The organism is Bacillus sp. SKDU12, assembly GCF_010093085.1.
Lineage (GTDB): Bacteria > Bacillota > Bacilli > Bacillales > Bacillaceae > Bacillus > Bacillus mexicanus.
Genome location: NZ_MSRC01000016.1, coordinates 1 through 115,343, shown reverse-complemented (window position 1 = coordinate 115,343; position 115,343 = coordinate 1). Strand labels below are relative to the sequence as shown.

At 43.6% G+C, this 115,343-nt stretch carries 106 protein-coding genes, 1 tRNA gene, 1 rRNA gene, 6 pseudogenes and 2 riboswitches (1 of these 116 running past the window's edge); of the genes and pseudogenes, 77 read left to right on the top strand and 37 right to left on the bottom strand.

The window, feature by feature from the left end:
* Both yumC and BTW01_RS13260 read right to left on the bottom strand, forming a co-directional pair.
* Positions 1-835 carry the 5' portion of a ferredoxin--NADP reductase 2 gene (yumC, locus tag BTW01_RS13265; protein WP_162103429.1) on the bottom strand. The gene continues 164 nt to the left of window position 1, outside the view, so the window shows 835 of its 999 coding nt (coding positions 1-835); it begins with the start codon at positions 833-835; its stop codon lies off the left edge, out of view.
* Positions 836-870: 35 nt separating this feature from the next.
* Positions 871-1,080 carry a hypothetical protein gene (locus BTW01_RS13260; RefSeq protein WP_162103428.1) on the bottom strand — a complete coding sequence of 70 codons (210 nt, stop codon included), beginning with the start codon at positions 1,078-1,080 and terminating at the stop codon, positions 871-873.
* 87 nt (positions 1,081-1,167) lie between these two features.
* Here BTW01_RS13260 and BTW01_RS13255 point away from each other — a divergent pair, with 87 nt between their 5' ends.
* From BTW01_RS13255 to BTW01_RS13240, 4 genes are all read left to right on the top strand, one after another.
* Positions 1,168-2,388 carry an NAD(P)/FAD-dependent oxidoreductase gene (locus BTW01_RS13255; protein ID WP_162103427.1) on the top strand — a complete coding sequence of 407 codons (1,221 nt, stop codon included), beginning with the start codon at positions 1,168-1,170 and terminating at the stop codon, positions 2,386-2,388.
* Positions 2,389-2,561: 173 nt separating this feature from the next.
* Complete coding sequence (locus BTW01_RS13250; RefSeq protein ID WP_162103426.1) at positions 2,562-2,705, top strand: YuiA family protein; 144 nt, start codon at positions 2,562-2,564, stop codon at positions 2,703-2,705.
* Between the two features lie 51 nt (positions 2,706-2,756).
* Positions 2,757-3,077 carry a YuiB family protein gene (locus tag BTW01_RS13245; protein ID WP_162103425.1) on the top strand — a complete coding sequence of 107 codons (321 nt, stop codon included), beginning with the start codon at positions 2,757-2,759 and terminating at the stop codon, positions 3,075-3,077.
* A gap of 100 nt (positions 3,078-3,177) precedes the next feature.
* Positions 3,178-3,834, top strand: a complete 657-nt coding sequence (locus tag BTW01_RS13240; RefSeq protein ID WP_162103424.1) for a 3D domain-containing protein — start codon at positions 3,178-3,180, stop codon at positions 3,832-3,834.
* Positions 3,835-3,861: 27 nt separating this feature from the next.
* On the opposite strand, the gene BTW01_RS13235 is transcribed toward BTW01_RS13240, so the two are convergent.
* Complete coding sequence (locus BTW01_RS13235) at positions 3,862-4,338, bottom strand: divergent PAP2 family protein (protein WP_162103423.1); 477 nt, start codon at positions 4,336-4,338, stop codon at positions 3,862-3,864.
* Positions 4,339-4,494: 156 nt separating this feature from the next.
* Between BTW01_RS13235 and BTW01_RS13230 the strand changes: the two genes are divergently transcribed.
* Both BTW01_RS13230 and BTW01_RS13225 read left to right on the top strand, forming a co-directional pair.
* A complete protein-coding gene (locus BTW01_RS13230) occupies positions 4,495-5,997 on the top strand; it encodes a leucyl aminopeptidase (RefSeq protein ID WP_162103422.1) in 1,503 nt (500 codons plus the stop codon).
* Positions 5,998-6,140: 143 nt separating this feature from the next.
* The gene (locus BTW01_RS13225) at positions 6,141-7,469 is read left to right on the top strand and encodes a Na+/H+ antiporter family protein (RefSeq protein WP_162103421.1); all 1,329 of its coding nucleotides are present in this window, start codon (positions 6,141-6,143) and stop codon (positions 7,467-7,469) included.
* A 268-nt stretch (positions 7,470-7,737) separates the two neighbouring features.
* Here BTW01_RS13225 and BTW01_RS13220 read toward each other — a convergent pair whose 3' ends face one another.
* The gene (locus BTW01_RS13220) at positions 7,738-8,340 is read right to left on the bottom strand and encodes a biotin transporter BioY (protein WP_162103420.1); all 603 of its coding nucleotides are present in this window, start codon (positions 8,338-8,340) and stop codon (positions 7,738-7,740) included.
* Positions 8,341-8,441: 101 nt separating this feature from the next.
* Here BTW01_RS13220 and BTW01_RS13215 point away from each other — a divergent pair, with 101 nt between their 5' ends.
* From BTW01_RS13215 to BTW01_RS13180, 8 genes are all read left to right on the top strand, one after another.
* Positions 8,442-9,038 (top strand): sulfite oxidase-like oxidoreductase, encoded by a 597-nt coding sequence (locus BTW01_RS13215; protein ID WP_162103419.1) that lies wholly within the window; start codon positions 8,442-8,444, stop codon positions 9,036-9,038.
* Between the two features lie 213 nt (positions 9,039-9,251).
* A complete protein-coding gene (besA, locus tag BTW01_RS13210) occupies positions 9,252-10,121 on the top strand; it encodes a ferri-bacillibactin esterase BesA (protein WP_162103418.1) in 870 nt (289 codons plus the stop codon).
* Positions 10,122-10,311: 190 nt separating this feature from the next.
* Positions 10,312-11,097: a 2,3-dihydro-2,3-dihydroxybenzoate dehydrogenase gene (locus BTW01_RS13205; protein WP_162103417.1), complete on the top strand. Its 786-nt coding sequence runs from the start codon at positions 10,312-10,314 to the stop codon at positions 11,095-11,097.
* A gap of 27 nt (positions 11,098-11,124) precedes the next feature.
* Complete coding sequence (dhbC, locus tag BTW01_RS13200) at positions 11,125-12,321, top strand: isochorismate synthase DhbC (RefSeq protein ID WP_162103416.1); 1,197 nt, start codon at positions 11,125-11,127, stop codon at positions 12,319-12,321.
* A gap of 28 nt (positions 12,322-12,349) precedes the next feature.
* Entirely contained in the window at positions 12,350-13,969 is a 1,620-nt protein-coding gene (locus tag BTW01_RS13195; protein WP_162103415.1) for a (2,3-dihydroxybenzoyl)adenylate synthase, read from the top strand.
* Between the two features lie 31 nt (positions 13,970-14,000).
* Positions 14,001-14,936 carry an isochorismatase gene (locus BTW01_RS13190; protein WP_162103414.1) on the top strand — a complete coding sequence of 312 codons (936 nt, stop codon included), beginning with the start codon at positions 14,001-14,003 and terminating at the stop codon, positions 14,934-14,936.
* A gap of 20 nt (positions 14,937-14,956) precedes the next feature.
* Complete coding sequence (locus BTW01_RS13185; RefSeq protein WP_162103413.1) at positions 14,957-22,096, top strand: amino acid adenylation domain-containing protein; 7,140 nt, start codon at positions 14,957-14,959, stop codon at positions 22,094-22,096.
* Positions 22,097-22,110: 14 nt separating this feature from the next.
* Complete coding sequence (locus BTW01_RS13180; protein ID WP_162103412.1) at positions 22,111-22,320, top strand: MbtH family protein; 210 nt, start codon at positions 22,111-22,113, stop codon at positions 22,318-22,320.
* A 48-nt stretch (positions 22,321-22,368) separates the two neighbouring features.
* On the opposite strand, the gene BTW01_RS13175 is transcribed toward BTW01_RS13180, so the two are convergent.
* The 3 genes from BTW01_RS13175 to BTW01_RS13165 form a co-directional block, all read right to left on the bottom strand.
* Positions 22,369-23,046, bottom strand: a complete 678-nt coding sequence (locus BTW01_RS13175) for a YukJ family protein (RefSeq protein WP_162103411.1) — start codon at positions 23,044-23,046, stop codon at positions 22,369-22,371.
* Between the two features lie 113 nt (positions 23,047-23,159).
* Positions 23,160-24,296, bottom strand: coding sequence for an alanine dehydrogenase (gene ald, locus BTW01_RS13170; RefSeq protein ID WP_162103410.1), 1,137 nt, complete (start codon positions 24,294-24,296; stop codon positions 23,160-23,162).
* Positions 24,297-24,396: 100 nt separating this feature from the next.
* Positions 24,397-25,620: a helix-turn-helix domain-containing protein gene (locus BTW01_RS13165; RefSeq protein ID WP_162103603.1), complete on the bottom strand. Its 1,224-nt coding sequence runs from the start codon at positions 25,618-25,620 to the stop codon at positions 24,397-24,399.
* 562 nt (positions 25,621-26,182) lie between these two features.
* Here BTW01_RS13165 and BTW01_RS13160 point away from each other — a divergent pair.
* The 18 genes and pseudogenes from BTW01_RS13160 (at position 26,183) to BTW01_RS18750 (ending at position 44,666) form a co-directional block, all read left to right on the top strand.
* On the top strand, positions 26,183-26,476 hold the full coding sequence (locus tag BTW01_RS13160) for a WXG100 family type VII secretion target (RefSeq protein WP_162103409.1): 294 nt from the start codon (positions 26,183-26,185) through the stop codon (positions 26,474-26,476).
* Between the two features lie 70 nt (positions 26,477-26,546).
* On the top strand, positions 26,547-26,786 hold the full coding sequence (yukD, locus tag BTW01_RS13155) for an ESX secretion system protein YukD (RefSeq protein WP_162103408.1): 240 nt from the start codon (positions 26,547-26,549) through the stop codon (positions 26,784-26,786).
* A 14-nt stretch (positions 26,787-26,800) separates the two neighbouring features.
* Positions 26,801-28,162, top strand: coding sequence for a type VII secretion protein EssB (gene essB, locus BTW01_RS13150; protein WP_162103407.1), 1,362 nt, complete (start codon positions 26,801-26,803; stop codon positions 28,160-28,162).
* A 60-nt stretch (positions 28,163-28,222) separates the two neighbouring features.
* Entirely contained in the window at positions 28,223-32,710 is a 4,488-nt protein-coding gene (essC, locus tag BTW01_RS13145; RefSeq protein ID WP_162103406.1) for a type VII secretion protein EssC, read from the top strand.
* Positions 32,707-35,907 carry a type VII secretion protein EsaA gene (esaA, locus tag BTW01_RS13140; protein WP_162103405.1) on the top strand — a complete coding sequence of 1,067 codons (3,201 nt, stop codon included), beginning with the start codon at positions 32,707-32,709 and terminating at the stop codon, positions 35,905-35,907. Before essC ends, esaA begins: the two co-directional genes overlap by 4 nt.
* 31 nt (positions 35,908-35,938) lie before the next feature.
* Complete coding sequence (gene essA / locus BTW01_RS13135) at positions 35,939-36,394, top strand: type VII secretion protein EssA (RefSeq protein WP_162103602.1); 456 nt, start codon at positions 35,939-35,941, stop codon at positions 36,392-36,394.
* 68 nt (positions 36,395-36,462) lie between these two features.
* On the top strand, positions 36,463-37,194 hold the full coding sequence (locus tag BTW01_RS13130) for a (S)-benzoin forming benzil reductase (RefSeq protein ID WP_162103404.1): 732 nt from the start codon (positions 36,463-36,465) through the stop codon (positions 37,192-37,194).
* 114 nt (positions 37,195-37,308) lie between these two features.
* Positions 37,309-37,769 (top strand): annotated as a pseudogene (locus tag BTW01_RS13125) (transposase); the annotation flags it as partial.
* 123 nt (positions 37,770-37,892) lie between these two features.
* Positions 37,893-38,459 (top strand): dihydrofolate reductase family protein, encoded by a 567-nt coding sequence (locus BTW01_RS13120; protein WP_162103403.1) that lies wholly within the window; start codon positions 37,893-37,895, stop codon positions 38,457-38,459.
* A 284-nt stretch (positions 38,460-38,743) separates the two neighbouring features.
* Complete coding sequence (locus BTW01_RS13115; RefSeq protein ID WP_162103402.1) at positions 38,744-39,274, top strand: HD domain-containing protein; 531 nt, start codon at positions 38,744-38,746, stop codon at positions 39,272-39,274.
* 189 nt (positions 39,275-39,463) lie between these two features.
* Positions 39,464-39,700: a YuzF family protein gene (locus BTW01_RS13110; RefSeq protein WP_162103401.1), complete on the top strand. Its 237-nt coding sequence runs from the start codon at positions 39,464-39,466 to the stop codon at positions 39,698-39,700.
* A gap of 402 nt (positions 39,701-40,102) precedes the next feature.
* Entirely contained in the window at positions 40,103-41,212 is a 1,110-nt protein-coding gene (locus tag BTW01_RS13105; RefSeq protein WP_162103400.1) for an AI-2E family transporter, read from the top strand.
* Positions 41,213-41,272: 60 nt separating this feature from the next.
* Positions 41,273-41,494, top strand: coding sequence for a spore germination protein (locus BTW01_RS13100; protein WP_162103399.1), 222 nt, complete (start codon positions 41,273-41,275; stop codon positions 41,492-41,494).
* A 72-nt stretch (positions 41,495-41,566) separates the two neighbouring features.
* Positions 41,567-41,815, top strand: coding sequence for a YueH family protein (locus BTW01_RS13095; protein ID WP_162103398.1), 249 nt, complete (start codon positions 41,567-41,569; stop codon positions 41,813-41,815).
* A gap of 71 nt (positions 41,816-41,886) precedes the next feature.
* Positions 41,887-42,285, top strand: coding sequence for a YueI family protein (locus BTW01_RS13090; RefSeq protein WP_162103397.1), 399 nt, complete (start codon positions 41,887-41,889; stop codon positions 42,283-42,285).
* 96 nt (positions 42,286-42,381) lie between these two features.
* The gene (locus BTW01_RS13085) at positions 42,382-42,921 is read left to right on the top strand and encodes a cysteine hydrolase family protein (protein ID WP_162103396.1); all 540 of its coding nucleotides are present in this window, start codon (positions 42,382-42,384) and stop codon (positions 42,919-42,921) included.
* Between the two features lie 15 nt (positions 42,922-42,936).
* Positions 42,937-44,409 carry a nicotinate phosphoribosyltransferase gene (locus tag BTW01_RS13080; RefSeq protein WP_162103395.1) on the top strand — a complete coding sequence of 491 codons (1,473 nt, stop codon included), beginning with the start codon at positions 42,937-42,939 and terminating at the stop codon, positions 44,407-44,409.
* A gap of 125 nt (positions 44,410-44,534) precedes the next feature.
* On the top strand, positions 44,535-44,666 hold the full coding sequence (locus BTW01_RS18750) for a hypothetical protein (RefSeq protein ID WP_419724075.1): 132 nt from the start codon (positions 44,535-44,537) through the stop codon (positions 44,664-44,666).
* A 446-nt stretch (positions 44,667-45,112) separates the two neighbouring features.
* Here the strand turns inward: BTW01_RS18750 and BTW01_RS13070 are convergent, their stop codons facing one another.
* Positions 45,113-45,478: a hypothetical protein gene (locus BTW01_RS13070; RefSeq protein ID WP_162103394.1), complete on the bottom strand. Its 366-nt coding sequence runs from the start codon at positions 45,476-45,478 to the stop codon at positions 45,113-45,115.
* 461 nt (positions 45,479-45,939) lie between these two features.
* On the opposite strand from BTW01_RS13070, the gene degQ reads away from it, so the two are divergent.
* From degQ to BTW01_RS13040, 6 genes are all read left to right on the top strand, one after another.
* Complete coding sequence (gene degQ, locus BTW01_RS13065; protein ID WP_003220708.1) at positions 45,940-46,080, top strand: degradation enzyme regulation protein DegQ; 141 nt, start codon at positions 45,940-45,942, stop codon at positions 46,078-46,080.
* Between the two features lie 130 nt (positions 46,081-46,210).
* On the top strand, positions 46,211-47,143 hold the full coding sequence (locus tag BTW01_RS13060) for a class 1 isoprenoid biosynthesis enzyme (protein WP_274379694.1): 933 nt from the start codon (positions 46,211-46,213) through the stop codon (positions 47,141-47,143).
* Between the two features lie 6 nt (positions 47,144-47,149).
* Positions 47,150-47,326, top strand: coding sequence for a competence pheromone ComX (locus tag BTW01_RS13055; RefSeq protein ID WP_162103393.1), 177 nt, complete (start codon positions 47,150-47,152; stop codon positions 47,324-47,326).
* 19 nt (positions 47,327-47,345) lie between these two features.
* Positions 47,346-49,655: a sensor histidine kinase gene (locus BTW01_RS13050; protein ID WP_162103392.1), complete on the top strand. Its 2,310-nt coding sequence runs from the start codon at positions 47,346-47,348 to the stop codon at positions 49,653-49,655.
* Positions 49,656-49,735: 80 nt separating this feature from the next.
* Positions 49,736-50,380, top strand: coding sequence for a two-component system response regulator ComA (comA, locus tag BTW01_RS13045; protein WP_162103391.1), 645 nt, complete (start codon positions 49,736-49,738; stop codon positions 50,378-50,380).
* Between the two features lie 17 nt (positions 50,381-50,397).
* Complete coding sequence (locus BTW01_RS13040) at positions 50,398-50,778, top strand: hotdog fold thioesterase (protein ID WP_162103390.1); 381 nt, start codon at positions 50,398-50,400, stop codon at positions 50,776-50,778.
* A gap of 39 nt (positions 50,779-50,817) precedes the next feature.
* On the opposite strand, the gene mnhG is transcribed toward BTW01_RS13040, so the two are convergent.
* The 7 genes from mnhG to BTW01_RS13005 are packed head-to-tail and all read right to left on the bottom strand — an operon-like array spanning position 50,818 to position 56,586.
* Complete coding sequence (gene mnhG / locus BTW01_RS13035) at positions 50,818-51,192, bottom strand: monovalent cation/H(+) antiporter subunit G (protein WP_162103389.1); 375 nt, start codon at positions 51,190-51,192, stop codon at positions 50,818-50,820.
* On the bottom strand, positions 51,176-51,460 hold the full coding sequence (locus BTW01_RS13030) for a Na(+)/H(+) antiporter subunit F1 (RefSeq protein WP_162103388.1): 285 nt from the start codon (positions 51,458-51,460) through the stop codon (positions 51,176-51,178). The genes mnhG and BTW01_RS13030 overlap by 17 nt, the downstream gene beginning before the upstream one ends.
* The gene (locus tag BTW01_RS13025) at positions 51,460-51,936 is read right to left on the bottom strand and encodes a Na+/H+ antiporter subunit E (RefSeq protein WP_162103387.1); all 477 of its coding nucleotides are present in this window, start codon (positions 51,934-51,936) and stop codon (positions 51,460-51,462) included. The genes BTW01_RS13030 and BTW01_RS13025 overlap by 1 nt, the downstream gene beginning before the upstream one ends.
* A 5-nt stretch (positions 51,937-51,941) precedes the next feature.
* A complete protein-coding gene (locus tag BTW01_RS13020; protein WP_162103386.1) occupies positions 51,942-53,423 on the bottom strand; it encodes a Na+/H+ antiporter subunit D in 1,482 nt (493 codons plus the stop codon).
* Complete coding sequence (locus BTW01_RS13015) at positions 53,416-53,757, bottom strand: Na(+)/H(+) antiporter subunit C (protein WP_162103385.1); 342 nt, start codon at positions 53,755-53,757, stop codon at positions 53,416-53,418. Before BTW01_RS13015 ends, BTW01_RS13020 begins: the two co-directional genes overlap by 8 nt.
* Positions 53,757-54,188 carry a Na(+)/H(+) antiporter subunit B gene (locus BTW01_RS13010; protein WP_162103384.1) on the bottom strand — a complete coding sequence of 144 codons (432 nt, stop codon included), beginning with the start codon at positions 54,186-54,188 and terminating at the stop codon, positions 53,757-53,759. Before BTW01_RS13010 ends, BTW01_RS13015 begins: the two co-directional genes overlap by 1 nt.
* Positions 54,181-56,586, bottom strand: a complete 2,406-nt coding sequence (locus BTW01_RS13005; RefSeq protein ID WP_162103383.1) for a Na+/H+ antiporter subunit A — start codon at positions 56,584-56,586, stop codon at positions 54,181-54,183. Before BTW01_RS13005 ends, BTW01_RS13010 begins: the two co-directional genes overlap by 8 nt.
* Positions 56,587-56,817: 231 nt before the next feature.
* On the opposite strand from BTW01_RS13005, the gene BTW01_RS13000 reads away from it, so the two are divergent.
* On the top strand, positions 56,818-57,033 hold the full coding sequence (locus tag BTW01_RS13000; RefSeq protein ID WP_162103382.1) for a hypothetical protein: 216 nt from the start codon (positions 56,818-56,820) through the stop codon (positions 57,031-57,033).
* Between the two features lie 37 nt (positions 57,034-57,070).
* On the opposite strand, the gene maeN is transcribed toward BTW01_RS13000, so the two are convergent.
* From maeN to maeL, 3 genes are all read right to left on the bottom strand, one after another.
* A complete protein-coding gene (gene maeN, locus BTW01_RS12995) occupies positions 57,071-58,417 on the bottom strand; it encodes a sodium/malate symporter MaeN (protein ID WP_162103381.1) in 1,347 nt (448 codons plus the stop codon).
* Positions 58,418-59,035: 618 nt separating this feature from the next.
* The gene (maeM, locus tag BTW01_RS12990; RefSeq protein WP_162103380.1) at positions 59,036-59,743 is read right to left on the bottom strand and encodes a two-component system response regulator MaeM; all 708 of its coding nucleotides are present in this window, start codon (positions 59,741-59,743) and stop codon (positions 59,036-59,038) included.
* Positions 59,736-61,337, bottom strand: coding sequence for a two-component system sensor histidine kinase MaeL (gene maeL, locus BTW01_RS12985; protein WP_162103379.1), 1,602 nt, complete (start codon positions 61,335-61,337; stop codon positions 59,736-59,738). The genes maeM and maeL overlap by 8 nt, the downstream gene beginning before the upstream one ends.
* A gap of 177 nt (positions 61,338-61,514) precedes the next feature.
* On the opposite strand from maeL, the gene BTW01_RS12980 reads away from it, so the two are divergent.
* Positions 61,515-62,072, top strand: a complete 558-nt coding sequence (locus BTW01_RS12980; protein WP_162103378.1) for a YufK family protein — start codon at positions 61,515-61,517, stop codon at positions 62,070-62,072.
* A 17-nt stretch (positions 62,073-62,089) separates the two neighbouring features.
* Here BTW01_RS12980 and BTW01_RS12975 read toward each other — a convergent pair whose 3' ends face one another.
* From BTW01_RS12975 to BTW01_RS12965, 3 genes are all read right to left on the bottom strand, one after another.
* Positions 62,090-62,503 carry a thiol-disulfide oxidoreductase DCC family protein gene (locus BTW01_RS12975; protein WP_162103377.1) on the bottom strand — a complete coding sequence of 138 codons (414 nt, stop codon included), beginning with the start codon at positions 62,501-62,503 and terminating at the stop codon, positions 62,090-62,092.
* Positions 62,504-62,524: 21 nt separating this feature from the next.
* Positions 62,525-64,399: a transglycosylase domain-containing protein gene (locus tag BTW01_RS12970; RefSeq protein ID WP_162103376.1), complete on the bottom strand. Its 1,875-nt coding sequence runs from the start codon at positions 64,397-64,399 to the stop codon at positions 62,525-62,527.
* A gap of 91 nt (positions 64,400-64,490) precedes the next feature.
* A complete protein-coding gene (locus tag BTW01_RS12965) occupies positions 64,491-65,699 on the bottom strand; it encodes a multidrug efflux MFS transporter (RefSeq protein WP_238391425.1) in 1,209 nt (402 codons plus the stop codon).
* Between BTW01_RS12965 and BTW01_RS18745 the strand changes: the two are divergent.
* Together BTW01_RS18745 and kapD are read left to right on the top strand one after the other, a co-directional pair.
* A pseudogene (locus BTW01_RS18745) lies at positions 65,602-65,805 on the top strand (hypothetical protein). The gene BTW01_RS12965 and the pseudogene BTW01_RS18745 overlap by 98 nt on opposite strands.
* Before the next feature lie 74 nt (positions 65,806-65,879).
* Positions 65,880-66,497 (top strand): 3'-5' exonuclease KapD, encoded by a 618-nt coding sequence (gene kapD / locus BTW01_RS12955; RefSeq protein ID WP_162103374.1) that lies wholly within the window; start codon positions 65,880-65,882, stop codon positions 66,495-66,497.
* A 26-nt stretch (positions 66,498-66,523) separates the two neighbouring features.
* On the opposite strand, the gene BTW01_RS12950 is transcribed toward kapD, so the two are convergent.
* The 3 genes from BTW01_RS12950 to BTW01_RS12940 form a co-directional block, all read right to left on the bottom strand.
* A complete protein-coding gene (locus BTW01_RS12950; protein WP_162103373.1) occupies positions 66,524-66,910 on the bottom strand; it encodes a kinase-associated lipoprotein B in 387 nt (128 codons plus the stop codon).
* 45 nt (positions 66,911-66,955) lie between these two features.
* On the bottom strand, positions 66,956-68,242 hold the full coding sequence (locus tag BTW01_RS12945; protein ID WP_162103372.1) for a sensor histidine kinase: 1,287 nt from the start codon (positions 68,240-68,242) through the stop codon (positions 66,956-66,958).
* Between the two features lie 126 nt (positions 68,243-68,368).
* Complete coding sequence (locus BTW01_RS12940) at positions 68,369-69,532, bottom strand: MalY/PatB family protein (protein WP_162103371.1); 1,164 nt, start codon at positions 69,530-69,532, stop codon at positions 68,369-68,371.
* Positions 69,533-69,607: 75 nt separating this feature from the next.
* Here BTW01_RS12940 and BTW01_RS12935 point away from each other — a divergent pair, with 75 nt between their 5' ends.
* Positions 69,608-69,868 (top strand): DUF1871 family protein, encoded by a 261-nt coding sequence (locus BTW01_RS12935; protein WP_162103370.1) that lies wholly within the window; start codon positions 69,608-69,610, stop codon positions 69,866-69,868.
* 28 nt (positions 69,869-69,896) lie between these two features.
* On the opposite strand, the gene BTW01_RS12930 is transcribed toward BTW01_RS12935, so the two are convergent.
* Positions 69,897-70,718, bottom strand: coding sequence for an alpha/beta fold hydrolase (locus BTW01_RS12930; protein WP_162103369.1), 822 nt, complete (start codon positions 70,716-70,718; stop codon positions 69,897-69,899).
* A gap of 146 nt (positions 70,719-70,864) precedes the next feature.
* On the opposite strand from BTW01_RS12930, the gene BTW01_RS12925 reads away from it, so the two are divergent.
* From BTW01_RS12925 to yugI, 3 genes are all read left to right on the top strand, one after another.
* Positions 70,865-71,365, top strand: a complete 501-nt coding sequence (locus BTW01_RS12925) for an Lrp/AsnC family transcriptional regulator (protein WP_003220765.1) — start codon at positions 70,865-70,867, stop codon at positions 71,363-71,365.
* The gene (locus BTW01_RS12920) at positions 71,366-72,526 is read left to right on the top strand and encodes an aminotransferase (protein ID WP_162103368.1); all 1,161 of its coding nucleotides are present in this window, start codon (positions 71,366-71,368) and stop codon (positions 72,524-72,526) included.
* Positions 72,527-72,724: 198 nt separating this feature from the next.
* Positions 72,725-73,117, top strand: coding sequence for a S1 domain-containing post-transcriptional regulator GSP13 (yugI, locus tag BTW01_RS12915; protein WP_162103367.1), 393 nt, complete (start codon positions 72,725-72,727; stop codon positions 73,115-73,117).
* A gap of 90 nt (positions 73,118-73,207) precedes the next feature.
* Here yugI and BTW01_RS12910 read toward each other — a convergent pair whose 3' ends face one another.
* Positions 73,208-73,444 (bottom strand): DUF378 domain-containing protein, encoded by a 237-nt coding sequence (locus BTW01_RS12910; protein ID WP_162103366.1) that lies wholly within the window; start codon positions 73,442-73,444, stop codon positions 73,208-73,210.
* A 228-nt stretch (positions 73,445-73,672) separates the two neighbouring features.
* Between BTW01_RS12910 and BTW01_RS12905 the strand changes: the two genes are divergently transcribed.
* The 5 genes from BTW01_RS12905 (at position 73,673) to BTW01_RS12885 (ending at position 78,460) form a co-directional block, all read left to right on the top strand.
* Positions 73,673-74,836: an iron-containing alcohol dehydrogenase gene (locus tag BTW01_RS12905; RefSeq protein ID WP_162103365.1), complete on the top strand. Its 1,164-nt coding sequence runs from the start codon at positions 73,673-73,675 to the stop codon at positions 74,834-74,836.
* Between the two features lie 93 nt (positions 74,837-74,929).
* Positions 74,930-76,102 (top strand): iron-containing alcohol dehydrogenase, encoded by a 1,173-nt coding sequence (locus BTW01_RS12900; RefSeq protein WP_162103364.1) that lies wholly within the window; start codon positions 74,930-74,932, stop codon positions 76,100-76,102.
* A 110-nt stretch (positions 76,103-76,212) separates the two neighbouring features.
* Positions 76,213-77,565, top strand: coding sequence for a glucose-6-phosphate isomerase (locus BTW01_RS12895; protein ID WP_162103363.1), 1,353 nt, complete (start codon positions 76,213-76,215; stop codon positions 77,563-77,565).
* 65 nt (positions 77,566-77,630) lie between these two features.
* Positions 77,631-77,996 carry a hypothetical protein gene (locus tag BTW01_RS12890; protein WP_162103362.1) on the top strand — a complete coding sequence of 122 codons (366 nt, stop codon included), beginning with the start codon at positions 77,631-77,633 and terminating at the stop codon, positions 77,994-77,996.
* A gap of 59 nt (positions 77,997-78,055) precedes the next feature.
* Positions 78,056-78,460 (top strand): YugN-like family protein, encoded by a 405-nt coding sequence (locus BTW01_RS12885; RefSeq protein ID WP_162103361.1) that lies wholly within the window; start codon positions 78,056-78,058, stop codon positions 78,458-78,460.
* On the opposite strand, the gene BTW01_RS12880 is transcribed toward BTW01_RS12885, so the two are convergent.
* Both BTW01_RS12880 and mstX read right to left on the bottom strand, forming a co-directional pair.
* On the bottom strand, positions 78,457-79,440 hold the full coding sequence (locus BTW01_RS12880) for a potassium channel family protein (RefSeq protein ID WP_162103360.1): 984 nt from the start codon (positions 79,438-79,440) through the stop codon (positions 78,457-78,459). The two genes, BTW01_RS12885 and BTW01_RS12880, sit on opposite strands and share 4 nt — an antisense overlap.
* A complete protein-coding gene (gene mstX, locus BTW01_RS12875; protein WP_162103359.1) occupies positions 79,437-79,769 on the bottom strand; it encodes a biofilm formation protein MstX in 333 nt (110 codons plus the stop codon). Before mstX ends, BTW01_RS12880 begins: the two co-directional genes overlap by 4 nt.
* Positions 79,770-79,814: 45 nt before the next feature.
* Between mstX and BTW01_RS12870 the strand changes: the two genes are divergently transcribed.
* From BTW01_RS12870 to BTW01_RS12840, 7 genes are all read left to right on the top strand, one after another.
* Complete coding sequence (locus BTW01_RS12870; protein WP_162103358.1) at positions 79,815-80,075, top strand: hypothetical protein; 261 nt, start codon at positions 79,815-79,817, stop codon at positions 80,073-80,075.
* 43 nt (positions 80,076-80,118) lie between these two features.
* A complete protein-coding gene (locus BTW01_RS12865) occupies positions 80,119-80,796 on the top strand; it encodes a zinc metallopeptidase (protein WP_162103357.1) in 678 nt (225 codons plus the stop codon).
* A 43-nt stretch (positions 80,797-80,839) separates the two neighbouring features.
* On the top strand, positions 80,840-82,132 hold the full coding sequence (locus BTW01_RS12860) for a hemolysin family protein (RefSeq protein ID WP_162103356.1): 1,293 nt from the start codon (positions 80,840-80,842) through the stop codon (positions 82,130-82,132).
* 129 nt (positions 82,133-82,261) lie between these two features.
* The gene (locus BTW01_RS12855; RefSeq protein ID WP_162103355.1) at positions 82,262-83,926 is read left to right on the top strand and encodes a glycoside hydrolase family 13 protein; all 1,665 of its coding nucleotides are present in this window, start codon (positions 82,262-82,264) and stop codon (positions 83,924-83,926) included.
* A gap of 117 nt (positions 83,927-84,043) precedes the next feature.
* Complete coding sequence (locus BTW01_RS12850; protein WP_162103354.1) at positions 84,044-84,442, top strand: secondary thiamine-phosphate synthase enzyme YjbQ; 399 nt, start codon at positions 84,044-84,046, stop codon at positions 84,440-84,442.
* 13 nt (positions 84,443-84,455) lie between these two features.
* Positions 84,456-85,487, top strand: coding sequence for a nitronate monooxygenase (locus BTW01_RS12845; protein ID WP_162103353.1), 1,032 nt, complete (start codon positions 84,456-84,458; stop codon positions 85,485-85,487).
* 24 nt (positions 85,488-85,511) lie between these two features.
* Positions 85,512-85,766: a hypothetical protein gene (locus BTW01_RS12840; protein WP_162103352.1), complete on the top strand. Its 255-nt coding sequence runs from the start codon at positions 85,512-85,514 to the stop codon at positions 85,764-85,766.
* A gap of 12 nt (positions 85,767-85,778) precedes the next feature.
* Here the strand turns inward: BTW01_RS12840 and BTW01_RS12835 are convergent, their stop codons facing one another.
* Positions 85,779-86,516 carry a protein-glutamine gamma-glutamyltransferase gene (locus BTW01_RS12835; RefSeq protein WP_162103351.1) on the bottom strand — a complete coding sequence of 246 codons (738 nt, stop codon included), beginning with the start codon at positions 86,514-86,516 and terminating at the stop codon, positions 85,779-85,781.
* Positions 86,517-86,680: 164 nt separating this feature from the next.
* On the opposite strand from BTW01_RS12835, the gene BTW01_RS12830 reads away from it, so the two are divergent.
* The 5 genes and pseudogenes from BTW01_RS12830 to BTW01_RS12815 all read left to right on the top strand — a co-directional run bounded on the left by BTW01_RS12830 (position 86,681) and on the right by BTW01_RS12815 (position 95,048).
* Positions 86,681-88,672, top strand: coding sequence for a HAMP domain-containing methyl-accepting chemotaxis protein (locus BTW01_RS12830; RefSeq protein ID WP_162103350.1), 1,992 nt, complete (start codon positions 86,681-86,683; stop codon positions 88,670-88,672).
* 174 nt (positions 88,673-88,846) lie between these two features.
* Entirely contained in the window at positions 88,847-90,838 is a 1,992-nt protein-coding gene (locus tag BTW01_RS12825; protein ID WP_162103349.1) for a methyl-accepting chemotaxis protein, read from the top strand.
* 121 nt (positions 90,839-90,959) lie between these two features.
* Positions 90,960-92,000 (top strand): annotated as a pseudogene (locus BTW01_RS18740) (cache domain-containing protein); the annotation flags it as partial.
* A complete protein-coding gene (locus BTW01_RS18735) occupies positions 91,995-92,945 on the top strand; it encodes a methyl-accepting chemotaxis protein (protein ID WP_419724073.1) in 951 nt (316 codons plus the stop codon). The pseudogene BTW01_RS18740 and the gene BTW01_RS18735, both read left to right, overlap by 6 nt.
* A 117-nt stretch (positions 92,946-93,062) precedes the next feature.
* Positions 93,063-95,048, top strand: a complete 1,986-nt coding sequence (locus tag BTW01_RS12815) for a methyl-accepting chemotaxis protein (RefSeq protein ID WP_162103347.1) — start codon at positions 93,063-93,065, stop codon at positions 95,046-95,048.
* Positions 95,049-95,200: 152 nt separating this feature from the next.
* Here the strand turns inward: BTW01_RS12815 and BTW01_RS12810 are convergent, their stop codons facing one another.
* Positions 95,201-96,187: a Gfo/Idh/MocA family protein gene (locus BTW01_RS12810; protein WP_162103346.1), complete on the bottom strand. Its 987-nt coding sequence runs from the start codon at positions 96,185-96,187 to the stop codon at positions 95,201-95,203.
* Positions 96,188-96,366: 179 nt separating this feature from the next.
* Here BTW01_RS12810 and BTW01_RS12805 point away from each other — a divergent pair, with 179 nt between their 5' ends.
* The 4 genes and pseudogenes from BTW01_RS12805 to BTW01_RS12790 all read left to right on the top strand — a co-directional run.
* Positions 96,367-97,518 carry an AI-2E family transporter gene (locus tag BTW01_RS12805; protein WP_162103345.1) on the top strand — a complete coding sequence of 384 codons (1,152 nt, stop codon included), beginning with the start codon at positions 96,367-96,369 and terminating at the stop codon, positions 97,516-97,518.
* A gap of 112 nt (positions 97,519-97,630) precedes the next feature.
* Positions 97,631-98,461: an undecaprenyl-diphosphate phosphatase gene (locus tag BTW01_RS12800; RefSeq protein WP_162103344.1), complete on the top strand. Its 831-nt coding sequence runs from the start codon at positions 97,631-97,633 to the stop codon at positions 98,459-98,461.
* A 108-nt stretch (positions 98,462-98,569) separates the two neighbouring features.
* Positions 98,570-98,642 (top strand) — tRNA-Ala (locus BTW01_RS12795).
* Between the two features lie 235 nt (positions 98,643-98,877).
* Positions 98,878-99,221, top strand: a pseudogene (locus BTW01_RS12790) (peptidoglycan-binding domain-containing protein); the annotation flags it as partial.
* 21 nt (positions 99,222-99,242) lie between these two features.
* Here BTW01_RS12790 and BTW01_RS12785 read toward each other — a convergent pair.
* Positions 99,243-99,458, bottom strand: a pseudogene (locus BTW01_RS12785) (T7SS effector LXG polymorphic toxin); the annotation flags it as partial.
* Between the two features lie 870 nt (positions 99,459-100,328).
* Here BTW01_RS12785 and BTW01_RS12780 point away from each other — a divergent pair.
* The 3 genes and pseudogenes from BTW01_RS12780 to BTW01_RS18730 form a co-directional block, all read left to right on the top strand.
* A complete protein-coding gene (locus tag BTW01_RS12780) occupies positions 100,329-101,864 on the top strand; it encodes an MFS transporter (protein ID WP_162103343.1) in 1,536 nt (511 codons plus the stop codon).
* Between the two features lie 159 nt (positions 101,865-102,023).
* Positions 102,024-102,872, top strand: coding sequence for a glucosaminidase domain-containing protein (locus tag BTW01_RS12775; protein WP_162103342.1), 849 nt, complete (start codon positions 102,024-102,026; stop codon positions 102,870-102,872).
* Between the two features lie 95 nt (positions 102,873-102,967).
* Positions 102,968-103,049 (top strand): annotated as a pseudogene (locus BTW01_RS18730) (hypothetical protein); the annotation flags it as partial.
* 126 nt (positions 103,050-103,175) lie between these two features.
* Here BTW01_RS18730 and BTW01_RS12770 read toward each other — a convergent pair.
* The 4 genes from BTW01_RS12770 to cudC form a co-directional block, all read right to left on the bottom strand.
* The gene (locus BTW01_RS12770) at positions 103,176-104,513 is read right to left on the bottom strand and encodes a TrkH family potassium uptake protein (protein WP_162103341.1); all 1,338 of its coding nucleotides are present in this window, start codon (positions 104,511-104,513) and stop codon (positions 103,176-103,178) included.
* Between the two features lie 6 nt (positions 104,514-104,519).
* Entirely contained in the window at positions 104,520-105,188 is a 669-nt protein-coding gene (locus BTW01_RS12765; protein WP_162103340.1) for a potassium channel family protein, read from the bottom strand.
* A 72-nt stretch (positions 105,189-105,260) separates the two neighbouring features.
* A riboswitch (cyclic di-AMP (ydaO/yuaA leader) is annotated at positions 105,261-105,408 on the bottom strand.
* A 149-nt stretch (positions 105,409-105,557) separates the two neighbouring features.
* Positions 105,558-106,097 carry a biofilm surface layer hydrophobin BslA gene (gene bslA, locus BTW01_RS12760; RefSeq protein WP_162103339.1) on the bottom strand — a complete coding sequence of 180 codons (540 nt, stop codon included), beginning with the start codon at positions 106,095-106,097 and terminating at the stop codon, positions 105,558-105,560.
* A gap of 206 nt (positions 106,098-106,303) precedes the next feature.
* Positions 106,304-106,846, bottom strand: coding sequence for a choline uptake/conversion transcriptional regulator CudC (gene cudC / locus BTW01_RS12755; protein WP_162103338.1), 543 nt, complete (start codon positions 106,844-106,846; stop codon positions 106,304-106,306).
* A 197-nt stretch (positions 106,847-107,043) separates the two neighbouring features.
* Between cudC and betB the strand changes: the two genes are divergently transcribed.
* From betB to BTW01_RS12740, 3 genes are all read left to right on the top strand, one after another.
* Positions 107,044-108,516, top strand: coding sequence for a betaine-aldehyde dehydrogenase (gene betB, locus BTW01_RS12750; RefSeq protein ID WP_162103337.1), 1,473 nt, complete (start codon positions 107,044-107,046; stop codon positions 108,514-108,516).
* 15 nt (positions 108,517-108,531) lie between these two features.
* Entirely contained in the window at positions 108,532-109,740 is a 1,209-nt protein-coding gene (gbsB, locus tag BTW01_RS12745) for a choline dehydrogenase (protein WP_162103336.1), read from the top strand.
* 87 nt (positions 109,741-109,827) lie between these two features.
* Positions 109,828-110,406: an MOSC domain-containing protein gene (locus BTW01_RS12740; protein ID WP_162103335.1), complete on the top strand. Its 579-nt coding sequence runs from the start codon at positions 109,828-109,830 to the stop codon at positions 110,404-110,406.
* A 6-nt stretch (positions 110,407-110,412) separates the two neighbouring features.
* On the opposite strand, the gene BTW01_RS12735 is transcribed toward BTW01_RS12740, so the two are convergent.
* A complete protein-coding gene (locus BTW01_RS12735) occupies positions 110,413-110,901 on the bottom strand; it encodes a DinB family protein (RefSeq protein ID WP_162103334.1) in 489 nt (162 codons plus the stop codon).
* Positions 110,902-111,070: 169 nt separating this feature from the next.
* On the opposite strand from BTW01_RS12735, the gene BTW01_RS12730 reads away from it, so the two are divergent.
* From BTW01_RS12730 to BTW01_RS12720, 3 genes are read left to right on the top strand one after another with little or no spacing between them, the layout of a single operon-like run.
* Positions 111,071-111,595, top strand: coding sequence for an NfeD family protein (locus BTW01_RS12730; RefSeq protein WP_162103333.1), 525 nt, complete (start codon positions 111,071-111,073; stop codon positions 111,593-111,595).
* Positions 111,596-111,615: 20 nt separating this feature from the next.
* Entirely contained in the window at positions 111,616-113,154 is a 1,539-nt protein-coding gene (gene floT, locus BTW01_RS12725; protein ID WP_162103332.1) for a flotillin lipid rafts scaffold protein FloT, read from the top strand.
* Positions 113,155-113,169: 15 nt separating this feature from the next.
* The gene (locus BTW01_RS12720; RefSeq protein ID WP_162103331.1) at positions 113,170-113,691 is read left to right on the top strand and encodes a GNAT family N-acetyltransferase; all 522 of its coding nucleotides are present in this window, start codon (positions 113,170-113,172) and stop codon (positions 113,689-113,691) included.
* A gap of 38 nt (positions 113,692-113,729) precedes the next feature.
* On the opposite strand, the gene thiT is transcribed toward BTW01_RS12720, so the two are convergent.
* The gene (gene thiT, locus BTW01_RS12715; RefSeq protein ID WP_162103330.1) at positions 113,730-114,308 is read right to left on the bottom strand and encodes an energy-coupled thiamine transporter ThiT; all 579 of its coding nucleotides are present in this window, start codon (positions 114,306-114,308) and stop codon (positions 113,730-113,732) included.
* Between the two features lie 100 nt (positions 114,309-114,408).
* Positions 114,409-114,510, bottom strand: a riboswitch (TPP riboswitch).
* 452 nt (positions 114,511-114,962) lie between these two features.
* Between thiT and BTW01_RS12710 the strand changes: the two genes are divergently transcribed.
* A 16S ribosomal RNA gene (locus BTW01_RS12710) occupies positions 114,963-115,343 on the top strand; the annotation flags it as partial.

Here is a 115,343-nt window from a genome sequence, read left to right as displayed (position 1 = left end):
CTTCGATGTTTGTTTCCATTGTGGATTTCACGACAATGGAATTTTTCTCGATCTCCAGACCCCAGTTTTTGATCGGTCCAAGAGATGAAACGAAACCGTAGTTAACGATTAAGTCATCAATTTCTAAAATCTCTTTGCGGTCGCCTTTCACTTCTTCAAGTACAAGCTGATCAATTTTGTCTTCTCCGATCAGCTCCGCAGGAACGAATGGTGTTAAGACATTTACCTTCGACGCATGAAGGTTTTCTACACTGTGTTCGTGCGCGCGGAATTTATCGCGGCGGTGAATGATGGATACTTCTTTTGCGATGGGCTCAAGCATAAGTGCCCAGTCAACCGCTGAATCTCCTCCGCCGAGAATTGCCACGCGTCTGCCGGCGAATTTTTGCAAATCGTCAACGAAGTAATGGAGGTTTTTGCCTTCATACTGCTCGGCATTTTCAAGCTCCAGCTTTCTCGGTTTGAATGCGCCGTTTCCTGCAGTAATGATGACTGTTTTAGAATAATGAGTTTCTTCATTTGTCACAAGCTTAAACACGCCGTCTGCTTGCTTCTCAACAGATTCAACCGCTTGCTCCAGACAAATGGTTTGGTCGAATTTCGCCATTTGCTCTTTTAGGTTATTAATTAGCTCCTGTGCGCGGATTTTCGGGAAGCCGGCTACATCGTATATATATTTTTCAGGGTATAGGGCGCTAAGCTGTCCGCCGAGCTGAGGCAGGCTTTCAATGATTTTGACGCTTGCCTGTCTCATGCCTCCGTAAAAAGCGGTGAATAAGCCGACCGGTCCCCCGCCTATAACTGTAATATCATAAACCTTTGTATCCTCTCGCATACGAAAATTGCCTCCTAAATGAAAATTGTTATTAATTATACCATATTGCCGTTAAAATTGACGAGTAAGCGGCAAAAATCATAAGTGTATGGCGTGCGCATTCTTTCTTGAAAATATTTCCGCAGACAGATACGATAAGAACCAAATGATTTGATCTTTTTCTGAATGTTTCCTGAGCCAGCCGGATAGATATGATAGTAGTGCTCTGGGTGAGGATTCGCAAAAAACTTATCAATATATTTCATAAAATCCTGCCAATAAGCTGAAGCTAACACAAAATGATGATTTTATTATTCGTCTAACAAAAGCAAAAAAAAGAGAAGGTGGATGTGATGGCATTGAATAAGCCCAAAATCGTGATTTTAGGTGCAGGTTATGGCGGATTGATGACGGTAACAAGGCTGACAAAGTTTGTCGGGCCGAATGATGCTGATATTACGCTTGTGAATAAACACAATTATCATTATGAAACGACGTGGATGCATGAGGCGAGCGCGGGTACGCTCCATCATGACCGCTGCCGTTATCAGATAAAAGATGTAATCAATCAGTCGCGGGTCAATTTTGTACAGGATACCGTAAAGTCGATCAATATTGATGAGAAAAAAGTTGTGCTTGCGAATGGAGAGCTGCAATACGATTATGTAGTGATCGGGCTCGGTGCTGTGCCCGAAACGTTCGGTATTAAAGGTCTGAAGGAATATGCGTTTCCAATTGCCAATATCAACACGTCGCGCTTGTTGCGGGAACATATTGAGCTGCAGTTTGCGACTTACAATACTGAAGCGGAAAAACGGCCGGACAGGTTAACGATTGTGGTCGGCGGAGCCGGATTTACGGGAATTGAATTTCTCGGCGAGCTGGCGGCCCGCGTGCCGGAGCTTTGCAAGGAGTATGATGTTGACAGAAGCCTCGTGCGCATCGTTTGTGTGGAAGCGGCGCCGACCGTTTTGCCTGGCTTTGATCCTGAGCTTGTCGATTATGCTGTGCATTATTTGGAGGAAAACGGGGTTGAATTTAAAATCGGAACGGCTGTACAAGAATGTACACCAGAAGGAGTCAGAGTCGGGAAAAAAGATGAAGAACCAGAGCAAATCAAATCACAAACCGTTGTATGGGCGGCAGGTGTCCGCGGCCATCCGATTGTAGAAGAAGCCGGTTTTGAAAATATGCGCGGCCGGGTTAAAGTCAATCCTGACCTCCGCGCACCCGGTCATGATAACGCCTTCATTCTTGGCGACAGCTCGCTGTTTATGAACGAAGAGACAGAGCGCCCGTATCCGCCGACGGCACAAATTGCGATGCAGCAGGGAATAACGGTTGCGAAAAACATTGGGAGGCTCATTAAAGGCGGAGAGCTTGAGCCATTCAAGCCGGATATTAAAGGAACGGTTGCTTCTCTTGGCGAGCATAACGCGGTTGGGGTCGTTTATGGCAGAAAGCTGAAAGGCACGCCGGCTTCGTTTATGAAAAAAGTCATCGATAACCGTTCGCTGTTTATGATTGGCGGACTCGGACTCACGCTGAAAAAAGGAAAGTTCAAGTTTTTCTAAAAACCCGCTCTTCGCGGGTTTTCTTTATTGAAAAACGGCAAAATAAAAAGAAAACGAGAGAAAAATAAATATGTTTCCGCTTACATAAGAAGATTTGTCACATGATCTGACTTTATTGTTGACAGCTTGATATGTTATATTATCAGAAAATTGAGAAAAATGGTGATGGTGAGATGAAAACTACAACGACAACCGCTTCATATGCCTGTCCATTTTGCTCGGGAAAAGGGTATTTCCAATTAATTCTCGGCGGTTCAGAGACTTGTCCGTCATGCCAGGGGACAGGAAAAGACAGTCATTCTTTTTCCAGCCGTTGACTTTATTTCTGCCCCCGCGTTACACTAAAAACAACGCAGGGGGTGGGTAGATTGATTAGTTTGCCAGTCGTAATCATCTCAATTGTTTTGTTTTTTGTCTTATTTTTTGGAATCGGTTTCTTATTAAACATGCTGCTGAGAATGTCTTGGATTATGGCTGTGATTTATCCGATTGTATGCCTTTTCATTATCAGCAAGGAAAAGCTGATCAGCTATGTTCAGTCGCCTGGAGAATCCTTTGCTGCCCTGTTTCAACGTGCCGGATCACTAGCGGCCGCCGATGTGCTGATTTTAGCCAGCGGTTTAGCAGGTGCCATCGTCTCTGGTCTAGCGATCAACATGCTCAGAAAAAGAGGATATCAAATGTTTTAAGTGCCGCTTTCTTCTAAAGAAAGCTTTTTTTGTCTTTCTGTTCATTCACCATGCTGAATATGGCTCTCTCCAATTGGGAACAATGTTTCGGGAGAGGTGAATGATGTTGAAGATGATCAGACGTTTGCTGATGGCCTGTTTATTTCTGCTTGCATTTGGCACGACTTTTTTATCAGTATCAGGAATCGAAGCGAAGGACTTGTCAAAATGGGTGCAGGAACATCAAGAAAGATCCTTGAAGCATGCAGGACTGACATTAAAAGCATTGCAGCAGAAAAAAACAAAAACCACGTCCGCGGCTAAGATTAAAACAAAACCGTTAGAAGAAGCATTTGACTGGGACGAGTATCCGGTCCAAAGAGTAACAGCGACAGGCTACACAGCAGGAGCTGAATCGACGGGAAAAAAGCCCGGCGATCCATTATACGGGCTTACATACTCAGGTGTGAAAGTGAAACGTGATTTATACTCCACAGTTGCTGCTGACCCATCCGTTTTTCCGATCGGCACGATTTTATTTATCCCGAACTACGGTCTCGGCGTTGTGGCTGACACAGGATCGGCTATTAAGGGAAACCGCCTTGATCTGTACTTTGAAACCGTAAAAGATGTGTACAATAAATGGGGCAAAAAAGATCTTGATGTATATGTGATTAAAAAGGGAACGGGAAAGGTTACCGAGGACGAGCTTGAGAAGCTCAATGAAACAAAATCGTTGCAGGTGTTCAGAAATCAATATAAAGCTGTGAAAGAATAAAACGCTCCAGCAAAAGCTGGAGCGTTTTTACATAAAAAAGTAAGCAAGTATCAATGCTAGTAAAATGCCTGTTAATCCGCCGAAAAAGACCTCGATCGGCTGATGTCCGAGCAGCTCCTTCAGCTTTTTTTGCTTTTCTTTATTTTCGGCTTTTGGGAAGTCCTTCGCTTCATTTACGAAGCGGTTAAAATCAATGACAAGCTTATTGATGACTGTGGCCTGTTCACCGGCGTGACGTCTGACGCCAGTTGCGTCAAACATAGTAATGACGGCGAAAATGGCAGAAACCGCGAAGAGAGAGGAATCTAATCCATGCTCCAAGGCGACGGCAGTAGAAAGCGCAGTGACCGCTGCGGAGTGAGAGCTTGGCATGCCGCCTGTGCTTGTGACCAGTGACCAGTCCAGCTTTCTGGACACGATAAACTGAATGGGCACTTTAACGACCTGAGCAAAAATAATCGCGGTCAAGCTTGATAATAAAGGAAAATTTGTGAAAAGTTCCATCGGCGACATCCTTTCTATTTAAAAAATCCTTCGTGTTTCAAAAGAAAAAAACAAGTCTTAGACTGTTGTTTGATAAAATAAGTGTAATGGAAAGAATGTTTTTCCTATTATACCATTGTTCATTACAAATACCCATTACGTTAGGAGTGTAAGCCTATGTTTTATGCGATTCAGCAATTAGAGCATACAGAAACCCTTGTCGTCGGGCTTTTTCAAAAAAGCCAGCTGACAGGAAAAGCATTGGAAATTGATGACGTGCTGGAAGGCCATCTGACACAGCTTTTGAAAGATGGTGATGTCTCATCGAAACCGAATCAAGTATCAAAAGTATTCCCCCCATCTTCTGCGGGTATGAAACGAATTTATTTCGTTGGTCTTGGAAGAGAAGCCAATTATTCGTTTGAACAGGCGAAAGAACATTTTGCCCATGTGTTTCAAGCTATTCATAAAGACCGAAAACAAGAAGTAACGGTTCTGCTTGATACGTTTATTTCGGAAGATGTGCCTCCAGCTGATGCCGCTCATGCTTTAGCTGAAAGCTGTTTGCTGGCTTCCTATGAGGTAAAGGATTATAAGCACAAATCGAATGAGCCTGCTAAGCAAATTGAAGCTGTGTACGCCGTTACAGATGAAGATACACAGGAAGTGCGGGCAGGACTTCGCGTCGGTCAGGCCTATGGGCAAGGGACAAATTCAGCAAGAACGCTTGTGAATATGCCGGGGAACATGCTGACAGCCACCGATCTTGCTTCTTATGCAGAGGAGCTTTGTGCGAAATATGATTTTGAGTGTGAGATATTGGAGAAATCAGAGATGGAAGAGCTCGGTATGGGCGGAATACTTGCGGTAAACCAGGGATCGACTGAACCGCCAAAAATGATTGTGATGAAGTATCAGGGCAAAAAGGAATGGGAAAACGTCGTGGGACTTGTCGGAAAAGGGATTACTTTTGATACAGGCGGCTACTCCATAAAAACGAAATCCGGCATTGTAGGCATGAAATCTGATATGGGAGGAGCAGCCGCCATTTTCGGTGCGATGGAAACGATCGGAGAGCTTCGCCCTGAGCAAAACGTGCTGGCGGTTATTCCGTCTACCGACAACATGATCTCCGGCAGTGCGATGAAGCCTGATGATGTCATCGTATCATTAAGCGGAAAAACGATTGAAATCCTCAATACGGATGCTGAAGGAAGACTTGTGCTAGCTGATGGCATTACATATGCAAAACAGCATGGCGCGTCAGCTCTAGTTGATGTGGCTACACTTACCGGCGGTGTCGTTGTAGCATTAGGAAAAGAAACAACCGGCGCTATGACCAATGATCAAAGCTTTTATCAGCAGGTAGCTGATGCTGCACAAGAGTGCGGCGAGGCGATCTGGCAGCTGCCGATAACAGAGAAGGATAAAAAGCGTGTGAAAAGCAGCCAAATGGCGGATCTCAGCAATTCGCCGGGACGAGAAGGACATGCGATTATGGCTGGAACATTTCTTGGTGAATTTGCTGAAGCAACGCCTTGGGTTCACCTTGATATTGCGGGTACTGCCACATCGAATAAAGCAACCTGCTTTGGTCCATCAGGGGCCACTGGCGTCATGGCTAGAACACTGGCAACACTGGCGGAGCGATTTACATTGGACGAAGATAAAAACGTATAATGTGACATGCCTGCTGCCTTCAACAGCAGGCATGTTTTCTTCTGAAATCTTTAGTTGACTAAAGCGTGTCGATTATGATACGATACCTCCATACTTTATTTATCTACTACATTAGCAAACTAAAGGATTTTTGGAGGGGTATCATGAATGCAGTCGTTATCGCAGTGCTGCTTATGCTTGTTTTAAGCCTGCTGCGTGTCAATATTGTTATCGCATTAATTATAGGCGCCTTGGCCGGCGGATTAACAGGCGGGCTTGGTCTTGGCGAAACCGTCAAAGCTTTTACAGACGGTCTTGGCGGAAATGCCACCGTTGCCGTCAGCTACGCCATGCTTGGCGCGTTTGCTGCGGCTTTAACAAAAACAGGTCTTCCGGACGCAATGGTGGAAGCGTCCGTTAAATTAATCGGAAATAAAGAAGACACTCGTAAAAAAGCACTGTCCAAAGTGCTGATTGTGCTGATTATTTTAATGATAGCTTGTTTTTCACAAAACGTGGTTCCGGTTCACATCGCCTTTATCCCGGTGCTGATTCCGCCGCTTTTGAAAATCTTTAATGAACTTGAAATGGACCGCCGTCTGATTGCTTGTGTGATCACATTCGGTTTAACGGCGCCTTATATTTTAGTGCCGATCGGTTTCGGACAAATCTTCCAGGGCATGCTGAAGGACAATATGGCTGATGCAGGGTTAACCGTATCTTTAGGTGATATCCCGTACGCTTTAATGATTCCAGTTGGGGGTATGGTCGTAGGTCTGATTTTGTCAATCATCGTATTCCGTAAGCCAAAGACATATGAAACAAAAGAAATATCCGGTGCAGCCGCTTCTCCCTACACGAAAAAAAGCCTGGCTATCGCGGCTCTTGCCATCGCAGTGTCACTAGGCGTCCAGCTTTATTTATCGCAGACTTTGGGAGTAGAAGGAATGATTATGGGAGCGCTGGCAGGTCTGGTTATTCTGTTTGTCAGCGGTGTGATGAAGCGTGATGAGGCGGACTCACTTATTACAGACGGTATGGTTTTAATGGCCTTTATCGGCTTTGTCATGCTCGTTGCAGCCGGGTTTTCAAATGTATTGACGAAAACCGGAGATGTTGAGGCACTAGTGAAAACAGCGGCTGGCATTATGGGACACAATCAGTCACTAGGTGCATTGCTGATGCTTATTGTCGGCTTGTTCATTACAATGGGGATTGGATCTTCTTTTGCGACGATTCCAGTTATCGCAACCATCTTTGTGCCTCTATGTATGCAGCTCGGTTTCAGTCCGATGGCGACGATTGCGATTATCGGAGCGGCTGCTGCGCTTGGCGATGCCGGTTCACCCGCCAGTGACAGTACGCTTGGACCGACTTCAGGGTTGAGTGCAGACGGCCAGCATCACCACATTTGGGACACTTGTGTGCCGACATTTCTCTTTTACAATATCCCGCTTATCCTCTTTGGCTGGATTGCGGCGCTTGTTTTATAAAGACAAAGGCTTCCCTTTACCGGGAAGCCTTCAGCGTGTCGACAAACCCTTGCATTCGTTGTCAGGCCTGCGCGTCGGTGCTCACGAATTAGAACATTCGCTGTGCTCCGATGCTCGCCCTTCCTAGACTTCAAGGGTTTTCAATCACGCTGAAAAGATAACAAAATCCTAAAAGGTAAACCGTTTTAGGATTTTGTCAACAATCGGAAGGCTTCCCTTTACTGGGAAGCCTTTTCTCGTTATGATAAAAAACCGTCCAAAAGAACGGTTATGTGGATGATATGTGATTTCTGTTAAAGCCGGTTGCTTTATGGATCGAGCGGTAGAGCGCAGGAGCGATAAACGTCAGTATCACAGCCAGCGCTGTGTCCTTTACCATAAACCAAGTCATATACCCCCAAGCTGTGCTGTAGCTTACTGGCGTATGAATCCACAGCTTCAGTGCAAGATACGTATAGGTCGTGCCGATAATATACATGATGGCTGTTCCGATAAGTGAAGCTATCAAAAATTGAGTTTTGCGAGGGTGAATTTTGCGTTCTAAAAACCATCCTGCTGCAAATGCTGCCGGAATGTATGAAAGAATAAATCCGCCGCTTTGACCGACAAATGGTGCAAGGCCGGCTGAAAACTTAGCAAACACGGGCGCTCCAGCCAATCCGACCATCGCATAGACGATCATGGCAATCGCTGCTCGTTTGCTGCCGAGAAGCAAGGCCGCCAAGAGACAGAAAAAAGGCTGCATCGACAGCGGAATACCGGCCACTTGAAAAAAAGGTGCCACTGATGTAATGTTGGCGCCAACGGCCATAAGCGCGGCGAACATGCCGATCAGAGCCATATCTCCCGCGCGAAGTGGATGTCGTTTCATTGTTGTTCCCCCTTAGGTTTACATACACAATCATAGCGTAATAAAGAACATAAAGGTTGTCAACATGAATTGAAAAAAGGTTAACAAAAGGAGGATTCTGTATGTATTTCGGAAAAACAAAGCAATCCGATCAATCGGGAAGAGTGCCGCCAAACCAAAATGTTACAACTTCATTTCCTGTACTTCATACAGGAAGTGTCCCATATTACGAGGATTTAGCGAAATGGAATCTTCAAATATACGGATTGGTTGACCATCCCATGCTGCTAAGCTTTGAAGATGTCAAAGCCTTTCCTCAGCACGAATCAAAAAATGATATCCACTGCGTCACTGGCTGGTCAAGGCTTGATAATGTGTGGCAAGGCGTAAGGGCACGTGATATCGCGGAAAAAGCGGGTGTGAAAGAAGAAGCGGGCTACGTCATTTTACATGCGGAAGAGGGCTGGACCACTAATCTGCCGCTTGATGATTTTTTGGCTGACACTTCGCTTTTGGCTTATATGCATAATGGTGAACCTTTATCGCCTGAACACGGCTTCCCGCTGCGAGGCGTGTTTCCGCATCTATATTTTTGGAAAAGCGCCAAGTGGCTGCGCGGTATCCAATTTACGAAGGAGAACCACTCTGGCTTTTGGGAGCAGAACGGCTATCACATGAGAGGAGATCCTTGGCAAAACCAAAGATTCACATGGGATTAAAGTTCTGTTTTCAGTAGGGATAATGTCATGTTTGTCAAGGCTTGATTCCGCTGTTGATAGTCTTAAGGTACCTTATTCGATGAAGGTGCCTTTTTTATTTGGGAAAAAGTTGACTTTCTTTGGATAAGAACCTATTATTTGAGTTATATAATTGATAGTGAAAATCATTATCAATAATTACGGTTTATTTTTAGGAGAGGAATGTCGTACTGCATGAATGAGAAAACAACAGACTGGGCTAAAAGCGGAGTACAAAACGCGTTTACCATTCCTGGTACAGAAGTGCGGAAGATGTTTTCACGAGATGAAAACCGTGCCTATCAAATTTTCATCTCGAAACCATGTACGTCTCCGCCGCCCACTGGTTATCCGGTTATTTATCTGCTGGATGCCAATTCTATCTTCGGAACGATGGCTGAAGCCGTTCGAATACAAGGGCGCCGTCCTGAAAAAACTGGCGTGATCCCTGCTGTGATCGTCGGTATCGGCTATGAAACAGCAGAACCATTCTCCTCAGCGCGTCACCGGGATTTTACGATGCCGACAGCTCAATCAAAGCTGCCGAAAAGGCCTGACGGAAAAGCTTGGCCGGAGCATGGCGGAGCAGAGGGCTTTTTCAGATTTATTGAGGAAAAGCTGAAACCACAGATAGAACGAGATTATCCAATTGACAGAAACAGACAAACAATCTTTGGGCACTCGCTTGGCGGGCTGTTTGTGCTGCAGGTTCTATTATCAAAGCCGAATGCGTTTCAAACATATGTCGCGGGGAGTCCCTCCATCCATTGGAATAAACCGTTTATTCTCGAGAAAGCGGACCATTTCGCCTCGCACTTCAAGAAACACAGCCAGCCTATCAATCTCCTGCTTGCCGCAGGAGAATGGGAGCGGCATCATAAAAGCGGAATGAATGATAATGCAAGGGAGCTTTACGAGCGGCTGGGCGCTTTATCGGAATATGGCGTCCGAGCAGATTTTTGTGAGTTTTCAGAAGAAGGGCATATTTCAGTTCTTCCTGTTTTGGTCAGCCGGGCGCTTCGTTTTGCACTTCACCCCGACGGACCGCATCTATCAATAGGCTGAGACTTCCTCAGCCTTGTTTCTAAAAATAAAGGATTCATCATTGAAATTATATTTGACTGTCACGTGACATTTGGATATGATTATTTTTATAATTGATAATGATAATCATTATCAATTAATGTTGTGAGGTGCAAAAGTCTTTTCCACCGGCTATCCGTTCGGCATCAAAAGTAAGAAAGGAATTGATGATATGACTGAAATGGATATAAAGGGAAAAATTGCTTTGATTACAGGAGCTGCCCAAGGGATTGGTGAAGCTGTTGCGCGGACGTTGGCCGGCCAAGGCGCACACATTGCAGCCGTTGATTATAATCCTGAAAAGCTGGGACAGGTTGTGAACAGCCTGAAAGCGGAAGGCTGCGATGCGAATGCTTTTGCCGCGGATGTAAGGGACAGCGCGGCGGTTGACGAGACCACGGCGCGCATTGAGCATGAAATCGGACCGATTGATATTTTAGTGAATGTAGCGGGAGTCCTTCGCCCCGGATTGATCCATTCACTCAGCGATGAGGAATGGGAAGCCACGTTTTCAGTGAATTCGACTGGCGTATTTAACGCCTCGCGTTCAGTCAGCAAATATATGATGGGCCGGAGATCAGGTTCGATTGTAACAGTGGGATCAAATGCTGCCGGTGTGCCAAGGACATCTATGGCGGCATATGCCTCTTCAAAAGCTGCAGCTGTGATGTTTACGAAATGCCTTGGCCTCGAGCTTGCAGAATATAATATCCGCTGCAATATTGTGTCACCCGGATCTACGGAAACAGACATGCAGTGGTCATTATGGGCCGATGACAATGGAGCAGAGCACGTCATTAAAGGATCACTTGAGACATTTAAGACGGGAATCCCGCTCAAAAAACTGGCTCAGCCTTCGGATATAGCAAACGCCGTGCTCTTTTTGGTTTCCGGCCAGGCGGGGCATATTACGATGCATAATTTATGTGTCGATGGCGGCGCGACCTTAGGCGTGTAACTCAATTTAAAAGGGAGGTTTATAAGAATGTTGGAACAAAACGTGATATCACAAACCAAAGCGGACCATTTGCTTCATGAGTATCAGCCGGGTGCTTTTTTCTTAGCTTCTCCTCAGCGCGTCCTGCTGGCGAAAGGCGTATGTGAAATCGTGCCGAAAGCAGACGGGAATAACCAAATTGAATCCCTTTCTGTTCGGATAGCAGAGGCGCTGAATCAGGCAAAACACTCGGGACAAAGCCGTCCGCTTGTTGTCGGAGCCGTTCCTTTTGATCATATAAAAGCAGCGCGCCTCATTGTTCCTGAAGAAGTGCACTGGTCAGGACCGCTTCAATTTGACCGTGCGGATAAGGAACAGCAGCCTAAGCATACATACCACATAGAGCCTGTTCCTGCACCAGAGGATTATAAACATGGTGTCAAACAAGGTCTGGCGCTCATTGACAATGGGACACTCAGCAAGATCGTCCTATCTAGGTCATTGCATTTGACCACGTCTGAACCGATTCAGACAGATGAACTGCTTCACCATCTGGCGCAGCATAACACACACGGCTACACGTTTGCCGCTGATGTGTCCGGCGAAGCGGAAACGGCTTCTTTCCGAACACTGCTCGGTGCAAGTCCGGAGCTTCTCGTTTCAAGAATGGGGACTCAAGTTGTTTCCAATCCATTAGCCGGGTCAAGACCTCGCAGTGACGATCCTGCTGAAGATCAGCGCAGGGCTGCTGAATTGCTTTCTTCCGCTAAGGATCTCCATGAGCATGCGGTTGTAGCTGCCGCGGTTGTGTCCGCACTGCGTCCTTTCTGCCGGACGCTGGATGTTCCAGAGCAGCCTTCGTTGATCAAAACCGAGACGATGTGGCATCTGTCCAGTGTGATTAAGGGAGAGCTATCCGATCCGTCCGTGACCGCACTGGAATTGGCAGCTGCGCTCCATCCGACGCCGGCAGTCTGCGGTACACCGACTGAGCTTGCAAGAGAAGCGATTCACAGCATTGAACCGTTTGACCGAGGCTTCTTTACCGGCATGGTCGGCTGGTGTGACGATGCGGGTGACGGAGAATGGATTGTCACGATCCGCTGCGCTGAGGCAGAAGACCGCTCACTTCGTCTGTATGCAGGAGCTGGTGTTGTTGCCGGATCAAAACCAGAGGACGAGCTTCAGGAGACATCCGCGAAGTTTCGGACAATGCTTCGGGCAATGGGCGTGAATCACATATGATCAGAATGAATTGCTGGAGGGATACAACATGCTGAATGGATTTACTCCTTGGCCTGAAGAGTTAGCAGAGACATATCGGAAAAACGGCTGCTGGGCCGGTGAGACGTTTGGAGATTTGTTAAGAGACCGGGCTGCGAAATATGGCGATCGCATCGCAATTACATGCGGGAACACTCATTGGAGCTATCGAGAGCTTGACATAAGAGTTGATCGTCTGGCTGCCGGCTTTCAGAAGCTCGGCATTCAACAGATGGATCGTGTCGTGGTACAGCTGCCGAATATCGCAGAGTTTTTTGAAGTCATTTTCGCGCTTTTCCGTCTGGGAGCGCTCCCAGTCTTCGCACTGCCTTCACATCGAAGCAGTGAAATTACATATTTTTGCGAGTTTGCGGAAGCGGCAGCTTATATCATTCCCGACTCTTACTCAGGCTTTGACTACCGATCACTCGCCAGACAGGTTCAAAGCAAACTGCCGTCTTTGAAGCACGTTATAGTCGCAGGTGAAGCGGAGGAATTTTTGCCTCTGGAGGCGCTGCACACAGAACCTGAAAAACTGCCTGAAGTCAAATCTTCGGATGTGGCGTTTCTCCAGCTTTCCGGCGGAAGCACCGGCTTATCAAAGCTGATCCCGCGGACTCATGATGACTACATATACAGTCTGCGGCGGAGTGTAGAGGTCTGCTGGCTCGACCGCAGCACGGTGTACTTGGCAGCGCTGCCGATGGCACACAATTACCCGCTAAGCTCGCCTGGGGTTCTCGGCGTTTTATACGCTGGAGGAAGAGTGGTTTTATCTCCTTCTCCAAGTCCTGATGATGCATTTCCTTTGATTGAACGGGAACAAGTCACGATTACCGCTCTTGTTCCGCCCCTTGCAATGGTATGGATGGATGCGGCATCCTCACGCAGTGACGATTTATCCAGCCTTCAAGTACTGCAGGTCGGAGGTGCTAAATTCAGCGCTGAAGCCGCACGCAAGGTGAAAGCAGTATTCGGCTGCACGCTGCAGCAGGTGTTCGGAATGGCAGAGGGGCTTGTCAATTATACGAGACTTGATGACCCTGAGGAAGTGATTGTCAACACCCAAGGAAAACCGATGTCTCCATACGATGAAGTACGCGTGTGGGACGATCAGAATCGCGACGTGAAACCCGGTGAAGCAGGACATCTGCTGACGCGGGGACCGTACACGATTCGAGGTTACTATAAGGCAGATGAGCATAATACCACTTCTTTTACAGAGGACGGTTTTTACCGCACAGGGGATATCGTCAGGCTGACATCAGACGGCTATATTGTCGTTGAAGGCCGGGCGAAGGATCAAATTAACCGCGGAGGAGAAAAGGTTGCGGCAGAAGAGGTAGAAAATCATCTGCTGGCACATCCGGCTGTCCATGATGCCGCAATGGTTTCCATGCCTGACCAATTTCTTGGCGAAAGATCTTGTGTGTTCATTATTCCCCGGGATGAAGCCCCAAAAGCAGCAGAGCTCAAAGCGTTTTTGAGAGAGCGCGGACTGGCGGCATACAAAATCCCCGACCGGATTGAATTTGTCGATTCCTTTCCGCGGACAGGGGTCGGCAAAGTCAGCAAAAAAGCGCTTCGTGAAGCCATTGCCAAAAAGCTTCTTGCAGGATCAAAAAAATAACATAAACAACAATTTGAGAGGGAGTGTTCAAATGGCTATACCTGCCATTCAGCCGTATCAAATGCCGACAGCAGCTGATATGCCGCAAAACAAAGTGTCATGGGTGCCTGCTCCAAATCGGGCAGTCCTGTTAATCCACGATATGCAAAACTATTTTGTCGATGCTTTCACAGCGGGAGCATCTCCGGTAACAGAGCTATCTGCGAATATACGCAGGCTGAAGGATCAATGTGTCCAGCTTGGGATACCTGTCGTCTATACTGCACAGCCAGGCAGCCAAAATCCAGCTGACCGGGCGCTCTTGACAGACTTTTGGGGCCCGGGATTAAGCAGCGGCCCTTATGAGGAGAAAATTATAACCGAGCTGGCACCGGATGATAATGATCTCGTGCTGACAAAATGGAGATACAGCGCGTTTAAGAGAACGAATTTGCTTGAAATGATGCGAAAAGAGGGACGGGATCAGTTGATTATTACCGGAATTTACGCCCATATCGGCTGTCTCGTTACAGCATGTGAAGCATTTATGGAGGATATTGAAGCTTTTTTTGTGGGGGATGCAGTTGCTGATTTTTCATTAGAAAAACATCAGATGGCGCTGGATTATGCGGCTGGACGCTGTGCGTATACTGTGATGACTGACAGCCTTCTCGATCAGCTGAAGAATGCGCCGGCATACACGCGAAAAACGGCACTAAACACCCGCAAAGAAATGTTTACTTGTGAGAAGATCCGTAAACAAATTGCTGAGCTTCTTCAAGATAAACCTGAAGATATTACGAATCAAGAGGATTTGCTAGACCGAGGGCTTGATTCAGTAAGGATCATGACATTAGTCGAACAATGGCGGCGTGAAGGAGCCGAGGTGACATTCGTGGAATTGGCTGAACGCCCGACGATCGAAGAATGGCAAAAATTGCTCGCCACCCGCAGTCAGCAAGTGCTGCCAAACGCGGATTATTTATAAAAGGAGGGGGAAACAGACGGATGCCCGAGACAAAAGATCTTCAATTTTCTTTAACCGGAGCGCAAACTGGCATATGGTTTGCTCAGCAGCTTGACCCGGACAATCCAATTTACAATACAGCGGAATATATCGAAATCAATGGACCAATCAATATTGCTTTATTTGAAGAAGCTTTGCGGCATGTGATAAAGGAAGCGGAATCGCTGCATGTCGGCTTCGGTGAACATATGGATGGGCCTTGGCAGATGATAAACCCGTCTCCGGATGTACAGCTGCACGTCATTGACGTAAGCTCTGAGACTGATCCGGAAACAACAGCATTAAACTGGATGAAGGCAGATATGGCAAAGCCGGTTGATTTAGAATATGATCCTTTATTCAATGAAGCTCTGTTTATAGCTGGTCCTGATCGTTTCTTTTGGTATCAGCGCATTCACCATATTGCAATCGATGGTTTCGGTTTTTCTCTGATAGCCCAGCGTGTGGCAAGTACGTATACCGCACTGGTAAAAGGACAATCAGCTGCAGACCGACCTTTTGGACCGCTGCAGGCTGTTTTGGAGGAGGATACAGCTTATCGCGGATCAGAGCAGTATGAAAAGGATCGTCAATTTTGGCTGGCGCGTTTTGCTGATGGACTTGAAGTTGTGAGCTTGGCTGATCGGGCGCCAAGAACATCTAACAGTTTTCTTCGTCATACAGCATATCTGCCTCCGTCTGATGTAAATGCGTTAAAAGAAGCAGCGCGTTATTTCTCAGGAAGCTGGCATGAAGTCATACTTGCAGTGTCAGTTGTTTATGTGCACCGTATGACTGGCTCAGAGGATGTTGTGCTCGGTTTGCCGATGATGGGACGGATAGGTTCCGCATCACTAAACGTACCGGCTATGGTAATGAACCTTCTCCCGCTCAGGCTGTCTGTCAGCTCTTCGATGCGTTTTTCTGAATTGATTCAGCAAATTTCCCGGGAAATCCGCAATATTCGGCGGCATCATAAGTATCGACATGAAGAGCTTCGCCGCGATCTAAAATTAATAGGAGAAAATCATAGATTATTTGGCCCGCAAATCAATCTCATGCCGTTTGATTATGATCTTGACTTTGCCGGAACCCGAGGCACAACGCATAATCTTTCTGCCGGGCCTGTTGAAGATTTATCAATCAATGTCTATGACAGAATGGACGGCAGCGGACTGCGGATTGATGTGGACGCAAATCCTGAGGTATACAGCGAATCTGATATAAAGCTTCATCTGCAGCGGATCTCGCAGCTGCTGAAAGCGGCTTCAGCCGGGGAAGATATGCTGATTGGGCAGATGAAGATTCTCTTGCCACAGGAGAAAGAACAAGTCATTCGTAAATGGAATGAGACTGAAAAACTTGAGAAGTCGCTCAGCCTTCGGGAGATGTTTGAAAAGCAGGCAACCATTACGCCGGAACGTATCGCTCTTATAAGTGATGGCGTTCAAGTGAACTATCAAGAGCTGAACGAAAAGGCAAACCGCCTTGCGCATCTGTTGATCGAAAAAGGCCTTGGTTCAGAGCAATTTGCCGCTTTGGCACTGCCGCGTTCTCCAGAGCTGGTGGCATTGATGCTTGCTGTGCTCAAGACTGGTGCGGCATATCTTCCGCTTGATCCAGAGTTTCCGGCCGATCGAATTTCTTACATGCTGGAGGATGCAAAACCTTTCTGCATCATAACGACTGAGGAAATAGCAGCCCGTCTGCCTGATAAACTGGCAGTACCACAGCTTGTGCTTGATCAGGCTGTTACACAGGAGGTTGTAAAACGCTATTCGCCGGACAATCCGAATGTATCGGTTTCTCTTGCACATCCTGCGTATATCATTTATACCTCGGGATCAACAGGAAGGCCGAAAGGTGTCGTTGTAACGCTGAAAAGCTTAAGCAACTTTCTGCTGTCCATACAGGAGGCATTTTCTCTAGCAGAAGAAGACAGGCTGCTGGCCGTGACGACTATCGCTTTTGATATTTCAGCATTGGAGTTATATCTTCCGCTGATCAGCGGGGCGCAAATCGTGATCGCAAAAAAAGAAACGATCCGTGAGCCGCAGGCATTAGCTCAAATGATCGAAAATTTCGATATTAATATCATGCAGGCGACACCGACATTGTGGCATGCTTTAGTCACGAATGAACCTGAGAAACTTCGGGGGCTCAGGGTGCTTGTCGGAGGCGAGGCGCTGCCGAGCGGTCTTTTGCGGGCGCTCCAAGATCTTCAATGTTCAGTCACGAATTTATACGGTCCGACTGAAACAACGATTTGGTCTGCAGCAGCTTTTCTTGAAGAAGGGCAAAAGGGTGTTCCGCCGATTGGCAAACCAATTTGGAATACACAGATATATGTGCTTGATAACGGTTTGCATCCGGTGCCGCCGGGAGTTGTCGGCGAGCTTTATATTGCAGGAACCGGCTTGGCCAGAGGTTATTACCGCCGCCCTGATTTAACAGCTGAGCGTTTTGTTGCAGATCCATACGGTCCGCCGGGAACTCGGATGTATCGGACCGGAGACCAGGCCCGCTGGCGTGCAGATGGGGCTTTGGATTATATCGGGCGGGCCGATCATCAAATGAAAATCCGCGGATTCCGAATTGAACTAGGAGAAATTGAAGCCGTGCTTGCCAAGCATCCGGACATTGAACAGGCTGCTGTTGTCGCGCGGGAAGATCAGCCGGGAGACAAACGATTGGTGGCGTATGTAGTGGCTGCGGCAGCTATTGATCTTGCCGAGCTTCGCCGTTATGTCGGTGACAGTCTTCCTGACTATATGGTACCGGCAGCATTTATGAAGATGGACGAGCTGCCATTAACACCGAATGGAAAGCTCGATCGAAAAGCACTGCCGGTGCCTGATTTCAGTACATCTGTCAGCGCTCGCGCACCGCGGACGCCTCAAGAAGAAATATTGTGTGATTTGTTTGCAGAAGTTCTCGGTTTGGCTCGTATCGGTATTGACGACAGTTTCTTCGAGTTGGGCGGACATTCGCTTCTTGCAGCACGTCTGGTGAGTCGCATTCGCGAAGCAATGGGAGCTGAACTCGGCATCGCTAAGCTCTTTGACATTCCGACAGTAGCAGGACTAGCTGCTCAGCTTGATCAAGCGCAGAGTGCACGGCCCGTTTTGCAAAGAGCTAAACGACCAGAAAGAATTCCGCTTTCATTTGCTCAGCGCCGGCTATGGTTCCTCCATTGTCTGGAAGGGCCGAGTCCTACTTATAATATTCCGGTTGCTGTCCGTTTGTCTGGCGGGCTGGACCAAGGAGTGCTGCAAGCTGCACTTTATGATCTCGTCTGCCGCCACGAAAGCCTTCGGACGATCTTCCCTGAATCACAGGGGACATCCTATCAGCATATTTTAGATGCTGATCAATCACGGCCTGATTTGCATGTTACTGAAATTAGTGAACATGAGCTTTCTGAGCAGCTTGCTGAAGCTGTGCGCTACAGCTTTGATCTGGCAGCTGAACCTGCTTTTCGTGCAGAGCTATTTGTTATCAATCCTGACGAGTACGTGCTGCTCCTTCTCGTACATCATATTGTCGGGGACGGCTGGTCCTTGGCGCCGCTGACCCGCGATCTTGGGGAGGCCTATGAAGCTCGCTGCCACGGAAAAGCTCCCGATTGGGCGCCTCTTGCTGTGCAGTATGCAGACTATGCGCTTTGGCAGCAAGAATGGATTGGAAGCGGGGATGATCCCAATAGCCTGATTGCGAGACAGCTAGCTTTCTGGAAAGAAAGTTTAAAGAACCTGCCTGATCACCTTGAACTGCCAATTGACTATTCACGTCCGGCTGAGCCGAGTCATGCTGGAGATATGATTCATTTTCGTATTGAACCTGAGCTTCACAAGCGATTGCAGGAGCTTGCCCGCGCAAATAGGGTGAGCCTGTTTATGGTGCTTCAATCAGGTCTCGCTACTTTATTGACAAGGCTCGGGGCCGGCACTGACATTCCGATTGGCAGTCCGATTGCGGGCCGTAATGATGATGCCCTAGGCGATCTTGTTGGGCTGTTTATTAATACGTTGGTGCTCAGAACCGATACATCAGGTGACCCAAGCTTCCGTGAGCTTCTTGACCGTGTGCGGGAAGTGAATCTGGCAGCCTATGAAAATCAGGACCTGCCGTTTGAACGACTTGTGGAGGTGCTGAATCCAGCTCGCTCGCGATCGACACATCCTTTATTCCAAATTATGCTCGCATTTCAAAACACACCGGATGCTGAACTGCATTTTCCTGGCATGGAAAGCAGCCTGCGGATCCACACTGTCGGATCTGCCAAGTTTGATTTGACGCTGGAAATCAGTGAAAACCGTCTTGCTGACGGAACACCAAACGGATTGGAAGGATTGATTGAATATAGCACTGACCTTTTCAAGCGGGAAACTGCTCAAGCTTTTGCTGACCGTCTGTTGCGCTTGCTGGAGGCTGCTGAATCTGATCCTGACGAGCAGATCGGACATTTGGACATCCTTAAACCTGAAGAGCGCAGCATCATGGTGGCAGATTGGCAAAGTGTTTCTGAAAACATTTCGCACGCAAATTTGCCGGAACAGTTTGAGAAACAGGCTGCTTTACGTCCAGATGCCGTTGCCGTCGTTTATGAAGATCAGTCACTAACCTATGCAGAGCTAAATGTAAGAGCAAATCGGCTTGCCCGAATGCTGATCAGTGAAGGCGTCGGGCCAGAGCAAATTGTAGCTTTGGCACTGCCGCGGTCATTGGAAATGGTCATCGGGCTACTGGCCGTGCTGAAAACCGGCGCAGCTTATCTGCCTCTCGATCCTGACTATCCGGCTGAGCGAATTGCTTTTATGCTGAAAGATGCACAGCCTTCGTTTATTCTGACGAATACAAAAGCTGCTGAAAGCATTCCGCCAGCGAAAAACGTACCGAAAATGGTGCTGGATGACATCAAAATGGCAGAGAAGCTAAACACATACCGAGCTGATAATCCCAATCATACAGATCGAATTCAGCCGCTTTCTCCATTGAATACAGCGTATGTCATTTATACATCCGGCTCAACAGGGGTTCCAAAAGGTGTGCTGATTCCCCACCAAAATGTAACGCGTTTATTTGCAGCGACTGATCAGTGGTTCCATTTCAGCTCAGACGATATCTGGACCATGTTCCATTCCTATGCGTTTGACTTTTCTGTATGGGAGATATGGGGACCCCTGCTGCATGGCGGACGCCTTGTGATCGTGCCTCATCACGTCAGCAGATCACCGGAAGCGTTTCTGCGTTTGCTTGTCAAAGAGGGTGTGACCGTTTTAAATCAGACACCGTCAGCTTTCTATCAATTTATGCAAGCGGAACGGGAGCAGCCGAATCTCGGACAAGCACTCAGTCTGCGCTATGTCATTTTTGGCGGCGAAGCACTTGAACTCAGCCGCTTAGAGGATTGGTATAATCGTCATTCTGAAAATAGACCGCAGCTTGTCAATATGTATGGAATTACAGAAACGACTGTGCATGTGAGCTATATCGAATTAGACCGAAGCATTGCAGCGTTACGGGCAAACAGCTTGATCGGATGCAGCATTCCCGATCTTGGCGTTTATGTGCTGGACGAACGCTTGCAGCAGGTCCCGCCGGGTGTTGCCGGAGAGCTGTATGTATCAGGAGCGGGGCTGGCACGAGGCTATTTAGGACGCACTGGATTAACAGCAGAACGCTTTATAGCTGATCCTTTCGGTCCTCCGGGCACCCGGATGTATCGGACTGGAGATGTGGCCCGCCTTCACGCTGACGGCACTCTCGACTATGTCGGGCGTGCTGATCACCAAGCGAAAATTCGGGGCTTCCGAATTGAACTGGGAGAAATTGAAGCCGCGCTTGTTCAGCATCCGCAGCTTGAAGATGCGGCTGTCATTGTACGCGAGGATCAGCCGGGAGATAAACGTTTGGCAGCTTATGTCATACCTTTCTCGGAAGAAACGTTTGATACGGCGGAGCTGCGCAAATATACCGCTGAGAGGCTGCCGGATTACATGGTGCCTTCTGCCTTTGTGATGATGAAAGAATTGCCTCTGACACCGAATGGAAAGCTTGACCGTAAAGCGCTGCCTGCCCCAGATTTTGGAGGAGCAGTGACAGGACGCGGACCGAGAACGCCGCAGGAAGAAATCCTCTGTGACCTGTTTATGGAGGTGCTGCATTTACCGCACGTCGGCATTGATGACCGATTCTTTGATATAGGCGGACATTCCTTGCTTGCTGTTCAGCTGATGAGCCGCATTCGTGAAGCGCTCGGCGTTGAACTCAGCATTGGCATCCTATTCGAAGCGCCGACTGTTGCCGGGCTTGCAGAAAGACTTGAAATGGGTTCAAGCCAAAGCGCACTTGACGTTTTGCTGCCGCTCCGAACAAGCGGAGACAAACCTCCTTTATTCTGCGTGCATCCGGCAGGCGGACTCAGCTGGTGCTATGCCGGTTTGATGACAAATATAGGAACGGATTATCCTCTTTATGGCCTGCAGGCACGGGGAATCGGGCAATGCGAGGAGCTTCCGCAAACTCTCGATGACATGGCTGCCGATTACATTGAACAAATCAGAACAATCCAGCCGAAAGGCCCCTACCATCTGCTTGGCTGGTCTCTGGGCGGGAATGTCGTTCAAGCGATGGCTGCCCAGCTGCAAAATCAAGGAGAAGAAGTATCCTTATTGGTGATGCTGGATGCCTATCCGAACCACTTCCTTCCTATAAAAAAAGCGCCTGATGATGAGGAAGCGCTTATTGCCCTTCTGGCGTTAGGCGGATATGATCCAGACAGCTTAGGAGACAAACCGCTTGATTTTGAAACGGCAATTGAGACTCTTCGCAGCGACGGCAGTGCGCTCGCGAGCCTTGATGAATCGGTCATTTTAAATCTGAAAAATACGTATGTCAATTCTGTCGGCCTATTAGGCTCATATAAGCCGAATACCTTCCATGGAAATGTCTTGTTTTTCAGATCAACAATCATTCCTGATTGGTTCGAACCGATTGAACCTGATTCGTGGAAGCCGTATATCAATGGACAAATTGAACAGATCGAAATCGACTGCCGTCATAAAGATCTTTGTCAGGCTGAACCGCTTGCCCTAATCGGCAAGGTTCTCGCTGTCAAACTGGATGAGATGAATAAATAAGGAGGAAATAACAGATGGCAAACCCTTTTGAAAATGCGGACGGCACATATTTAGTGCTGATCAATGACGAAGGCCAATATTCCCTGTGGCCCGAATGTATAGATGTACCGAGCGGCTGGACAATTGTTCATGAGCAAAAAGGGCGTGAGGCTTGTCTGGACTATATCCAATCACATTGGAGCGATATGAGGCCAAACAGCCTAAAGACGATTGAAAACATGTAATCAATAGTATAAAAAAAGAGACTGCCCGCCGCAGTCTCTTTTTCTATCTTACGCAGAAGTTTGAGTATGGTCACAATCTCTGACCGGGTTTCCATTTTCGTCCGTACACCAAGATTGGGATAAAAATGCTAAAAACACAGCGACCCACTGATCTGCAAATTGAATTAGAATCCCCCCGTCATGCCAAGAACCATTGTCTTTTTTCCAGCGGGTATCCATTGCGTTCCCTTGATTCATATGGATGTTGTGCATGCCATTGGTCGGGGCGAAGCCGAAGATCTTATCTGGAGCCTGTTCAGGTCCGAACTTCGAGCCGAAAATATAAACCGGTGCCTTCTCCTCCTGCGCTTTTTTCATATAAGCTTCAATAAAGTCATTTAAATCATTATCAGGCCCCGTAATTTCATGCGGCAAAGGCTTCATGTCACGCGGGTCAAACAAATTGCCCCGCACATAATCCAGCGCCACTTCACGGTTTGCCTCGTTGATCCTAGTATATCCATACGGCATGTTCGGAAGGATGGTGATCGAGCTCGAATCAAACTGATCGTCAGCCAAATACAATACTTCAGATTCCTCAGAACTGGACATGACATTGATGGCGCACCTGTAATACGTATTCTCTTCACCGAGCATTTTGACTTGGAAGTGAGGACTGTCATCATCGGTTTCCCGCTTCATCTCTAAGACAATACCTTTTAACACGCCATATTGCTGAACAGCCATATGAATCCTCCTTTATGATCAAGTTTCATCGTTCCTATTCGTGACTGTGTCTCTTTATTCCTTTAAAAAGATAAAAAAAGCCTGCAGAAATCTTTCTGCAAGCTCAATGTGAATTAAGCACCCGCCACAGATGACTCGTCCTGTAAAGCTTTTTCGGCAGGTACATACTCATACCCTAAATCCTTTGCAACAGCTTCATAAGTCACGAGTCCGTTTGCTATGTTTAAACCAGCTCTTAGTGCGGAACTGTCTGCGAGCGCTTTTGCTGCCCCTTTGTTTGCGATTTGCAGCGCGTAAGGAACAGTAACATTAGTCAAGGCAATTGTTGAAGTACGGGGGACAGCGCCAGGCATGTTCGCTACAGCGTAATGGACAACGCCGTGTTTTTCATATGTCGGCTGATCATGTGTGGTCATATGGTCGACAGTTTCGACGATGCCGCCTTGGTCTATCGCGACATCGACAATCACCGAACCGGGTTTCATTTGTTTTACCATTTCCTCTGTGACAAGAGTCGGAGCTTTAGCCCCCGGAATCAAAACCGCGCAAATGAGAAGATCTGCTTCTGCCACAGCATCTGCAATATTGACCGGGTTAGAAATCAACGTTTTTATCTGATGGCCGAAGATGTCATCAAGCTGGCGAAGACGATCTGCGTTTAAGTCGATGATAGTCACATCTGCTCCGAGGCCGACAGCCATTTTCGCCGCATTTGTGCCGACAACGCCTCCGCCGATAATCGTTACTTTTCCACGGGAAACGCCTGGCACTCCGGCAAGCAAAATGCCTTTTCCGCCTTTAGGTTTTTCTAAAAATTGAGCGCCGATTTGCGCTGCCATTCTGCCCGCAACCTCTGACATTGGCGTCAGAAGCGGCAATGTCCGGCCGTCACTAACCGTCTCATATGCGATTGCTGTAACTCCTTTATCTTTTAAGGCCTGTGCAAGCTCAGGCTCAGCTGCTAAATGAAGGTACGTAAACAATACAAGCCCTTCGCGGAAGTAGACATATTCCTCGGGGAGCGGTTCTTTCACCTTCATGACCATGTCGGCATCCCATACCTGTTTCGGGTTAGTAATGATTTCCGCTCCTGCTGATTCATAGGCTTCATTATCAAATCCGCTTCCAAGGCCCGCGCCTGTTTCAACCAGCACGCGGTGGCCGTTTGAAATCAGCTGTGAAACGCCTCCAGGTGTTAGTGCGACGCGGTTTTCATTGTTTTTAATCTCTTTAGGAACCCCTATGATCATATCTGTCTCCTCCTATATCTTGATAGGTTTAGTGTAGCTTGATTTTTCGGAAAATTCTTTGTTTGAATAAGAAAATAAAAAAACATGGATTTGTGAAATTTCACAAATCCATGTGCCGAAGTTTGATATCTAAGTAGATGGTGAATTTTTGGTTCACATTTTTTAAATCAATTTCAGCGATCTGGCTGATCCGCTTAAGGCGGTAATTCAGCGTATTGACGTGGATATTCAATACTTTGGAGGCGGCATTCACGTTGCTGTCTGCTTCAATAAAACGCTCGAGTGTTTCTACCATATTTGACTGGTGATCCCGGTCATACTCTTCCAGTCTGGAGAGCGAATAATTCAAATAACCCGTCTGTTTTCGTTTTGCATCTAAGACATCCAAATATTGATAAATGCCCAGCTCAGAAAAACTGAAAAGACGTTTTGTCTCTTCTGCGAACCGTTCCTTCACTTTTAAGGCGGATAATGCTTCCTGATAGGAGCGGGAGACAAAAGAAATAGAATGATATATTCCGCCAAACGCGATAGAAACGTCTTCTATTTTATAACGTTCCTTTAGCTGTTTTTGCGTACTGAAAGCAAACTGTTTTACATCTTGAAAAGGGTGGTCTGTTTTGGGGGCGGTTAAAATAATGAGTTCATTGGAATCTACTGTCGCCAGAAGAACATGAACCTGCTGGGTGGTTTCCTGCAAGTATTGCAGCTGCTGTTCGATTTTTTCAGTCAGCTCGCCGTTTATCCTGATAATCATTACGGAAAACTCAGAAGGGGCGACCATTCCAAGCTTGTGGAATCCATCCGCCATGTCATGCTCCTGATAAATGTGCCCGGTCAGCAGTTTCCAGAAAAACTCTTGGCTGCGTTCTTCATTTTTTGTTTTCCTGATTTGAAGTTTGAGAAGCTTGTTCCTCACAGCTTTTGTTGCCATTTGCAGTGTCATCAGATCATCGTCTGACAATGTTTTTTGGATCTCAAGCGCCCATATAAACCCGAGCACTTGGTTGTTTTTCCAAATGGAGATGGCAACGCGATTGCTCAGTCCGACTTCGTCTATTTGCTTTACTTTGATTGGTTTGTCTGTTTTTAGCAGAGCTGGAATCGTTCCGTCTTTCCACAACTTGTTGATGACCTTCTCGGGTACTCTTCTGCCAATAATCGTAGACGTTCGGGCAGGATCTGTGCAGTCGCTGTGTGTACTGTAGGCAAGTAGCTTGTGATTGACATCCTCTATCGTAATCGGGCAACGCAGCACGTCGCTGATATGATCAGCCACATCTTCAAGCCGGTCAAAACTGTATGTAAACGGATCAGTTGGCATGGTCATAAATCTCCCCTACTTTTCATGCTTGATTACTCTTTGACAATTCATCCCCTTCCTTTTATTATGATTGTTATTGTTTGTGAAAATCAACAACAAAGAGAGAAGCCAAACAAAACAATGACATGGCATGCTGAGTGAAATGTCTTATATATTGGTGATATTTTCTTCCTTTTATAGTACAGTTGTATACATTACATAATACGAAAGCTTACCCTAATATTCTTCTAGAGAAGTCATCGGGGCAAAGAAAGAAAAAAACTGAACCTTTCAGAAATGGTGCTCTGGCATTACATATTCTGAAAGGTTTTTTTGGGAGTTGGAGAGCTATTTGGGTCTTTTGGATTATTCGGAGGATAAAGAGAAGATTGAGAAAATAAACCTAGTTGTTTAACAATATATAACATTTTTAAGTGAAGTAAGATAAACCATTGGACTCATTTTGTAAAATTAAAACATATTTGTTTGACTGTGCCGAAAAACTGTTTTTATAATAATGACGTTCTAAAAATAAGTGAATTAGCCCATATTTAGGCTGATGGCACAGGAGGTAATGAGGAATATGGCAGGATTAATTCGTGTCACACCCGAAGAGCTAAGAGCGATGGCGAAACAATACGGCATTGAAAGCCAAGAAGTGTTAAATCAGGTTGATCGTTTAAACCGAATGATTTCTGATTTGAAAAGCATGTGGGAAGGTGCTTCAAGTGAAGCGTTCGCAGATCAATACGAGCAGCTCAAACCTTCATTTATCAAAATGTCAGATTTGCTTCAAGATGTGAATCAACAGCTTGATCAAACAGCAAATACACTTGAGTCTACTGACCAAGACATCGCAAATCAAATTCGCGGATAACAGTATGAAAGGGAAGGAGCGCCTGATTCACAAGAAGACGGCGCTTTTTCTATGTAAGGGTGAACCTGAAATGTATATTGATATTACAATAGATTTGAAACATTATAACGGAAGTGTCTTTGATCTCAGATTGTCTGATTACCACCCGGTGAAAAAAGTAATTGATATTGCTTGGCAGGCTCAAAGCGTAACAATACCTCCGCGCGAAGGGCACTGGATCAGAGTAGTTAATAAGGATACGGTGTTTTCCGGAGAATGCAAGCTATCTGATTGCGGCATTACAAACGGAGACCGGCTTGAAATATTATGAAAGGATCTGGTTGAATGTCAGGAAAACAAAAATCATATCTAGAAAATCAATTAGAAGCCGTTGCCGAGAAAACAGACGCCGGCTATACATTTACCTTTCAGCGGGAAAAAATAAAGCTTCTGGACGGTCTCGAAGCGAATGTGATCAAAGATGTAAATCCATTTTTTCATAAAGAGATCGATGTGACGGATGATGAAGTGATCATCACAATCCAACCTCCTCCCTCCTATAAAGCATTCCGCTTCATGAAAGCTAAAGATAAAAAAAGCAAATGGCAGTTTGCTTATCAGCTTGTTCAGGCTGTACAGCAGCACAATTTGTCGAGGCTGAATGTAATTGTCGCTCCTGAAAACATTGTATTCGACAAAGGTCTGACGCCTTATTTTCTCCATTATGGCGTAAAAGAAAGCATTCCTCCCTACGAGCATGATGAGGAAAGAGTATGGGGCGAGCTGAAAGCAACAGCGGCTTTGGCAATTGACGGCGCTTTTGCGTTTGAAGACTACCTGAAATTCAATGAAACGCTGACGTTCTCTGCAGAGGCCAAGGCGATATTGGATGCGGCGTCCTATGATGACCTGCTTGAGCTGATTCAAACCCATATCGATGAGCTCGAAGCCAAAGCGAAAACATTTATACATATCCCGAGAAAAAAGTGGAACATCCAGCGATATATCGGTCTCGGGCTGATTGTTTTGCTTGTACCCGCTCTTATTTATTCGTTGTACTCCTTATTTTTCGCGCAGCCTAAGCACCAGGCGATAGTGGACAGCAATCGCGCTTTCCTAAACAAGCAGTACAGTGAGGTCATCAGCACACTATCCAAGTATGATGGGGAAAGCCTGCCCGAATCGGTGCAGTATCAGCTGGCGACGTCTTATGTTGAGGTTGAAAGTATAAATAGTGATGAAAAGAAAAAAGTAGAAAATAACTTGGTTACACTGCAGTCAGATCCACAGCACTTCCTTTACTGGATAGATATAGGAAGAGGCGAGAATAAAGAAGCTATAAGTATCGGAAGAAAGCTTGAATATAATCCCTACATTGGGTTGGGTTTGATCAGATATAAGGCTGAGATACTAGCAGATGAAAGTATGAAAGATGATGAGAAACAAAAAGAATTGGACTCTATACAGAGCGAGCTTGATCAAATAAGAAAACAAATCAAAGAACAAAAAGAACAAGAGTTGTCTGACACGTCAGAAGCTGATACAACCAGCCAAACTGCTGAAGAACAGACTGACGAAGAGAAAAAGCAAGCTGAAGAGAAAGCGGCAAAAGAAAAAGCCGCAGCCGAGGAAAAAGCAAAAAAAGAAGAACAAGCGAAGAAAGAAAAAGAAACAAAAAAGAAAGATGAGAAAAAAGATGACAAATAACACGGGAAATGAAGTACAGGTCATCGCATGCCCCCGTTCGGCCGTTAGGAGGTTTGCCATTTGAGTCTATTATGGGTTTTTTACCAAAATAACGCACAAAAACTGAATTTGTCTAACCTCCCATCGTCCCATCCGGTGACCATAGGGCCTGATGTGAAGGATTCCGTCACGATCGGGACGATTCCGTTTGAAAGCGGAGTGATTTCTCTTCAAAGAAAGGAATCCGGCGATCCATACGAAGTTTTCCTGGGAAATGATTGTCTCGGCACGATCGAACCGAATACATCATTTTCCCTGCAAACGGATCAGCAGGAGATACGCTTGGCGTTGATGGGCAGTGAAGCTGAGAAATCCGTTTTTTTTACAGGAAATCGGGATGAAATCATTTGCTCCTCAGAAAAGAAGAATGCAGATATTTATTTGAATCCGCAACATTTTGTTTTTACAGAAGAAAGCACGTTTTCTTTGTTTCGTATCGGCGAAAGCTGGTCGGTTCGTCCTGAAGACGAAACGGTCTTCTTAAACGGAGAGAAGATCATTGGCAATACAAGACTCCAGCCGGGGGATGAAATCTTCTGGAACTTCATGCAAATGAAAGTGACGGAACAAGACCTTTTAGAAATTGAACATTTTGCCCCGTTTGATACAGCATTAACAGAAACGGTCAAACCGAGCACAGAGATGCAGAAAAAATACCCGCAATACAGAAGAACGCCGCGAATGGTGTACGATTTGCCAGATGACCGCGTTTCCTTCAGTTTTCCCTCTCAGGAAAGCGATCAAACCAATAGAGGGCTGTGGCTCGTCATTTTGCCGCCGCTTGTAATGCTGATCGTGATGGGCGTTGTTGCCATGATCCAGCCGCGCGGCATATTTATACTCGTTTCACTAGCGATGTTTATGATGACCCTTATTACCTCGACGGTGCAATATTTCCGCGATAAAAACCAGCGGAAAAAACGCGAGGAAAAACGGGAGCGCGTATATAAGCTTTACTTAGACAACAAACGCAAAGAGCTTCAAGCGCTCGCTGAAAAACAAAAGCAGGTTCTTGAATTTCATTTTCCTTCGTTTGAACAAATGAAATATTTAACGAGTGAAATCAGTGACCGGATCTGGGAAAAATCACTGGAAAGCAAGGATTATCTTCAGCTTCGTCTCGGGACGGGAACTGTCCCTTCGAGCTATGAGATTAATATGAGCGGCGGAGACATGGCCAATCGTGATATCGACGATCTCATGGAGAAATCGCAGCATATCCAGCGTGTCTATAAAGACATTCGCAACGCCCCGGTTACAGTCGATTTGGCAGAAGGTCCAATGGGGCTTGTCGGTAAATCGCAAATTGTGAAAAATGAGATTCACCAGCTGATCGGACAATTATCGTTTTTTAACAGCTATCACGATCTTCGTTTCGTTTTCATTTTTCATGAAGAAGAGTATAAAGACTGGGAGTGGATGAAGTGGCTGCCGCAATTTCAAATGCCCCATATTTATGCGAAAGGTTTTATTTACAATGAACAAACCAGAGATCAGCTCCTGTCTTCCCTTTACGAATTGATCAGAGAGCGCGATCTCGAAGATGACAAAGAAAAGCTGCAGTTCAAACCGCATTTTATATTTGTCATCACAAATCAGCAGCTGATCTCAGAGCACGTCATTCTCGAATATTTAGAAGGGCAGCATGAGCATCTGGGCATTTCTACAATCGTGGCTGCCGAAACAAAGGAAAGCTTATCGGAAAACATTACGACTCTTGTTCGCTACATCAATGAGCATGAAGGGGACATCTTAATCCAAAAGAAAAAAGCGGTACGAATTCCGTTCCGACTCGATCATCATCAGCGCGGGGATAACGAACGGTTCTCACGTACGCTGCGTACGCTGAACCATCAGGTCGGCATTACAAATTCCATTCCGGAAACGGTCTCGTTCCTGGAACTTTTCCATGCGAAAGAAGTCAAGGAAATCGGCATACAACAAAGATGGCTGACGAGTGAATCGTCGAAGTCGCTGTCAGTGCCGATCGGTTATAAAGGAAAAGATGACATTGTGTATCTGAACCTTCACGAAAAAGCACATGGCCCGCACGGATTGCTTGCCGGGACAACAGGATCTGGGAAAAGTGAATTTCTCCAAACCTACATTTTGTCACTTGCAGTGCATTTTCATCCGCATGAAGCAGCTTTCTTATTAATTGATTACAAGGGCGGAGGAATGGCGCAACCGTTTCGCAATATTCCTCACCTGCTCGGCACGATCACAAATATTGAAGGCAGCAAAAACTTCAGTATGCGTGCGCTTGCTTCCATTAAAAGTGAGCTGAAAAAAAGGCAGCGGCTGTTTGACGAGTATCAAGTCAATCACATCAATGACTATACGAAGCTGTTCAAGCAGGGAAAAGCAGAAGTTGCGATGCCTCACTTGTTCTTGATTTCCGATGAGTTCGCCGAGCTGAAGAGCGAGGAGCCTGATTTTATCAGGGAGCTTGTCAGTGCCGCGCGTATCGGGCGAAGCCTCGGCGTTCATTTGATTTTGGCGACACAGAAGCCGGGCGGCATCATTGACGACCAGATTTGGAGTAACTCGCGCTTTAAAGTAGCGCTGAAGGTGCAGGATGCGACCGATAGTAAAGAAATTTTGAAAAACAGCGATGCTGCAAATATTACTGTGACAGGACGCGGTTATTTGCAGGTCGGCAACAATGAAGTGTATGAGCTGTTTCAGTCTGCTTGGAGCGGTGCCCCTTACTTAGAGGAAGTCTACGGAACAGAGGACGAAATCGCGATCGTCATGGATACGGGCCTGATTCCGCTTTCAGAAGTGGATACCGAAGATATCGCGAAAAAAGACGTTCAAACAGAAATTGAAGTCATAGTTGACGAAATTGAACGCATCCAAGATGAAATGGGAATTGAGAAGCTGCCAAGCCCTTGGCTGCCGCCGCTTGCGGAACGTATCCCGCGCACGCTCTTCCCATCTGATGAAAAAGACCATTTTCACTTCGCGTATGTCGACGAACCAGACCTGCAAAGACAGGCGCCGATTGCTTATAAGATGATGGAAGATGGCAATATCGGCATATTCGGTTCTTCGGGCTACGGGAAATCAATTGCAGCCGCAACGCTCCTGATGAGCTTTGCGGACGTGTACACACCTGAAGAGCTTCATATTTATATCTTTGATTTCGGGAACGGAACGCTGCTGCCATTAGCGAAGCTCCCGCACACCGCGGATTACTTCCTGATGGACCAATCAAGAAAAATTGAAAAGTTCATGATACGAATCAAGGAAGAAATTGACCGCCGTAAACGTTTGTTCAGGGAAAAAGAAATCAGCCACATCAAAATGTACAATGCGCTGAGTGAAGAAGAGCTTCCGTTTATTTTTATCACCATTGATAACTTTGACATCGTCAAAGATGAAATGCATGAGCTCGAATCGGAGTTTGTCCAGCTTTCCAGAGACGGACAAAGCCTGGGCATCTACTTCATGCTGACAGCAACGCGTGTTAATGCTGTCCGCCAGTCATTGTTAAATAACCTAAAAACAAAGGTTGTCCATTATCTCATGGATCAATCTGAGGGATATTCCATTTACGGACGGCCAAAGTTCAATCTTGAACCGATTCCGGGACGTGTCATCATTCAAAAGGAAGAGCTTTATTTTGCGCAAATGTTCCTGCCTGTTGACGCAGACGATGATATCAGCATGTTCAACGGATTGAAATCAGACGTTCAGCATCTTCAGGAGCGCTTTGCTTCCTTCGAGCAGCCGGCACCGATTCCGATGCTGCCTGAGAGCCTGTCGACGAGAGAATTTTCTCTCCGCTTCAAACTGGAACGCAAGCCTCTATCTGTACCGATCGGGCTTCATGAAGAAACAGTCAGCCCAGTCTATTTTGATTTAGGCAAGCATAAGCACTGTTTGATTTTAGGTCAGACGCAGCGCGGGAAAACGAACGTTTTAAAGGTCATGCTTGAACATCTGATTGATGATGAAACCGAAATGATCGGCCTGTTTGACTCGATTGACCGCGGATTATCCCAATATGCGAAGGAATCGGATATTGCATATTTGGAAACGAAAGAAGATATTGAACAATGGGTTGAAGCAGCAGAAGACATCTTCAAAACGAGAGAAGCCATGTATGTAGAAGCAGTCCGCCAGGGAGATGCGCACAATCTGCGATTCTCTCAAGTAGTGCTGATGATTGACGGGATCACGAGATTCCAGCAGACGATTGATACGAGAATACAAGACCGTCTGGCAAACTTCATGAAATCTTATGCACATCTTGGCTTCAGCTTTATCCCGGGCGGAAATCACAGTGAATTCTCAAAAGGCTATGATTCCTTGACGACAGAGATGAAGCAAATTCGCCACGCTATTCTGTTGATGAAAAAATCTGAACAAAATGTCATTCCTCTCCCGTACCAAAGACAGGAGCCTGAGATTCAGCCGGGCTTCGGATATGTTGTGGAAAACGGGAAGGAGCAAAAAGTTCAAATTCCTTTATGTTCTGCTGAAAGGGAGAGTGCTAGATGACAGAACAACGTAAAAACTTGATCAAGCTAATATCCGCCATCATCATTATTTTGCTGCTGCCGGTGTTGTTTTTCCGCTTTATCGGAGATGATCCGATGAAGAAAGCAGTCAATTCCACGCGGCAAATCGCGGTAGTGAATGAAGATACAGGTGTATTGAGTGATGAGATAAAGTCTGAGGAAGAGGACAAATCTGCCCAGTTCGGTAAGGAAGTAGCAGCCGCTCTGGGTGAACGTCCCGATTATTCATGGACGATTGTAAACCGAAGCGCGGCCGAGACTGGTCTCGCCTCAAAGAAATACGATGCGGTCGTCTACATTCCTTCAGATTTCTCAAAAAACATTTTAAGCTATGATAAAGATCATCCTCAAAAAGCGACGCTCGAATTCAGCATTCAAGATAACCTGAATGCGGTTAACAAAGAAAAAGTGCAGCGTGAGCTTGAGGATGCCCAAAAGAAAATGAACAAAAAAATGTCGGCCTTATACTGGAATTTTGTGTCGCAAAAAGTGGACAATATCAGAGGAGAATTTGACAAAATCGTCAATAAGGAATCTGAATTCCAGAATGTCATGTACAACTTTTATAAACCAAGCTCTAATGATTTAGCAGGTGAAATCAACCAGCAAAAAAACTTAATTGATGAGCTGAAAAAATCAATGAATGAAGCGCAGGGCACAACTAAAGAAAAAGCTTCAACAGCGGATGAAGCGAAAAACACGCTGAAAGAATTCGTTGATACAGTTGAAAGATACAAAGAATATCAAGAAAACCAGAAAAAACTGCTTATGGCAGCCCAAGATTCAACTCAGCAGCAAATCCAGACGGGTCTGGATGCCATTCAAGCCCAGCAAAAAGCAAATCAGTTCAGCGAACGAATGAGCGGACTGGCAACAGGTATCAGTCAAGTGAAGACACAGCTTGGGCAAACGAGCACAGTTCTTGCAGCCGCCCAGCAACTCAGGGAAGGCCAGGTGCCTCAGCAGGAACTCGGCATGGCGAAGATCCAAAGCGATTTAATTGATCAATATCAGGCCGCTTCAAGACAGGCTGCATTAGAACAGATATATGAACAGCTTGTCTTGACGCGTCCGGCGCTAACTGTTGACAAAGGGGACGACCCAATGGAAGACGATAGCTCTGACAACGATGATCAAAATCAAGATAAAGATCCGAAAGAAGAAAATCCTGAAGAACTGAAAATCGATCTTGAAAAACAGCGTGAAGAACTGAAAAGCATCGCCGCTGACATTCAGGACATTTCAGACAATCTGAAGGAGCCTGAAAAAGAGGAGCCAAAGCCAGAGGACCCGGGAACAGACGAGCCTTCTACTGACAACCCGGAAAAACCTGATGACGGAAACAGCACAAATCCCGAGGATACACAGGGGAACACAGGAAACGATGACAGCAACAGTGATACCGGTAATGACGGACAAACGGACGGCGATACTCAGGATCAAGATCAGGAGCAGAATGGCGATGCATCTAATGGCGAGTCAGACAGCGGACAAACCGAATCGGATACATCTGCCGAACAGACTGATTCATCTGACTCAGCCCTCCAACTGATCCAGCTGGAAAATGAAAACGAAACAGGAGATACTGAAGGCGGCGACGGCACGACTCAGCCTGAAGATCAAACAGGAAACGACGATGTTTCTGATATTGCAAAAGCAAAAGAACAGCTCAGCAAAACGTCTGAGCGAATCAAGAAAATTGAAGAAGAACTCAAAGAAAAAGAAACGGCCCATAATGAAGAGCTGGACAAGAAATTAAAAGAACTAAAAGAACAAATGGACGGCCTTAATGATGAAATTGATGACTTGAATGGCAAAGTGAAAAAGCTTGAAGGGAAACTAGCAAGGCTTACAGCGAAACGGGAGAGAGAGTTCGAAGGGATTTACAACACGATTCGCGAGCTGGAAAATAAAGATCAGCTTCAATTCTCTGGAGACATCAATACAGAAAGAATCTCTGCTTTAATGAGATATTATAAATATCTATCTGTATACGATTCAATATTATCAGGAACAATCGACACCACTTCAAAAATGAATGTCATTAACGGCCAGCAAGGCAAGGTCAATTCACTTTTGGCTCTCACACCTGAAGAATCAGCCAGCTGGGAAGACCTCAAAAACAACACGATGCAAACCGATGAAGACATTGACAGTTTCATTGACGGCATGACTAAATTCACGGAAGACTACAGCGGCTTCATCCGTGACTCTCAAGCGGGTGTTCTTGACGAGCTGACCAAAATCTCTGAAAGTGCCGCAAAAGCATCAGAACAGCTCGTAACGGGCGCAACGCAGGAAGCTTCGACGTTCAGTAATGACGGGCTGTCCGGCACAATGGCACTGAGTGTCCAAGATACGGTCGGTCAGGAAGTGCTGCAAATGTCAGACATGATGGGTTCATTATCTGATCGCCAGTCAGGCATTATTGACTACACAACCAATATGCAGCAAAGTGTCAACGATGTTCAGACAAAAGCGGACACCTTAAATAACAACTGGGGGAAAAATGTCGCCTCGACAAAGCTTATCCGCAGTGATGTTTACGGCATACTGGGAAATACATTAGTAGACGGGCAAAACAATGGCTATGTATATGATTACTTGGCGAATCCGCTTAAAATCAGCGGAGAGGTGCCGGAAGAAAAAACGCAGACGGTGCCGCCGGTTGTTATCCTAGTCATCATATTGATCAGCAGTCTGTTAATCGGTTATTTCAGCTCGTATTACCAAAACGCGCCGCTTCTCGTCAAAGGAGCGTTATTCGGAATTTTGAATATCCTTGTCGGGCTCATGATCAGCTTGTTCGGTTTGAATATTTATTCATTGCCGGACGATCAGACGATTAAGTGGTCGGTATTTACCATTCTATTGCTCGTCGCAAGCTCTGCTGTCATCAGGGCGGCATTTAGATTCGGGTCGATCCCCGGATGGGTTGCTTCAGCAGCAATGATTTTATTCTACATCGCACCGCTTATTGATTTGATTATGCCGAACTTTACATTTGAAAATCCGGTTTCGAAAGTATATATCGATATCCAGTATGGTACAGGGCACTTGTTTACAATGGGAATAACGGTGCTGCTGATTATTACGGTGATTACCGCGGCCTTGCCGCTAATTATCCGGCTGATGGCAGAAAAAACAGCAGAAAGCGATGAAACGTATGAAGCGTAATCGCACCATGGAAAAGGGGATCATGATTTGTATGCTCTCCTTTTCCCTTTTCATTCCCTATGCCGCAGCTGCCGAAACGGGAGAAAACACAGATGTCGCACCAAACCAATATGAGAAAAAGGACATCGAAATCGATACGAATTATTTGCATGAAGATACCTACTATGACGAGAAAACAAAATTGCCTGAGGAACAGAAGGATATCACCTTTGATAAGCCTGAAGACAAGGACGCCGAGCTGATAAAAGATTTGTTTACATCAACAAATGCCGAGGAATCCAACACGATTGCAGCCCAGTCGAAGCAGCTAGGGATTACGTTTGCTGAAAAACCGATCACAAAGACGTCATCCACGGAAACAAAAGAAAAGCAAAACACCTCTTCCCTGCTGCTTCCGATTATCTATGTCGTGCTGATCTTGCTCGGACTTGCAGGCATTGTCTTCCTCATCCCAAAAGTGACAGCTCAGGAAAACAAGAAGGTATAAACCCTGTGCTTTGCTTGTGTTGAGTAAAAGCGGTACGTACAATAGGAATGGAAGGAGGGGGGTTCCAAATGGAACTTTATATCATTACCGGAGCGTCAAAAGGGCTGGGGGAAGCCATTGCTTTACAGGCTTTAGAGAAGGGCCATGAAGTTCATGCCTTATCCAGAACGAAGTCAGATGTCCGTCATGAAAAGCTTACGCAGCACCAAATAGATCTCATCAATCTCGAAGAAGCTGAACAGCAGTTTGACACATTGCTTTCATCCATCAGTCCAGATCGTTATTCGGGTATCACCTTGATAAATAACGCCGGAATGGTAACACCAATTAAACGCGCTGGTGAAGCGTCGCTTGACGAGCTTCAGCGCCATTATCAGCTGAATCTGACTGCGCCCGTGCTTTTGAGTCAGCTGTTTACAAAACGGTTTGCTTTATACAGCGGCAAAAAGACGGTTGTCAACATTACATCAGGCGCCGCTAAAAATCCATATAAGGGATGGAGTGCATATTGCAGCTCAAAAGCCGGGCTCGACATGTTTACGAGGACATTTGGATTTGAACAGGAGGATGAGGAACGGCCGGTGAACATGATTTCTTTCTCACCGGGGGTGATGGACACAGAGATGCAATCCGTCATCCGTTCATCATCAAAAAAAGATTTCCACGACATCGAACGATTCCGGGAATTAAATGAAACAGGAAGCCTTCGCAGTCCGTCCTTTATTGCCGGCTCGCTGCTTTCTTTATTAGAAACAGGCGCGGAAAACGGGCGCATTTACGATATCAAAGAGTTTTTGTAGAGCAGATATTTTCTGCTCTTTTTTTTATAAAGGCTCTGTTAAAGGTAAATGTTGATATTTATCCGAATTCTTGATATGATCAAAAATAGAACTTATGTTCGATTAATTATCAAGGTGAGCAAAGCGTTTAGCGACTTATTAAAGTATATCGACAAATTGCCACATACACAAAAAGAACGCTATATTGAACCTTCTTCCTCTGCTGGTGGTAGATTAATTAATGAAATGAGAGAAACTCGCTTCAAGGATGGAATTGAGTGTCCCATTGTTCATCAGAACACATTGTTCGATTTGGAAAATATAATGGTCGGCAATGGTACCACTGTAAATGCTGTGGCAAAACTTTCACTGACACACCGAATACCGTCTTGTGGCGTCAAAGGCACTGACTGTATGTTCAAGGGATATTCCCTGAGAAAATCGGCTAAAATCGTAGGGGTTACTTGTGTTATGTTTTTTTATCGGAAAGCACAAACTGCTAACATTTTGATGGGATCGTTGAAAATGACGAGATCTATTTCCTGTATTCTCAAAAAGGTCAACGGTGTATTGCAGAACGAAAACCACGAAAACGTGCTTGTCACAGATGCTTGGAGAGCCTAGATACTTATAATAGTGCGATTATCTAAATTCGTTGTGTCATTCTTATTCAACGGGACAGAAGAATCAACATCTGAATGGGAAAAGGATGAATCGGTATGACAAATAACTTAAACCAGAGAAGAATCATTTTAGATTTAGCAGTTACTTTAGATGGTTTTATTGAAGGGAAAAATGGAGAAGTTGATTGGTGCATTATGGACCCTGAGATGGGGTTTACTGATTTCTTAAATCAAGTTGATACTATTTTATATGGGAGAAAAAGCTACGATTTATGGGGGCAATATGCTCCGAAAAATGAAGACCCTGATACCGAAAAGGAAATTTGGAAATTGGTTCATAGTAAAAAGAAATATGTTTTTTCCAGAACACAAAATGAGATTGATAATCAAGCTATATTTATAAATGATAATATTCTTGAAGAAGTAAATAAATTGAAGAAAACGTCTGGTAAAGACATCTGGCTATATGGTGGAGCGAGTCTCATTACAACTTTTATAAATCTGGGGCTTGTTGATGAATTTAGATTATCAATTCACCCTGTTGTTTTGGGAGAGGGAAAACCGTTATTTATTGATTTAAAACAGAGGATAAATTTAAAAATGATTAATACAAGAACATTTTCCTCTGGGGTTGTGCAAATCATTTATCATAGGAATGGCTGAAAAATCTTTCACTCCAAAATATAAATTGTAATAAATATGATAAGACAATACTCGAGAGTACAAGGGGAATCTATAAATAATGGGTTCCTCTTAATATTTGGAATTATAAACATTAAATTTTAACAGAGCCTTTATAAAAAAGGCAACAGCCCGCGTACTTTGTTGAACAGCCGCATATACTGACTGAAACCCTGTCTTTAGGGTATAACAATAATGTGACATAAGAATTGAGTTTCTCTGCAAATTATGTTAGGATTCTAAAAATATCTAAAGGAGGGGTTTCCATGAGAAAGGTTACATTAATGGATGTTTTCGCCCATCCCATTGCACAAAAATATCTTCAGCGCTCTGGCGTGGCACATGCGATCGCCTGCGCTTACCATGCATACAGGCTGTCTGTAAAGGCTGACATCAACCCTGATTTAGCTGCAAAAGCCGCACTATTGCATGACGTTGGCCACTATGAATGGTATACAGACGGAAAGTGGGATTATGAGAAATACAAACGTAATGACATTCATGCCATTAAAGGGGCAGAGCGGGCGCATAAGCTTCTGATTCGGCTTGGCGAGGAACCGAAAGCAGCAAAAGAGATTGCTCTTGCCATTTTGCTTCATACCGATTCCTATTTGCCTGAAGGCGAATTAGATAAAAACACGCTGCAGCAGATTGTCAAAAAAGCGGACGAACTTGATGAAGAACCGGGCGGCCACCATCATTACCGCCAAATCGACCCTTCAACAGCTCGTAAAAAAATAGAAAAGCTGGACCAATTAATCGACCAAACCCAGGCATCCATATCAAAGCCTGTATAAATCCCGCTTTCTACACGGAACAGCGCCAGCTTTCTTCGCTGTCTCCGCGCTTCATCACCAACTCTTTTACACCACATCCAAACATATTCTCCTAAAATTCCCCCGTCCCCGGTTTTATCAGGTCAGCCTATGTCATTATCCATTATTGCGGCATAAGCTGAGATAAAACATATAAAGGGGATTTAAAGTATGGTCAATCAAAGTAGCCCGCAACTGGTCTCTTTAGTCGATCCTTATGTCTATCAGACCATTAAAAAGCTTATCGGCTCAAGGTTCGTGATACAGACAGTACGAGATACGGTCAGAGGCAGACTGATCGATGTAAAACCTGACCATATCACAATTGAAGGAGCAAAAAATTCTGTTTGTCTGATCAGTATCCAGCACATGATTTCCATTGCGCCAGATTATAGTGAACGGGTGTAACAGTGCTTGCGCATGAAAAATAGGCGTACACCGGGACGTCCTATTTTTCAGTTAAGCGCTGTAAAGCACTATGACACAAGTGATGTCATATACTATAAGCTTTGAAAGGACTGAAGCCTGTTGACGGACATGAAAGTGATACAGCCTTACATATATCAGGATTTCTCAGCGAACGGGGCACAAAACGTTTGGATACAATCATTGACTCTAGGTTCCTCTGACCCGTCCAACCCTGGAGCTGTCCGATAAAGAAGATCATATCATCTTTATCAAATGTCATTGCCTGCATCACCGACACTCCTTTCATGATATTAAAAGTTCTGGTATGAGTTCATTTTTGTTACAATAATGGGGAAAAGTCCTGTTATCTGACAGACAAAGAAAAGCTAGGAGGAACAAAGCTTGTTGAAATCAAAAGTCCATTTTTGGACATTGCAGATTTTATTTGTTTTACTGATTATTTTCGTAGCAACAAAAGTTTCATTTGTGTTTCAGCCATTTATTGCTTTTATCTCGACATTGTTTTTCCCAATACTGATTGCGGGGATATTGTATTTCATTTTTAATCCGGTCGTCCGCCTGCTTGAGAAAAAAGTTCCGCGGACGTTATCCATTCTATTGATCTATTTGTTATTTATCGGCTTGCTGGCCTTCGTTTCAGCATTAGTCGGTCCTGTCATTACGTCGCAATTGACCGGGCTGTTTGACAATCTTCCTGATTACATAAAACAGATTCAAGGAATGACAAACGATTTATCCCATTCCCAATGGTTTACCTGGATGATGAATCAGGATTATGTATCGATATCAAAAATTGAACAGTCATTGACAAGCTTTCTTCAAAACCTGCCCCAAAATATCACGTCCAGTTTATCTGCGGTGTTTGGCTTCGTGACAAACATCACGATTGTGATTATTACTGTTCCATTTATTCTTTTTTACATGCTGAAAGACGGACACCGCTTTCCGCAATTGGCAGTGAAAATTCTTCCGGCTTCTTATCGGACAGAAGGGGTAAAGATTTTCAAAGATTTATCGGATACGCTTGCGACATATTTTCAGGGACAGCTGTTAATCTGTCTATTTGTCGGAACGGCGTGTTTTATCGGCTACTTAATTGCAGGTCTGCCGTATGCCCTTATTCTTGGAATCGTCATGGCGATTACCAATATTATTCCTTATGTTGGACCTTTTCTTGGTGCGGCGCCGGCTGTCATTGTCGGTTTTATGGACTCGCCGGCTAAAGCGCTTTTTGCGATTATTGTAATCGTCATCGTTCAGCAGCTCGACGGAAACCTGCTGTCTCCTCTTGTGATCGGAAAGCGTCTGAATACGCATCCGCTTACGATTATTTTGCTGTTGATCGGAGCGGGAAGCTTTGGCGGAATTCTCGGCATGATTTTAGCTGTGCCTGTTTACGCTGTATTGAAGGAAATTTTCCTGAATATTGTCCGCCTCATCAAACTGCGTCAGCGGTCACGCCTTGAAGAAAACGAAAAGGCCGAGGAATAGGCGGGCACCAATTGCGTCTCTTTGCATATGATGCTGTAAATCAATGCGGAGGTGGGGAAAATGCCTGCTATTGTAGGACCGATTTATATTATGTCAATATCGGGTGATGCAGCGGCCAGCTTTGGAGATGTGTTTGCGATTTCGCCGAAAAGTGTCGATCACTCAGGCGCGGGATCAGGTGCGTTTCAGCTCGGTGACTTTGTGAGCATTCATAATCAAACAAGTAAAACAATCTTTAGTGATGCCGATATTATTGATGAAACAATGTCGTTTAATGGGTAACAGCCTTTTCAGGAGAGGCTGTTGCTTTTTTATTGTATAATATGGATAGTCTTTGAATAGCGAGGTCATGTTATGAAAATCAGAAAAGCGAACATCAATACGGAATCCGGAATGATCACGGACGTGTATTTGCATGAAAACAGAAAAGAACTGCGCACCCTTGTAGCGGTTCCGCAGCTGGAGTGGAGCACAGTCATTTCTTATGAAGAAGATAAAGCATCTCTGCCTGAACGGCTGAACGCTTCTTTGCGCCGGCATACAGAGGCGGAGCCGGCTGGTGAGCTGGCTAAAAAAATCATTCATTGGGTAACGGAAATGTAAACTGCCTTAGAAAGTTTAGCCCCTGCCTGATCAGGTGATAATGAGGACAAACAAGACGGGAGGACAAGCTTTTGAGTGATGAAAAAATGGATCTCTATTTGCAGCAAGGAATGTACGGGACTTTAGAGACAAAGCCTGACGAGCGCCATTTGTTTTTAGGCTCATTAAGGGAAAGGGTGCTTTTGGCGCTGACAAAAGGGCAAGTGCTCAGAAGCAAACCGTATGAAGAAGTGGATCGCATAATAAAAAGCAGCAAAAACATCACCCTTTTGATCAATGGAAAGCTTCAGTACCAATCTTACTCGTCCTATATCCAAATGGCGAACCGGAACGGAATACACTTCAAGATCGTATCTAATCTTCAGTTTCATACGCCTTTAGGTCTTGTGATTGCGGCGGACATCGCTGTGAATCGTGAGTTGATATATATTCAGGACGACATTTTTAATCGGTCAGTACTGAAAAATTAAGAGGCAAACAGGCCGTTTGTCTTTTTGTTCATGGCAATTCACTTACAACTGGAGATAAGATATAATGTTCTCATACTGATAGCGGGGAGGCCGGCTATGAAAAAAGCATTTATTTGTATTGATTATACGAATGATTTTGTGGCGAGTGACGGAAAATTGACCTGCGGGGAGCCCGGCAGAATGATTGAAGAGGCGATCGTCAATTTGACTGAAGCATTCATTACAAACGGTGATTACGTCGTAATAGCAGTAGATTCTCATGATGAAGGGGATCAATATCACCCTGAGACCCGTCTTTTTCCTCCGCATAACATGAAAGGCACGGAAGGAAAAGATCTGTACGGAAAGCTTTTGCCTCTATATCAGAAACATGAACATGAACCAAATGTTTACTACATGGAAAAAACGAGATATTCTGCTTTTGCGGGAACTGATTTAGAGCTCAAACTCAGAGAGCGGCAGATTGACGACGGTGTTTGCACAGATATTTGTGTATTACATACAGCGGTTGACGCGTACAACAAAGGTTTTCGGATTGTTGTGCACAAACAGGCCGTTGCCAGCTTTAATCAGGAGGGGCACATATGGGCTCTTTCTCATTTTGCAAACAGCATCGGAGCGCAAGTGGCAGAGTAAGGAAGGGGAAAAACAGTGTTAGAGTATGGATTTAAAGATGACAGCCTGTCATTACATACAGACCTTTATCAAATTAATATGGCAGAAACCTACTGGAGAGACGGCATTCATGAGAAGAAAGCCATTTTTGAGCTTTTTTTCAGAAGGCTTCCATTTGAAAATGGATATGCGGTATTTGCAGGCTTAGAAAAAGCCATCGAATACTTGGAAAATTTCAAGTTTACGGATAGTGACTTAAATTATTTACAGGAAGAACTCGGGTATCAGGAAGATTTTATTGAATATTTGCGCGATTTAACGTTCACAGGTTCACTTTACTCCATGAAAGAAGGAGAGCTTGTCTTTAACAATGAGCCGATTATGAGGGTGGAAGCCCCCCTTGTAGAAGCGCAGCTGATTGAAACGGCTTTGCTCAATATTGTGAACTATCAAACTTTAATCGCAACGAAGGCGGCACGAATTAAAGGTGTTATCGGTGATGAAGTCGCGCTGGAATTCGGAACAAGACGGGCGCATGAAATGGATGCGGCTATGTGGGGAGCGAGAGCGGCTTTAATCGGCGGCTTCAGCGCGACAAGCAATGTAAGAGCTGGAAAACGTTTTAATATCCCGGTTTCCGGTACACATGCGCATGCGCTTGTGCAGGCTTACCGCGATGAATATACAGCTTTCAAAAAATATGCGGAAACACATAAGGATTGCGTTTTCTTAGTTGATACGTATGACACCCTTCGCTCAGGCATGCCGAATGCGATTAGAGTTGCTAAAGAATTCGGAGACCGCATCAACTTCATTGGCATTAGGCTGGACAGCGGCGATTTGGCGTACTTGTCAAAAAAAGCCCGAAGAATGCTTGATGAAGCAGGATTTACAGATGCAAAAGTCATTGCTTCAAGTGATTTAGATGAGCATACCATTATGAATTTAAAGGCTCAGGGAGCGCGCATTGATGTCTGGGGTGTGGGTACGAAGCTGATCACGGCCTATGACCAGCCCGCACTCGGCGCGGTTTACAAGCTCGTTGCCATTGAAGAAGACGGAAAAATGGTCGATACGATCAAAATTTCGTCCAATCCTGAAAAAGTAACGACACCGGGCAGAAAGAAAGTGTACCGCATTATCAATCAGTCCAATCATCATTCTGAAGGCGACTATATTGCACTTTATGATGAGCAGGTGAATGATCAGAAGCGGCTCAGAATGTTCCACCCGGTTCATACATTCATAAGCAAATTTGTCACGAATTTTTATGCGAAGGATCTTCATGAACTGATTTTTGAAAAGGGTATTCTTTGTTACGAAAACCCTGAAATCTCAGACATACAGCAGTATGTGCAGGATAACCTCAGCCTGTTGTGGGAGGAATATAAGAGAATCAGCAAGCCCGAGGAATATCCGGTTGATTTAAGCGAGGACTGCTGGAGCAATAAAATGCAGCGAATCCATGAAGTGAAAAGCAGACTTGATGAAGAGATCGAAGAAGAATAAAGAAGACTGGCCTTTCGTTCGCGAAAAGGCCAGTTTTCTTTATGAATATATAAGTTTCATGCTAAAACAATCTTCGTCAAATGACTTGCGAGTAAAAGCCGGGCGCATGTAAGGAGGAGAATTCAATGAGAGTGGTTGTTGCAAGACAGCCATTTTTAATAGAAAAGAACAGGTTGTTGCTGATGAACTGGTATATAGAGCAAGCGAAGAAAATGTATATAGCGCTAAGGACGGCGATCAGGCAACTGCAGATTTAGAATCAACAGCTTGTCATTGAAATCTTTGAAGTGGAGGCCGGAAAGATATAAACAAGCGGCATAAGACAGTTTTCAATTATGCCAAGGCTGCTTTTTCAGCGAACCCCTCATCATCACACATGACCTTCCGACTCATTTCTATTCTTGCTATGAACTGCTTAACGAATTGAGAAAAGACCAGCCCAGCATAAAGCTTGTGATCGTTTACATATGTCCAGTATGCTGCTAGGATTTAATGAAATCAAACATGTTTCCCCTAAAAGTTTTAAGTAAAATCGGACATTCAAGCATGAAATCATTAAGATTTATTTCATGAGAGCAAAGCTTTGCGAACTGCTGGCGCAATGAATTGAAAGCAAGAGCTGGGACACTTGCAAAACATTAGGAAATGAACTCGACAAAGAAGAAGCGTATGAATGTTGTCGTGAGGCTTTAAAGTGGTGTTATCATCTGATGGACGCAAAATAATTGCGGTTCTCTGACCACCGCAAAGCAAGAATCATTCGGCTTTGCGTTCCGATGAGGCTGATATAGATGCCGTCGGGATTAAAGACCGCATCCACTTCATGCCGGACACCCATTTGTTTAATCAAGCGCTTGATAGATTGTTTATCAGACTGCTCGGCTGCGTTCAGGATGCGGCGCGAGAGCTCCCGCGAGCCCGCAATGCGGCTGAGCACGAGCTGGGCATCCGCAAACATTCCTGCGGCTTGATTCGCGGAACGGATAAAGGTATCTGTATTGCTGGCAGGAGCGGGAGAACGACGAATTTCATAAGGATAGACGTAAAACCAAGGATAACGATATCTCATGGGAGCACCTCACACAAAAGGGATATTTCTATATGTATAGATCACTAATTGCCGAATATGACAAAGCGAAAAGGCCATAACTTTAGCGTTGCGGTCTTTTTCGGTATTTGTCGGTCAGGATACGTCAAGAATCGCATATCCAATTTTGAAAAAACGCTATCAAGGACTATAGACTTGTTTAATGGGAAGGTAAAACATGATAAACTCAAGGCGGTAAAGAATCGTTCCTCACTTCAGCACATCTAACTTCTCTTTCGTGTAGAAAAATAGTCCTGTTCTTGTTATGATTCATTTAGGCATTAAGAACTATTTATATTTGCGGTGTCACGCAGGACTTTTTTGCATACTTTTCGGTGAAAAATAAGCCGAAAGCAGATACACTATTAATAACAGATCAAATACCTAGGACTCGTTCACCATACACAATTCATTGATCTTTCAAAAAAAGGAGTGTGGAAACGATGGAAAAGAAACTTGAAGAAGTAAAACAATTGTTATTCCGACTCGAACTTGATATTAAAGAAACGACAGATTCATTACGAAACATTAACAAAAGCATCGATCAGCTCGATAAATACAATTATGCAATGAAAATTTCGTGAAAAAGACTTGGAAACAAGTCTTTTTTTTCGTTCTTTACATACAAAAAAAGGATAAAGTATTATATGATTGTTAAAAAACGAAAAACCTGCTGTTCTTCGGATCGCCCATTTAGTAAAATGGAATGGGAGGGTGAAGACAATTATTGAGCAAATGTGTTTAGATGCCGACCAAATCAAGAATAGAATGAAGAGTATAATAGAGCAGAACATATTTAATGAACATCTACTACAGCTTCTTTTTGAATTTGTTGAATCCAGAAAATATTTAACCTTTGCTGAATCTACTTTATTGCATTATGAAGTTTTTGGCGGAAAGGATTTTAAGACTGCCGAGAAACTTGCGGCGGGAATTGAAATTCTTACGCTTTCCGCCGATATTATTGATGATCTTGAAGATGAAGATAACAACCAAGCCCTTTGGATGAAGATAGACCATTCAGAAGCTTTGAGCTCAGCATTTTCATTATATACAGCAGGGGTGCAGGGGATTAATTCAATTGACATGAATCCCTTAATTCTTACTTACATACTGAAATATACACAAGACGCTATGCAAGGGCAACACGATGATATAATAAATAAGGCAGAGAAAGAAGATGAAAGCTTAGAGGTCATTAGATTAAAATGCGGGAGTCTATTCGCTCTTTCCAATGTGGCTGGTACTATGTTAGCAACTGGAAACTATAATGAAACGGTTGAAACATATTCCTATTACAAAGGAATGTTCGAACAGATATATAGTGATTATCTGGCTCTTTTCAGTACTAAACGAAGTGATATTTTAAAAGAGAAACATACGTTGATTAACTTGTACCTTAAGAGGCAGTTTAACGAGCCTTCTGAAAATTTGGTTCGTATGTTTTCGCATAGAGAAACACACCTTAAGTTTATATCCGATAAAAACATTTTTATTCAGACATTAACTGATGCGGGTGTTACCCAGTATGTTTCAGTTTTACACCAATTGTTTAAGCAAAAATGTAAAAATGCTATTGAGGAACTAAATCTTGAAAATAATAAAATAGATAAATTGAAAAAATATGTAGTTAATAGAGGGGAATGAATTATTATGCAGGATTTAATCAATTATATATTGAAATATCCAGAAGTATTAAAAAAGTTAAAGGCCAATGAAGCGTGTTTATTAGGCTATGATTTAGGTATTACTCAAATAGTAATCAATTCATTTGAAGAATCTTCTATTGAGAAAAAAGATGGAAAAATAGAGCAATGGGAAAAAGGATGAGTGTTCGGTGGTGTAATATGTGAAAAACTTTATTAAACAATTCACTATTTCAGTCATTATTTTAAGCATTGTTTATGTTTGCTATGTTTCTTATATAAACATAAATGGGATAATAATCGGAACAAAAGTTATTGAAAATAAAAACAAACAATTTCAAATAATAGAGATGTCAGAAACTTCTTACGGGAAATTCGTAGGTTTAGAAACAGGTGACATCATTTTAAGAATCAACAAAGAAAAACCATCTGCTAAATTTTTAAAAGGAGATAATCTTAATCATATCAAAAGTTTAGATGTAAGCAGAAATGGGAAGCAAATTCATTTAGATGATTTTGATATTGTCAATTTAGACAAATCCTATAGTTTTTTTGTATTCGTTCTTCCACTTGTGTTTTATTTTTTAAGTATAGTATGTATATTTTACATTTTAAAGGTGAATCAAACAAGAAAATCGTTTGCGGGCTACATTTTAATTTTGTTCTTGTTAGATATTTCAATTGCTTATATAAGCGCAGGAGGGCCATTTAGAGGACATGTATTTAACAGATATGTAAATTTATTCACATTTATAGCTTCCCCTATATTTTATCTTCAGTTTATACAACAATATTTTGAGGAATTAGGAAAGAAGTTTGCAAGTCGTCTAATCAATATCTTATATATATTTCCGATTTTTAATGTTATTATAGAGTTTTTTCGTAAGAAATTACCTTCTGACATTATAATAAATCTTAATCTTATCTCGTTTTTTCTCGTTACTCTCTCAGGTTTTGTTCTCGTGTTCTATCACTTATATAAATATAAATATTCAGAGCATGCCTATATTTTGAAAGTTTTAATTCTGACAAATACACTTTCTTTTGCTCCATTCTTACTTTTTTATGTCGTACCTAATATTTTAACTGGTGCTTATATATTTCCGGCTCTGGCATCAGCCTCATTGCTTGTCCTTATTCCATTTGGATTAGTATATCAGTTTGTTGCAAATAAAATATTTGATATAGAATTTATATTAGGAAGAATGAGATATTATACTTTACTGGCTGTAATCCCAACACTAGTAATTGTCGGAGTTTTATCAGTCTGGGCGGGAACAGATGAGCTTCAAATGAATCCTATTCGACAGACTGTTTTTATCTTTATTATAATGTTTGCTGTATTTTATTTTAAAGAAATAATAGATTTTAAATTTCGTTTAAAACGCTTTTCAGAAAAGTATAATTATCAAGATAGTATTTTTAAATATACTCAGTTTATCAGAAGTATAACATCTTTGAAACAAATGTTTAAAGAACTAAAAAAGACGATTCTGGATGTTCTCCTTGTCAGTAAAGCTTATGTCTTTGAAGTGACCTCTGAGGGTGCCATTTTATATCATGATAAAAAAGATAACGAACCTGACTGGGAGATGTATTCAAAAGAATTTAAGAAAGTTACTTCAGAGATTGGGAAAATCATTGAGTTAAACCGTGGTTTCTTAATCAAAATAGGAGAACGCGGGGGAAGTTCTTATGTTTTACTTTGTTTGTCCACCATTAATACACCGAGACTGACACGGGATGAGATTTCATGGCTGAAAACATTGTCTTTCTATACGAGTGTCTCTATGGAAAACGTGATACAGATCGAAGAACTCATGAATCATTTACAAGACCTGAAACAACAAGGCTCAAACCCGGTCTGGCTCAAAAAGCTTATGTTTGCGATCGAAGAAAAACAACGCTCTGATCTCGCTCGCGATCTCCACGATTCTGTACTTCAGGATTTAATTTCGTTAAAACGCCAATGCGAGCTGTTTGTGGGCGAATTTAAGAAAGACGATAATCCGTGCCGGGAAGAGGTGCAGGACAAGCTCGTACAGATGAATGAACAGATGTCTGATGTGATTTCGATGACGAGGGAGACGTGTCATGAGCTGCGGCCACAGCTTCTGTATGATCTTGGGCTGGTGAAGGCGCTGTCCAAGCTTGTGGCGCAGCAGCAAGAGCGGGTTCCATTTCATATTCGTTTAAATACCGGCAGATTTTCGGCTACGCTTGATTTGGATTCGCAGCTGAATTTGTACCGGATCATTCAAGAGTTTCTGTCTAATGCGGTCAAGCACTCTAAGGCAACAGATGTGCTGATTATGCTCATCAGTATTCAAAACAAAATCGTTCTGCATTATGAGGATGATGGCGTAGGATTCGACCAAGATAAAAATAGTGAACATTCTATGAGCATGGGGCTTTCTGGGATTAAGGAGAGAGTCAGGGCTTTAGATGGACGCCTTCGGATTGAAACAAGTGAAGGAAAGGGCTTTAAGGCTGATATTGAAATCGAATTGTAATGGTTTTATAACGGAAAAGACTTGGCACAGGCCAAGTCTTTTTTATAAAATGGAAATGAGTGAGTAAAAGGGAGGAAAACATGAAAAAGATACTAGTGATTGATGACCATCCGGCTGTCATGGAAGGCACCAAGACAATTTTGGAAACGGATTCGAATCTGTCTGTCGATTGTCTCAGTCCTGAACCGAGCGAACAGTTTATCAAGCAGCATGATTTCTCGTCATACGATCTCATTTTAATGGATCTGAATTTAGGCGGCGAAGTCAATGGGATGGAGTTTTCTAAACAGATATTACAAGAGTATCCTCATTGTAAAATTATTGTGTATACCGGTTATGAGGTTGAGGATTACTTTGAGGAAGCGATTCGTGCGGGTTTGCACGGTGCCATCAGCAAAACGGAATCTAAAGAGAAGATCACCCAATACATATACCACGTACTTAACGGAGAAATTTTAGTCGATTTTACTTATTTTAAACAGCTGATGACTCAGCAAAAAACAAAGCCGGCTCCTTCCTCTCAAAAAGAACAAGATGTGCTCACGCCTAGAGAATGCCTGATTCTTCAAGAAGTTGAAAAGGGGTTTACGAACCAAGAAATCGCAGATGCTCTGCATTTAAGCAAGAGGTCCATTGAATACAGCCTGACATCGATTTTCAATAAGCTGAATGTCGGTTCCCGGACGGAAGCTGTATTAATTGCGAAATCAGATGGTGTACTATAAATAAGAGGGGGTATCTGATGGATACGAAACATACATTGCTTGAAGCGCTTGGAATTGAAATTGTTGAAAATACAGCGGAACGATGCGTTGCGGTCATGCCGGTGGATCATCGGACGGTCCAGCCGTTCGGGTATTTGCATGGAGGCGCTTCAGTGGCTCTGGCGGAAACCGCGGCGAGCGTAGGGGCACAGAACTTGATTGATCATACGAGGCAAGCTTGTGTCGGTTTGGAGATTAACGCCAATCATGTGAAAGCGGTAAAGGAAGGAACGGTAAAAGCAGTAGCAGAACCTATTCATATAGGCAGAACGACTATTGTCTATCAAATTCATCTTTATGACGAGCAAGAGAGACTGATCTGTATTTCCAGATGCACGCTGGCTGTCATCCGAAAATAAATAAACAGCCGGAACTCTGCCTGTCCCGGCTGTTTATTTTTATAAGTAAGAATCCTCTTTTCGTTTAATGACAAAGTTTCTGATTCCGTTATAGTCATCCTGTACACTTCTCTTATCAAGCTTGACGCCGGAGTTGTACGCAGCACGGCAGATCAAGTGTCCGCCGACAGGCGTCGTAATAAAGATAAAGAGAATCCCGAGCAGGATCTTAGCGGAAACGCTCCCCGTCACAAGCCACAAATAAAAGAAGACACCGAGTAAAATTATATTGACGCCCAATGTTGATCCTTTAGATGCAGCATGAGAACGTGTAAACATATCGGGAAGGCGAAGTACGCCTAATGAAGCAACGAGGCACACAAGTGCGCCGAGCAAAATAAATACAGCCACAACGATCTTAACGGTTTCGATCATTTTCGATAATCTCTCCTTTCTCAAGGAACTTGGAAAATGCGATGGTTCCGATAAACGATAAAATCCCCAGCAGCAAAATAATATCCAGAAACGCGCTCGTTTTCAGCAAAATGGAGACAAGCGCCGTGATCGCGATCAGATTGATGCCGATTGCATCCAAAGCAACGACCCGATCAGGCACAGTCGGCCCTTTAATAACCCGAATGACATATAAAAAGGTAGACACTGCCATAATGCCGAGCGAAAGTTGCAGGATCAGCGTAAACATCAGCGGCTCACCTCCTGTATGGCTTTTTCAAATGACTCCCGAATATCAAAAATAGCTTTTTGCGCATCTTCAATATCCATCGCATGAATATAAAGAATCGTCCTGTCATCTGATATATCCATCACCAAGGTTCCCGGCGTTAACGTAATGAGCAGTGACAGCAGGGTGATTTCCCAATCCGTCGTAAGCTCTGTTTTAAAAGCAAAAACGCCTGGTCTGATATTCAGTTTTGGCGATAGAATGGTTTTCAGCACACTAACATTGGCAAGGTACAGTTCTCTTAAAAATATCAAAAAGAGTTTGATGATAGAACACACTTTCCATAGATAAAACCGGCGGGTAAAAAAACGCCGGAAGAAAAAGAGGGAGAGCATTCCTAGAACATATCCTGTGAAGAACCCTGCGGCGCTAGAGCTGTTGCTTAAGAACATCCAGCAAAAAGCGAGAAACACATTTAATAAAATTTGAAATGCCATGCGATCTACTCCTTCAAAACAGCTTCTATATATTTTTCTGGATTCAGCAACGTCTCGGCGGCTTGATCAACATAAGGCGATATCCATTCTGTACCCAATCCGACCAGAAGAGACAGCAAGAGAAAAATAGCTGCCGGATAAAGAAGCCCTTTAGCTGTTTTATGATTTGGTTTTGGGGTAGTTTTTTCTTCGCCCCAAAAGGCGTTCATAAAAATCCTCAGCACGGAGTAAAGGACGAGCAGACTCGAAAGCAGAACCAGAATGGAAATCGTAAATTCACCCTTTGCAAAACCGCCCTCTACAATTTTAAGTTTACCGATAAATCCGCTGAGAGGCGGGATGCCTGCAAGAGAAATAGCTGAAATGAAAAACATCCACCCAAGAACGGGGTAGCGTTTGAGCAGCCCGCCCATTTTATGAAGGCTGGCCGTTCCTGTCAATGTGATCAGCGCGCCCGCCAGCATAAATAAAGCCCCTTTAATCAGCATATCGTGAATCAGATAATAAATCGCGCCTTGGATTGATGCGGGGGTATGTACAGCCACACCGAACAAAATCACGCCGACAGCCGTAATAATGTTGTAAATCACAATTTTCATAACATCCGAATAAGCGAGTGAACCAATTACACCGAAAATCACAGTCAGCGCTGCCAGCCAAATCATCAGTTGATGGGTAAAAGCTGTATCGTGAATAAAAATCAATGTAAAGACCCTGGTGATCGCGTATAGGCCGACTTTTGTGAGCAATGCGCCGAACAGTGCTGAGATCGCAGCCGGAGGCGCGTAATAAGAGCCCGGCAGCCAGAAGTAGAGGGGGAAAATTCCGCCCTTCATGCCAAATACTAAAAGCAGCAGGATACCAATGACAGTGATCAGCCCGGTTTGTCCTGATTCGCTAATTTTCACACTGAGATCCGCCATGTTTAACGTACCGGTGACAGCGTATAAATAGCCGACACCAATGACAAACAGGGCAGACGATACGATATTAAACACAATATATTTAAGGGACTCCCGCAGCTGAATTTTTGTGCCGCCTAATACGATCAGCATATAGGAAGCAATAAGCAGAAGTTCAAAAAATACGTACATGTTAAATAAATCGCCTGTTAAAAACGCTCCGCTAACACCAGCAAGCAAAAAATGGACGCCGGAGTAATAAAATGAACGCTCCCGCTTTTCACCGATGGAATGGAAGGAATAAAGCACAACCAATAAACCGATGATTGATGTTGTAAGAACGAGCAGGCTGGCGAATTGGTCTGCGGCCAGCGCAATGCCATACGGCGCTTTCCAGCCGCCCAAACTGAGGGTCTGGATGCCATTTGTAAAGACAGTCTGTACGAGTATGCCGCTGATCACTATCCCGACTGCTGATGCCACCGTGCTGAAGATCCGCATGAGCATAAGATTTTTCGTCATGAAAATCAGCAGAATGGCCGACAGGAGCGGGATCAGTATTGGCAAAATAACAAAATTATTCATGTTGATCATTTCCCCTCATTTGATCCATATCGTCCGAGTTCAATTCCTGATAAGCCCGAAAGGCCATGACGAGAAGGAATGATGTAACCCCAAATGAAATGACAATAGCTGTCAAAATCAGGGCTTGCGGAAGCGGATCGACAAAAGATTTGATTTGCTCGCCCAAAATCGGAGCGGCACCTTCCTTTAATCCTCCCATAGTCAAAAGCATTAAATGAACGCCATGGCTCAAAAGAGCTGTTCCGATAATGACGCGAAGCAGGCTTTTTGAAAGCAGTAAATACGTGGCGGCCATAAAAATAATCCCGGCTAAAACTGACATTAAGATTTCCATTATTCTTCCTCTCCAATCGTTTGAATAATGGTCATCGTAATGCCTACGACAACAAGATAAACGCCTAAATCAAAAATCGTCGCTGTGGCGAGTTCTGTGTCTCCCAATATCGGGAGATGAAAGTGTCCGAATGTATGGCTTAAAAAAGGAGCTCCGAAGACAAAGGAGCCAACGCCTGTTAATACAGCGAGCAGAAGGCCCGCTCCCGCAACGTAAATGAAATTAACCGGCAAAATCGCACGGACGGTTTTTAAATCATATGCCAAAAGCAGCAGCACGATGGAAGCGGATGTGATCAGTCCGCCGACAAAGCCTCCTCCGGGCGCGTTATGCCCTGATAAAAATAAATAGAAAGAGAAAAGCAAAATGATAAAGGATACAAGCTTTGTCACGGTTTGAAGAATTAAGTCATTTGTTTTTTGTTCATTCACCGCTTCTCTCCTCCTCTTTTACTTTTGTTTTAATCATGCTGTAGATGCCAAGAGCGGCAATGGTCAGCACGGTGATTTCAAACATGGTATCAAAGCCCCTGAAATCAACGAGGATGACATTGACGACATTATTTCCCCCGCCGAGATCGTGGCTGTGTTTTACAAAGAACGCTGCAATGCTGTCTTTTGTCCGCTGGCTTGAAGATGCGATGCCAAGCAGGGTAACGATAATGCCGACTCCTAAAGCAATGATAAAGTTCGTCATCCGAAACGTTCTCGTTTTCTTTTTCAGCTTCAATTTCGGCAGATGGTAGAAACAAAGCAGGAACAGCGCTACAGAGATGGTTTCAATGACAAGCTGGGTCAAGGCCAAGTCCGGCGCTCTGAAAATCACAAAAAACAATGCGAGCGTATAACCGACAACACCGAGTGATATAATCGCGGTCAATCTTGATCTGGCAAAAACGGTCGCCGCTGTGGCACTGATCATAACAACCGTTAGGATCAGTTCGTATCCGCCGATGTCAGCCATGCCTTTTGTGGTAAAGGAAAATCCGCCCTTAATTAGCATAGCGCCGCCCATCAGAATGATGAAACCAGCGAAGATATACAGCAAATAATCCCTTAAAAATCCGGTCATATATTGTTTTGTGATACGATAAGATCCTTTCTCCATCAGCGTCACAAGCTTGTCGTATAACCGATTAAGTGTGAGCTTCGCAGGAAACAGCTTATAGATTCCTTTCCACTTATTCATCGCCATATATCCGATGGTGCCGATAACAATAATGCCTGCAGTCATCAGCACTTCTGTATTCAACCCGTGCCATTGTGAAATGTGAACATGGAATTTCTCATGGCTGTCCAGCAGTGTCGGATAGATTGAGTTCATCGCAGGCTCTATCAGGCTGTAAGACAATATATTCGGGAAAAAGAAGAGGCTGACAGCCAAAGCAACAAGAATGACAGGTGATATAAGCATGCCAAGCGGCGCTTCGTGAGCCTGTTTATCAAGCTTCTCAGGCTGGTAATTCCCTCTGAATGTGTTAAACAGCAATTTCATGCTGTAGATAAACGTAAATACGCTTCCGATCCAGGCGAGAACAGGGAATAGAACACCCCATGTCTGTACATTGAACAGATCGAAATGTGTGATGCGAAGCATGCTAGTGAAAAACATTTCTTTACTCAAAAACCCATTAAACGGCGGAAGGCCGGCCATTGAAAATGTTCCGATTAAGGAAATTGTAAATGTAATCGGCATAATCGCCATCAGGCCGCCGAGCTTCCGGACATCCCTTGTGCCTGTTTCGTGATCGATAATCCCGACTGCCATAAACAAGCTCCCTTTAAAGGTGGCGTGATTGATTAAATGGAAAATGGCAGCCATAGCGGCAACTGTATAATATTCCGTATGGCCGTAATGAAGCGCCGCGGCACTGACACCAAGCATGGAGATAATCATGCCAAGCTGACTGACGGTTGAAAACGCCAAAATCGACTTTAAATCGGTTTGTTTCACGGCTTGGAATGAACTCCATACCATCGTAATGAGCCCGACCAGAGAAATAATCCAAAACCACTGAGCTGAAAAGGCAAAAATAGGACTGAATCTCGCAATGATATAAATCCCGGCTTTCACCATTGTAGCTGAGTGAAGATAAGCGCTGACAGGCGTAGGAGCTTCCATCGCATCAGGCAGCCAAATATAAAAAGGAAATTGCGCGGATTTCGTAAAGGCTCCCAGTAAAATGAGAATCATCGCCGGGATAAACAGGTTGTGGCCGGCAATTAATTGAACCTGATGAATCATCTCTCTAATACTGAAGGAATCTGTTATCAGATAAAGGAGAATAAATCCGCCGAGCATGCACAGACCGCCGGTGACCGTAATCAAAAGTGATTTAGCGGCGCCGTAGCGCGACTTTTCACGCTTGTACCAATAGCCGATCAGCAAAAAGGATGAAAGGCTTGTAAGCTCCCAAAACATATAGAGAACCATAACATTGTCTACTAGAACCACACCGAGCATTGCACCCATAAACATTAATAAGTAGACATAAAAGGGTCCAAGCTGTTCTTTGTCTTTCGATAAATAAAAAATGCTGTAAAGAGTGACCAAAGAGCCGATTCCTGTGATCAGCAAGGCAAATAATAATCCGAGACCGTCTATATAAACGGTAAAGTTAATGCCAAGTGAAGGAATCCACTCAAATACAGACCGCAGTGTTTCTCCAGATTGTGTCATCCTGATCATTGGGAGAAAGTATATAAACAGCAAGACGGGCAGGATCAGCACAAACCAGCCCGTGTGCACTCTTTTTGCGTATTTTGCCAAGACGGGAATGATAAAAGCAAATAAAAAAGGCGATAAAATAGCAAAATGTAAGAGCTGCAAAGTTAAGACCTCCTTTTTCTTTTTCTTAATTGAAAAATGCTCTATGTATCAACATATACAGTCAAACGACCTAGTCCAAATTATATCGCACTTTTCTGCAAGCTGCCATGCTTCGAACTGCAAAACGGGTCCTTATGAGTTCTTTTGACCTCAAAATAAGTCTAGCAAAAATATTGTCATTTGTATATTTAAAATCATTTCTGATCAAGCTGAATGTAAGGAGCTGGTCATGTGAAAAGAAAGGGATTGATGTGCTCGGGTTTATTCTGTTCCATTTTTGCAGGGGCATTCATTGTGAATCAATATGATGGGCGAGGCGATGTTGGGGCTGGTGAGGAATGGGAGCTTTATTTTTTAGAGCATCACCTGTCAGCCAGAATGAGTCAGGTGGAATCAAAAGATATGCCGTTTGGTCCTCGAGAGTATATCCGGATTGTCAATAGATAGAAAAAGAGTCCCGCAATTAACGGAACTCTTTTTCTGATTATGAAGCAAAAAAACGAAGCAGAACTGTCGCACAAATGACGGTGCCTGCACCGCCGAGTCGGGTGGAAATTTGTGCGAACGGCATAAGGCCCATTCTTCCTGACGCTGATAAGATCGCGACATCACCAGTTCCGCCAAGACCGCTGTGACAGCAGGTAACGATCGCGGATTCAACGGGGTACATATTCATCAGCTTGCCCACAAAATATCCAGAAGCAATCATCGCGACAACAACTGAAATACAAATGACGACAAATGGTATAGAAATGACAGATGCCACGTCATCCAACGGAATAAAGAGGATGCCGAGGCCGACCATCAGCGGCCATGTAAAGCTTGAAGAAATAAATTTATAAAGCTGGTAAGCGCCATCTTCCATTTTTTTTGGCAGAATATTCGCATATTTGACGGCCGCCGCTGAAATAATCATTAAGATTGCGCCGGGAATAAAGATAAATTTCTCTAATAACCCGCCGAAAATAAAGAATGTACACGCGAGCAGAACACCGGCTCCCATCAATTTAAAATCAATTTTTGCTTCTTCTTCTTTCTGATTAAAAATCTCATTTGCTTTTTTAGATTTGACGAGACGCCCGTTTCCGTTTAGATCCGGGCGCTTATCGCCTAGTTTTTTCATCAAAGCAGCACATATAATTGCAAAAACGTTTCCGATAATAGCGGCAGGGACCAGCTGAGATACAAACACATCAGCAGATGAACCCAATATTTGTGAGTAGGCAATTGAAAGAGGTAAAATCCCTTCACCTATTCCCCCGGCAATAATCGGAACAACAACAAAGAAAAAGGAATCATAAGCGCTGTAGCCAAAAATAAACCCGACAAGGATGCCGGCTGTAACAGCCGCAATCGTTCCGGCTACCAGCGGTACGAACATTCTGATAAATCCCTGTATTAACACAACTCTGTTCATTCCGAGGATACTTCCCACAACAAGACAAGCGATATAAAAATAAAGGAAATTAGACGTTTTCATCAAGTTTGTTACAGCGTCTAAAGATGTTGAATTCAATACATGATAAAAGACTAAAAATGAAGGAACAAACAATGATAAAATAGCTGGGCCGCCAATATCCTTCAATATTGGAATGCGCTGTCCGATGTCTCCAAGAAACACACCCAGAATCATGATGATAGCAAACCCGCCTAGCATGTTTGAGGGAAGCTCATTGTAGTAGGCTGCAAGAATAATAATAATAGCTAACACTGTGTATAATGGCAGAGGAATCACACCGATTTCCCAGGCCCAAATTTTTCGAAAAAGATTTTCCTCATTTAGGTCTTTATGCTTATTTGAAATTGTCCCCGTTTTTGGAATTGCTCCCATGTCATACACCCCCATGTATTGTTTGTTACAGTCTACAAGAAAGCGTTAACACTTGATAGTTTTTTAAATTAAAAAATAAATAAAAAATTAAAATAAAAAGGACGTTTGAATTAGGATAAAGTCTGGAGAAGTGTCTCCCTAGGGAGAATGAATGATTATTTTTTCTTTTATATAGGAGATGTCCGATGAGGCCTGTTGAAGTGAAAATTGTTAATACATAAGCGCCATCGGCGTATAAACAAAAAGAGGGAGGCGGAGCTAATGAGGCTGAAAATTTTGGTAAACCTGAAAACAGGGCAGCCCCGAGAGCGCCCATCAGATGCCAGTTCCCAAGTCCAAGCTCTGGGCCGGAGATTGGTGGAGTATATGAAATCAAACGCAATCATAGAGCTATAGATGCCGCCATACAATGTGCTGATCATCACACCTATGCAGCGTTGACCTATCGTATCGGCCGTGGCACATAAAAAAGCCTGGGAACAAACAGATTGCGCTGAGACAGTTTTAATCTTTCTTGAATTAGCGTGGTGTAAGTATTTCTTTCTAAAGGAGTTGCGGTATAGAATCAAGAGATAAGACAGAAAACCCGCACTGATCGGAATGAACAGTGCGGGTTTTTTATAGATATTGCTTAATTCCATTAAGGTTTGCTGTATTGACATTGTACTGAAATACCGGCCGTCCGATTGTGCCGTATGCCATTTCCACATTCAGAACTTGAATGTCTTCAAGAAACTTTAAGTATTTCCGTATGGATACTTGAGAGATTTCTGTGTGTTTTGCCAAGTCTTCTGTCGTAAAAGATTCATTTTCAAATGACTGGATACTGGACCAAATGAGCTTCAGCGTGCTTTTTGTCAGCCCTTTAGGAAGCTGTACTTTTTCTGTCGCTTCTTTCTTTTGGAAAAGTTCGGCGTCCAGTTCTTTTTGGCTCATATTGCGATGGGTTGAGTATACCTTTTGTTTTCGTCTGTAATCAGACAGGGCAGTTTGAAACCGTTCAAATTCAAACGGTTTGATTAAATAATCGACAGCGCCGTAACGTAGTGTTCTTTTGATGACGTCAAGCTCGCTGGCCGCCGAGATGACAATCACGTCAACCGCTTCATTTTGTGATCTCAGCTCAGTTAGCAATTCAAGGCCATTTTTACCCGGCATATAAATATCGAGCAAAATAAGGTCGATATGATGTTCTCCTAAAATATGCAGAGCGCTTTGAAAGGAAGAGGCGATGCCTTTCAGCTGAAAGCCTTCTATTTGGCTTAAGTATCGTTTATTTAATTCACCCACCATGGGGTCATCTTCAACTATTAGTACATTAATCATGGTTTTCCTCCTTCGGTTCGTACGGGACGCGAAGACTGAATGTCGTTCCTTCATTTTCTTCGCTTGTCAGGATCATTTGGCCCTTTAGATTTTCAATGCTTTGCTGTGTGAAATAAAGGCCGAATCCCCGGTTTTTGCCCTTGGTTGAATAGCCTTGTTCAAACACGCGGGCTTGATCTTCTTTAGACATGCCAGCTCCTGTATCGGTAATTTCAATATCCAGTATGCTGTTATGAAAACGCATGGACATCGTGATTTGTTTTTTCGGCATATTAGTAACGGCGTCCAATGCATTGTTGACGAGATTTCCGATGATTGTAATGAGTTCATGAATAACTGAAGGGTCTGCCGCGTTCGGGATGACACCTTTGCATTCAATATCAAGATCTGCGCCTTGCTCTCGTATGAAGCTCTGTTTTCCGAGCAGAAAACCGGCCAGCACAGAACTTTTGACATCATTTATGATTTCGCTTGTTTCTGACTTTTGCTGGATCGCAATATCTTTAATATATTCTCCAAGATCGTCATACTCTTTCAGCTGGACGAGACCTAATATCACGTGCAGTTTGTTCATAAATTCATGAGACTGTGCTCTCAATGCGTTTGCATACATTTTAACACCTGAAAGCTGTTCAGCTAAATGTTTTACCTCGGTTTTGTCACGGAATGTCGCAATTGCTCCGACAGTTTGTCCTTTCAGATGGATGGGAACTTCATTAAACACCAGTTCTAATCCGTTAATGCGGACATCTCTGTCTTGAAGCGGTTTTTTGGTCTCAATGACCTTTTTTAAGCGGCTTTTCGGCAGAATGTCATTGACATCCTGATCGACGGGATTTGTGCTGATGCCCATTTTCACGAACAGGCGCTTTGCTTCCGCGTTGGCAAGTTTGATTTTGCCATGTTCATCGACAGCGAGTATCCCTTCCTTCGTTGATTCAAGCATCGCGCTCCGTTCCTCAAGAAGAGTCGCAATTTCATAAGGTTCAAGGCCGTACATAATATTTTTCACCGTACGAGCGACGATAACAGCTCCGATGACGCCGACAAAAATGCTGACGCAGATAATAAAGTAGAGCGGACGCAAGCTATGACTGATCACTTCATCAATTTCATTGACGGTGATGCCGACGGCGACTGCACCGACTTGTTTTCCATTCTTCCCGTAGACAGGAACGAATGCTCTCTGCGATTTCCCGAGCGTACCGGAAGCGGTGCTGATATGGACATGACCTTTTAACACTTCGGATTCATCACCGCCGCTGAACTTTTTTCCGATTTTTTTCGGATCGGGATGGGTTTGGCGAATGCCATTCATATCTATAATGACAACAAATTCCGTCCCGGTGATTTTCTGAACCCGCTTTGTGTAGCTTTGCAGCTCCTTCGGTTTTTCCCCTTTTTCTAAAGAAGAGGCTGTGATCGGCGCTTCTGCCACCATTTCTGCGGTCTGCAGCGCAGTGGCTTTTTCCTGATCTCTAATCCGAGTGGTGGTTTGGGCACCTACTGTAAAAAATGTAATGAGCAGTGCGATTAACACAACAATACAAACGAATATGGTGAGTCTGGTTTGCAGTTTCAATGTTTTTTTCATATAAAACTTCCTTATGTTTTATGATTCCTGCGTACTACTTTACCTTCAAAACGCGAGTTTGTGAAGATTTGGGACTGTAAATCGTAAAAAGGAGAAAAAATGGAATAATTTATCTTGTCAATGTGTTTTAAGTCCTCCATAATAAATGGGGTAGATTATAGAAAGGGACTTATTTATATGAAAAATACTTATTTGACAGGATACTTTCCGCTGATTGCGATCCTGCTTTTTAGTTCGTCTTTATCCATTTCAACTTCACTTTATGCGTTGAACATGCTGTCCTCATTTGGAATGTATGACGGAATTCTCGATTACTTTTCAGAGAAAGGGATCAGGCTTGCGTTATTTGCTGCCTTTGCTCTTTTATATTTTATGGTTCTCTCCGCTCTGAAATTAATTGCAAATACTGTGACCGAGCTCTCATTGCTGTTTTTTGCTAATGATCCAGAAGGGAACAATCTGAAAACAATCAGATTGGGTTCCATGATTTATTTGGGCGGAGGGGTTTTATCCTTTGTGCTCTTGCAAAATGTCATCTGGATTGTGATATGGTTTGCGGTCGTCACACTCGCTTACTTTGTGTTTATCGTATACCGAATTTATTCGACGCTTTCTCTCATGTCATTAGTCGGATTCATTCTGTTGGAACTGCTGTTTTGGTTTACCTTTGTTATCGGTATTCTGTTCATATTTATCAAGCTTTATAATAGCATAATGGCTAGCTTACCTGTGTAAGCTAGCCATTTTTTCGTTTACGGTAAAAATCTTTTTTTGATAGAAGGAGAGGGGAGCATACATTCATTTTTTTTGCCAAACCACTTATAACGGTTTTTGGCAATGAAAGAATAGACCATGTCTCGAAGAGGTTTCGGTACTGCGAAAAACAGGACGAAGAGCCGCCATGGGCCCCGCAGATGCCTGAAAACCTTAATGGCCGCAGTTGACTTTGTATACACTTGGCCATCTTCAATAAAGACAAAGCTGTCAAACTGATCAGTCGGGAGCCCGCTTTTTTTCAGCAGGCTATGTCCTGTTTCCGACTGCAGCGAGGTAAAAGAAATCAATCCTTCTGGATCACGTTTAATGATAAATTGCACGGCGCCGTTGCAGAGATTGCACACACCGTCAAACAGCAAAACGCGATTTGGAATTTGTTCTGATGCCACGCCAGATCCCCTCCTCTTTTTTTAATAAGCCGTTTGCAGCGTTCCTTTCCAGATGGAAAGCTGAGGGCTGATGCTGTGAAGATATTCAACGCTGCTCGGTGTATCTTTTCCGACCCAGACACCCATTGTATACGTATCTGTCAGGCCGACGAACCACATATCGTGATAATCATTTGATGTTCCTGTTTTCCCGCCGATATAAGGTGCTTTAAAGTATGCCTTTTTCCCTGTTCCGCTTTTTACAACGGAAGACATGAGTTTTTTCAGCTCCATGTTCGTGCGGACGCTGAAGATTTGAGTTGAATTGTCATTCCATTTATAAAGCGTCTTTCCTTTAAGGTCTGTCACCTTTGTAATGGCATGGCTCGGTGTATAGCTCCCGCTGTTGCCGAAAGTCGTATACGCCTTTGTCATCTCAAGAGGCGTCATGCCGTTTGTAAATCCGCCAAGAGCCGCCGGAAGACGATAGTCGCTGTTGACAAGTTTGGCAAAATGATACGGCTCAATGTAGCTGAATGCTTTTTGGATGCCGACTCGGTCCAGCACTCTGATGGCCGGTGTGTTATAAGAATTCTTAAATGCCGTATCGACTGTCACTGTGCCATACGTGCGGTTATTGTAGTTTTGCGGACAATAATCCTTGCTGCAAAACTTGCTGGCATCAATTGTGCTGCTTGCTGTCGCGCCGGTCTTTTCAATATAGGGACCGTAATCAAGAAGCGGCTTAATGGATGAACCTGGTTGTCTGTATGCCTGGTAAGCGCGGTTAAAGTCATATTTTTGATAGTTTTTCCCGCCGGATAGAGCGATGATTTGATGCGTCTGGTGATTAATCACAGCCGCCCCGCCCTGTACGTTTGCATACGGGAGCTTCTCATTCATTTGTGCCACGACTTGATTTTGCATATACGGATCAAGTGCGGTATAAATTTTTACGCCGTCTTTCGTCAAAGTGCTGATTTTTGCTGACAGCTCGTTTTCAATCTTTTCTTTTTGTTTTCCTGACGCTTTTTGAATGCGTTTATCATAGCCTTCCGATTCAGAGACCAGCTTAGTGAACTCATCATTGACGTAGGAAACGTAGTCAGGATATTTGTCTTCTCTTTTTTCAATATCCAGTTTGATTTTTTGTTTGACGGCTTTTTTCAGTTCTTTATCAGTAATGACCCCGGCAGCTTTTAACCCTTTAAGCAAACGTTCTTGACGGCTTTTTGTGTAGTCAAAATGCTTGAGAGGATCATATAATGTAGGGTTATTAGGGATAGAACAGATAAAAGCCATTTCTCCCACTGTGAGAGATTTCAGCGGTTTGCTGAAATAGAATTCAGCTGCTGAACCGACACCATACACACCATTGTTGAAATAAATGGTATTTAAGTAAGCTTCAAGAATCTCATTCTTCGTATACTTTTTTTCTAGCTGATAAGAATACGCGAGCTCAGTCAGCTTACGGCTGATAGAGCGTTCATGGCTTAAATACAAGTTTCTTGAAAGCTGCTGTGTAATGGTGCTGGCTCCCTGGTCAATTTTATTGTCTTTGACGTTAGAAGCGGCTGCCCGCACCATTCCCATGAAGTCAAAGCCTTTATGCTCATAAAAATGATGGTCCTCAGACGTTAAGAAAATCTGTTTGACTTCCTCGGGAATCTTGTCAAATGGAACGAGAACACGATTTTCGTGGTCGCTGACGATCTCTGATACCAAGGATCCGTCCCTGTCATACATGTAGCTGTTCTGAACAAGACTGATATCTTTCAGATTAATATTTTTATCAAGCACCTGATCCAGAGACTTCATTTGTTTTACTTCTTTTCCGGAAGCGATAATTGTAAATGCAAACAATGGGATTATGCAAAGGAGCAAAATCCATCCGATTATTTTTCGTAACATGGCCACTCTCTTTTCTCCTAAATTCTAGCCATATCGTACCACTCTTTTGAGTTTACGAGAAGGTTAAATTTAGAAGATTCCTCAGTTTTTCTGTGAATCAGCTTGCTTTGGCATATGAATCTTTTCGGAATTTCTGCATGATCCAAAGCATGCAGGCGCCGGCAAAAAAGAGAAACGCTGTGACATAAAAGGCGGCTGAAATGGTAAAGTGGCTCGATATGATGCCGCCAAGAAGAGGTCCGAGCACATTTCCTAAAAAACGAAAGCTGACATTGTAGCCGAGAACTTCTCCTTGAATGCTGCCGGGAGCCTGAACGCGGATCGCCGCCGTGATGCATGGCAGCAAACCGCCCATCGCCATTCCAAATAAAAATCTGAAAACAAGGAGCACGCTGAGTGAGGACGCGAGCGCCTGCGGAATAAAAAAGAAGGAGGCGGCAAGTAAAAGTCCGATTAAAATGCGGCGGTGACCGTAGCGGTCGCCCAAATCTCCCCATTTTCTAGCCAGCAGCAAACTGCCAAGTCCTGTTGCTGAAAATGCCATGCCTGAGAAAAAGGCCAAATTGACAGGTCCGTGCAGCTCATTTACATATAAAGCGAGCAGCGGCTGGATACTGAAATTGCCTGTTTGAATCAACATGGTCAACAGCATCATCACCCAAAGCGCCGGCTGGTGAAAAATATAGGAAAGCACTTCTTTTCGCGTGTAAGACGTACGTTTGGCTGTCTTCTCTGCAAGAGGCTTTTCTTTGACGCCGAATAACACAAGAAGAACAGAAAAGAAAATCACAAAGGATGTGATAAAAAAGGTATACGTAAAGCCGAAACGATCGGCGAGCATGCCTCCTAAAAGCGGACCGAACAAACTTCCGGACACTTGTCCCATTTGCAGTGTGCCGAGTGTTTTGCCGGCTGAGCTCTTCGGAGTCTGGGCCGAAATCATCGCAAGAGATGTCGGGATAAACCCGGTTACAAGGCCCATCGCCATTCGCAGAAAAAACAATTGGTACACCGATGTAACAAAGCCCATGAATAAAATGCTGAGGGCAATGCCCGTTCCGGTTGCCATAAGGATTTTCTTGTATCCGCGTTTGTCTCCGAATCGTCCCCAAAACGGGGATACCAAAAATGCCATGAGAAATGTAATGCCGAACACATAGCCGCTCCACCTCTGCACAAAGCCATTTGAAAAAGTGCTGAGCGTCTCAATGTATAAAGAGAGAAAAGGAATAATCATCGTTGTGCTGGCAGAGACAAAAAAGTTCGCCAGCCACACAATGACAAAGTTTTTCTTGCGGATAGAAATATCATCACCTTCTTATTAGTTCGGGTTTCTTACTCATTATAATGAAACGATTCATCATTTAAAAGAAACGAAGCGGCTGGGAAAATTCATTATTTTTAGAAAATGAAGAAAGGTCGAGAAAGGAAATTGATATACTATAAAGATAGCATTTTCTGATCGGAGGAAAGGCAGGTGTAAAAGGTGACGACAAATAGCTTACTCATTATTGATTTCGAATTTACGATGCCTGAGGGAAAGTACAGTCCGCAAAACTTTTTCCCGGAAATTATTGAAGCCGGAATTGTAAAATCGGTTGATGATGAAGTAGTTGAGACGTTTTCTAGCTATGTCAGGCCGAAAAAGTTCCCGAAGCTGACGAAGCGCTGTAAGTCTTTTTTAAAAATAACGCAAAAGCAGGTAGACGAAGGGATGAGGTTCGAGGATTTCATCCGTAAATTAAACGAGCTGGACCCAGAGAAAAACAGCACGATTATTACGTGGGGAAACATGGATATGAAAGTGCTGAAGCAAAACTGTATGTTTAACCATATCCCTTTCCCATTTAAAGGAGAAATGAGAGATTTATCGCTTGAATACAAAAACTTCTTTGGAGATCGGACACTTACGGGATTATGGAAAGCTGCCGAAGAATATGGAGACTCCGGAACAGGCACCCATCATCAAGCGCTTGATGACGCCCTTACAGCACACAAGCTTTTTAGACTTGTGGAACGGGATAAGCAGTACCTCGAAAAACCAAAACCGCCTACAATCGGTGAAAGAATTGATTTATCTGAACTGTTCAAGCGAGCGACGTAAAAAACCCAATCTTTTGTCAGACTGGGTTATGGCCGGTTAATATATTCTTTTTCTAAAACGTCCAGATTATTCAGGGAGCGCTTTGCCCACTCCGAACCATCCGCATTCAATTTGGCTCTCAGCTGTGCTGCCGCCTCCCGCAGAGACTCGTTATAATCCGGCACTTCACCGTCATAAGGCTTTACCATATGATGAGGGATATTGGTCTGTTCGCCAAATGCGAGCGCTTTTCTCTCATGAAAAAATGGCACATCCGCCTGTTTTGGATGATGAAGGTCTCCTTGAGTGGGGTGGGTGAGAACCGCTTTGATTTTCACTAAATAATGCTGCGGCCTGCAAGCAGTAATCTCTCCTATGTATACCCCTGTCTTGTAAAATCCTTTAACGATAGATCCTGTTTCAAACGTACTCATCTGTCATCACCTCGCATTCATTCTATAAAAGTTCCAAGCGATTTGCTAGTGGGGAAGATCGGCGGGAAGCTTAATTGTGACCGTGGTGCCTCTTTGGGGGCTGCTGTTAAATGAAATGGTCCCGTGATGATGCTCAATAATTGAAAAGGTTACAGTGAGCCCGAGTCCTGTTCCGTTTGTTTTTAATGAGTAATAAGGTTCGCCGAGTTTTTGCATTTGATGGTCTGTCATGCCGACCCCATTATCTGAGATGGTAATGATAATTGTATGGCCGCTTCTTTTGGCTGATATGCGGATGATCCCTTTTCCGTGAGGGACCGCTTCAATGCTGTTTTTCATTAGGTTGATGACAGCCTGCTTCAGCTTGGTTGCGTCTCCGTATACACAAAGGTCCGGCTCTGCTTCCGCCTCGACAGTTACAGACTTGTAATTGGCATACGACACCATAAGGGCGCTTGTCTCTTTGATAAGTGCTGATAAATCAAATACCTCTTTTTCGTATAATTGCTGTTTGGCCATATCGAGATAGTTTGTAATAATGCCTTGTGCTCGGTCAAGCTCTGACAATACAAGCTTTTTGAAATCCGCACTCGACTTGTTTTGCAGGGTTTCGTCACTAAAAAGCAGCTGGACAAACCCACGGACAACTGTTAGTGGATTTCTGACTTCATGAGCGACGCTCGCTGCCAGTTCACTCACAATCGTCATTTTTTCAGAGTGGATAAGCTGGGAGCGCAAAGCGATATTTTCGGCAATGCTTTCGATAATATAAATGCTTAAAAGAAGAACGCTCAAACGAAACAGCTCTGAGACAGCTGCCTCATAAAGTAAAACATCTGGTTTTTGAAAATCTAGAATATGAAGTATAGAAAGAATCCAGCTGGAAGCGAAAAATAAGAAGAATTCCAAACAGCTGATCAATAAAGCCAGCAGCAATTTTTTCGCTTTGGACATGAGAGGCCATTTTTTCTGAAATAAAATTGGAATAATGATAAGAAAAGGCAGCAATGTGAAAACAAACATTGCGGAAGGTTCGTAAAACAGAAGTTCAAAACATAAGACAGCCGCGGCGACTGTAAGCCCGGAAGCAGTACTCACGTAAAATAAACAAAGGATAACAGGAATCAATTGAAGGCCGTATTGGATGTAGTCCATTTCATAAATAGGGAATATAATGCATAAAACAGAGGCGCTGCAGGCGAATAAAGTGACCAGCCCGCTGTTTATTTTGGGAACAAGAATCGCCGGTTTTCCAAGCCAAAACACTTGGTAGAGAAGAATAGGAAACAAAATAAAGCAGATGTGCAGGAGGTAGTCTTTTAGAATTTCCATTCGTGTGAAATCCTTTCGTATAAAATATATATCTATTATAACACTAAATATTAGAAGAAAAATACAAATTCCTTTATAAAGAACACCTTTACGAATGAAGACGTAAAGGCGTTTAACAAGCTATATTTATGCTAATGCGGCTTTGATACGGCGCAGGCCGTCCTGCAAGGCTGCAAGAGAGCATCCTGCGTTCAGGCGCATAAATCCTTCTCCGCCAGGCCCGTATTTCGTTCCAGGCTCTAAAATCACTTTTCCCTTTTTTATCATTTTTTGCTGAAGCTCCTCATCGGACAAGCCATAAGCGCTGAAGTCGAGCCAGATGAGGTATGATGCATCCGGCTTCATCATTTTGACGTTTGGCAGCTCGGTGCTTAAAAAGGCTTCGGCTTCGTTCATGTTTTTCTCAAGGTAAGAGATTAATTCATTAAGCCACGGTCCGCCTTTTGAGTAAGCGGCTTCGATCGCAGTAACGGCAAACGCGTTCAGTCCGCCTAAACCATTGCGCTGCAGGCTTGCTGAAAACTTGGCGCGCTTTAGCCGATCCGGAATGATGATGGCAGATGCCTGTAACCCGGCGATATTAAATGTTTTGCTTGGCGCAACGCATGTCACAGATATCTTAGCGAAATCGTCAGAGAGTGAAGCGAATGGCGTATGTTGATGTCCGTAGAGCATTAAGTCGGAATGGATTTCATCCGATACAACTGTAACCCCGTGCTCAAGACACAATTCGCCGAGCTTCAGTAAATCCTTCCGTCCCCATGAGCGTCCTGATGGGTTATGAGGATTGCATAAGATAAACAATGTAACACTTGGATCGCTAAGCTTCGTTTCCAAATCTTCAAAATCCATTGCATACACACCGCCTTTTTTTAGCAGCGGATTATGTAAAATACGCCGGCCGTTTTTCTCAACCATATGATAAAAAGGCGTATAAACAGGAGGCTGGACAACGACTTGATCTCCAGGCTCTGTGAAAGCCTGTACCGCCATACTCAACGCTGTGACAACCCCAGGGCTGAATGTGATGCTTTCTTGGTTCACTTTCCAGCCGTGCCTGTTTTGCATCCATCCGCACACAGCATCCTTCGTTTTTTGATCTGGAGCCGTATAACCGAAAATTCCGTGGTCAAGGCGCTCTTTTAATGCATCGGTTATCACTTCGGGCGCACGAAAATCCATATCCGCCACCCACATCGGGAGGGCGTCTGTCGCGCCGAATAATTCACCTGTTTTGTCCCATTTGACCGATTGGGTGTCAAGGCGTTCTTCTCGTTTATCAAAGTTCATTCTATTACCCCCTCATCTTCTAAGCTTCACTATGATAAAATAGAGCTGTACATTTTATTATAAGCGGTGATGAATATGGAAGAAAGTCAAGCGGTCAGGGAAATGATCAAGATCATTTCTAAATGGGATCCGTTTACATATGGAGAAGAGTTTTACGAAACGGAGGCTGTTGATGTCGTACAGGCCGTCTATGATGAGGACGATACCGACGCGCTGGCGAAAAGGATTCAGCATGTTTTTGAGCTTTCCTTTGAGCAAATGCTGCCAATTGACAGCTGCCGGGAAGTGGCAGGCCAGCTTTTATTCATTAAAAACAGCAGCTCCTGCACGCCTTAAAAAAACCGGTTCAGCACCGGTTTTTTTATTATTTGATAAACTCTGCAATGCGTTCGGACACGTATTCAGGCCGTTCCTCAGGCACCAGATGTCCAGTCTGGCGGAGAGAGTACAGCACAGAATCAGGCAAATCGCTGTGCAGCCGTTTACCAATCTCAACAGGCACGATTCGGTCGTTCTCGCCCCAAATCAATAGAGCGGGCTTGTTCATCTGTTTTAACTGGTCGGATTCTAAGTCTCCTTCTCTATGGCGGATAAACCTTGTCATTGCCTTGAAAATCTGCTCGTCTTGAAACGGTTTGCCATAGCCGTCAATCATTTCTTCATCAATCAGCGCTTTGTCATGAACAACATTTAATAAATTTTTCACCACTCCATTTTTCGAGAGCCAGCGCTTGATATAAAGATGAAAATACGGAAGGTGAGTCCCGAAAATGATCGATGGATGCGAACGCTTTAAATACCCTGAACTGCAAAGCAGCACAACCTTTGAAAAAAGCTCTGGCTTTAAGAGAGCGGCAGCGAGCGAAATCTGTCCTCCCATAGAATGACCGATAAGCGCAGCCTGTTTGACTTGAAGGTGCTCCAACATTCCAATGACAAGCTTAGCGAGGTTTTGATAGGTATAGATAAAGGTTTTTGATTTTTCAGATTGGCCGAAAGGGGGCAAATCAAGCGCAATGATGTCATACTTGTCCCGAAGAAGAGGGATGACTTTTCTGAAGCTGAAAGCAGATGATAAAAAACCGTGTATGCAGACCAGCGTTTGCCTGCCCGGATTTTGATAATGTTCGTAATATATATTTACGCCATGGACTGTAAGCCGTCTTGTTGGTGAAATCGCCTCCATTTGCATCACTCCCTTCATAAGATGACTGTATTGTGCCCTGAAATTGTCAATTATAGTGGAAGTTGCTCCTCGTTTTTTTCTTAGCATTCGTCAAAAAACGTGATATAATGTCATGAGATTTCTTGACATGCAAAGGTGTGAATCGAATGAAATTGACGGAAAAAGAAACAGAAATATTAGAAATTTTAGACGAGAACAGCCGCGCCGACTTAGAAACAATCGCAAAGATGGCGGGCATCCCTGTAAATGAAGTGCAAACAATTATTGATAAACTGGAAAAAGAAAAGGTGATCATCGATTATTCCGCTATGATTGACTGGCGAAAAGTTGACGGACATGAAGGCGTCACAGCCATGATTGACGTCAAAGTAACGCCGAAGCGGGGAGTCGGTTTTGATGAAGTAGCGGAACGGATTTACCGATTTCAAGAGGTTGAATCAGTTTATTTGATGTCAGGCGTGTACGATTTGTCTGTCGTAATCCGCGGTAATTCGATGTCTGACGTAGCGCGCTTTGTTTCAGATAAACTGTCTACGCTTGATTCAGTTGTTTCTACGACAACTCATTTTATCCTGAAAAAATACAAACATGACGGCAAAGTGTTTGAAACAGGAGATGACGACAAAAGAATCGTGGTGTCACCGTAAATGACTTCGTATTTATCTGACTATGTACAACAAATAAAACCATCCGGCATCCGCAAATTTTTTGATTTGGCGGCAACGATGGAAGGCGTCATTTCTCTGGGCGTCGGCGAGCCTGATTTTGTTACCGCATGGAATGTCCGCGAAGCAAGCATTCTTTCCCTTGAACAAGGGTATACGTCATATACGGCAAATGCCGGCTTATACTCATTGCGAGAAGAAATCAGCCGTTATTTGAGCAGCAGGTTTGGCCTGAACTACTCGCCGGACAATGAGCTGATTGTGACTGTAGGGGCAAGTCAGGCTTTGGATATCGCGATTCGCGCCATTGTAAATCCGGGTGAGGAAGTCATCATTCCTGAGCCGTGTTTTGTGGCGTATGATGCGCTTGTTTCTTTGGCAGGCGGCATCCCGGTTCACGTCCATACAACGGCGGATAAAGGATTTAAAGCGACGGCTACGGATTTTGAAGCCGCAGTCACTGAAAAAACAAAAGCCATTCTCATCTGTTCGCCGTCGAATCCGACTGGTTCAGTTTATTCGAAGGAAGAGCTGAAGGAGATTGCACAATTTGCTCAAAAACATGATGTCATCGTCTTAGCTGACGAGATCTACGCTGAGCTGACATATGATGAGGAATTTACAAGCATAGCAGCACTGCCGGATATGAAGGAACGCACGGTTGTCATTTCGGGCTTTTCAAAAGCGTTTGCGATGACGGGCTGGAGGCTCGGTTTTGCCGCAGCGCCCCCTGTGCTCCGGGATGCAATGCTTAAAATTCACCAGTACGCGATGATGTGTGCACCTTCAATGGCGCAGTTTGCTGCCCTTGAAGGTTTAAAGAACGGCATGGAAGACGTAGAAAAAATGAAAAAAAGCTACCGCAGGAGGCGGAATTTGTTTGTGGAAACACTCAATGAAATTGGCCTCAGCTGTCATCATCCAGGCGGGGCTTTCTATGCTTTCCCATCCATTAAAAGCACGGGAATGAGTTCGGAGCAGTTTGCAGAAGAGCTTCTGACACAGGAAAAAGTGGCTGTTGTTCCGGGAAGTGTGTTTGGTCCGAGCGGTGAAGGGTATATCCGCTGTTCATACGCAACCTCGATTGAGCAGCTTCAAGAAGCGCTAGTCAGAATAAAACACTTTCTGCATAAAACAACATAAAAAAAAGATACGAACTTTTTGTTCGCATCCAATAAAAGGGGGGGAATACTAGAAAGCCTTTGGTATTCAGTTTTCCCCCTTTTGCTGTGCATAAACCTGATTTTTTAATAAAAAGTTTTTTGCGAAAATGAGACATGTGTGATATAATTTTAAATTGCGTATAAACAGTTATTTAATTTAACTTAGGAGTTGTTATGAATGGCAGCAAAATTTGAAGTAGGCAGTGTTTACACTGGTAAAGTTACAGGATTACAAGCGTATGGTGCGTTTGTTGCATTAGATGAAGAAACTCAAGGTTTAGTACACATTTCTGAAGTGACTCACGGTTTCGTAAAAGATATCAACGAGCACCTTTCAGTTGGCGATGAAGTACAAGTAAAAGTACTTGCTGTTGATGAAGAAAAAGGAAAAATCAGCCTTTCAATTCGTGCGACACAAGCTGCACCAGAGAAAAAAGAAAGCAAACCAAGAAAGCCTAAAGCTGCGCAAGTAAGCGAAGAAGCTACTACACCACAAGGTTTCAACACATTAAAAGATAAGCTTGAAGAGTGGATTGAAATGTCCAACCGTAAAGACCTTATCAAAAAATAAGCATGAAAAAAGCACCGGACAGGAATGTCCGGTGCTTTTTGATTACGCAAAATCCCAAAACATGGTGTTTCGGGATTTTGCCCTTTGATCCTATCGCATTTCAGGATTTGCTGCTTCTTCACGTGATCTTTCCTCACTTGGCTTAAACAGCAAACCGAGGTTGATTAAGCCGGCGATTCCGACAAGTCCGTAAATGATGCGGGAAAGAGCTGACCCTTGGCCGCCGAAGATAGCCGCTACTAAGTCAAATTGGAAAAATCCGATCAGTCCCCAGTTAATAGCGCCAATGATGGTTAAAACAAGACAAATTCTCTGAATGGTACTCATGTTTTACAACCTCCTCCATGAATTATTAAAACAGTTATAGATTGTGACATATTGGAGAATCTATACATGCATTCTCCATAACGAGGGAAACTGGTTTACCCTCACCTATATCAGCTTCTTTCCCGGCATCGTGCTGTATGAAACCATACGATATGTATTAGGTGAGAGCGGATTGCTTTACATGGACTGGAGACATTCTGCATAATGAAAATCTAAGGAGGAGATGTCATGCAAAACTTTACATACTGGAATCCGACCAAATTAATTTTCGGGCGCGGAGAAGTGGAAAGACTGCCGGAGGAACTCAAATCTTACGGAAAAAACGTATTGCTGATCTACGGAGGCGGAAGCATTAAGCGCAGCGGCCTGTATGATCAAGTGATTGAACAGCTGAATAAGGCCGGAGTGACCGTGCATGAATTAGCAGGTGTAGAACCAAATCCGCGTGTGGCGACTGTTAATAAGGGTGTTGCCATCTGTAAAGAACACAACATTGATTTCTTGCTTGCTGTCGGAGGCGGAAGTGTCATCGACTGTACAAAAGCGATTGCCGCTGGAGCGAAGTATGATGGTGATGCGTGGGATATCGTGACGAAAAAACATCAGCCGAAGGATGCTCTGCCATTCGGAACCGTATTAACTCTCGCAGCGACTGGTTCTGAAATGAACTCAGGCTCGGTGATTACAAACTGGGAAACAAAAGAAAAATACGGCTGGGGCAGCCCGCTCGTATTCCCTAAATTCTCGATTCTTGATCCAGTGAATACGTTCACTGTTCCTAAAAATCATACGATCTACGGTATGGTTGACATGATGAGCCACGTCTTCGAACAATACTTCCATCATGTCTCAAACACGCCGTATCAGGACCGTATGTGTGAATCACTTCTGCGCACAGTCATTGAAACAGCGCCTAAGCTGATCAATGATCTTGAAAATTACGAATTGCGTGAGACGATCCTATACACAGGAACAATCGCACTAAACGGCATGCTTTCTATGGGTGCAAGAGGCGATTGGGCAACTCATAATATTGAACATGCAGTATCGGCTGTTTATGATATTCCGCATGCCGGCGGACTGGCGATCTTGTTCCCGAACTGGATGAGACACACATTGTCTGAAAATCCTGCCCGCATGAAACAGCTTGCAGTTCGCGTGTTTGGTGTTGAAGAAGCAGGTAAAACAGACGAAGAAATCGCACTTGAAGGAATCGATAAGCTGTCTGCGTTCTGGACAAGCCTTGGCGCGCCTTCACGTCTTGCTGATTACGATATTAATGATGAGCAGCTTGATACAATTGCCGACAAGGCCATGGCTAACGGTGCCTTCGGCCAATTTAAATCACTTAACAAGGAAGATGTGCTTGCCATTTTAAAAGCATCTCTATAATAAAAAAGGGGAAATAGCCATTTGGCTGCTTCCCTTTTTCTATGTTACAATGGAACGTCTATTTTTTTATCAGCACCATTTGGAGGTTTTACAATGGAAAATTTCACTTATTATAACCCAACGAAGCTAATCTTCGGCAAAGGCCAGATTGAACAATTAAGAAAAGAAGTAAACCAATACGGCAAAAATGTACTGCTCGTCTACGGAGGCGGAAGCATTAAACGCAACGGCCTCTATGATCAAGTCACAAGTATTTTAAAAGAAGAAGGCGCTCTTGTTCATGAGCTGTCAGGTGTAGAGCCGAATCCGCGTCTGGCGACAGTTGAAAAAGGCATAGACCTATGCAGAGAGCATCACATTGATTTTCTGCTTGCTGTCGGCGGCGGAAGTGTCATTGATTGTACAAAAGCGATTGCAGCGGGTGTCAAGTACGATGGCGACGCTTGGGATATCTTCAGCAAAAAAGTAACAGCAAAGGATGCGCTGCCATTTGGCACTGTTTTAACCCTTGCGGCGACAGGCTCTGAAATGAACCCTGATTCCGTGATTACAAATTGGGAAACAAACGAGAAATATGTATGGGGCAGCAATGTGACACATCCGCGTTTCTCTATTTTAGATCCTGAAAATACATTCACTGTCCCAGAAAATCAAACTGTGTACGGCATGGTTGATATGATGAGCCACGTATTTGAGCAATACTTCCATAATGTCAAAAATACGCCGCTTCAAGACAGAATGTGCTTTGCGGTTCTGCAGACAGTCATCGAAACAGCTCCTAAGCTTCTTGAAGATCTGGAAAACTATGAGCTTCGCGAAACTATTTTGTATGCAGGCACTATTGCTCTAAACGGCACCCTGCAAATGGGTTACTTTGGCGACTGGGCATCACATACAATGGAGCATGCTATTTCAGCTGTATACGATATTCCGCATGCGGGCGGACTGGCGATTCTCTTCCCGAACTGGATGAGATACACGCTTGATACAAATGTCGGCCGTTTTAAAAATCTCATGCTCAACATGTTTGACATCGATACTGAAGGCAAAACAGATAAAGAAATCGTGCTTGAAGGCATCGACAAGCTGTCTGCATTCTGGACAAGTCTTGGCGCGCCTTCTCGTCTTGCCGATTACGATATCGGAGAAGAAAAGCTTGAGCTGATTGCGGATATCGCAGCCAAAGAAATGGAACACGGCGGTTTCGGTAATTTTCAAAAACTGAACAAAGATGACGTGCTTGCCATCCTTCGCGCGTCTCTATAATTCTTTAGGGCGGAATCCAGTCATTCCGCCCTTTCTTCTTCACTTGATTTAACAGATAAGTTCATATAAAGTGAAAGAGAAAACATTATACCGTTATGGAGGGACAAGCAATGACGCATGTACGCTTTGACTACTCAAAAGCATTGACTTTCTTCAACGAACATGAACTTACATATTTGCGAGACTTCGTAAAAACAGCACACCATAATATTCATGAAAAAACAGGCGCGGGCAGCGATTTTCTAGGCTGGGTGGACCTCCCTGAACATTATGATAAAGAAGAATTTGCGCGGATTAAAAATAGCGCAGAAAAAATCAAATCTGATTCTGATGTATTGCTTGTCGTCGGTATTGGCGGCTCTTACCTCGGTGCGCGGGCTGCAATTGAAGCACTTAACCACGCGTTTTACAACACTTTGCCAAAAGCAAAGCGCGGCAATCCGCAAGTTATTTTCATCGGAAACAACATCAGTTCATCTTACATGAAAGATGTTATGGATCTTCTTGAAAATGTGGACTTCTCTATTAATGTGATTTCTAAATCAGGTACGACAACTGAACCTGCAATTGCTTTCCGTATTTTCCGTAAGCTTCTTGAAGAGAAATATGGAAAAGAAGAAGCAAAAACGCGAATTTATGCGACAACTGATAAAGAACGCGGCGCATTAAAAACGCTGTCTAAAGAAGAAGGCTTCGAATCCTTTGTTATCCCTGACGATGTAGGCGGCCGTTATTCTGTGTTAACAGCTGTTGGCCTCTTGCCGATTGCTGTCAGCGGCGTCAATATTGACGACATGATGAAAGGCGCGCTGGATGCGAGCAAGGATTTTGCAACATCTGAATTGGAAGAAAACCCTGCATACCAATATGCGGTTGTTCGCAATGCGCTTTATAATAAAGGCAAAACAATCGAAATGCTCATCAACTATGAACCGGCGCTTCAATACTTTGCAGAATGGTGGAAGCAGCTGTTTGGAGAAAGTGAAGGAAAAGATGAGAAGGGCATTTATCCTTCTTCAGCTAACTATTCAACAGACCTTCATTCATTAGGCCAGTATGTACAAGAAGGCCGCAGAGACTTATTTGAAACAGTGCTGAACGTAGAGAAACCTAAACATGAACTGACAATCGAAGAAGCCGATAATGACCTGGACGGCTTAAACTATTTAGCTGGAAAAACGGTCGATTTCGTTAACAAAAAAGCATTCCAAGGTACGATGCTTGCCCATACAGACGGAAATGTTCCGAATTTAATCGTTAACATTCCTGAGCTGAATGCATATACTTTTGGATACCTTGTATACTTCTTCGAAAAAGCCTGCGCGATGAGCGGCTATCTCCTTGGCGTCAATCCATTTGACCAGCCTGGAGTAGAAGCGTATAAAGTCAATATGTTCGCCTTGCTTGGCAAACCTGGTTTTGAAGAGAAAAAAGCAGAGCTTGAAAAACGTCTGGAAGATTAATGTGAGAAAGCTGACTGGCTTGTGCCAGTCGGCTTTTTATAAAATCAGAGAGGTGCTGATGGTTTATGAAACAATTGGTTAAACAACTCGTGATTGCCGGTTTTTCAGCAGCTGTTCTAAGTATCCTTATCTCCTTCGATGCCGTGTCCACAGAGCCTTTCTCAACCTTTAGCGGCACACAGTCAACCTTTTTTATCCACGCCTTCCTCCTTATTGGTTTGCCGCTTGCGCTTTTTACTGATGCGGTTCACCGAATTTTGCATTTAAAACGATCGCATACTCTTTTCACTAAATTAGGACTCTATGCCGCTGTTGTTTATCTTTCAGGGGAATCAGTTGCAGGGCTTGCAGCGGCAATGGCTGTTTACTTTCTAATTGAATGCGCTTTCTTTTTTGTCGGTCGTACGAAAGAAACAACGATTTCCATGTAGTTCGCCTCTGAATGAAGTCTTGGTCGACAGGACAGGATAAGTGAAAAAGGGGCATGTTTATGATTACAATACCTTCCGCAATAGATGGGCAGACTTTTCTGTTTCAAGAATTGGAACAAGTAATGAAGCCGCTCGGTTATGTGATAAACGGCGGCTGGGAATATGATCACGGCTACTTTGATTATAAAATTGATGACACAAATGGCTATTTGTTTGTAAGGGTTCCGGTCCATGCGGTACAGGGAAGTCTTGATGAACGCGGAGCAGCCGTCCGAATCGGAACGCCATTTATGCTGAGACAAGTGTTTCAGACAGGTCTTGACGATGATGCCAAGGGAGGGCCGTTTCAATCACTGTTTAATCAATTTTCCGAACCGGAAAGGCGAGACGCGGAAATTGATCCGGCGTACTTAGATATCGGCGCTGCTCTGATGAAAGAATTGGAGGATGTTCTGCTGCATTAGATCGCTAGGAATTGGTCTGTTTTGAGCACCATGTATGAAGGAGGGGGGGGAAACATTGGCCCTTCCTCTTTTAGTATGCCGATAATTGTTATGTTTTGATCAAGGAAATAGAGGACACATGTTTTGTAAGCCGCTCCTCTTAGATTGTCAGGAACAGAAAGAAGCTTCACGCGTTCGTCAAGTGTCAGATTGATCCCATTTTGCTTAGACGGCCGTAATTTGACTTGGTAATGCTGCAGCATCGCCCGGCTGATCAATTCCGAAGTTCCGATGATATGATTAGCGCCTGCCCGTTCCGCATTAGTGACAAACCGGTCAGTCAAAATCTCGACGATGCAGTAAGCAAGAGGGTTAAGCCCTTTTACTGATAAAAGAATCAGCACTGACAGCATATCTGCCTCAGCTTCACTTTTATACTGATCGGCTGTTATCATCACTGCTTCCGCTTCAGTAATATTGGCCCGTTTCAGTGTCTCATCATCGGCAGCATGCCCTCGTATGAAATGGACGTTTTCGATCAGCGGGCCTTCTTTTAGCGATTCATCGATTAGTACAACTGTTTTGGAAGGGGCCGTAAACTGCAGGTCATTCAGCAGCCGGTTTGTTTTTTCATTCCACCCAATGATAATAATGTGGCCGCGCCCTTTATAAGCGACCTTTCCTTCGATGTAGCGATGCTGTCTGCTGAATACTGCCGCTGATAATGTGGCGAAATAAGCGGTGACAAAGCTTGCTCCGCTCAAAATCAGCAGGATTCCGGCCGCCTGTCCCAGCGGCGTGTGCGGCACATAATCACCATAGCCGACAGTCGAAACTGTGACGATAGCCCACCAAATGCCCTCAAATACTGAAGTAAACTGTTTTGGCTCAAGTATATAAATGATTTGGCCAAACAAAAGAATCAGAAATAAAATAATAACTCCGATTCGGATAAATAACGGCCACCTGAGCCATGAAATAAATATCCGATTTGATTTCATTCTTTTTCTCCTTCTTCAGATAATGAGATCGATAAAATCTGTTTAATAATTGTATTTAATTTCTCGTTTAGCTTTTCCTGGCCGTACATATCTCGGGCCTGCTTCATTAAATCAGCGGTATCATCATCAAGCTGGATAAGCGGTTCATCGATTTCCGATTCATTATAAAGCTGGATAAACGTGTCCAGGCCTTCATTCATCCGGTCGATTGCGGTGCTTAGCTGTTCCTTTTCCTCACTCGTCACTTTCATGGCTTCCATCACACCTGTGCTTTTTTCTAACAGTATGTCCCACTTCCGATGATGTTTTTCAAATAATACACAAATCATATAAAACGGAATTCTCCATAGACTAAAACAAAAAGGATGAAAAAAATGACGATCATGCAAAGGACGATCGTGGTTTTGATCGGTACGCAGCTGGCGGCATCCGCGGTCATTTTGTTTATTTTCGATTTGAATTCATATAATCACTTTTCCGGCAGCTTTTCCTGGCTTCGTTTTTTGAAAGGGCTGACTGGCAGCTTTTCCTTTTATCTATTTTTAGCAGGATTGCTTTTTCTGCTGGGTGGAATGTGTGCTCCGAGCCGGAAGAAGCGCATTTCTGTACACGAGAAAGAAAACTCATTAAAATAATCGTAATAAACAAAGATATGATCATGGAAAAGGATGATGAAAAATGCTGTTTATATTTTTAACAATAGCCGCATTGGGATTGTCGTTTTGGGCACAATTTAAAGTGAAGAGCAACTTTGAAAAATATTCAAAAGTGGAAGCCTCAAGCGGACGTACAGGGGCAGAAACGGCAAGACGGATTTTAGATATAAACGGTCTTTACGACGTGCCGGTCGAACCGGTAAGAGGCACTTTAACAGACCATTACGACCCGACAACACGGGTGGTGCGTTTATCTGAGCCGGTCTATTACGGCCGCTCGATCTCCGCCATATCCGTAGCTTCCCATGAAGTCGGACATGCTTTGCAGCATCAGGAATCATATGGTGCGCTTGTGCTGAGACATAAAATCTTCCCAGTCGTGAATTTTGCATCCGGTGTAGCTCCCTTGCTTTTCCTAGGAGGCATGCTTCTCGGCAGCCTGAATTTGATTGGGCTCGGCATCATCCTGTTTTCAGCCGCTGTCTTTTTCCAGCTGATTACATTGCCTGTTGAATTCAATGCAAGTTCAAGAGCGAAGCAGATTATTGTGTCAGAAGGATTCATCCGGAACAATGAAGAAAATGGGGTAAATAAAGTGCTGAGCGCAGCCGCCTTAACGTATGTGGCCGCCGCCCTGGTTTCCCTGTTTGAGCTTCTGCGCTTTGTGATGATCTTCTTAAACGGTCGTAATGAGAATTAACGTTGAGGAGGTGGCCCCTTACCATTTATGGTAAGGGCTTTTTTTGCTTATATTACAATTGATCGCCATTTTTGTTTTGATTGGCATTACGGCTGTTTTTGTTGCAGCAGAATTTGCGATCGTCAAAATCAGAGGTTCAAAAATCAATCAGCTCATCGAAAGCGGTGACAGCCGGGCGCTTGCCGCACATAAAGTCATCTCTAATCTTGACGAATATTTATCAGCATGCCAGCTTGGGATTACAATTACTGCTCTCGGCCTTGGATGGCTGGGTGAACCGACATTTGAACGCATTCTTCATCCTTTATTTACAATGACAGGCATTCCGGAACCGTTTAACCACATTGTCACATTTATAGTTGCATTTATCATCGTCACTTTTTTGCATGTGGTGATGGGTGAGCTTGCCCCAAAAACTGTTTCGATCCAAAAGGCTGAAGCTGTCAGTTTGTGGATCGCAAAGCCGCTGATTTGGTTTTATAAAATTACGTATCCATTTATTAAGGCATTGAACGGCTCTGCAAGTTTTCTTGTCAAATTGTTTGGCTTTCATTCAGTAAAGGAGCACGAGGTCGTCATCAGTGAAGAGGAACTGAGGCTGATTCTTTCAGAAAGCTATGAAAAGGGAGAAATTAATCAGTCTGAATTCCGCTATGTGAATAAGATTTTTGAATTCGATAACCGGGTAGCAAGAGAGATTATGATTCCGCGGACAGAAATGGCGATCATCTCTCTGGAGCAGTCGCTGGAAGAAGCGATCCATCATATCATTAATGAACGGTATACACGTTATCCTGTCATTAAAGAAGACAAGGATCATATTTTAGGGATCATCAACAGCAAGGATATGTTTAAAGCTTATTTTCTCGGACAGTCAATTAATTTGGAGCAGATCATGAGGCCTGTCATCAGGGTCATTGAAAGCATTCCTGTTCAGCAGCTTTTGATCCGCATGCAGAAAGAACGGATTCACATGGCCATTCTCGTAGATGAGTACGGGGGAACGGCAGGACTTGTCACTGTTGAAGATATTATTGAAGAAATCGTCGGGGAAATCCGCGATGAATACGACCAGGATGAAACGCCGCATATTTTGAAAAAAGGCGAGCACCATTATGTTATGGATGGAAAAGCGCTTATTGATGAGGTAAACGATCTGCTCGATATTGCCATTGAAAACGAAGAAATTGATACAATTGCAGGCTGGCTTCTAACGCAAAAAATGGAGCTGGAAGCAGGAGATGTGATATACGCGGAGGGCTGTGAATTTAAAATCCTCGACGCCGAAGATCATCACATTCGTTTTATAGAAATAAAAAAAACCGACTTTTTATAAAAAACAGCCGGCATTTTGAACGGCTGTTTTTTGACGTCTTCTGGTTTTTCAAAAAAAGCAATGCTGTTACGCCTTTTTTCTACATAAGATATACAGACCGCACACTGACACTGAGGAGGGAGTAGCTGTATGAAAAAGGCTTGGTGGAAGGAATCGGTTGTCTACCAAATTTACCCGCGCAGCTTTAAAGATTCAAATGGCGACGGAATCGGGGATATTCAAGGCATAAGATCCAAGCTTGATTACATAAAAGAGCTGGGCGCTGATGTTATCTGGATATGCCCTATATACGATTCACCCAACGCGGATAACGGCTATGACATTAGGGATTACGAAAACATATTGAGCGATTTCGGAACCATGGCGGACTTTGACCAGCTGCTTGATGACATTCATGAGCTGGGCATGAAGCTGATTATGGACCTTGTCGTAAACCATACAAGCGACGAGCATCCATGGTTCATCGAATCCCGTTCATCTATCCACTCCGACAAACGCGACTGGTATATTTGGCAGGATGGCAAAAACGGAAACGCGCCGAACAATTGGGAAAGCATTTTCGGCGGGCCGGCATGGAAGTGCGATCAAAAGACAAACCAATACTATCTTCATCTTTTTGATCAAAAACAGCCTGATTTGAATTGGGAAAATAAAAAAGTGAGAAATGCCATCTATGACATGATCAATTGGTGGCTTGATAAAGGAATTGACGGTTTTCGAGTGGATGCGATTACTCATATTAAGAAAAAAGAAGGGCTTCCCGATATGCCTAATCCAAAAGGGCTGAACTATGTTCCTTCCTTTCTCTATCATATGAATATTGACGGCATAATGGATTTGCTGACAGAGCTGAAAGAAAATACATTTTCCCGCTATCCGATTATGACAGTCGGTGAAGCAAACGGTGTCACTGCAAAGGAGGCGGCAGATTGGGCTGGAGAAAAAAACGGCATTTTCAGCATGATTTTTCAATTTGAACATCTCGGCCTGTGGGATGTAGAGGTCAATGAAAACATTGATATCGTTTCCTTTAAACGAGTGTTAACTGACTGGCAGGACAGTCTTGAGGGAATCGGCTGGAATGCTTTGTTTATGGAAAATCACGACCAGCCTCGTTCAGTTTCTGTGTGGGGAGATGACGAAGTATACATGAAGGAAAGTGCAAAAGCGCTTGCTGCTGTCTATTTCCTCATGAAAGGCACACCGTTTATTTATCAAGGACAGGAGCTCGGCATGACAAACGTGGCGTTTCCGTCTATTGAGGACTATGATGATGTCGCCATGAAACGGATGTATGAAAGAGAAACGGCGAAAGGCGCTTCGCACGAGGATGTAATGAAGATTATCTGGAAAAAAGGGAGGGACAATTCCCGAACGCCAATGCAATGGAATGCTGATCCATACGCCGGGTTTTCTGAAGCCAAACCGTGGATCGGGATCAATGAGAATTACAAATGGCTGAATGCTGAGGCGCAAACAAACGACCGAACATCTGTCCGCCATTATTACAAAAGTTTGATCAAGCTGCGTCAAACATATGATGTGTTTATCTACGGGACATATGAGCTCATCTTACCTGAGGATCAGCAAATCTTTGCCTATCTTCGGAAAGGCGAGAGCCATACTGCACTGATTGCGGCCAACCTGACAGGAATGCCCGCCTTTTTCAAACACGCCGGAATACCGTTGTCATCAGACGCACTTGTATTGTCAAATGTTGAAACAGACCAGCATCAGCATATGACATCAGCACTGTTACAGCCGTATGAAGCAAGAGTATATGTATGGCACTAAACTCCAGCCAGAGACTGGAGTTTTTGATTTTTTTCAGGTTTATGAGAGCGGTTTAACAGGAAAAAAAGAACACAGAACGAAATAGCAAATAGAGCAGACAAATGAAAGGAGAAACAAATGCTGAAAACACTTCAAATCAACACGAACAAACGAGATGAAATGATTGAAATCACGAGCGAAGTGGAGGCCTTTCTTCAAGAAACAGGTGTAACAAGCGGTGCGGCGCTGATTTACTGTCCGCATACAACTGCGGGGATTACCATTAATGAAAACGCCGATCCCGACGTCAAAAAAGATATGCTTAGAAGGTTTGATGAAGTGTATCCGTGGGAACACGAGCTTGACCGCCATATGGAGGGCAATACAGCTGCGCATATGAAGTCGAGTACAGTGGGAGCTTCACAGCATGTCATCATTGATAACGGCCGGCTCATTCTTGGAACGTGGCAGGGCATTTATTTCTGCGAATTTGACGGCCCGCGCACTCGGACATGCTATATCAAAATCATGGAATAGCAGGAGGTTTTTCATGACGAAATGGATGAAAACATTATCACTGACGAAACCTGTTATTCAGGCGCCGATGGCCGGCGGGCTTGTCACGCCTGGCCTGGCAGCCGCTGTGTCAAATGAAGGCGCGCTTGGAAGTCTGGCATCGGGATATCTCAATCCGGACATGCTTGAAAAGCAAATCAGTGAGATGCCGCAGCTGACTGATCGAGTATTTCAGGTGAATGTGTTTGTTCCGGAAAGCAGAAAGGAACCGGAGGAGGACAGCGTTCAAAGGTGGAAAAGCAAAATTCCATTCGCCGAACAGGCTCCGCCATTTTCTTCGGAGGAAGAAGAGTGGGAGGACTTCCATAAAAAAATGAACATCATTCTTAAACACAATGTAAAAGCCTGTTCATTTACGTTTGGCATTCCGCCGGATGAAAGCATTCAAGCATTAAAGCAAAATGGCTGCTCTCTTATCGGGACAGCTACAACTCCGCAGGAAGCCGTCCTGCTTGAAGAACGCGGGATGGACATAATCGTCCTGCAAGGAAGCGAAGCGGGCGGCCACCGCGGATCTTTTCTCCCGGTCAGCGGAGAATCCGCGCTTGGCCTCATGTCGCTCATTCCCCAAGCAGCAGATGCTGTTTCCGTTCCGGTGATCGCGGCTGGCGGAATTGCCGACCGGCGCGGCGTTCAAGCCGCTCATTGTCTTGGGGCCCAAGGCGTGCAGGTCGGAACACCTTTTCTCCTGTGTGAGGAATGTGAAGCCTCTGAAACATACAGACATGAATTAAAACAGGCAAAAGGAACAGACACACGCCTTACTGCATTGTTTTCAGGAAAGCCTGCGAGGGGTATAGTTAATCAATGGATGAAAGAGCAGCAGGCTGAGGAGGTGAACGCGCTTCCATATCCATTGCAAAACACGCTGACAAAACCGATGAGAAAGCACGCTGCCAAAGAAAAAGATTCCGGCCGCATGTCCCTGTGGGCGGGACAATCTGTCGGAATGCTGAACGGACCTATTGATGTGAAGACGCTGTTGGCAGAGCTTTGCCGAACGTAACTTGAAAAAAAGAGGTGACAGATGATGAACATTCTTCAATATTCTTATAAAAAAAGAGGGAAGATTGAGTTTGTATTTGAAGGCTGGCCTCACTCAAAAGTTACAATGGCTCCTATAAAAGGCTACTATTTTATCCGCTTTATTAAATGGAGCAGCCTGGATCCAATCGTGACAAGAAATGACCTTGAAAAAATGGAATGGGCTGCAAACCAGTATTTTGGCACAGCCCCTTTTTATCGAAAACGAAAAGCGTTTGAAACCCCATCATCTCAACAATAGGCGATGGGGTTTTTAGCGGACGATTCGGTAAAGAGACGGAACATCCAGTCTGGTCGCCTGGGGCAGAAGATAAGCTTTTTGTACGGCTCCGTTTCTTCTAAAAGAATTCAGCCTATCGATAATTTGCTGTCCGCTTAAGATCCCGAGACCATGGGCAAAATATTGATTTTCTCCGAGTAAAATAACATTTTCGCCTCTCCACTGTGCTTTTTGCGGATCAAAGTCAGGATTCTTAAAATACAAACAATCTCCAAGGAAAAAGTGCTGTCCTGTTTCTGTATATATCGGCAATTTCTCATAATGCCAGTCATATAATATGATTCTTTCAAAGCTGGCATTGAATTGATCTTCCCCGATTGTATCAATTAAGGCTAAGTAATAAATGATAACGATTGCAGTCGCACATTCAAACGCATAAAACGGACCGTTTTCTGCAATGTCCCGAATCGCTTTTGATGGCGGCATTTTATATTTCAGCTCCAAGGCGCCTTCCGGTGAAACCCTCCAATAAGTTGTATTCCCATATGTTTTCATAAAAGTAGCAAACTTCGCTCCGCTTTTGTGCAGCTTCTTTGCCGCTGTAACGATATTCATCCGCAGGTTCAGCTCAAACATCAGTTCAGCAATTGAATGATAATCAAACTGAACGGGTGTCTCCATCATCTCTTTTAACAGCGGATTCAAATTTTTATCAATCTGCCAGTTTTCAACATCTTGGGGACGGAGCAATTGTCCGGATATAATAATCATCTTTAGCCCCCCTTGTTTTTTATAAGATATGCAGAGGGCTTGGGCAATGAAAGTTAAAAAGACAGATGACGGCCGAAAGAAAAAGAACTTGTTCCATTTTTCCATTTTAAAACTACTTTAAGAAGCCGATATATACTGTATCAAACCCTAAGGAGAAACTGGACATGAAGACTTTTATCAATTGGCTGAAAAAACCGTCTATTTCAAGGAAATTAATCGTCGCTTTTATTGCGATCCTCATCATCCCTATTATTATATTAGAAATTAGTTCTTACCGAAGCGCCAGCGGAAAGCTGGAACAAGAAATAATGGGAAGTGCGAAAAACAGTGTCGATTCATTTAATACAACCGTTACAAATGATTTGGGAGCAAAAGCAAAAGCGGTCACTTTTTTCAGTGAATCTCTTAAAAGCTCTGTGTTTAAAGGGAAGTCTAACCAAGAAGAGCTCAAGACCAAGTTTTCACAATATGTCTCGATCAATCAAGGAGTAGCCAGAATATACGGAGGTTCAGAAAACGGCGCCTATGTACAAGCGCCGAAAGAACAATTGCCGGACGGATACGATCCAAGACAGCGCCCTTGGTATCAAGATGCGGTCAAGGCCGGCGGTGAGATTATAGTGACAGATCCTTACGTTGCAGCAAGTGACGGAAGCACGGTCATTACCATTGCCCAGCAGATGAAGGACGGATCTGGCGTTGTCGCCATGGATATTACCATTGATAAATTGTTGGAACAGATGAAACAAATCAAGGTCGGAAAAGAAGGCTATGCTTTCATTGCAACGAAAAACAAAACCTATGTTGCCCACAAGAGCCATAAAGCTGGAGAAAAGCTGTCAGGCGACTGGGTTGCCAAAATGTATGCCGATGATAGCGGTGAACTCCAATACACATCTTCAGATAACCAAAATAAAAAGATGACATATACAACAAATGAACTGACGGGATGGAAAATAGCCGGCACAATGTATACGAGTGAAATCAAAGATGCTTCAAAGTCTGTGTTAATAACAGGGATCATTGTGCTGATTGCTTCGATTGCGGTAGGCGGAGTATTAATTCTATTTATCGTTCGCTCCATTACAAAACCGTTAAAACGTCTCGTTCACTCATCGAAAACAATCAGCAGGGGGGACCTGACTGAAACGATCGATATTCGTTCGAAGGATGAGCTTGGAGAGTTAGGGGAAAGCTTCAATGAAATGGGACAATCTCTCCGCACCCTGATCAGCACGATTCAGGACTCGGTGAACAATGTGGCTGCCTCATCCGAACAGCTTACCGCATCTGCCGGACAGACAAGCAAAGCTACTGAGCACATCACGATGGCGATTGAGCAGTTCTCAAACGGGAACGAGGAGCAGAGCGAAAAGGTTGATTCCAGCTCTCATCAGCTGAACTTAATGAATGAAGGGCTTCAGCAAGTTTCACAAACATCATCAGATATTACAAAGGCGTCTATCCATTCAACGGAAATCGCCGGAACGGGTGAAAAGTTTGTCCAGGAGACAGTCGGACAAATGAACTCGATTAATCAATCCGTTCAGCAAGCTGAAGCTGTAGTCAAAGGCTTGGAAGGAAAATCGAAAGACATTACAAGCATTTTGAGAGTCATCAACGGAATTGCTGACCAAACAAACTTGCTGGCGTTAAATGCAGCGATTGAAGCGGCGCGAGCCGGAGAATCAGGCCGCGGCTTCTCTGTGGTAGCGGAAGAAGTGCGCAACTTGGCTGTTCAATCTGCTGATTCAGCAAAAGAAATTGAAAAGCTCATTCAAGAAATCGTAGCAGAAATTGAAACTTCTCTTCATATGTTTAAAGCAGTCAACCAGGAAGTACAGTCAGGGCTTGTAGTCACAGATCATACAAAAGAAAGCTTCCAAAGTATTTTCAGCATGACAAACGAAATCGCGGGCAAATTGCAGACGATGAATGCCACTGTCGAACAGCTGTCAGACCGTTCACAGCATGTTTCATCAGCAGTCAGCGGCATAGCTGATGTGTCGAGAGAAAGCGCGGCAAGCATCCAAGACATTGCTGCATCAGCTGAAGAGCAGCTTGCCTCGATGGAAGAAATCAGTTCATCAGCGACCACTCTCGAGCAGATGGCAGAAGAGCTTCGTGATCTGACAAAACAGTTTAAAATCGAATAAAACAGAAACAGCGCTTCTTAAAGCGCTGTTTTTTTACGTTGAAAATAATAATAAAGTCCTGTTTTTTAAGGTGAATTTAGAACCATTTTTCATTTTTTCCTTCATTTTCAATGTAATATAAAGGAATTTCCTCCGATATAATTTGTAAATGATTGAAAGAAGGTTCAAAAAGAAATGAAAAAAACACTTACTACGATTCGCAGACCATCAATTGCAAGGAGACTAATAATTTCTTTTCTGCTAATCTTACTTATTCCGATTGCCGTCCTTTCGGTAAGCGCTTATCAATCAGCAGTTGCTTCTCTAGATATTCAGATGACGCAAAGCGCAAAGGAAAACGTTCAAATATTAGACCGTATCATTGATGATAAAATCAGCACCACTGAAAAAAGCCTCGTATTTTTCAGTGATTGGGCCACAGCAGATAAATTTAAGGATAAACAGAAAACAGAGATGAAAAAGGAATTTAAACAATTTATCCAAATGAATGATAATGTTGCTGCGGTGTTTTCCAGCAGCAAAGACGGGGCACTCACATATTTTCCATACTCGGAAATGCCGAGTGGTGACTTTAATCCTTTGGAACGAGATTGGTACAAAGAAGCAATGGCCAATAAAGGTAAAACAATTATTACTGAACCCTATGAATCGGTTTCTTCAGGGAAAATGGTCGTCACCCTCGCCCGGCAGACGGTTGATGGATCAGGCGTTGTTGCCGTTGATATGAAAATTGACGACTTGGTCACAACAGCGAAAAAAATCAATATTGGAAAAGAAGGCTATGCTTTTATCTTAAGCCAAAACAAGAAAGTCATCGCTTTCTCTGGTGAAAAAGCGGGAACAGAGCTAAAAGGGGACTGGGTTGATAAGCTCTACAAAAATAAAAGCGGCGATTTTGAATACACGTACGAAGGCAAAAAGAAGAAAATGGCATTTGCCACAAGTGAAGCAACAGGCTGGAAAATCAGCGGCACACTGTATGCGGACGAGATTCACGATGCCGCGAGCAGAGTTCTGACAATGGCTTCAATCGTTTTGGCGATTGCCATCGCAGGTGGAATTACAGCCATTTATTTTGTGATTCGATCGATTACAAAGCCATTAACACGCATTGTCGCGTCAGCTGAAAAAATCAGTGAAGGCGATTTAACCGAAACGATTGAAATCAACTCAAAAGATGAACTAGGTGTTCTGAGCCAGAGCTTTAATCATATGGCCCAATCGCTTCGCTCACTCATTCACGGCATTAAAGACTCAGTAGAACACGTTGCTTCATCATCCGAAGAGCTGACTGCATCCGCAGACCAGACAAGCAGAGCCACGGAGCATATAACGACTGCCATTGAGCAATTTTCAAACGGCACTGAAAGCCAGAGCGGCAAAATTGAAACGACAACCGAACAAATCAATGAAATGAACGATGGATTGGCTGAACTGGCGCAGGCTGCCGTGGTGATTACAGAAACATCCGCAGACTCAACTGAACTATCAAACAAGGGTGAGACACTCGTCCAGAAAACAGCCGGCCAAATGAATACGATTGACCACTCTGTGAAAGAAGCGGAGCTAGTGGTGAAAGGGCTGGAAATCAAATCAAAGGATATCGCCAATATTTTACGAGTCATTAACGGCATTGCGGATCAAACCAATCTTTTAGCTTTAAACGCCGCTATTGAAGCCGCAAGAGCCGGGGAATACGGACGGGGCTTCTCGGTCGTCGCTGAGGAAGTGAGGAAACTTGCGGTACAGTCAGCTGACTCGGCAAAAGAAATTGAATCACTGATAAGCGATATTGTGAAAGAAATTCATACATCATTGAACGTGCTCCAGTCTGTAAATAAAGAAGTTGAAACAGGGCTTGTCATGACGGATGAAACACAACAAAGCTTCAAAGATATTTCGCACATGACTAAAGAAATTGCGTCAACTTTGCAAAACATGAATGCAACGGTTGAGGAGCTCTCAGCGGGTGCTCAAGAAATTTCTGCTGCTTCAAACGATATTACTGCCATTTCTAAAGAAAGTTCGGACGGCATCCAGGATATCGCCGCTTCTGCAGAGGAACAGCTGGCGTCAATGGAGGAGATCAGCTCATCAGCACAGATGCTTGAAAGAATGTCTGAAGAACTCCGTGATTTGACAAAACGATTTAAAGTGGATGCTTAATAGGTCTAAATAACTACATTTTTGTGAGTAATTAGTCATTTCTATTCATTTTTCTTTTTTTGGTGTATACATTTACCTATATCGTGCCGATATGAAAAGTAGCATAAAAAAGGGGAAATGAATGATGAAAAAAATACTCCAGCTCATAAAACAAAGATCTATTTCACGGAAGCTTCTCGTTTCCTTTCTGGCGATCCTTATCATACCGGTTGTCGTATTGGCGGCCATTGCGTATCAATCGGCAAGCAGCTCTCTCGACAAACAAATGATGGGGAGCGCATCAGGAAATGTAAAGCAATTAAACGAAATTATTAATACGAGCATTGGTGAAAAAGAAGAGGGCGCCGCTTACTTCAGTGAATGGCTGACAAAAGAAAAATACAATGCAAAAAGCAATGCGGGCATTAAAGAAAAATTCTCACAATATATCAGCATTAATAAAGATGTAGAATCCATTTATACAAGTGACCAAAACGGGCGCTTCACCCGTTATCCTGATCTTCAAATGCCGAGCGATTATAATCCGGTTGAACGTGACTGGTACACAAAAGCGGTTGCGAATAAAGGGGAAATTGTGGTGACAGACCCGTATAAAACCGCGTCTACCAATACAATGGTTGTGACAATCGCCCAGCAGACAAAAGATGGCTCAGGCGTTATCGCCATCAACATGACGATTGAAAACCTGCTGAACATCACGAAAAAAGTAAACATCGGCAAACAAGGCTATGCTTTTATCATGACGAAGGACAAAAAAGTTGTCAGCCATCCTGAGAAAGCCTCAGGAACTGAATTAAAAGGCGCAGTCGATCAGATGCTAAATACGGATGAAGGTGATTTTCAATACGATTTAGATGGCGAAAGTAAAAAAATGGCCTTTGCCACAAACAAGTTAACAGGGTGGAAAATTGCCGGAACGATGTCATTGGATGAAATACACGATGCTGCGCAGCCTGTCCTGCATCTCGCTTTAATTGTGCTGGCAGCTGCCATTATTATTGGAATCATCGTCGTGACATTCATCATTCGTTCCATTACACTGCCGCTGAAACAGCTAGTCGGTTCTTCTAAGCGGATCAGCGAGGGAGATTTGACAGAAACCATTGAGATCCGTTCAAAAGATGAACTGGGCGAACTCGGCAATAGTTTTAATAATATGGCGTCGTCACTTCGTTCTCTCATACACGCGATTCAGGATTCGGTAGACAATGTCGCGGCTTCCTCTGAGGAGCTGACCGCATCAGCTGGACAAACAAGCAAGGCAACTGAGCACATTACATTGGCAATTGAACAATTCTCTAACAATAATGAAAAACAAAACGAAAACATTGAAACTGCTGTAGAGCACATCTATCAAATGAATGACGGATTGACGAATATGGCGCAAGCGTCTGAAGTCATCACAGATTCATCTGTTCAATCTACAGAAATTGCAAGTGAGGGCGGCAAGCTTGTTAATCAAACCGTGGGCCAAATGAACGTTATTGACAAGTCTGTTAAAGAAGCAGAGCATGTCGTACGCGGATTGGAAACGAAGTCGAAAGACATTACAAACATTTTGCGTGTGATTAACGGTATCGCAGACCAAACGAACCTGCTGGCCTTAAACGCGGCGATTGAAGCAGCTCGCGCAGGCGAGTACGGCCGCGGCTTCTCCGTTGTAGCGGAAGAAGTGAGAAAACTGGCCGTTCAGTCAGCAGATTCGGCAAAAGAGATTGAAGGATTAATCATCGAAATTGTGAAAGAAATCAATACATCTCTTGGCATGTTCCAGTCTGTCAACCAAGAGGTACAGACAGGCCTTGACATCACAGATAAAACAGAAATGAGCTTTAAACGAATTTCTGAAATGACGGACCAGATGGCTGACGAATTGCAAAACATGGGCGCGACGGTTCAGCAGCTTTCTGCAAGCTCCGAGGAAGTTTCAGGAGCATCCGAGCACATTGCATCAATTTCAAAAGAAAGCTCAGCTCATATACAAGATATCGCAGCATCAGCCGAAGAGCAGCTTGCTTCTATGGAAGAAATCAGCTCGTCAGCAGAAACCCTTTCGTCTATGGCGGAAGAGCTTCGCGATATGACAAAACGATTCAAAATCGAATAATAAGTAAGTCAAAACACCTAAGTGTTGTACACTTAGGTGTTTTTTTTAGTTTTTTTATTAAAACTTTTATCCTAGTGTGACGATATTAGATTTAGCTTAAAGGAGGAATCAGCGGAAATGGAAAAATTTATAAAGTGGATTAAAAAGCCATCGATCAGCAAACCGCTTATCGCTGCGTTTCTGGCAGTGCTTATTTTGCCGGTCGGTGTTTTAGCATATTTCAGCTATCATTCAGCGTGGAACGCACTGGATAGGGAACTTACGAACAGTGCAATGGGAAATGTTGAAGAACTAAACAGCACCCTGCAAAATAAATTGAATAATAAAGTAAAAGCACTTAATTATTACAGCGAGTCACTCGATAAAGCTGATTTACAAGGAAAAAACAAAACGTTGTTGGATGAGAAGTTTAAGCAGTATACTGAGCTGAATGCCGATGTAGCGTCTATTTACGTTGCATCAAACGATAAGAAACTGTCCCAGTATCCAAAAACGAATAATCCAAAAAACTATGATCCGACAGGGCGCGATTGGTTTAAGGATGCAGCAAATAAAAGCGGAACAGCTGTTTTTTCAGAACCGTACACTGATGTGACAACAAATAAAACAGTTATCACGATTTCTGAACAGCTAAAAGACGGTTCAGGAGTTGTAGCAATTGATTTAAACCTTGATGAAGTGCTTGCGGCTTCACAAAGAATCAAAATCGGCAAAGAAGGCTTCGCATTTATTACAACAGGCAACAAAAAATACGTTGCCCATCCGACGATTAAGCCTGGAACGACAGGTACCGGCGCTTGGACAAACGAAGTGTACTCCAAAGAAAAAGGCTCATTAGAATATACGTTTGAAGGCAAAGAAAAGAAAATGGCCTACACAACAAATAAATTGACAGGCTGGAAAATTGCGGGCACATATTTTATTAGTGAATTGGAAGACGCGTCAAGACCGGTATGGAATACAGCAATTATCATTCTATGCGTGTCAATTGTGCTTGGCGGTATACTTATTCTCTTTATCATTAGTGCTATTACTAAGCCGTTAAGAAAACTGGTTTCAACGTCCGCAAAAATCAGCGACGGAGATCTCACAGAAGTTGTTGACATCCACTCGAAAAACGAGCTTGGCCAGCTTGGCGAAAGCTTTAACGAAATGTCTGCCTCATTGCGTTCAGTCATTGGCGTTATCCAAACGTCTGTAGAAAATGTGGCGTCATCTTCTGAAGAGCTGACGGCAAGCGCAGCCCAAACGAGTAAAGCGACTGAGCACATTACGCTCGCTATTGAACAATTCTCAAATGGCAACGAGGCGCAAAGCGAGAAACTGGAGACAAGCTCAAACCATCTTTCTCAAATGAACCATGGGATTACAACAGTGGCTCAGGCCTCTTCAACCATTACGAAGTCATCAATCCAGTCCTCTGAGGCAGCGGGCAGCGGGGAAAAACTGGTGGAACACACAGTCGGTCAAATGAAAACAATCGACCAATCTGTTCAAAAAGCAGAGGCTGTTGTGAAGGGACTTGAAACAAAATCTCAAGACATTACAAGCATTTTAAATGTGATTAACGGCATTGCAGATCAAACCAACCTGCTGGCCTTAAACGCTGCGATTGAGGCAGCAAGAGCAGGGGAATACGGTAGAGGCTTCTCAGTAGTTGCAGAAGAGGTCAGAAAACTCGCCGTACAATCAGCAGACTCTGCTAAGGAAATTGAAGGGTTGATTCAAGAGATTGTCAGAGAAATCAGCACATCGCTTTCAATGTTCCAATCTGTGAATCATGAAGTGAAGGAAGGCTTGCAGATTACTGACCAAACTGCGGAAAGCTTTAAGAAAATCTATGAGATGACCACTCAAATTTCCGGTGAATTGCAAAACATGAACGCAACCGTTGAACAGCTGTCAGCGGGATCACAGGAAGTATCAAATGCAGTTGAACACATTTCTGAAGTGTCAAAAGAAAGCTCAGCTGGCATTCAAGATATCGCAGCTTCGGCAGAAGAACAGCTAGCTTCAATGGAAGAAATCAGCTCTTCAGCTGAAACGCTGGCAAACATGGCGGAAGAACTTCAGGACGTTACTAAGAAATTCATCATTGAATAATTGTCATAGAAAAAGAAAGCGGCATATCCTGCTGCTTTCTTTTTTATTTAAAGCGTACCATTCAGGACATCTGGAATACCCCCTGTGAGCAATCGGGCGTGCAGGTAAAAAGTTAATAAAAAATCCGCCGCGGCGCACGCGGGCGGATTTTATTAGGCTTGATCAGCTGGATACACGATCCCCATTTGCTTTCTCGCTTCTTCCATGATTTTCGCGGTGATGAATGAACGTTCAAACGTATTTTCTTCAGATTCCTTCTTGTTCTCTTTTATGAGTGTGACAAATTCTTCTGCTTCGTAGAACATCGCCGGCTTAGGATCGTGAATCGAAATGTTTTCCAAGCGGCCGTCGCGATAGCGAATTTCCATTCGTTCAGGACGATGAATCGTATCGATCACAATTGTTCCGTCTTCACCCTGAATTTCCGCCGGGGCATAGGAAGTAGAGATTTTAGAATGCATGAGAACAGCTTCGAACCCATCGTAAGACAAAATGACGGTTCCTTCGCCATCCACTCCTGAAGATAAAACATATCCGTTCGCTTTCACATCCTGCGGCTCACCAAACAGCACGACAGCAGGATAAATACAATAGACGCCGATATCCATTAATGACCCATTGGACAGCTCAGGCTGAAACGCATTTAAGATGGTTCCATTTCTAAATGCGTCATACCGTGAGGAATACTGGCAGTAGCTCGCGGTAAATCTGCGGACAGCGCCGATTTTATGTATGTGGTTTTTCAGCTCTTTAAAATTTGGCAGGAAAGTGGTCTTCATCGCTTCCATGAGAACAACGCCGTTTTCCTTAGCCGCTGAAATCATCTCTTCTGTTTCTTTTGTATTCGAAGCAAGAGGTTTCTCGCAAAGCACATGCTTGCCATGGTTCATCAAAAGAACGGCTTGTTCCTTGTGAAAGGCATTAGGACTTGCTATGTAGACGGCATCAAAGCACTCGCTTGCCGCCATTTCCTCGAGGTCTGAGAAGGTGTGCTCAGCGTTATGTTTAGCAGCAAAATCGGCAGCGCGTTCAGCCGATCTTGAATAAACAGCTGTCAGCTCAAAATCTTCGATCTCCGCTGCTGACTCTAGGAAGCGGTCTGTAATCCAGTTCGTACCTATTATGGCAAAACGTATCATTCTTATCACTCCTTTTGCATGATATAGATAAAGTATAGCTTAAAAAAGAGAAAAGCACATGAGAAAACCAATCTCCTATTGAAAGCAAGGGAGGTTTCCAGCAATTAGCGGTTATTATTTTTCATTATAGGGGCGATAGTGTACAATTTAATTAAACTATGGATAACGGAGGAACGATAGTGGAGACGTTGCAAACATGGAGCGGCAGATTCAAGCGATTCTTCTTGGACAATAAGTTTGTTTTATTTTTGCTTGTACTGCTGCTGATTGGTTTAAATATTCTCGTTTTTACAAAAACATCATTTATTTTCATCCCGATAATAGTTCTTCTCAAAACGATCTCACTGCCGATTATTTTAACAGGCATTGTTTTTTATTTGTTAAATCCAATCGTTGATTTCCTTGAGAGAAGAAGAATTAAAAGAATTTATTCTATTTTGCTGTTATATCTCTTGGTTATCGGGTTGATCACAATTACGATTGTGTCCATCATCCCCTTCTTAAAAGAACAAATTATGAGTTTGATTGACAACATCCCAAGGTATGTGGATGTCGTAGAAAATCAGACAAAACAGCTGATTGGCAGCAATTTCGTCAATCAGGCCCAGCAAACGATGAACATCAATATTTCTGATCTCGCAACAAAGGTTTCAGATCAGGCAGCGACAATTGTGAACAGCACCTTTACCGGCGTTGGGAATTTCATCGGTGCTCTGACGGAGATTATCATTTCAATCGTCACAGTTCCGTTTATTCTTTTCTACTTATTAAAAGATGGAAAGAAATTGCCGGTCTACATACTGAAGTTCGTGCCGACTCAATTGAAAGAACAGACATATACAGTCTTAAGCGAAATGAATCATCGGTTAAGCTCTTATATCAGAGGCCAGATTATCGTCAGCTTCTGTATCGGCTTTTTGCTGTTTATCGGTTATTTGATTATCGGACTGGATTATGCTTCATTGCTTGCCTTCATTGCGGCTTGTACCAGTATTGTTCCGTATTTAGGACCGACGATTGCCATTACGCCAGCGATTATCATCGCTATAGTGACATCACCGTTCATGCTGCTTAAGCTGGTGATCGTTTGGACGATTGTGCAGCTGATTGAAGGAAAGCTGATCTCTCCGCAAATTATGGGAAAAAACCTTCACATCCACCCAATTACGATTATTTTTCTGCTGTTAACAGCAGGAAAGCTGTTTGGTGTTGTTGGCATCATTCTTGCCATTCCGGGTTATGCAGTTGCCAAAGTCATTACGACACATTTATTTGACTGGTTTAAAATGCGATCCCATTTATACGACGAAGAAAAAAATGAAAATGCCTAAGTGACAGGTCATAAAGTGTGATTTTTGGTTATAGTTATATAAGACAGGCTTGCCGATTATGGAAAGCTCCCGAATCGCAAAAAATAAATGTCTAATGGGGAGAATCAAAATCATGACTCTATGGGAATTGTTTGTAGCTGCCATTTTAGGAATCGTAGAAGGATTAACAGAGTACGCGCCGGTTTCTTCGACAGGACATATGATCATAGTAGACGATATCTGGCTGAAATCAAGCAATCTGATGTCAGGAGAAGCTGCTAACACATTCAAAGTGGTTATTCAGCTAGGCTCTATTTTAGCAGTAGTTATCGTGTTTAAAGATCGGATTTTGAATTTGCTCGGATTAAAAAAGAATATTACAAACGATCAGAAACAGGGACATAAATTAAGCATTTCGCAAATTGCTGTCGGGCTCGTGCCTGCAGCAGTTCTCGGCTTTTTGTTTGAGGGTTACATTGATGAATATTTATTTTCCGTTAAAACGGTGGCCTTCGGTTTAATCGCTGGGGCAGTCTTCATGCTTTTTGCTGATTGGGTAAATAAACGGAAAGCAGCGACAGACACTCTCGACCGCATTTCCTATAGGCAGGCGATCGGGGTAGGGTTATTCCAATGTCTTGCCCTTTGGCCTGGCTTCTCACGTTCCGGATCAACCATTTCCGGAGGTGTTATTCTTGGTTTAAATCACCGCGCCGCAGCTGATTTTACGTTTATTATGGCGATGCCGATCATGATAGGAGCAAGTTTTCTGAGCCTTGTGAAGCATTGGGACAGCTTAAGCTCAGATCTCATGCCGTTTTTTATCATTGGTTTTATTTGTGCCTTTGTTGTCGCGCTGTTTGTCGTCCGTTTCTTCTTAAAACTGATAAACAAAATCAAACTCGTGCCATTTGCAATCTATCGAATCATTCTCGGTGTAATTATCCTTTTGATCATGATGTAAGTCGAAAAATAAGGCCCTTTCCGGAGCCTTATTTTTTCTGTCAGATCAAGAGAAAACAGCTTGTTTTTCAAAAAAAAATCCTCTATAATAAATTTTGATATTACATACGGGGCCATAGCTCAGCTGGGAGAGCGCTACACTGGCAGTGTAGAGGTCAGGGGTTCGAGCCCCCTTGGCTCCATACCTGTAAACCCTTATTCTATAAGGGTTTTTTTGTTTGTCTGGAACAGAAAGGATTACCCTAAAAAAATAATTGGGACAGAAAATTTTTATTTTGTGGTAACTTAGTTACTTTTCACCTTTAAATTAGGGTTGAATTGATCAAAATATTGAGCTGTCTCATTTTCAAGTTTTTCGGTAATATGGTCGTAAATATCAGATATGATTCGTCTGTTTGCATGACCGGCGTTTGGCTGAAAACATCAAGCAAGAAAACAACTTCGTCCCAGGCAGTGAAAAAACCAAGCTCAAGTAAAAAGAAATTGTCCTTTAATCTGCCTTCTGGTATTTTCAAAATGAAAAGCCCATTAATGCACAGCGAAGCCGTCAAGCAGATCCAAACAGCCCTGTCGGCAATGCATTTCTATCCGGATAAGAAAGCCAAAAACTTCGGTATCGATAGCTATTACGGACCAAAAACAGCTGATGTAGTAAGACGGTTCCAGCTGATGAATGGTTAAATTCTGACGACATTTATGGACCAGCTACAAAAGCAAAACTTGAAGTAATAAAAAGGTCCCTTGAATTCCAAGGGACCTAAAAAGTTTCAATCATCGCTCTTATCAAGTAAGTCAATCAAATTGACAGCTACACCTGCGTGGTCTTGATAAAATGCTTTAATGTTGTCGGCGCCTTTGCCGGAAAACTCACTGTCATCTAAATCAGCTACAGCTTTAAAGGCTTTCTTGAGATTGACCATCTGACTTCTTAATTCTTTGTATTCCTTGGCGCGTTTATCTGCTTCGGAAAGCAGTGTTTTGGCTTCAAAAACTTTCATGATCATATCCTTTCTTGTTAAGCCTTGCGGTGCAATAATCAATAAAATTTCACCATATAAAGTTATCGAGAAAACACAAAAAGCCTTTTATTTGGAAAATGAACCCTGAAAGAAACTAACCGAAGAAAAAAGTTTGCGGTTTTTCGCTCCAATAGTTCCATGTTTCTGAAGTAACTTATATTAAAAATAATTCAATACATTTTATGCTCAAAATCTGCCATTTTAATTTTCTTTCCTTAAATAAATCACATACGAACAAAAGTTCTTTTATCTACGAGGGGATTTTTGGAAGAGAATAAGCGGCATTTAAAATAGTTATTTAATTTAACGCCTGACAGAGATGTAAATGAAGTATGTTATAATGCTTTTAGGGACAGGTGACCAACCCAATCAGAAACTATAAAACGTCCGTTAGTATCAAAAATCCATCTTCGAACTGGCACGATAGAGGTCAACAAGGGTTCGAGCTATCCTTTGTTCCATACCTTTATTCTATAAGGCGTTGTTTTTGAGAGAAATGCCGTTTGCTGAACCTTTTTTATTAGTTGGAAGAGAACAGCCTGCCTGCTTTGAATCGCTTGAGGGAGCATGGACCCGTAAGTTCCACATCCTTGTATTTAAAAACGCGATTTTCAGGAAAATGCGGTGCAGATATTTATGTTGTGCTTGAAATTTGCGTCATTGACAAACAGAGTTGTTTCGGAATAATTTTCGAATGTATGCTCATTTGTTCACATAACACTCATAACATCATATCATTTCTCAAGACAGGGAGAATATTAGAATGAAAGCTAATGGCGTGCAAAAACTATTAGCTTCTTTTGGTTTTTAAAAATAATGTGTTTCGTATGTATAGGAAGGAATGACAACATGAAGACAAAACATTATTGGATGATTTCTTTGCTCGCCGTTTTAGCGGTCGGACCGGGATTGATGTCTAACACGGCATTGTCGTCAGTGCAAGGCCTCGTTCAAAAGACGGTTGGAACAAGTGGCTTCACATCGGTAAATCCAATATTGATCGGCAATATGGCCTTTGCTTTATTAGTGCCGGCAGGACCATTGCTGAGAAAAAAATTTGGTGCGCGTCCAATCTATTTGGCCTCATTACCCGCTTTTATATTTGGTTCATTGCTCTTCGCATGTTCGAGTGATATTGCATGGATGGCGATAGGGCGTTTTTTACAGGGGGCGGCTACAGGCGTTATGCTGATGATTATGATTCCAATGCTTGTTTTGTCTTTTCCGATTGAACGCAGAAACTATGCTCTGCTGGTGCTGATCGGCGGATTTTATGGCTCTGTGATCATCGGCACGATCCTTGGAACAATTGCTACAGGCTGCGGCCACTGGAGATGGCTGTTTTACACCTTTGGCGCATTGTCACTGATCGGTGTCTTAGTGAGCTATTTCTTTCTTCATGATGAGCATCATGGTTCACAAGAGCAAAAACAGCCGCTTGATAACGCAGGAATTATTTTATCTGTGTGCCTTGCTCTGGCTTCAGCGGTTACATTTGTTTTTCTGCAAAAGTTGGGGCTTTCATCAGGGTATGCATGGACTGGGTTTGGCATTACTTTATGCTTGCTGGTTGTTCTATTAATTGTGGAGTATAAAAAGAAAAACCCCTTTATTTCTATTAAACTGATGCTGCTGCCAAAACCGATTCTCGGCTTATTTATCATTGCTGCAGGAACTATAACTGTAGCTGTCAGCCTTTCTGCTTTTCAAGGATTGCTGCGTCAAATGTATAATATCTCTCAGGAGCATCTCGTTCTTTTAAATTTGACTCTTCTAATTGGAGTGGCAATTGCCGCCATTGTGAGCACATTGTTTTATGATAAAGTCGGACCCGGAGTGCTCGGTATTATAGGTGCTCTTATGCTCGTATTTGTGAATTTTCAATGGCTGCATATGCAGGATCATTCATCACTCTATATGTTTGCAGTGCTGTTTATCATGCTTGCGGCTGGAACAGGGCTGACAGTGGCCGCAGGGCTTATGGGAGCTGCTATGGGCGGCCCGCTGCCTGATTTAGTCAAGAGAATGACAGCTGTTCAGTTTTTAAGGTTGTTTGTCTATATGGGAGTTCCAATTCTTATCGGCTTTTTTACGAAAAAAGATGCTGCCAGACAAAACGGTTCGGTGCAGGATTCTATGATGATTGCTTATCATGATCTCTTTCTCATTTCTTTTATCCTAAGCGTGCTGATCGTTTGCTTATCATTCTGTATGAATGCCACAGGCATGGGGCACAAGCTGGCACATAAACCGCATGACAAAGCGAAAACAGCTCCAGAAAAACCAGCCGTTTCATCAGAAGGACTGCCAAAGACTGCAGCCAATTCACATCATGTGATACGGGATAGAGAATATCGCCACGCACTCAGAAACTTATTAAAATAGGTACAGGATCAAAACCTTTTCCTTGAGGGAAAGGTTTTTTATTTGCAATCTTTTCCTAACTTTATCCTTAAAGAATTGAAAAATATGAGAAGTGCAAGTAAAATTCTAAAAGGTAGATTCTTTTACTTTTGTAATCTTTTAATCCGAAGGAAGGTTTTCATGGCCCGTAAAAAACTGAGAAAACGCAGAATCTTCATTGCGCTATTTTTTATTGTATCGATCCCGCTCGCTTTTTTTGTTTTAGCGACAACATTATCAAAACCGATTGAGACATCGAAAGAGCCTGAAGAAATTGATGAACGGCAATTATTTATAGATAGCCTGTCCGGACATGCGCAAATTTTGTATGAGAAATATCATGTTCTCCCCAGTATTACAATTGCTCAGGCTATTCTTGAATCTGACTGGGGAAACAGCGAGCTTGCTGCCCAGGCCAACAACCTTTTTGGCGTAAAAGGAAAATATAAAGGCCATCATGTCACGATGGAAACGGACGAATTTGAAAAAGGGGAACGAAAGACCATTCGTGCGAAGTTTCGAAAATACAGCACGTTTTTTGAATCAATGGACGATCACGCCCAATTGTTTGTTCGCGGCACTTCATGGAATAAAAAGAAGTATAAACCAGTGCTTGATGCTGGAGATTATAAGGAAGCGGCGACGGCCTTGCAAAAGGCAGGGTACGCTACAGACCCTGATTACGCTAACAAAATCAGCGCTATTGTGGAAACATACGATTTAAATGAGTACGATAAGGTAAATCCATCTCTCAAACCAGTGGATCTAAACGCCTCCATTAAAGACGGTGCTGTTCAAGACATATGGTCCAAGCCTTCTACTGATGATCGGTCCATAAAGATCACCTCTGCCCAATCTTACGTCGGCAAAGACATAAAGGTTGTATCCAAAAGGCAGAGAGGCCAGTCCGTCTGGTACCAATTTCAAATTAAAGATAAACTCATCGGCTGGATTGATGATTCAGCTGTTGAAATCAAGGAAGCAACCTGAACCGAGGGCTTTTTGCAGGTATTTTTCATTTTTTGTTCCGTTTAGGGGATTATGGGGAATAATACTTCACATATTCATCACTTATTGACTGTTCTGTATGTTTGTTTAGTATCGGACTCTACCATGCTGACAATCTCAAACTTAAAAAAAGGCAATTACATCGCTGTTATGATCTTGTAGCGGTCGGTCCGATAAAAAAACGTGACCTGTGACCATGCAGAGGGATAATGCCATCAATCGCGGAACATGAAAAAATATCGAATCATAAAAACTCCGGCGCTTAAATCGCCGGAGTTTTTAACATCAACCTGTAAATACTTCACCGTCAGGGTAACGAATATTGGATGTCTCTGTTTTCGCGAATGAGAACACAAACGTCAAAGGACCAATTCTTCCAATGAACATAATGATTATAATGATACATTTTCCCGCTGTTGTGAGTTCTGGAGTCAATCCCATCGTAAGACCGACAGTTCCGAATGCGGAAAAGACTTCAAACACAATTTGAATAAACGGCGCTTGTTCTGTGATCGTCAGGGCGAATATTCCTAAAAACACGATGAACAAACTGATGACGCTCACGGCTAAAGCTTTAATGATAATCGGATATTTGATGGAGCGGCGATAAATAACCGTTTCTTTTTTTCCGCGCAAATAAGCGATGACAGACATCAAAATCACGATGAACGTAGTCAGCTTAATGCCGCTTGCCGTTGAAGCGCTGCCTGCTCCAATAAACATTAATAATAAAATAAATACAATCGTTCCTTCTCTCATACTTCCTATATCAATAGAATTGAAGCCGGCGGTTCTCGGTGTCACAGCCTGAAAATAGGCGGCCCATAGTTTATCTCCTATCTGCAGATGGGCAAGCGTGCCGGGATTGCTGTACTCTAAAACAAAGATCACAAGCATGGCAGCTGCATTCAGAATCAAGGTTCCGGTAAGCATGATTTTCGTGTGTAGAGAAAACGCCTTCCATCGCCGCTTTTTCATCATGTCAAACAGAACGGTAAATCCAATCCCTCCAGTGATAAATAAGAAAGTAATCACTAGGTTCACTGTAGGATCGCCAACATAGCTCATCAAATTATCCGGCCACACCGAAAACCCGGCATTGTTAAAAGCAGATATGGCGTGAAACAAGCTGGCAAATAAGCCGGATGCCCAGCCGAACTGGGGCACAAGCCTAATGGATAAGATGAGTGCTGCTATTAACTCAACACTGATTGAAAACAGAAACAAAACTTTGACAAGGCCGATGACGCCGCCAATTGTCGGCTGATTTAAAGCTTCCTGAACCAGCACTCGTTCTTTTAACCCGATTTTTTTTCTTAATATCATGACGATTAAAACAGCAAAAGTCATAAATCCAAGCCCGCCGATCTGGATCAGCCCCATGATGACTATTTGCCCGAAAAGAGTAAACTCTGTCCCGGTATCAACAACTGCAAGTCCTGTAACAGTTGTAGCAGATGCCGCAGTAAAAAGGGCGTCTATCCATGACAAAGGCTTTATAACAGAAATCGGAAGCTTTAACAGCGCAGCTCCGATAATAATCGTAAGAAAAAAACCAATTGCAAGCACTTGAGGCGGAGTAAAGCGAACCCATTTAATTACTCTATCCTTTTTAAGCGTCACCTTTGTCTACATCCCTTCGTTTTCAAAACGTCTAATATCCTTTTTGTTTCCCATGATCACCAGACAATCCTTTTCGAAAATGATATCTTCAGGGGCGGGAGAAAGACGGACATCTCCAAGATGTTTAATAGCCAGAATTGTACAGCCGTACTTCGCCTTTACATTCAGATCAAAAAGCGATTTTGAATTAAGCTTTTTTGTTGCCAGCAGCTCGACAATACTATAATCATCTGATAAATCAATGTAATTCAAAACATTCTCATCTGAAAGACTTTGTGCGATTTTAACGCCCATATCCTTTTCAGGATGAATAATGCGGTCGGCGCCGATTTTTTCAAGCACCTTATGATGATAATAGTTTTGAGCCTTCACCCAAATATTCGGAATGTCAAACTCCTTTAATAATAACGTAGTCAGAGTACTCGCTTGAATATTCGCTCCGATGGCAACAATCACATACTCAAAATTGCGTATTCCTAACGAAAGCAATTCTTTTTCTTCAGTGGCATTTGCGATCACCGTATGTGTTGCATGAGAAACGAACGCATTTACCTTTTCTTCGTTAATATCAATGGCAAGGACATCATGCCCCATTCTGTGCAGCTCTTTGCAAATGCTGCCGCCAAAACGGCCCAGTCCGATCACAGCAAATTGTTTATTTTTCATTTTTCCCACTGTTCATATCTCCCTTAGTAAATAACGTTTTGATGCAAAAAAAGACCATTGCAAAGAATGGCCGATAAATAGGCCTCCTCTCTGTATACGCCTACGAGGTTAGCTGTCGGATTAGGGATTCAGAGTACCCCTTCTTACTTCGTAAGATTCACCCCAGTGCTGCTTAAAAACAGCCATTCGTTGGTTCCCCCGTTCGTGTTTGATTAAGCGGTAAAAGAGACTGTATGAAATTGAACACTCAAGAATTTACTCTTGTTTCTAGTGTTTGTCAATTTAAATTTTAAATAAGAAAAAAGATAATTGGGGATGGTGGAAAAAGGAGAGATTAAGACGCAAAAAAAGACCGGAGTGAACCGGTCTTTTTTTAGATTAGTTGCATGGCTGAGTCGGAGGAGTGCTGCGCTTAGCCACGTCGATGCTGGCTTCAGCGTAAAATTTATTTCCGATGCTCAAACTTTTATTCTCCGCACGGAAAGTGTATGTACCAGCGGCAGGAAGTGTTTTGTTATTCAGTCTTAATTTGAACTCGCCAGCCCCTAACAAATCAAGTGCCAGAGGGACTCTTACAGTTTTACCATTATTGAGGATCTGTGTTGTACGCAAAGCATGTCCGTTCATTGTGTCTTTCGTAGTTGCAGTGAATCCGCTTGGCAGCGTAAATTCTACAACCCCAAGGCTCAAGAGCGTGTTCGGACGGTACGTCAATTCAATATCAGAGAAAGACCATTCCGTTTTGCTGGACCCTGTGATTGTTGCAAACAATGAAGCTGTTGACTGTGCTCTCATAGTAGACTCAGTATGAGCGGAAGTTGATTTAGATTCAGCAGCGAAAGAAGCGGTAGGTGCAGAAACAAGTAAGCCAAGACTTAGTGCACTGATTGCCAATGAAGATAATAGTTTGCGTTTCATAATAAAAATCCCCCTCAAAGTTTTAAATGAAAACAGGCCTGCCGTTTTTCACCTCCTTTGCCGGCCAAATACAATTCTCCCTACATGAAAAAATTATCATCAATTTTTTAGGGGGTAAATGGGATTTTATTACCGTATTTTTCAAATTTACAGTAATTTTATACAAAAGAACAAAAAAAAGCCTGGTTTCCCAGGCGTTTTTTCGTTTACTTTGTTTCAATCGGTATAAATGTAAAAATTTCTCCGCTCTGTACCGCTTCAGCGAGCCGTTTCAGCCAGTCATAGTAAGATTTAGAGCTTTCAAGCTGCTCATATAGCTGAAGTGCTTCATTTTTGATCTCTTCATTGAGGCCTTCTTTGCTCAAAACCTCTTGTAAATCAGCCTGAGCTTCTTCTATGGCTGCTATATTTACTTGAACTTCCCGTTCCCATTTAGGCGGAAAGAAATTTATGAAAAATTTGAAGAAATCTTTTTCAGCCACAAATGTATGTTTGCGGATGCCCCTGTGAAATGTTTTTTTCACTACGTTTAAGTCCTGCAGCTTTTTGACGCCTGTGCTCATGCTTGGTTTGCTCATTTGCAATTCCTCGCGCATTTCGTCAAGGGTCATCTCATCCCTCATATACATCGTCCCATATAAAATCCCCACACTGCGGGTGATTCCATAAAGATCCATTGTTTCAGCAATGGAGTCGATAACAAGATCCCGAGCCTGTTCTATAGCTGTAACTTCTGGATTTTCATCCATACTGACCCTCTTTTCCATTAGAAAATTAAATTTGTTAAGTTATTTCTTTATGTTCTTTATCTTAGCGAAACATAAAGAAAAGTCAAAAAGAAAAATTAAATAGGACTTTGACAGTTTAAAAATCGTACGATAGATTAAGGTTGTTAAAAACGTTAAATTTTTATTTAACAAACTTTATTTACGTCAAGGAGGCTTATATGAGTCAAACATTATATATTGACGGAGAATGGATCAGTTCTGAAAAAGAGCAGATCCGCAGTATAATCAATCCATTTAATCAAGAAGAAATTGCAACTGTAAGCGAAGGAGGACGAGAGGACGCCATAAAGGCAATCGCAGCCGCGCGAAGAACATTCGACAACGGCGAATGGCCATCTTTATCAGGGATTGAATGCGGTAAAATTGTTCTGAAAATTGCGGAATTAATCAGACGCGATCTTGATGAGCTGGCTGAACTTGAATCGCTTGATACGGGAAAAACCCTCGAAGAAAGCAAGGGGGACATGGACGATATCGCCAATGTTTTTCAATATTACGCCGGCTTGGCAGATAAAGATAGCGGAGAAATCATTTCTTCTCCAATCCCTGATTCAGAAAGCAAAATTATCAGAGAGCCGATCGGGGTTTGCGGCCAGATTACTCCATGGAATTATCCGCTCCTGCAAGCGAGTTGGAAAATCGCACCTGCACTGGCTGCAGGCAATACAATCGTTATGAAACCAAGTGAAATCACACCGCTGACGACAATCAAAGTTTTTAAGCTGATGGAAGAAGCCGGCGTTCCAAAAGGTGTCGCTAATCTTGTCCTCGGACCGGGAGCTACAGTAGGCGACGAGCTTGCCGTAAACAAAGACGTCGATTTGATTTCATTTACAGGCGGAATCGAAACAGGCAAAAAAATCATGCGGGCTGCAAGCGGAAACGTCAAAAAAATCGCACTTGAACTTGGCGGAAAAAATCCAAATATTGTGTTCAAGGACGCAGATTTAAAGGTTGCAGTCGATCAGGCATTAAACGCAGTATTTTTCCATGCCGGTCAAGTATGCTCAGCTGGTTCCCGTTTACTTGTTGAAGATGCCATTCATGACCAGTTTTTAGCGGAGCTTGTCAAACGGGCAAAACGCATAAAACTCGGTAATGGTTTTCACACAGATACAGAAAGCGGCCCGCTTATTTCTGCAGAGCACAGGGCAAAAGTAGAAAAATATGTAGAGATCGGAATAAAAGAAGGCGCGAAGCTTGAGACAGGGGGCAAACGTCCGAACGACCCTGCGCTTCAAAACGGCTTTTTCTATGAACCTACGATTTTCTCAAACTGTAAATCTGATATGAGAATCATTCAGGAAGAGATTTTCGGTCCTGTATTGACTGTCGAAGCCTTCAGCTCTGAAGAAGAGGTGATCGCGCTTGCGAATGATACCATCTATGGTTTGGCCGGAGCGGTATGGTCAAAAGATATTGAAAAGTGTGAGCGCGTAGCAGCCCGCTTGAGAATGGGAACAGTCTGGATTAACGATTTCCATCCTTACTTTGCACAGGCGCCATGGGGAGGCTATAAGCAATCCGGATTCGGACGTGAGCTTGGAAAAATTGGTCTTGAAGAATATACAGAAGTCAAACATGTGTACCGCAATACAAAACCTGCGGCAGTTAATTGGTTCAATTCATAAGAGGGGGAGTTAATGATGACATTAAATATGAAAGTAGAAAGCATGAACAAGTTTCATACATTTGAAATTCCGACTGTGATTAAGCATGGAATCGGGGCTGTCAAACATACAGGTGAAGAAGTAGCAGCGCTGGGCGTTTCTAAAGCGCTTCTTGTCACAGACCCTGGGATTTATAAAGCCGGTGTCGCTGATCCTGTGATTGAATCACTTAAAGAAGCAGGCATTGAAGTTGTGCTCTTTCATAAAGTAGAACCCAACCCGCCTGTCCGTCTGGTGAATGAAGGATCTGAGCTTTACAAAAAAGAGAACTGTAATGGATTGGTGGCAGTCGGAGGCGGAAGCTCCATGGATACTGCAAAAGCAATCGGAGTAGAAGCCACCCATGAAGGAAGCGTGCTTGATTATGAAGCGGCAGACGGAAAAAAGCCGCTGGAAAACCGCATTCCTCCGCTGACGACAATTCCGACAACGGCCGGAACAGGATCAGAGGTAACCCAATGGGCGGTTATTACAGATGAAGAAAGAGAATTCAAATTCAATACTGGCGGGCCGCTGATCGCAGCTCATGTGACCATTATTGATCCTGAGCTTCATACTTCAATGCCGCCGCATGTAACAGCCATGACAGGAATTGATGCGCTTGCCCATGCCATTGAGTGCTACACAATGAAATTTGCGCAGCCAATCACGGATGCAGTTGCCTTGATGGCGATTGAATATGCCGCTCATTATATTAGAAGAGCATTTGCTGACGGAGAGGATCTGGAAGCAAGATACGGAATGGCGCAGGCTGCGATGCTTGCAGGTCTTTCTTACGGCAGTGAATCAGCAGGCGCGGCTCACGCAATGAGCCAAACGCTTGGCGGTATTATCCCAGTTGCTCATGGTCAATGTGTGGCTGCGATGATGGGTCCTGTTATGGAGTACAACTGGAAGGGCTATCCTGAGAAATTTGCACGTATTGCCAAAGCGTTCGGTATTGATACAAGCAAAATGACAACAGAAGAAGCAGCGAGAGCATCTGTCAACTGGATGTATGATCTGGTCGAAGATTTAGAAGTGCCGACTTTAGAAGAGCAGGGAGTATCACCTGATATGATCGAACGCTTGTCAAAAGAAGCGATGAAAGACCCGCAAACCTTCGGAAACCCTAGAGATTTAAATGAAAAAGCATACAATTGGATCTACAAGCGATGCTTTGATCTTATCCCTAAAACAGTATAACAACGTGTCCCGCTCCTTTACAGAGCGGGATTTTTTGGGATAATGAAACATAGATGAAAATATGAGGAAAGAAGGAAGGTGCTGCTGATGTGGAAGCGTATAACCGCAAAAGCGGAAGGGGTCTATATTGCAGATACAGAAAGCTTCATAACAAAGAAAATGGACAAGCTTGATTTTGATTTTGGCGGCATCCCCGGCGACTTGCATTTTGGCCTGACCAAAAAAGCGGGAGCAAGAGAACCGATGTTTTCAAGAGGAACTGAAATTTTCAACCGGAGACAAATTTCTATCGTATCAATAGAGGAATGTGATGAAATTGCATTAAAATTAGGCGTGCCGAACATTTTGCCGGAATGGCTTGGAGCGAATGTGGCCGTCAGCGGTTTACCTGATCTTACTTCATTAAAAGAAGGAAGCCGGCTCATTTTTCCGAGCGGTGCGGCTTTGCTGTGTGAGGGAGAAAATGACCCATGTATCCAGCCGGGAGAAGTCATTCAATCTTATTATCCGGAACAGCAGAAGCTAGCGCCGGCTTTCGTCCGCCACGCACTGGGCATAAGAGGGATCGTGTGCATTGTTGAAAGACCTGGTACTGTTTACGCAGGTGATGAAATAGAGGTTCATTCTTATCAGAAGAAAGTTAAAAGAAAAGCAGAAAGGGTCTGATTAACATCAGGCCCTTTCTATCTTTTCTTTAATTTCTTTAATCTGGCTGAGGTGCCGTTTTTCATGATGGCCGATAAAATCAATCCACTGTCTGATGGTAAGTTCTTGAAACACGGGATGCGGAAGCACTCTCTCAAAATCTTCTTCTTTCAAAGAGGCAATTGCAGCTGTTAACTGCTCTCTCACTACATCGAGCTCGCGTTTCATTTGACTGCCTGAAATAAAATCATGCTCAGGCTCAAGATGATTTGGAGCTTTCCGTTTGTTATTTCTATCCTGTGCTGCTTCAAGCGGTTTTTCTTCAACTTCTTTAACAGGAGCTTCTTTTACACGCTCCTTCAGCATTTTTTGGGCAGTCATATCGATTTTTTTTAAATGGTCAAGAACTTCCCGTATGCTCCATTCTTCGGCAGAAGGCTTTTGATTCAGCTTTTCGTCAGAAAGTCCTTTCACTTCGTTCCACGTTTCTAATCTGGCTTCATTAAAGATACTCATCATATCTCCTCCTAACATGACATTATCATATATAAAAGCAATTATCATTTATCAAGCACTTCACAATGGGTTATTTGTCTTAAAATTTTGAAACCTTTCCAGGCGTATCTCGTATTAAATGATAACGGCAGCCGTTCATCAATGCATTGATGGAGAAAGGATGAGGAAATTGGAGTTATTTGGTGTTCCTATACAAACGATTTATCTTTATACGCTTATTATCGCAGGCAGTCTTACGCTGTTATTTCTTTTTTTCGGAGATATGTTTGCAGGAATGTCAGAAGGCATACCGTTGCTTAATCCGACATTATCGCTCGCATTTTTTACATGTTTTTCGGCAGGCGGATATATAGGCGAACTGGCTCTGCCGCTGTCGAGTATGTTGATCGCGTTTCTATCTTGCATCCTTTCGATCATGCTGGTGATCTTGCTTCACATCTTTGTTCTGATGCCATTATCATCTGCAGAAGAATCATTGGTTTATAAAGAAGATGATCTAAGAGGAAGAGTAGGTAAAGTGATTACAGCTGTACCGGTTGACGGGTTTGGTGAAGTGGTTATAGAAGGGATAGGCGGAACCATTTCAAAATCAGCGGTCAGTTTTGATAATCAGCAAATCATGTACGGAACAAAGGTGTTAGTCGTAGATATTAACAACGGAGTTCTTTCGGTTACTCCGCATGAACCCATTTAAAACACAAGGAGGAATGTAATATGACAATGCCGATTATCATTGTTATCGGAGTTGTATTCTTTTTATTAATTGCACTTATTGCCGTATTCATCACAAAATATCGTACAGCAGGACCTGACGAAGCGTTAATCGTAACAGGGAGCTATCTTGGCAATAAAAATGTTCATGTCGATGAAGGCGGCAACCGTCTTAAAATCGTTCGCGGCGGAGGAACTTTTGTCCTTCCCGTCTTCCAGCAGGCAGAGCCGCTGAGCTTATTATCAAGCAAACTTGATGTATCGACGCCTGAAGTCTATACAGAACAAGGTGTACCTGTAATGGCTGATGGGACTGCAATTATTAAAATCGGCGGTTCTATAGGAGAAATCGCTACAGCAGCCGAACAATTTTTAGGGAAATCAAAAGACGACCGTGAACAGGAAGCGAGGGAGGTTTTAGAAGGCCACCTTCGCTCCATTCTCGGGTCCATGACAGTTGAAGAAATCTATAAAAACAGAGAAAAATTCTCTCAAGAGGTACAGCGTGTCGCTTCACAGGATCTCGCCAAGATGGGGCTTGTGATTGTCTCTTTCACCATTAAAGATGTACGTGATAAAAACGGTTATCTTGAATCATTAGGTAAACCGAGAATTGCCCAAGTGAAACGGGATGCTGACATCGCAACGGCAGATGCGGATAAAGAAACTCGAATTAAGCGGGCGGAATCCGATAAAGATGCAAAAAAATCAGAACTTGAAAGGGCAACAGAAATCGCTGAAGCTGAAAAAATCAATCAGCTCAAAATGGCTGAATACCGCAGAGAACAAGATACGGCTAAAGCGAATGCCGACCAGGCATATGATTTAGAGACTGCAAGAGCGCGTCAGCAAGTCACAGAGCAGGAAATGCAGGTTAAAATTATCGAACGCCAAAAACAAATAGAACTAGAGGAAAAAGAAATTCAACGCCGGGAACGTCAATATGACTCTGAGGTGAAGAAAAAAGCCGATGCAGACCGTTATTCAGTTGAGCAGTCCGCAGCAGCTGAGAAAGCCAAACAGCTCGCGGAAGCCGATGCCAAGAAGTACAGTATAGAAGCAATGGCGAAGGCTGAGGCAGAAAAAGTCAGAATAGACGGGTTAGCTAAAGCAGAGGCAGAAAAAGCAAAAGGGGAAACAGAAGCAGAGGTTATCCGCCTGAAAGGTCTGGCAGAAGCGGAAGCAAAAGAGAAAATTGCGGCTGCTTTTGAACAGTATGGGCAGGCAGCGATTTTCGATATGATCGTGAAAATGCTTCCGGAATACGCGAAACAAGCAGCGTCACCTCTTTCAAATATTGATAAAATTACCGTCGTTGATACAGGAGGAAGCGGTGAATCCAGCGGTGCTAACAAAGTAACCAGCTATGCGACGAACTTAATGTCAAGCCTGCAAGAAAGCTTAAAAGCATCGTCGGGAATTGACGTAAAAGAAATGATTGAGAACTTCTCAGGTAAAGGAAATGTAAAACAAAGTATTAACGAATTAACAAATGAAATAAAAGAAGCAAAAACAGACTCAAAAAACCAGAATGCTGACTAAGAAAAGGATATCAGTATGCTAACTGTACGAGAAGCAAAGGAAGAGGATATAAAGGACATTGCAAAAGTGCATGTAGACAGCTGGAGGACAACATATCGCGGAATTGTCCCGGCTGATTACTTAAACAGTCTTAACTACAAGGAATGTGAAGACAAATGGAAAAGCCGCTCTTTAAAAGGTGTATTTGTGGTTCAGGACGAAATAGATCCACTATTCGGCTTTGCTTCCTTTGGGACTCTTCGCTCTGAACAACGAGGCTATGACGGCGAGCTATACGCGATTTACCTTTTAGAAAAGCATCAGCGGAAAGGTGCAGGCAAAGCGCTTTTAGCAAAAGGAGCGGAGTTTTTGCTTCATCAAGGCTTTTCGAGCATGTTTGTTTGGGTTATCAAGGAAAATCCCTCGATCCGATTTTATCAGGCTTATTCACCTGAAAGGGTATCGGAGGATATCTTTGAAATTGCAGGAGAAAGACTGGAAGTAGCAGGCTTCGGCTGGCCGGATCTTTCGGCTTTGAAGACAGTTCTTAACAGATGAAAAAACACCCCCAGCGTATGACGCTGGGGGTGTCGACGTTAAGATTTATCAGTTGTAAGCAAACGCGGAGCTGTCATAAACAATAAACAAAGGACAATTGCACAGATGAGGAATGAAGGAACCATATAAGTGGCATTGTAAGTCAAAGAATAAATCCATACCGGTGTTCCTTTTGGAGCGTAGCTGCCGAAAAATACAGCTCCTGAAATAACATGCGCGATATAGCGGAGGCAGCTGCCGATAAAAACTGCACTGATCACTGAAGCCGTTAATTTTCCTTTTGCTTTGGATATAGCGGCTTTACGAATAGAATAAGCGAAACATCCGCTTATTCCGATAGCTGCGAACGCGATAATATAATCTAACAGCAGCTGTATAGGGTGTTGCGGGAATAAGTTTCCAATGGCTATTTGAACCAGTCCTGTGAGCAGGCCGGTAGTGAGGCCTGCTTTGACACCCCATCGAAAGGAAATTAGAAAAATCGGAATCATCATAATGGAGACCGCCCCCCCTTGAGGCATGCGGAGGAACATTCCTGAGACGATGTCTAAAATAACAGCAGCCGCAGTCATAATTGCAATTTCAATAAGGCGAACCAGTTGCTTAGATTGATTCATAAAAATCCCCTTCCGTCGATAGACAATCCAAAAGGACAACAAAAAAGCAGCACGCGGAAGGATGAGAAAAGTTCCACGCACTGCTTTACGATCTGCAATTCATTTGACTTTGCCACATCCCTACGCCAGCGTTAACTAACAGGTTCAAAGGGTCAGAACGAAACCGCTCACTCTCAGCTTTAATGCTCCCCTTGTGGTTATCAGTATTTAGTTCGTTTCTACTATACAAGAAAAAGAAAAAAACAACAAGATCCCATGATTAATGTATGTGTTCTTTTAATAGTTAACTCCCATAGAATCTATGACAAGGATTCTAGTTTATATGTTATATAGAATTTTTTTAGAAAAACTATTGCAATAAAGAATTACAGGTGTTATATTATTAAGCGTCGCTGATGAACAGCAGACAAAACAAAAAGCTTCAAAACAATTTAAAAAAAGTTGTTGACAAAAAAAGAAGTTGGATGTTATATTGGTAAAGCTGTTTCGTTGAGAGGCAGCGAAATGATCTTTGAAAACTAAACAAGACAAAACGTACCTGTTAATTCAGTTTTAAACAAATCGCACAGCGATGTGCGTAGTCAGGGGCCTGCACGATGCAGGTCATGCAGATGTTCTCACAGGATGTGATGAACTTAATCTGCGCTCCATTACTTCATGGAGAGTTTGATCCTGGCTCAGGACGAACGCTGGCGGCGTGCCTAATACATGCAAGTCGAGCGGACAGATGGGAGCTTGCTCCCTGATGTTAGCGGCGGACGGGTGAGTAACACGTGGGTAACCTGCCTGTAAGACTGGGATAACTCCGGGAAACCGGGGCTAATACCGGATGCTTGTTTGAACCGCATGGTTCAAACATAAAAGGTGGCTTCGGCTACCACTTACAGATGGACCCGCGGCGCATTAGCTAGTTGGTGAGGTAATGGCTCACCAAGGCGACGATGCGTAGCCGACCTGAGAGGGTGATCGGCCACACTGGGACTGAGACAGGGCCCAGACTCCTGCGGGAGGCAGCCGTAGGGAATCTTCCGCAAT

Excerpts from the sequence above, each read along its gene's own strand:
- BTW01_RS13220 (WP_162103420.1), bottom strand. The coding sequence starts at position 8,340 with ATGAAACGACATCCACTTCGCGCGGGAGATATGGCTCTGATCGGCATG.
- BTW01_RS12855 (WP_162103355.1), top strand. The coding sequence starts at position 82,262 with ATGAAAAAGGCTTGGTGGAAGGAATCGGTTGTCTACCAAATTTACCCG.
- BTW01_RS13055 (WP_162103393.1), top strand. The coding sequence starts at position 47,150 with ATGCAGGATTTAATCAATTATATATTGAAATATCCAGAAGTATTAAAA.
- BTW01_RS12905 (WP_162103365.1), top strand. The coding sequence starts at position 73,673 with ATGCAAAACTTTACATACTGGAATCCGACCAAATTAATTTTCGGGCGC.
- BTW01_RS12950 (WP_162103373.1), bottom strand. The coding sequence starts at position 66,910 with ATGAGTACGTTTGAAACAGGATCTATCGTTAAAGGATTTTACAAGACA.
- BTW01_RS13040 (WP_162103390.1), top strand. The coding sequence starts at position 50,398 with ATGGATACGAAACATACATTGCTTGAAGCGCTTGGAATTGAAATTGTT.
- BTW01_RS13215 (WP_162103419.1), top strand. The coding sequence starts at position 8,442 with ATGTATTTCGGAAAAACAAAGCAATCCGATCAATCGGGAAGAGTGCCG.
- BTW01_RS13235 (WP_162103423.1), bottom strand. The coding sequence starts at position 4,338 with ATGGAACTTTTCACAAATTTTCCTTTATTATCAAGCTTGACCGCGATT.
- BTW01_RS13025 (WP_162103387.1), bottom strand. The coding sequence starts at position 51,936 with ATGGCATTTCAAATTTTATTAAATGTGTTTCTCGCTTTTTGCTGGATG.
- BTW01_RS13190 (WP_162103414.1), top strand. The coding sequence starts at position 14,001 with ATGGCTATACCTGCCATTCAGCCGTATCAAATGCCGACAGCAGCTGAT.
- BTW01_RS13115 (WP_162103402.1), top strand. The coding sequence starts at position 38,744 with ATGAGAAAGGTTACATTAATGGATGTTTTCGCCCATCCCATTGCACAA.
- BTW01_RS13020 (WP_162103386.1), bottom strand. The coding sequence starts at position 53,423 with ATGAATAATTTTGTTATTTTGCCAATACTGATCCCGCTCCTGTCGGCC.
- maeL (WP_162103379.1), bottom strand. The coding sequence starts at position 61,337 with ATGAAAAAAACATTGAAACTGCAAACCAGACTCACCATATTCGTTTGT.
- bslA (WP_162103339.1), bottom strand. The coding sequence starts at position 106,097 with ATGAAACGCAAACTATTATCTTCATTGGCAATCAGTGCACTAAGTCTT.
- BTW01_RS13130 (WP_162103404.1), top strand. The coding sequence starts at position 36,463 with ATGGAACTTTATATCATTACCGGAGCGTCAAAAGGGCTGGGGGAAGCC.
- yugI (WP_162103367.1), top strand. The coding sequence starts at position 72,725 with ATGGCAGCAAAATTTGAAGTAGGCAGTGTTTACACTGGTAAAGTTACA.
- mstX (WP_162103359.1), bottom strand. The coding sequence starts at position 79,769 with ATGATTTGTGTATTATTTGAAAAACATCATCGGAAGTGGGACATACTG.
- BTW01_RS13205 (WP_162103417.1), top strand. The coding sequence starts at position 10,312 with ATGACTGAAATGGATATAAAGGGAAAAATTGCTTTGATTACAGGAGCT.
- BTW01_RS13250 (WP_162103426.1), top strand. The coding sequence starts at position 2,562 with ATGAAAACTACAACGACAACCGCTTCATATGCCTGTCCATTTTGCTCG.
- BTW01_RS12780 (WP_162103343.1), top strand. The coding sequence starts at position 100,329 with ATGAAGACAAAACATTATTGGATGATTTCTTTGCTCGCCGTTTTAGCG.
- BTW01_RS13225 (WP_162103421.1), top strand. The coding sequence starts at position 6,141 with ATGAATGCAGTCGTTATCGCAGTGCTGCTTATGCTTGTTTTAAGCCTG.
- BTW01_RS12870 (WP_162103358.1), top strand. The coding sequence starts at position 79,815 with ATGACGATCATGCAAAGGACGATCGTGGTTTTGATCGGTACGCAGCTG.
- BTW01_RS12890 (WP_162103362.1), top strand. The coding sequence starts at position 77,631 with ATGAAACAATTGGTTAAACAACTCGTGATTGCCGGTTTTTCAGCAGCT.
- BTW01_RS12735 (WP_162103334.1), bottom strand. The coding sequence starts at position 110,901 with ATGAGTATCTTTAATGAAGCCAGATTAGAAACGTGGAACGAAGTGAAA.
- dhbC (WP_162103416.1), top strand. The coding sequence starts at position 11,125 with ATGTTGGAACAAAACGTGATATCACAAACCAAAGCGGACCATTTGCTT.
- besA (WP_162103418.1), top strand. The coding sequence starts at position 9,252 with ATGAATGAGAAAACAACAGACTGGGCTAAAAGCGGAGTACAAAACGCG.
- BTW01_RS12910 (WP_162103366.1), bottom strand. The coding sequence starts at position 73,444 with ATGAGTACCATTCAGAGAATTTGTCTTGTTTTAACCATCATTGGCGCT.
- BTW01_RS12840 (WP_162103352.1), top strand. The coding sequence starts at position 85,512 with ATGAACATTCTTCAATATTCTTATAAAAAAAGAGGGAAGATTGAGTTT.
- cudC (WP_162103338.1), bottom strand. The coding sequence starts at position 106,846 with ATGGATGAAAATCCAGAAGTTACAGCTATAGAACAGGCTCGGGATCTT.
- BTW01_RS12880 (WP_162103360.1), bottom strand. The coding sequence starts at position 79,440 with ATGAAATCAAATCGGATATTTATTTCATGGCTCAGGTGGCCGTTATTT.
- BTW01_RS12810 (WP_162103346.1), bottom strand. The coding sequence starts at position 96,187 with ATGATACGTTTTGCCATAATAGGTACGAACTGGATTACAGACCGCTTC.
- BTW01_RS13095 (WP_162103398.1), top strand. The coding sequence starts at position 41,567 with ATGAAAATCAGAAAAGCGAACATCAATACGGAATCCGGAATGATCACG.
- BTW01_RS18735 (WP_419724073.1), top strand. The coding sequence starts at position 91,995 with ATGGCGTCGTCACTTCGTTCTCTCATACACGCGATTCAGGATTCGGTA.
- BTW01_RS12850 (WP_162103354.1), top strand. The coding sequence starts at position 84,044 with ATGCTGAAAACACTTCAAATCAACACGAACAAACGAGATGAAATGATT.
- BTW01_RS13240 (WP_162103424.1), top strand. The coding sequence starts at position 3,178 with ATGATGTTGAAGATGATCAGACGTTTGCTGATGGCCTGTTTATTTCTG.
- BTW01_RS13260 (WP_162103428.1), bottom strand. The coding sequence starts at position 1,080 with ATGAAATATATTGATAAGTTTTTTGCGAATCCTCACCCAGAGCACTAC.
- yukD (WP_162103408.1), top strand. The coding sequence starts at position 26,547 with ATGTATATTGATATTACAATAGATTTGAAACATTATAACGGAAGTGTC.
- BTW01_RS13030 (WP_162103388.1), bottom strand. The coding sequence starts at position 51,460 with ATGTTTACGCTGATCCTGCAACTTTCGCTCGGCATTATGGCAGTGTCT.
- maeN (WP_162103381.1), bottom strand. The coding sequence starts at position 58,417 with ATGGGAGCAATTCCAAAAACGGGGACAATTTCAAATAAGCATAAAGAC.
- BTW01_RS13110 (WP_162103401.1), top strand. The coding sequence starts at position 39,464 with ATGGTCAATCAAAGTAGCCCGCAACTGGTCTCTTTAGTCGATCCTTAT.
- BTW01_RS18750 (WP_419724075.1), top strand. The coding sequence starts at position 44,535 with ATGAGAGTGGTTGTTGCAAGACAGCCATTTTTAATAGAAAAGAACAGG.
- BTW01_RS13085 (WP_162103396.1), top strand. The coding sequence starts at position 42,382 with ATGAAAAAAGCATTTATTTGTATTGATTATACGAATGATTTTGTGGCG.
- BTW01_RS13100 (WP_162103399.1), top strand. The coding sequence starts at position 41,273 with ATGCCTGCTATTGTAGGACCGATTTATATTATGTCAATATCGGGTGAT.
- BTW01_RS13165 (WP_162103603.1), bottom strand. The coding sequence starts at position 25,620 with ATGCCAACTGATCCGTTTACATACAGTTTTGACCGGCTTGAAGATGTG.
- mnhG (WP_162103389.1), bottom strand. The coding sequence starts at position 51,192 with ATGATCGAAACCGTTAAGATCGTTGTGGCTGTATTTATTTTGCTCGGC.
- BTW01_RS12835 (WP_162103351.1), bottom strand. The coding sequence starts at position 86,516 with ATGATTATTATATCCGGACAATTGCTCCGTCCCCAAGATGTTGAAAAC.
- betB (WP_162103337.1), top strand. The coding sequence starts at position 107,044 with ATGAGTCAAACATTATATATTGACGGAGAATGGATCAGTTCTGAAAAA.
- essA (WP_162103602.1), top strand. The coding sequence starts at position 35,939 with ATGCTCTCCTTTTCCCTTTTCATTCCCTATGCCGCAGCTGCCGAAACG.
- BTW01_RS12830 (WP_162103350.1), top strand. The coding sequence starts at position 86,681 with ATGAAGACTTTTATCAATTGGCTGAAAAAACCGTCTATTTCAAGGAAA.
- maeM (WP_162103380.1), bottom strand. The coding sequence starts at position 59,743 with ATGATTAATGTACTAATAGTTGAAGATGACCCCATGGTGGGTGAATTA.
- BTW01_RS13015 (WP_162103385.1), bottom strand. The coding sequence starts at position 53,757 with ATGGAAATCTTAATGTCAGTTTTAGCCGGGATTATTTTTATGGCCGCC.
- thiT (WP_162103330.1), bottom strand. The coding sequence starts at position 114,308 with ATGAATCAATCTAAGCAACTGGTTCGCCTTATTGAAATTGCAATTATG.
- BTW01_RS13070 (WP_162103394.1), bottom strand. The coding sequence starts at position 45,478 with ATGAGATATCGTTATCCTTGGTTTTACGTCTATCCTTATGAAATTCGT.
- BTW01_RS12940 (WP_162103371.1), bottom strand. The coding sequence starts at position 69,532 with ATGAACTTTGATAAACGAGAAGAACGCCTTGACACCCAATCGGTCAAA.
- ald (WP_162103410.1), bottom strand. The coding sequence starts at position 24,296 with ATGATCATAGGGGTTCCTAAAGAGATTAAAAACAATGAAAACCGCGTC.
- BTW01_RS13230 (WP_162103422.1), top strand. The coding sequence starts at position 4,495 with ATGTTTTATGCGATTCAGCAATTAGAGCATACAGAAACCCTTGTCGTC.
- BTW01_RS12900 (WP_162103364.1), top strand. The coding sequence starts at position 74,930 with ATGGAAAATTTCACTTATTATAACCCAACGAAGCTAATCTTCGGCAAA.
- BTW01_RS13160 (WP_162103409.1), top strand. The coding sequence starts at position 26,183 with ATGGCAGGATTAATTCGTGTCACACCCGAAGAGCTAAGAGCGATGGCG.
- gbsB (WP_162103336.1), top strand. The coding sequence starts at position 108,532 with ATGACATTAAATATGAAAGTAGAAAGCATGAACAAGTTTCATACATTT.
- BTW01_RS12935 (WP_162103370.1), top strand. The coding sequence starts at position 69,608 with ATGGAAGAAAGTCAAGCGGTCAGGGAAATGATCAAGATCATTTCTAAA.
- BTW01_RS12980 (WP_162103378.1), top strand. The coding sequence starts at position 61,515 with ATGAAAAATACTTATTTGACAGGATACTTTCCGCTGATTGCGATCCTG.
- BTW01_RS12895 (WP_162103363.1), top strand. The coding sequence starts at position 76,213 with ATGACGCATGTACGCTTTGACTACTCAAAAGCATTGACTTTCTTCAAC.
- BTW01_RS13120 (WP_162103403.1), top strand. The coding sequence starts at position 37,893 with ATGACAAATAACTTAAACCAGAGAAGAATCATTTTAGATTTAGCAGTT.
- BTW01_RS13175 (WP_162103411.1), bottom strand. The coding sequence starts at position 23,046 with ATGGCTGTTCAGCAATATGGCGTGTTAAAAGGTATTGTCTTAGAGATG.
- BTW01_RS12885 (WP_162103361.1), top strand. The coding sequence starts at position 78,056 with ATGATTACAATACCTTCCGCAATAGATGGGCAGACTTTTCTGTTTCAA.
- BTW01_RS12825 (WP_162103349.1), top strand. The coding sequence starts at position 88,847 with ATGAAAAAAACACTTACTACGATTCGCAGACCATCAATTGCAAGGAGA.
- BTW01_RS12930 (WP_162103369.1), bottom strand. The coding sequence starts at position 70,718 with ATGGAGGCGATTTCACCAACAAGACGGCTTACAGTCCATGGCGTAAAT.
- BTW01_RS12720 (WP_162103331.1), top strand. The coding sequence starts at position 113,170 with ATGCTAACTGTACGAGAAGCAAAGGAAGAGGATATAAAGGACATTGCA.
- floT (WP_162103332.1), top strand. The coding sequence starts at position 111,616 with ATGACAATGCCGATTATCATTGTTATCGGAGTTGTATTCTTTTTATTA.
- BTW01_RS13195 (WP_162103415.1), top strand. The coding sequence starts at position 12,350 with ATGCTGAATGGATTTACTCCTTGGCCTGAAGAGTTAGCAGAGACATAT.
- BTW01_RS12920 (WP_162103368.1), top strand. The coding sequence starts at position 71,366 with ATGACTTCGTATTTATCTGACTATGTACAACAAATAAAACCATCCGGC.
- BTW01_RS12800 (WP_162103344.1), top strand. The coding sequence starts at position 97,631 with ATGACTCTATGGGAATTGTTTGTAGCTGCCATTTTAGGAATCGTAGAA.
- BTW01_RS12775 (WP_162103342.1), top strand. The coding sequence starts at position 102,024 with ATGGCCCGTAAAAAACTGAGAAAACGCAGAATCTTCATTGCGCTATTT.
- comA (WP_162103391.1), top strand. The coding sequence starts at position 49,736 with ATGAAAAAGATACTAGTGATTGATGACCATCCGGCTGTCATGGAAGGC.
- degQ (WP_003220708.1), top strand. The coding sequence starts at position 45,940 with ATGGAAAAGAAACTTGAAGAAGTAAAACAATTGTTATTCCGACTCGAA.
- BTW01_RS12945 (WP_162103372.1), bottom strand. The coding sequence starts at position 68,242 with ATGGAAATTCTAAAAGACTACCTCCTGCACATCTGCTTTATTTTGTTT.
- essB (WP_162103407.1), top strand. The coding sequence starts at position 26,801 with ATGTCAGGAAAACAAAAATCATATCTAGAAAATCAATTAGAAGCCGTT.
- BTW01_RS13185 (WP_162103413.1), top strand. The coding sequence starts at position 14,957 with ATGCCCGAGACAAAAGATCTTCAATTTTCTTTAACCGGAGCGCAAACT.
- BTW01_RS12740 (WP_162103335.1), top strand. The coding sequence starts at position 109,828 with ATGTGGAAGCGTATAACCGCAAAAGCGGAAGGGGTCTATATTGCAGAT.
- BTW01_RS13180 (WP_162103412.1), top strand. The coding sequence starts at position 22,111 with ATGGCAAACCCTTTTGAAAATGCGGACGGCACATATTTAGTGCTGATC.
- BTW01_RS12925 (WP_003220765.1), top strand. The coding sequence starts at position 70,865 with ATGAAATTGACGGAAAAAGAAACAGAAATATTAGAAATTTTAGACGAG.
- BTW01_RS13255 (WP_162103427.1), top strand. The coding sequence starts at position 1,168 with ATGGCATTGAATAAGCCCAAAATCGTGATTTTAGGTGCAGGTTATGGC.
- esaA (WP_162103405.1), top strand. The coding sequence starts at position 32,707 with ATGACAGAACAACGTAAAAACTTGATCAAGCTAATATCCGCCATCATC.
- BTW01_RS12865 (WP_162103357.1), top strand. The coding sequence starts at position 80,119 with ATGCTGTTTATATTTTTAACAATAGCCGCATTGGGATTGTCGTTTTGG.
- BTW01_RS12845 (WP_162103353.1), top strand. The coding sequence starts at position 84,456 with ATGACGAAATGGATGAAAACATTATCACTGACGAAACCTGTTATTCAG.
- BTW01_RS12815 (WP_162103347.1), top strand. The coding sequence starts at position 93,063 with ATGGAAAAATTTATAAAGTGGATTAAAAAGCCATCGATCAGCAAACCG.